The 113,184-nt window shown below is 71.3% G+C and carries 105 protein-coding genes, 1 tRNA gene and 1 pseudogene (2 of these 107 cut by a window edge); 61 read left to right on the forward strand and 46 right to left on the reverse strand.

Annotated elements, in window-relative coordinates; all coding sequences use genetic code 11:
* Positions 1 to 2,334 carry the 3' portion of a glycoside hydrolase family 3 protein gene (locus JOD64_RS20115; RefSeq protein WP_204943627.1) on the forward strand. 651 nt of this gene lie to the left of the window's left edge, so 2,334 of the gene's 2,985 nt are visible here — the last part of the coding sequence; the start codon falls outside the window, past its left edge; its stop codon occupies positions 2,332 to 2,334.
* 101 nt (positions 2,335 to 2,435) lie between these two features.
* On the opposite strand, the gene JOD64_RS20120 is transcribed toward JOD64_RS20115, so the two are convergent.
* Positions 2,436 to 3,689 carry a CotH kinase family protein gene (locus tag JOD64_RS20120; protein ID WP_372434167.1) on the reverse strand — a complete coding sequence of 418 codons (1,254 nt, stop codon included), beginning with the start codon at positions 3,687 to 3,689 and terminating at the stop codon, positions 2,436 to 2,438.
* 211 nt (positions 3,690 to 3,900) lie between these two features.
* Here JOD64_RS20120 and JOD64_RS20125 point away from each other — a divergent pair, with 211 nt between their 5' ends.
* Together JOD64_RS20125 and JOD64_RS20130 are read left to right on the forward strand one after the other, a co-directional pair.
* Positions 3,901 to 4,197, forward strand: a complete 297-nt coding sequence (locus JOD64_RS20125) for a DUF6582 domain-containing protein (RefSeq protein ID WP_204943629.1) — start codon at positions 3,901 to 3,903, stop codon at positions 4,195 to 4,197.
* Positions 4,198 to 4,291: 94 nt separating this feature from the next.
* Positions 4,292 to 4,367, forward strand: a tRNA-Lys gene (locus tag JOD64_RS20130).
* 92 nt (positions 4,368 to 4,459) lie between these two features.
* Here JOD64_RS20130 and JOD64_RS20135 read toward each other — a convergent pair.
* Positions 4,460 to 4,858 (reverse strand): nuclear transport factor 2 family protein, encoded by a 399-nt coding sequence (locus tag JOD64_RS20135; RefSeq protein WP_204943630.1) that lies wholly within the window; start codon positions 4,856 to 4,858, stop codon positions 4,460 to 4,462.
* 160 nt (positions 4,859 to 5,018) lie between these two features.
* Positions 5,019 to 5,801, reverse strand: coding sequence for a hypothetical protein (locus JOD64_RS20140; protein ID WP_239559597.1), 783 nt, complete (start codon positions 5,799 to 5,801; stop codon positions 5,019 to 5,021).
* Positions 5,802 to 6,199: 398 nt separating this feature from the next.
* Here JOD64_RS20140 and JOD64_RS20145 point away from each other — a divergent pair, with 398 nt between their 5' ends.
* From JOD64_RS20145 to JOD64_RS20155, 3 genes are all read left to right on the forward strand, one after another.
* Positions 6,200 to 8,869, forward strand: coding sequence for an RICIN domain-containing protein (locus JOD64_RS20145; RefSeq protein ID WP_239561414.1), 2,670 nt, complete (start codon positions 6,200 to 6,202; stop codon positions 8,867 to 8,869).
* Positions 8,870 to 8,962: 93 nt separating this feature from the next.
* Complete coding sequence (locus JOD64_RS20150) at positions 8,963 to 9,349, forward strand: hypothetical protein (protein WP_204943632.1); 387 nt, start codon at positions 8,963 to 8,965, stop codon at positions 9,347 to 9,349.
* Between the two features lie 59 nt (positions 9,350 to 9,408).
* Positions 9,409 to 10,416, forward strand: coding sequence for a zinc-binding alcohol dehydrogenase family protein (locus tag JOD64_RS20155; protein ID WP_239559598.1), 1,008 nt, complete (start codon positions 9,409 to 9,411; stop codon positions 10,414 to 10,416).
* Between the two features lie 490 nt (positions 10,417 to 10,906).
* On the opposite strand, the gene JOD64_RS20160 is transcribed toward JOD64_RS20155, so the two are convergent.
* Positions 10,907 to 11,332: a VOC family protein gene (locus JOD64_RS20160; RefSeq protein WP_204943633.1), complete on the reverse strand. Its 426-nt coding sequence runs from the start codon at positions 11,330 to 11,332 to the stop codon at positions 10,907 to 10,909.
* 240 nt (positions 11,333 to 11,572) lie between these two features.
* Here JOD64_RS20160 and JOD64_RS20165 point away from each other — a divergent pair, with 240 nt between their 5' ends.
* Positions 11,573 to 13,408, forward strand: a complete 1,836-nt coding sequence (locus JOD64_RS20165) for a glycoside hydrolase family 15 protein (protein ID WP_204943634.1) — start codon at positions 11,573 to 11,575, stop codon at positions 13,406 to 13,408.
* Positions 13,409 to 13,418: 10 nt separating this feature from the next.
* On the opposite strand, the gene JOD64_RS20170 is transcribed toward JOD64_RS20165, so the two are convergent.
* Positions 13,419 to 14,258 carry a DUF72 domain-containing protein gene (locus tag JOD64_RS20170; RefSeq protein ID WP_504740335.1) on the reverse strand — a complete coding sequence of 280 codons (840 nt, stop codon included), beginning with the start codon at positions 14,256 to 14,258 and terminating at the stop codon, positions 13,419 to 13,421.
* Positions 14,259 to 14,367: 109 nt separating this feature from the next.
* Here JOD64_RS20170 and JOD64_RS20175 point away from each other — a divergent pair, with 109 nt between their 5' ends.
* Positions 14,368 to 15,417 (forward strand): glycosyltransferase, encoded by a 1,050-nt coding sequence (locus JOD64_RS20175; RefSeq protein WP_204943636.1) that lies wholly within the window; start codon positions 14,368 to 14,370, stop codon positions 15,415 to 15,417.
* 2 nt (positions 15,418 to 15,419) lie between these two features.
* On the opposite strand, the gene JOD64_RS20180 is transcribed toward JOD64_RS20175, so the two are convergent.
* Positions 15,420 to 16,295 (reverse strand): sigma-70 family RNA polymerase sigma factor, encoded by an 876-nt coding sequence (locus tag JOD64_RS20180; RefSeq protein ID WP_204943637.1) that lies wholly within the window; start codon positions 16,293 to 16,295, stop codon positions 15,420 to 15,422.
* A gap of 149 nt (positions 16,296 to 16,444) precedes the next feature.
* On the opposite strand from JOD64_RS20180, the gene JOD64_RS20185 reads away from it, so the two are divergent.
* Both JOD64_RS20185 and JOD64_RS20190 read left to right on the forward strand, forming a co-directional pair.
* Entirely contained in the window at positions 16,445 to 16,909 is a 465-nt protein-coding gene (locus JOD64_RS20185; RefSeq protein WP_204943638.1) for a carboxymuconolactone decarboxylase family protein, read from the forward strand.
* Positions 16,910 to 17,031: 122 nt separating this feature from the next.
* Complete coding sequence (locus tag JOD64_RS20190; RefSeq protein WP_204943639.1) at positions 17,032 to 17,781, forward strand: Clp protease N-terminal domain-containing protein; 750 nt, start codon at positions 17,032 to 17,034, stop codon at positions 17,779 to 17,781.
* Positions 17,782 to 17,801: 20 nt separating this feature from the next.
* On the opposite strand, the gene JOD64_RS20195 is transcribed toward JOD64_RS20190, so the two are convergent.
* On the reverse strand, positions 17,802 to 18,320 hold the full coding sequence (locus JOD64_RS20195; protein WP_204943640.1) for a hypothetical protein: 519 nt from the start codon (positions 18,318 to 18,320) through the stop codon (positions 17,802 to 17,804).
* Between the two features lie 130 nt (positions 18,321 to 18,450).
* Positions 18,451 to 18,648 (reverse strand): hypothetical protein, encoded by a 198-nt coding sequence (locus JOD64_RS20200; RefSeq protein ID WP_204943641.1) that lies wholly within the window; start codon positions 18,646 to 18,648, stop codon positions 18,451 to 18,453.
* Positions 18,649 to 18,810: 162 nt separating this feature from the next.
* Between JOD64_RS20200 and JOD64_RS20205 the strand changes: the two genes are divergently transcribed.
* A complete protein-coding gene (locus JOD64_RS20205) occupies positions 18,811 to 19,473 on the forward strand; it encodes a GNAT family N-acetyltransferase (protein WP_204943642.1) in 663 nt (220 codons plus the stop codon).
* Positions 19,474 to 19,693: 220 nt separating this feature from the next.
* Here JOD64_RS20205 and JOD64_RS20210 read toward each other — a convergent pair whose 3' ends face one another.
* Both JOD64_RS20210 and JOD64_RS20215 read right to left on the reverse strand, forming a co-directional pair.
* On the reverse strand, positions 19,694 to 20,026 hold the full coding sequence (locus JOD64_RS20210; RefSeq protein ID WP_307813964.1) for a hypothetical protein: 333 nt from the start codon (positions 20,024 to 20,026) through the stop codon (positions 19,694 to 19,696).
* Between the two features lie 18 nt (positions 20,027 to 20,044).
* Positions 20,045 to 21,499: a glycoside hydrolase family 3 N-terminal domain-containing protein gene (locus tag JOD64_RS20215; protein WP_204943643.1), complete on the reverse strand. Its 1,455-nt coding sequence runs from the start codon at positions 21,497 to 21,499 to the stop codon at positions 20,045 to 20,047.
* A gap of 170 nt (positions 21,500 to 21,669) precedes the next feature.
* Between JOD64_RS20215 and JOD64_RS20220 the strand changes: the two genes are divergently transcribed.
* Positions 21,670 to 22,845 (forward strand): ROK family transcriptional regulator, encoded by a 1,176-nt coding sequence (locus JOD64_RS20220; RefSeq protein ID WP_204943644.1) that lies wholly within the window; start codon positions 21,670 to 21,672, stop codon positions 22,843 to 22,845.
* 125 nt (positions 22,846 to 22,970) lie between these two features.
* Here JOD64_RS20220 and JOD64_RS20225 read toward each other — a convergent pair whose 3' ends face one another.
* Entirely contained in the window at positions 22,971 to 23,987 is a 1,017-nt protein-coding gene (locus tag JOD64_RS20225; RefSeq protein ID WP_204943645.1) for an ABC transporter permease subunit, read from the reverse strand.
* Positions 23,984 to 24,991, reverse strand: coding sequence for an ABC transporter ATP-binding protein (locus JOD64_RS20230; protein ID WP_204943646.1), 1,008 nt, complete (start codon positions 24,989 to 24,991; stop codon positions 23,984 to 23,986). The genes JOD64_RS20225 and JOD64_RS20230 overlap by 4 nt, the downstream gene beginning before the upstream one ends.
* 131 nt (positions 24,992 to 25,122) lie before the next feature.
* On the opposite strand from JOD64_RS20230, the gene JOD64_RS20235 reads away from it, so the two are divergent.
* Together JOD64_RS20235 and JOD64_RS20240 are read left to right on the forward strand one after the other, a co-directional pair.
* A complete protein-coding gene (locus JOD64_RS20235) occupies positions 25,123 to 25,965 on the forward strand; it encodes an ABC transporter ATP-binding protein (protein ID WP_307813516.1) in 843 nt (280 codons plus the stop codon).
* A 24-nt stretch (positions 25,966 to 25,989) separates the two neighbouring features.
* The gene (locus JOD64_RS20240; RefSeq protein WP_204943648.1) at positions 25,990 to 26,886 is read left to right on the forward strand and encodes a ribokinase; all 897 of its coding nucleotides are present in this window, start codon (positions 25,990 to 25,992) and stop codon (positions 26,884 to 26,886) included.
* Positions 26,887 to 26,925: 39 nt separating this feature from the next.
* Here JOD64_RS20240 and ftrA read toward each other — a convergent pair whose 3' ends face one another.
* Positions 26,926 to 27,954 (reverse strand): transcriptional regulator FtrA, encoded by a 1,029-nt coding sequence (gene ftrA, locus JOD64_RS20245; protein WP_204943649.1) that lies wholly within the window; start codon positions 27,952 to 27,954, stop codon positions 26,926 to 26,928.
* A gap of 70 nt (positions 27,955 to 28,024) precedes the next feature.
* Between ftrA and JOD64_RS20250 the strand changes: the two genes are divergently transcribed.
* The gene (locus JOD64_RS20250) at positions 28,025 to 28,483 is read left to right on the forward strand and encodes a rhodanese-like domain-containing protein (protein WP_204943650.1); all 459 of its coding nucleotides are present in this window, start codon (positions 28,025 to 28,027) and stop codon (positions 28,481 to 28,483) included.
* Between the two features lie 24 nt (positions 28,484 to 28,507).
* Here JOD64_RS20250 and JOD64_RS20255 read toward each other — a convergent pair whose 3' ends face one another.
* The 3 genes from JOD64_RS20255 to JOD64_RS20265 all read right to left on the reverse strand — a co-directional run bounded on the left by JOD64_RS20255 (position 28,508) and on the right by JOD64_RS20265 (position 30,440).
* Positions 28,508 to 29,194 (reverse strand): hypothetical protein, encoded by a 687-nt coding sequence (locus JOD64_RS20255; protein WP_204943651.1) that lies wholly within the window; start codon positions 29,192 to 29,194, stop codon positions 28,508 to 28,510.
* A 58-nt stretch (positions 29,195 to 29,252) separates the two neighbouring features.
* On the reverse strand, positions 29,253 to 29,735 hold the full coding sequence (locus tag JOD64_RS20260) for a DUF6232 family protein (protein WP_204943652.1): 483 nt from the start codon (positions 29,733 to 29,735) through the stop codon (positions 29,253 to 29,255).
* A gap of 225 nt (positions 29,736 to 29,960) precedes the next feature.
* Positions 29,961 to 30,440: a DUF6232 family protein gene (locus JOD64_RS20265; protein ID WP_204943653.1), complete on the reverse strand. Its 480-nt coding sequence runs from the start codon at positions 30,438 to 30,440 to the stop codon at positions 29,961 to 29,963.
* A gap of 98 nt (positions 30,441 to 30,538) precedes the next feature.
* Here JOD64_RS20265 and JOD64_RS20270 point away from each other — a divergent pair, with 98 nt between their 5' ends.
* The 4 genes and pseudogenes from JOD64_RS20270 (at position 30,539) to JOD64_RS20285 (ending at position 35,006) form a co-directional block, all read left to right on the forward strand.
* Entirely contained in the window at positions 30,539 to 31,312 is a 774-nt protein-coding gene (locus JOD64_RS20270) for an enoyl-CoA hydratase/isomerase family protein (RefSeq protein WP_204943654.1), read from the forward strand.
* 123 nt (positions 31,313 to 31,435) lie between these two features.
* Complete coding sequence (locus tag JOD64_RS20275; RefSeq protein WP_204943655.1) at positions 31,436 to 33,058, forward strand: acetolactate synthase; 1,623 nt, start codon at positions 31,436 to 31,438, stop codon at positions 33,056 to 33,058.
* Between the two features lie 168 nt (positions 33,059 to 33,226).
* Positions 33,227 to 34,200 (forward strand): annotated as a pseudogene (locus JOD64_RS20280) (ATP-binding cassette domain-containing protein).
* Positions 34,197 to 35,006 carry an ABC transporter permease gene (locus tag JOD64_RS20285; RefSeq protein WP_204943656.1) on the forward strand — a complete coding sequence of 270 codons (810 nt, stop codon included), beginning with the start codon at positions 34,197 to 34,199 and terminating at the stop codon, positions 35,004 to 35,006. The pseudogene JOD64_RS20280 and the gene JOD64_RS20285 overlap by 4 nt, the downstream one beginning before the upstream one ends.
* On the opposite strand, the gene JOD64_RS20290 is transcribed toward JOD64_RS20285, so the two are convergent.
* Genes JOD64_RS20290 through JOD64_RS20305 form a run of 4 tightly spaced genes read right to left on the reverse strand, consistent with a single transcriptional unit; the run spans position 34,990 to position 39,466 of the window.
* A complete protein-coding gene (locus tag JOD64_RS20290; RefSeq protein WP_204943657.1) occupies positions 34,990 to 38,331 on the reverse strand; it encodes an AfsR/SARP family transcriptional regulator in 3,342 nt (1,113 codons plus the stop codon). The two genes, JOD64_RS20285 and JOD64_RS20290, sit on opposite strands and share 17 nt — an antisense overlap.
* Positions 38,328 to 38,744 (reverse strand): PLD nuclease N-terminal domain-containing protein, encoded by a 417-nt coding sequence (locus JOD64_RS20295; protein WP_204943658.1) that lies wholly within the window; start codon positions 38,742 to 38,744, stop codon positions 38,328 to 38,330. Before JOD64_RS20295 ends, JOD64_RS20290 begins: the two co-directional genes overlap by 4 nt.
* Before the next feature lie 27 nt (positions 38,745 to 38,771).
* Complete coding sequence (locus tag JOD64_RS20300) at positions 38,772 to 39,077, reverse strand: DUF202 domain-containing protein (RefSeq protein WP_204943659.1); 306 nt, start codon at positions 39,075 to 39,077, stop codon at positions 38,772 to 38,774.
* A complete protein-coding gene (locus JOD64_RS20305) occupies positions 39,074 to 39,466 on the reverse strand; it encodes a YidH family protein (RefSeq protein ID WP_204943660.1) in 393 nt (130 codons plus the stop codon). Before JOD64_RS20305 ends, JOD64_RS20300 begins: the two co-directional genes overlap by 4 nt.
* Positions 39,467 to 39,507: 41 nt before the next feature.
* Between JOD64_RS20305 and JOD64_RS20310 the strand changes: the two genes are divergently transcribed.
* The 4 genes from JOD64_RS20310 to JOD64_RS20325 all read left to right on the forward strand — a co-directional run bounded on the left by JOD64_RS20310 (position 39,508) and on the right by JOD64_RS20325 (position 42,656).
* Positions 39,508 to 40,305: a GNAT family N-acetyltransferase gene (locus JOD64_RS20310; protein ID WP_204943661.1), complete on the forward strand. Its 798-nt coding sequence runs from the start codon at positions 39,508 to 39,510 to the stop codon at positions 40,303 to 40,305.
* Positions 40,302 to 40,715, forward strand: coding sequence for a hypothetical protein (locus tag JOD64_RS20315; RefSeq protein WP_204943662.1), 414 nt, complete (start codon positions 40,302 to 40,304; stop codon positions 40,713 to 40,715). Before JOD64_RS20310 ends, JOD64_RS20315 begins: the two co-directional genes overlap by 4 nt.
* 187 nt (positions 40,716 to 40,902) lie before the next feature.
* Complete coding sequence (locus tag JOD64_RS20320; RefSeq protein ID WP_204943663.1) at positions 40,903 to 41,682, forward strand: electron transfer flavoprotein subunit beta/FixA family protein; 780 nt, start codon at positions 40,903 to 40,905, stop codon at positions 41,680 to 41,682.
* Between the two features lie 14 nt (positions 41,683 to 41,696).
* Entirely contained in the window at positions 41,697 to 42,656 is a 960-nt protein-coding gene (locus JOD64_RS20325) for an electron transfer flavoprotein subunit alpha/FixB family protein (RefSeq protein ID WP_204943664.1), read from the forward strand.
* A 114-nt stretch (positions 42,657 to 42,770) separates the two neighbouring features.
* On the opposite strand, the gene JOD64_RS20330 is transcribed toward JOD64_RS20325, so the two are convergent.
* Together JOD64_RS20330 and JOD64_RS20335 are read right to left on the reverse strand one after the other, a co-directional pair.
* Entirely contained in the window at positions 42,771 to 43,577 is an 807-nt protein-coding gene (locus JOD64_RS20330) for an anti-sigma factor (protein WP_204943665.1), read from the reverse strand.
* Positions 43,531 to 44,133, reverse strand: coding sequence for an RNA polymerase sigma factor (locus JOD64_RS20335; RefSeq protein WP_204943666.1), 603 nt, complete (start codon positions 44,131 to 44,133; stop codon positions 43,531 to 43,533). Before JOD64_RS20335 ends, JOD64_RS20330 begins: the two co-directional genes overlap by 47 nt.
* Positions 44,134 to 44,363: 230 nt before the next feature.
* Between JOD64_RS20335 and JOD64_RS20340 the strand changes: the two genes are divergently transcribed.
* The 7 genes from JOD64_RS20340 (at position 44,364) to JOD64_RS20370 (ending at position 50,827) form a co-directional block, all read left to right on the forward strand.
* Positions 44,364 to 45,194, forward strand: a complete 831-nt coding sequence (locus tag JOD64_RS20340) for a DUF4397 domain-containing protein (protein WP_204943667.1) — start codon at positions 44,364 to 44,366, stop codon at positions 45,192 to 45,194.
* Positions 45,191 to 45,856: a class F sortase gene (locus tag JOD64_RS20345; RefSeq protein WP_204943668.1), complete on the forward strand. Its 666-nt coding sequence runs from the start codon at positions 45,191 to 45,193 to the stop codon at positions 45,854 to 45,856. The genes JOD64_RS20340 and JOD64_RS20345 overlap by 4 nt, the downstream gene beginning before the upstream one ends.
* A 105-nt stretch (positions 45,857 to 45,961) precedes the next feature.
* A complete protein-coding gene (locus JOD64_RS20350; RefSeq protein WP_204943669.1) occupies positions 45,962 to 47,137 on the forward strand; it encodes a cysteine desulfurase family protein in 1,176 nt (391 codons plus the stop codon).
* Positions 47,138 to 47,268: 131 nt separating this feature from the next.
* Positions 47,269 to 48,342 carry a tRNA 2-thiouridine(34) synthase MnmA gene (gene mnmA, locus JOD64_RS20355; protein WP_204943670.1) on the forward strand — a complete coding sequence of 358 codons (1,074 nt, stop codon included), beginning with the start codon at positions 47,269 to 47,271 and terminating at the stop codon, positions 48,340 to 48,342.
* A gap of 37 nt (positions 48,343 to 48,379) precedes the next feature.
* On the forward strand, positions 48,380 to 49,384 hold the full coding sequence (locus JOD64_RS20360; RefSeq protein WP_204943671.1) for a methionine synthase: 1,005 nt from the start codon (positions 48,380 to 48,382) through the stop codon (positions 49,382 to 49,384).
* A gap of 36 nt (positions 49,385 to 49,420) precedes the next feature.
* Positions 49,421 to 49,786, forward strand: coding sequence for a VOC family protein (locus tag JOD64_RS20365; RefSeq protein WP_204943672.1), 366 nt, complete (start codon positions 49,421 to 49,423; stop codon positions 49,784 to 49,786).
* Between the two features lie 30 nt (positions 49,787 to 49,816).
* The gene (locus tag JOD64_RS20370) at positions 49,817 to 50,827 is read left to right on the forward strand and encodes an ADP-ribosylglycohydrolase family protein (protein ID WP_204943673.1); all 1,011 of its coding nucleotides are present in this window, start codon (positions 49,817 to 49,819) and stop codon (positions 50,825 to 50,827) included.
* A 43-nt stretch (positions 50,828 to 50,870) separates the two neighbouring features.
* Here JOD64_RS20370 and JOD64_RS20375 read toward each other — a convergent pair whose 3' ends face one another.
* Entirely contained in the window at positions 50,871 to 51,407 is a 537-nt protein-coding gene (locus JOD64_RS20375; RefSeq protein ID WP_307813518.1) for a type II toxin-antitoxin system PemK/MazF family toxin, read from the reverse strand.
* Between the two features lie 160 nt (positions 51,408 to 51,567).
* On the opposite strand from JOD64_RS20375, the gene ligA reads away from it, so the two are divergent.
* The 6 genes from ligA (at position 51,568) to JOD64_RS20405 (ending at position 62,502) form a co-directional block, all read left to right on the forward strand.
* Positions 51,568 to 53,703, forward strand: a complete 2,136-nt coding sequence (ligA, locus tag JOD64_RS20380) for an NAD-dependent DNA ligase LigA (protein WP_204943674.1) — start codon at positions 51,568 to 51,570, stop codon at positions 53,701 to 53,703.
* A 157-nt stretch (positions 53,704 to 53,860) separates the two neighbouring features.
* Positions 53,861 to 56,530, forward strand: coding sequence for a putative bifunctional diguanylate cyclase/phosphodiesterase (locus JOD64_RS20385; protein WP_204943675.1), 2,670 nt, complete (start codon positions 53,861 to 53,863; stop codon positions 56,528 to 56,530).
* Positions 56,531 to 56,686: 156 nt separating this feature from the next.
* Positions 56,687 to 56,992: an Asp-tRNA(Asn)/Glu-tRNA(Gln) amidotransferase subunit GatC gene (gene gatC / locus JOD64_RS20390; protein ID WP_204943676.1), complete on the forward strand. Its 306-nt coding sequence runs from the start codon at positions 56,687 to 56,689 to the stop codon at positions 56,990 to 56,992.
* A gap of 76 nt (positions 56,993 to 57,068) precedes the next feature.
* Positions 57,069 to 58,544 carry an Asp-tRNA(Asn)/Glu-tRNA(Gln) amidotransferase subunit GatA gene (gatA, locus tag JOD64_RS20395; RefSeq protein WP_204943677.1) on the forward strand — a complete coding sequence of 492 codons (1,476 nt, stop codon included), beginning with the start codon at positions 57,069 to 57,071 and terminating at the stop codon, positions 58,542 to 58,544.
* Positions 58,545 to 58,557: 13 nt separating this feature from the next.
* A complete protein-coding gene (gene gatB / locus JOD64_RS20400) occupies positions 58,558 to 60,057 on the forward strand; it encodes an Asp-tRNA(Asn)/Glu-tRNA(Gln) amidotransferase subunit GatB (RefSeq protein ID WP_204943678.1) in 1,500 nt (499 codons plus the stop codon).
* A gap of 87 nt (positions 60,058 to 60,144) precedes the next feature.
* Entirely contained in the window at positions 60,145 to 62,502 is a 2,358-nt protein-coding gene (locus JOD64_RS20405; protein WP_204943679.1) for a thiamine pyrophosphate-binding protein, read from the forward strand.
* Positions 62,503 to 62,523: 21 nt separating this feature from the next.
* On the opposite strand, the gene JOD64_RS20410 is transcribed toward JOD64_RS20405, so the two are convergent.
* The 3 genes from JOD64_RS20410 to JOD64_RS20420 form a co-directional block, all read right to left on the reverse strand.
* The gene (locus JOD64_RS20410; protein WP_204943680.1) at positions 62,524 to 64,095 is read right to left on the reverse strand and encodes a metallophosphoesterase; all 1,572 of its coding nucleotides are present in this window, start codon (positions 64,093 to 64,095) and stop codon (positions 62,524 to 62,526) included.
* 61 nt (positions 64,096 to 64,156) lie between these two features.
* The gene (locus tag JOD64_RS20415) at positions 64,157 to 65,329 is read right to left on the reverse strand and encodes a PQQ-dependent sugar dehydrogenase (RefSeq protein WP_204943681.1); all 1,173 of its coding nucleotides are present in this window, start codon (positions 65,327 to 65,329) and stop codon (positions 64,157 to 64,159) included.
* 91 nt (positions 65,330 to 65,420) lie between these two features.
* A complete protein-coding gene (locus tag JOD64_RS20420) occupies positions 65,421 to 67,238 on the reverse strand; it encodes a SpoIIE family protein phosphatase (protein WP_204943682.1) in 1,818 nt (605 codons plus the stop codon).
* Between the two features lie 186 nt (positions 67,239 to 67,424).
* On the opposite strand from JOD64_RS20420, the gene JOD64_RS20425 reads away from it, so the two are divergent.
* Positions 67,425 to 68,351 carry a 2-hydroxyacid dehydrogenase gene (locus JOD64_RS20425; protein ID WP_204943683.1) on the forward strand — a complete coding sequence of 309 codons (927 nt, stop codon included), beginning with the start codon at positions 67,425 to 67,427 and terminating at the stop codon, positions 68,349 to 68,351.
* Here the strand turns inward: JOD64_RS20425 and JOD64_RS20430 are convergent.
* Positions 68,345 to 68,737: a PH domain-containing protein gene (locus tag JOD64_RS20430; protein WP_204943684.1), complete on the reverse strand. Its 393-nt coding sequence runs from the start codon at positions 68,735 to 68,737 to the stop codon at positions 68,345 to 68,347. The two genes, JOD64_RS20425 and JOD64_RS20430, sit on opposite strands and share 7 nt — an antisense overlap.
* Positions 68,738 to 68,955: 218 nt before the next feature.
* On the opposite strand from JOD64_RS20430, the gene JOD64_RS33530 reads away from it, so the two are divergent.
* A complete protein-coding gene (locus JOD64_RS33530) occupies positions 68,956 to 71,337 on the forward strand; it encodes a GGDEF domain-containing phosphodiesterase (RefSeq protein WP_204943685.1) in 2,382 nt (793 codons plus the stop codon).
* An 18-nt stretch (positions 71,338 to 71,355) separates the two neighbouring features.
* Here the strand turns inward: JOD64_RS33530 and JOD64_RS20440 are convergent, their stop codons facing one another.
* On the reverse strand, positions 71,356 to 72,375 hold the full coding sequence (locus JOD64_RS20440) for a LacI family DNA-binding transcriptional regulator (RefSeq protein WP_204943686.1): 1,020 nt from the start codon (positions 72,373 to 72,375) through the stop codon (positions 71,356 to 71,358).
* 110 nt (positions 72,376 to 72,485) lie between these two features.
* Here JOD64_RS20440 and JOD64_RS20445 point away from each other — a divergent pair, with 110 nt between their 5' ends.
* The 4 genes from JOD64_RS20445 to JOD64_RS20460 all read left to right on the forward strand — a co-directional run bounded on the left by JOD64_RS20445 (position 72,486) and on the right by JOD64_RS20460 (position 77,745).
* Positions 72,486 to 74,927, forward strand: coding sequence for a glycoside hydrolase family 2 protein (locus JOD64_RS20445; protein WP_204943687.1), 2,442 nt, complete (start codon positions 72,486 to 72,488; stop codon positions 74,925 to 74,927).
* Positions 74,928 to 75,036: 109 nt separating this feature from the next.
* Positions 75,037 to 75,375, forward strand: coding sequence for an ArsR/SmtB family transcription factor (locus JOD64_RS20450; protein WP_112604395.1), 339 nt, complete (start codon positions 75,037 to 75,039; stop codon positions 75,373 to 75,375).
* Positions 75,372 to 77,057 (forward strand): SulP family inorganic anion transporter, encoded by a 1,686-nt coding sequence (locus JOD64_RS20455; RefSeq protein WP_204943688.1) that lies wholly within the window; start codon positions 75,372 to 75,374, stop codon positions 77,055 to 77,057. Before JOD64_RS20450 ends, JOD64_RS20455 begins: the two co-directional genes overlap by 4 nt.
* 151 nt (positions 77,058 to 77,208) lie before the next feature.
* A complete protein-coding gene (locus JOD64_RS20460) occupies positions 77,209 to 77,745 on the forward strand; it encodes a hypothetical protein (RefSeq protein ID WP_204943689.1) in 537 nt (178 codons plus the stop codon).
* A gap of 134 nt (positions 77,746 to 77,879) precedes the next feature.
* Here JOD64_RS20460 and JOD64_RS20465 read toward each other — a convergent pair whose 3' ends face one another.
* Together JOD64_RS20465 and JOD64_RS20470 are read right to left on the reverse strand one after the other, a co-directional pair.
* Entirely contained in the window at positions 77,880 to 78,485 is a 606-nt protein-coding gene (locus JOD64_RS20465) for an RloB family protein (RefSeq protein WP_204943690.1), read from the reverse strand.
* A complete protein-coding gene (locus JOD64_RS20470) occupies positions 78,466 to 79,797 on the reverse strand; it encodes an AAA family ATPase (protein WP_204943691.1) in 1,332 nt (443 codons plus the stop codon). Before JOD64_RS20470 ends, JOD64_RS20465 begins: the two co-directional genes overlap by 20 nt.
* A 256-nt stretch (positions 79,798 to 80,053) precedes the next feature.
* On the opposite strand from JOD64_RS20470, the gene JOD64_RS20475 reads away from it, so the two are divergent.
* Entirely contained in the window at positions 80,054 to 80,272 is a 219-nt protein-coding gene (locus tag JOD64_RS20475) for a hypothetical protein (RefSeq protein ID WP_204943692.1), read from the forward strand.
* A 31-nt stretch (positions 80,273 to 80,303) separates the two neighbouring features.
* Here the strand turns inward: JOD64_RS20475 and JOD64_RS20480 are convergent, their stop codons facing one another.
* The 6 genes from JOD64_RS20480 to JOD64_RS20505 form a co-directional block, all read right to left on the reverse strand.
* Complete coding sequence (locus JOD64_RS20480) at positions 80,304 to 80,567, reverse strand: hypothetical protein (RefSeq protein WP_151490548.1); 264 nt, start codon at positions 80,565 to 80,567, stop codon at positions 80,304 to 80,306.
* Between the two features lie 94 nt (positions 80,568 to 80,661).
* Positions 80,662 to 81,093: a hypothetical protein gene (locus JOD64_RS20485; RefSeq protein WP_307813521.1), complete on the reverse strand. Its 432-nt coding sequence runs from the start codon at positions 81,091 to 81,093 to the stop codon at positions 80,662 to 80,664.
* Positions 81,041 to 81,751 (reverse strand): hypothetical protein, encoded by a 711-nt coding sequence (locus JOD64_RS20490; protein WP_204943693.1) that lies wholly within the window; start codon positions 81,749 to 81,751, stop codon positions 81,041 to 81,043. The genes JOD64_RS20485 and JOD64_RS20490 overlap by 53 nt, the downstream gene beginning before the upstream one ends.
* On the reverse strand, positions 81,748 to 82,008 hold the full coding sequence (locus JOD64_RS20495) for a hypothetical protein (protein WP_204943694.1): 261 nt from the start codon (positions 82,006 to 82,008) through the stop codon (positions 81,748 to 81,750). Before JOD64_RS20495 ends, JOD64_RS20490 begins: the two co-directional genes overlap by 4 nt.
* Positions 82,009 to 82,095: 87 nt before the next feature.
* Complete coding sequence (locus JOD64_RS20500) at positions 82,096 to 82,290, reverse strand: DUF397 domain-containing protein (RefSeq protein WP_204943695.1); 195 nt, start codon at positions 82,288 to 82,290, stop codon at positions 82,096 to 82,098.
* Positions 82,283 to 83,167: a helix-turn-helix domain-containing protein gene (locus JOD64_RS20505; RefSeq protein ID WP_204943696.1), complete on the reverse strand. Its 885-nt coding sequence runs from the start codon at positions 83,165 to 83,167 to the stop codon at positions 82,283 to 82,285. The genes JOD64_RS20500 and JOD64_RS20505 overlap by 8 nt, the downstream gene beginning before the upstream one ends.
* Before the next feature lie 213 nt (positions 83,168 to 83,380).
* On the opposite strand from JOD64_RS20505, the gene JOD64_RS20510 reads away from it, so the two are divergent.
* The 3 genes from JOD64_RS20510 to JOD64_RS20520 are packed head-to-tail and all read left to right on the forward strand — an operon-like array spanning position 83,381 to position 85,943.
* The gene (locus JOD64_RS20510) at positions 83,381 to 83,674 is read left to right on the forward strand and encodes a DivIVA domain-containing protein (protein ID WP_204943697.1); all 294 of its coding nucleotides are present in this window, start codon (positions 83,381 to 83,383) and stop codon (positions 83,672 to 83,674) included.
* Complete coding sequence (locus JOD64_RS20515) at positions 83,671 to 83,922, forward strand: hypothetical protein (RefSeq protein WP_204943698.1); 252 nt, start codon at positions 83,671 to 83,673, stop codon at positions 83,920 to 83,922. Before JOD64_RS20510 ends, JOD64_RS20515 begins: the two co-directional genes overlap by 4 nt.
* A 38-nt stretch (positions 83,923 to 83,960) precedes the next feature.
* Positions 83,961 to 85,943 (forward strand): hypothetical protein, encoded by a 1,983-nt coding sequence (locus JOD64_RS20520; RefSeq protein ID WP_204943699.1) that lies wholly within the window; start codon positions 83,961 to 83,963, stop codon positions 85,941 to 85,943.
* 22 nt (positions 85,944 to 85,965) lie between these two features.
* Here JOD64_RS20520 and ilvD read toward each other — a convergent pair whose 3' ends face one another.
* Complete coding sequence (gene ilvD / locus JOD64_RS20525) at positions 85,966 to 87,813, reverse strand: dihydroxy-acid dehydratase (protein WP_204943700.1); 1,848 nt, start codon at positions 87,811 to 87,813, stop codon at positions 85,966 to 85,968.
* A gap of 110 nt (positions 87,814 to 87,923) precedes the next feature.
* On the opposite strand from ilvD, the gene JOD64_RS20530 reads away from it, so the two are divergent.
* The 5 genes from JOD64_RS20530 (at position 87,924) to serA (ending at position 95,905) form a co-directional block, all read left to right on the forward strand.
* Positions 87,924 to 90,296: a putative bifunctional diguanylate cyclase/phosphodiesterase gene (locus JOD64_RS20530; RefSeq protein ID WP_204943701.1), complete on the forward strand. Its 2,373-nt coding sequence runs from the start codon at positions 87,924 to 87,926 to the stop codon at positions 90,294 to 90,296.
* 188 nt (positions 90,297 to 90,484) lie between these two features.
* On the forward strand, positions 90,485 to 92,365 hold the full coding sequence (locus JOD64_RS20535; protein ID WP_204943702.1) for an acetolactate synthase large subunit: 1,881 nt from the start codon (positions 90,485 to 90,487) through the stop codon (positions 92,363 to 92,365).
* Positions 92,365 to 92,880, forward strand: a complete 516-nt coding sequence (gene ilvN, locus JOD64_RS20540) for an acetolactate synthase small subunit (RefSeq protein ID WP_124815780.1) — start codon at positions 92,365 to 92,367, stop codon at positions 92,878 to 92,880. The genes JOD64_RS20535 and ilvN overlap by 1 nt, the downstream gene beginning before the upstream one ends.
* 62 nt (positions 92,881 to 92,942) lie before the next feature.
* The gene (gene ilvC / locus JOD64_RS20545; RefSeq protein WP_204943703.1) at positions 92,943 to 93,956 is read left to right on the forward strand and encodes a ketol-acid reductoisomerase; all 1,014 of its coding nucleotides are present in this window, start codon (positions 92,943 to 92,945) and stop codon (positions 93,954 to 93,956) included.
* A 350-nt stretch (positions 93,957 to 94,306) separates the two neighbouring features.
* The gene (serA, locus tag JOD64_RS20550) at positions 94,307 to 95,905 is read left to right on the forward strand and encodes a phosphoglycerate dehydrogenase (protein WP_204943704.1); all 1,599 of its coding nucleotides are present in this window, start codon (positions 94,307 to 94,309) and stop codon (positions 95,903 to 95,905) included.
* Positions 95,906 to 95,991: 86 nt separating this feature from the next.
* On the opposite strand, the gene JOD64_RS20555 is transcribed toward serA, so the two are convergent.
* Both JOD64_RS20555 and JOD64_RS20560 read right to left on the reverse strand, forming a co-directional pair.
* On the reverse strand, positions 95,992 to 96,348 hold the full coding sequence (locus JOD64_RS20555) for a hypothetical protein (protein WP_030337238.1): 357 nt from the start codon (positions 96,346 to 96,348) through the stop codon (positions 95,992 to 95,994).
* Positions 96,349 to 96,731: 383 nt separating this feature from the next.
* Positions 96,732 to 97,574 carry an FAD:protein FMN transferase gene (locus tag JOD64_RS20560; protein WP_204943705.1) on the reverse strand — a complete coding sequence of 281 codons (843 nt, stop codon included), beginning with the start codon at positions 97,572 to 97,574 and terminating at the stop codon, positions 96,732 to 96,734.
* A 227-nt stretch (positions 97,575 to 97,801) separates the two neighbouring features.
* Between JOD64_RS20560 and JOD64_RS20565 the strand changes: the two genes are divergently transcribed.
* Together JOD64_RS20565 and JOD64_RS20570 are read left to right on the forward strand one after the other, a co-directional pair.
* Positions 97,802 to 98,833, forward strand: a complete 1,032-nt coding sequence (locus JOD64_RS20565; protein WP_204943706.1) for a 3-isopropylmalate dehydrogenase — start codon at positions 97,802 to 97,804, stop codon at positions 98,831 to 98,833.
* 142 nt (positions 98,834 to 98,975) lie between these two features.
* Positions 98,976 to 100,073 carry a branched-chain amino acid aminotransferase gene (locus tag JOD64_RS20570; RefSeq protein WP_204943707.1) on the forward strand — a complete coding sequence of 366 codons (1,098 nt, stop codon included), beginning with the start codon at positions 98,976 to 98,978 and terminating at the stop codon, positions 100,071 to 100,073.
* A 98-nt stretch (positions 100,074 to 100,171) separates the two neighbouring features.
* On the opposite strand, the gene JOD64_RS20575 is transcribed toward JOD64_RS20570, so the two are convergent.
* From JOD64_RS20575 to JOD64_RS20590, 4 genes are all read right to left on the reverse strand, one after another.
* Positions 100,172 to 100,927 carry a tyrosine-protein phosphatase gene (locus tag JOD64_RS20575; RefSeq protein WP_307813524.1) on the reverse strand — a complete coding sequence of 252 codons (756 nt, stop codon included), beginning with the start codon at positions 100,925 to 100,927 and terminating at the stop codon, positions 100,172 to 100,174.
* A gap of 55 nt (positions 100,928 to 100,982) precedes the next feature.
* Positions 100,983 to 101,441: a PRC-barrel domain-containing protein gene (locus JOD64_RS20580; RefSeq protein ID WP_204943709.1), complete on the reverse strand. Its 459-nt coding sequence runs from the start codon at positions 101,439 to 101,441 to the stop codon at positions 100,983 to 100,985.
* A gap of 239 nt (positions 101,442 to 101,680) precedes the next feature.
* Entirely contained in the window at positions 101,681 to 102,211 is a 531-nt protein-coding gene (ahpD, locus tag JOD64_RS20585; RefSeq protein WP_204943710.1) for an alkylhydroperoxidase, AhpD family, read from the reverse strand.
* Positions 102,212 to 102,213: 2 nt separating this feature from the next.
* Positions 102,214 to 102,774 carry a peroxiredoxin gene (locus tag JOD64_RS20590; RefSeq protein WP_110565362.1) on the reverse strand — a complete coding sequence of 187 codons (561 nt, stop codon included), beginning with the start codon at positions 102,772 to 102,774 and terminating at the stop codon, positions 102,214 to 102,216.
* A gap of 340 nt (positions 102,775 to 103,114) precedes the next feature.
* On the opposite strand from JOD64_RS20590, the gene cimA reads away from it, so the two are divergent.
* Positions 103,115 to 104,698, forward strand: a complete 1,584-nt coding sequence (gene cimA, locus JOD64_RS20595; protein ID WP_204943711.1) for a citramalate synthase — start codon at positions 103,115 to 103,117, stop codon at positions 104,696 to 104,698.
* A 133-nt stretch (positions 104,699 to 104,831) separates the two neighbouring features.
* On the opposite strand, the gene JOD64_RS20600 is transcribed toward cimA, so the two are convergent.
* A complete protein-coding gene (locus tag JOD64_RS20600; protein WP_307813967.1) occupies positions 104,832 to 105,770 on the reverse strand; it encodes an endonuclease/exonuclease/phosphatase family protein in 939 nt (312 codons plus the stop codon).
* A 405-nt stretch (positions 105,771 to 106,175) separates the two neighbouring features.
* Here JOD64_RS20600 and JOD64_RS20605 point away from each other — a divergent pair, with 405 nt between their 5' ends.
* The 7 genes from JOD64_RS20605 to arfB all read left to right on the forward strand — a co-directional run bounded on the left by JOD64_RS20605 (position 106,176) and on the right by arfB (position 111,748).
* A complete protein-coding gene (locus tag JOD64_RS20605) occupies positions 106,176 to 106,685 on the forward strand; it encodes a hypothetical protein (protein ID WP_204943713.1) in 510 nt (169 codons plus the stop codon).
* Between the two features lie 269 nt (positions 106,686 to 106,954).
* Entirely contained in the window at positions 106,955 to 108,004 is a 1,050-nt protein-coding gene (locus tag JOD64_RS20610; RefSeq protein ID WP_204943714.1) for an AAA family ATPase, read from the forward strand.
* Entirely contained in the window at positions 108,001 to 109,032 is a 1,032-nt protein-coding gene (locus tag JOD64_RS20615; RefSeq protein ID WP_204943715.1) for a DUF58 domain-containing protein, read from the forward strand. The genes JOD64_RS20610 and JOD64_RS20615 overlap by 4 nt, the downstream gene beginning before the upstream one ends.
* Positions 109,029 to 109,988, forward strand: a complete 960-nt coding sequence (locus tag JOD64_RS20620; protein ID WP_204943716.1) for a VWA domain-containing protein — start codon at positions 109,029 to 109,031, stop codon at positions 109,986 to 109,988. Before JOD64_RS20615 ends, JOD64_RS20620 begins: the two co-directional genes overlap by 4 nt.
* Before the next feature lie 38 nt (positions 109,989 to 110,026).
* Complete coding sequence (locus JOD64_RS20625; protein ID WP_204943717.1) at positions 110,027 to 110,881, forward strand: S1C family serine protease; 855 nt, start codon at positions 110,027 to 110,029, stop codon at positions 110,879 to 110,881.
* 110 nt (positions 110,882 to 110,991) lie between these two features.
* Positions 110,992 to 111,288 (forward strand): hypothetical protein, encoded by a 297-nt coding sequence (locus tag JOD64_RS20630; protein ID WP_204943718.1) that lies wholly within the window; start codon positions 110,992 to 110,994, stop codon positions 111,286 to 111,288.
* 34 nt (positions 111,289 to 111,322) lie between these two features.
* The gene (gene arfB / locus JOD64_RS20635) at positions 111,323 to 111,748 is read left to right on the forward strand and encodes an alternative ribosome rescue aminoacyl-tRNA hydrolase ArfB (protein WP_204943719.1); all 426 of its coding nucleotides are present in this window, start codon (positions 111,323 to 111,325) and stop codon (positions 111,746 to 111,748) included.
* A 13-nt stretch (positions 111,749 to 111,761) separates the two neighbouring features.
* Here arfB and JOD64_RS20640 read toward each other — a convergent pair whose 3' ends face one another.
* Both JOD64_RS20640 and JOD64_RS20645 read right to left on the reverse strand, forming a co-directional pair.
* Positions 111,762 to 112,628, reverse strand: coding sequence for a 3-methyladenine DNA glycosylase (locus JOD64_RS20640; protein ID WP_204943720.1), 867 nt, complete (start codon positions 112,626 to 112,628; stop codon positions 111,762 to 111,764).
* 34 nt (positions 112,629 to 112,662) lie between these two features.
* Positions 112,663 to 113,184: the 3' portion of a hypothetical protein gene (locus JOD64_RS20645; RefSeq protein WP_372434170.1), read on the reverse strand. 1,008 nt of this gene lie beyond the right edge of the window; the window shows 522 of its 1,530 coding nt (coding positions 1,009-1,530); its start codon lies off the right edge, out of view; its stop codon occupies positions 112,663 to 112,665.

Below are 113,184 nucleotides of genomic sequence, written 5' to 3' on the forward strand. Positions count from 1 at the left end.
AACGTGCCGCCACGGGTGCTCAACGAGTACGACCGCGCTGCCTTCAGGCCGGCCATCGCCGCCGACGCGGCGACCGGGGTGATGGCCTCGTACAACCTGGTCAACGGTCGCCCGGCCACCGTGGATCCGGATCTGGCCACGGTGGTACGTGGCTGGACCGACCAGCCGCTGATGAACGTGACGGACGCCTGGGCGCCGAACAACCTCGTCGCCTCACAGGGGTATTACGCCACCCAGGCCGAGGGGAACGCCGCGATCGTCAAGGCCGGCCTCAACAGCTTCATCACCGACGACACCAACGCGCAGCCGACCGTCACCGCCATCAAGGAGGCGCTGGCCGCTGGCCTGCTCACCGAGCGGGACATCGACGCCCGGATCCGGGAGATCCTGAACGTGCGGTTCCGGCTGGGTGAGTTCGATCCGGGCGGCGGCCGGTACGGCAGCATCACCCCCGATGTCATCAACAGCCCCGAACATCAGCGGCTGGCCCGCCAGGCCGCGGGCGAGGCGATGGTGCTGCTGAAGAACTCCCGGCAGGCCCTTCCGTTGGATCCGGCCCGCACCCGCAAGGTGGCCGTGCTCGGGCCGTTGGCCGACACCCTCTACTCCGACTGGTACGGCGGCGACCTGCCGTATCAGGTGACCGCGCTCGACGGCATCCGCGAGCGGTTGGGCAGCTCCGCGAGCGTCAGCGGGCTCGACGGGGCGGACCGGATCGCCCTGAAGGACTCAGCGACCGGCCGGTACGTCACAGCCACCGGCACCACCGATGCCGACCCGGTCGCCGCCACCGGCGCCGCCGCGTCCCCCGCCGCTCAGTTCGACGTGGTGGACTGGGGCCAGGATGTGGTGACGTTGCGCAACGCCGCCAACGGCCGCTACCTCGGCTACAACTGGGGGCCGTTCGTCACCCGTGACGAGCAGCCGAACGGCTGGTACGTGCAGCAGCAGTTCAAGCTGGAGCCGCAGGCCGACGGCAGCGTGGTGCTGCGCTACGTCGGCTACGAGACCACGGAGAGCTGGTTCGGTGCCGACACGTACGTCACGGTTGGCGCCGACGGCGCCCTCAAACTCGGCGCGTCGACCGCGGCCGACGCCACCCACTTCAGCCGTGAGGTGGTCAGCAGCGGGCTCGACCGGGCCGTCGCCGCGGCCAAGGCGGCCGACACCGCCGTCCTGGTCGTCGGCAGCAACCCGTTCATCAACGGGCGCGAGGCGCACGACCGGACCTCCACGGCCCTGAGCGCCGGCCAGGAGGCGCTGGTCAAGGCGGTCGTCAAGGCCAACCCCCGCACCGTGCTGGTGCTCCAGACCAGCTACCCGGTGACCATCGGATGGGAACAGGAGCACGTGCCGGCCATCGTCTGGACCACCCACGCGGGGGCCGAGACCGGGCACGCCGTCGCCGACGTCCTGTTCGGTGACCGCAACCCCTCCGGCCGGCTCACCCAGACCTGGTACCGCTCAGACGGGCAGTTGCCGCCGGACCTGCTGGAGTACGACATCATCACGTCCGGCCAGACCTACCTGTACAACACCGCGAAGCCGCTCTACCCGTTCGGCTACGGGCTGTCGTACACCCGATTCACCTATGGCCAGCCCCGCACCGCCGCCCGGTCGGTCGCGGCCGACGGCACCATCGCGGTCAGTGTCGCCGTGACCAACACCGGCAGTCGGGCCGGGTCCGAGGTGGTCCAGCTCTACACCCACCAGCGCACCTCGCGGGACAAGACACCGCTTCGAGCGCTCAAGGCGTTCCAGCGGGTCGAACTGGCACCCGGGCAGACCCGGACCGTGACGCTGCGACTGCCCGCCGCGGACCTGGCGCACTGGGACGTCACCCGCAGCCGGTGGGTGGTCGAGTCGTCCACCTACGACCTGCTGGTGGGCGCGTCCGCCGACGACGTCCGGGCCCGGACGGCGGTCGCCGTCCGCGGTGAGACGATCCCGGCCCGGGACCTGTCGCGGACCACCCGGGCGGAGAATTTCGACAGGTACGCGGGCGTCCGGCTGGTCGACGAGACGAAGGTCCGGGGTACTTCCGTCGGCGCCACCGCCTCCGGTCAGTGGATCTCGTTCGCCGGGTCCGCCCTGCGCCCCGGCGCGCACACCTTCACCGCGAGGGTCGCCAAGGCCGGCGCGGACGCCGGCACGGTCCAGGTCCGACTGGGCTCGCCCACCGGCCGGTTGCTCGGCACGGCCACCGTGCCCAGCACCGGCGACGACTACCGGTACGTCAGCGTCAGCGCCGAGTTGGCCCGGGCCGCTGGCACCCACGACGTGTACCTGGTGTTCGATTCGGCGTTGCGGCTGGCCGACTTCTCCATCAGGTGACCGGAACCCGGGCCGGGACGGTCGTCGTCCCGGCCCGGGCCGGACCGCTCCGGGCCGGTCGTCGGGACCGGCCCTGAGCCGTTCCTGCTCTCGTGACCTGGTCAGCGTGTCGCGCTACAGGTCAGCGTGGGTGTGCTGAGCGTGCCGGTGGACGAGCCGAGGAAACCGAACGTGGTGCTGGAGCCCGCGCCGAGGGCACCGTTGTAGACGACATTGCGGGCGGTCACGGCGGACCCCTGACTCGTGACTGTCGCGTTCCAGCTCTGGGTGATGCTCTGCCCGTTGGCGTAGGTCCACGTCACGGTCCAACCGCTGATCGCCGCGGTTCCCGCGGTGACCCGTACCTCGCCCTGGAACCCGCCGGACCACTGGCTGGTCACCGCGTACGTGGCGGTGCAGCCGGCCGACGGTGGCGGCGGGGTGGTCGGTGGGGGAGTGGTCGGTGGCGGGGTTGTCGGGGAGGGCGGCGGGGTCGTCGGAGTGGGCGGCGAGGTGGTGACGGTCCCGCCCCAGCCGGCGGTGGAGTCCAGCCAGGCGGCGCGGCGCAGCATCCAGTCCCGCATGACCTGGACCTGGCCCTGCCAGGTGGGCGAGGTCGGCGTACGGAAGAAGCTGACCGCCGGTGCGCTCAGGTTGGGCCAGCGTTGGAAGTTGCGTTGGGCCGCGTTGGTCAGCGGTGTGGCGAGGGCGTTGATCCGAGCCTGTAGCGCGGTGTCGGAGAGCAGGCCGCGTCGCAGCGTCTGCCAGCGTGAGCGGGCCTGGTCGACGAATGCGGGATCCCGCAGCAACTGGGCGAACCAGTCGTTGGCCGACGGCTGCCGGGTCTGCTGGTGCTGCCAGCCCGCCACCTGGTCGTTGGCGAAGAATCCACCGACGCCGAAGCTGAGGTCGAAGTCCCACAGGGGGCCAGCGAAGATCTTGCTGTCGCGATCCTTGTAGAAGTGGGAGCTTCGGACGTACGAGTCCATCTCCCGGCTCAGCTCGTTGACGATCATGAGGTCGACGAAGGAGTCGACCTCAATGTACCTGCGGTATCCGGTGGTCGGGTCGGCGAAGTTCGGTGCCCGCAGCACGTCGTTGAACTCCTGGATGTGACCGCGCAGCCAGTCCCGCTGTTGCGGTTGCAGCGGCGACGGGTCGACGACCTCAAGGTAGTTCCAGCAGGTGGCCGCCGGTCCCGTGCACGGCAACGTCGGCTCCTCGGCCGCCATCCACTCGAACTTCCAGATGTACCCGCCCTGGATCTTCGGCAGGGTCACGTCGTCGGAGTCCAACTGTTTGAGGTCGAGACGGTCCTTGGAGTTCTTGATCGTCTCCACGATCATGTAGACGCCCATGTAGTCACCAGCGCCCACCGGGGCGGCGTCGGTGTTGAGGTAGAACTCGGCGAGCCGCCCGACGAGATACTCCAGACCGCTCTGGCCACCGAAACTTTCGGAACTTTCGAGATTCGTCTGATGGTTGTGCCTCGCTGCCGCTCGGCGTCCCGATCCGGGATCAATGTCGCGACGGGCGCGATGGGGTCGGGCGGGGTGCGGCCGGACGGCAAGTGGGTAATGGGGGGCGATGAAGTCAACCTGGAAGCCCCACGAGAAGCACGGCGGCCTGTCGGACAAGGACAAGCGCGAGCTGCCGGAGACCGTCTTCGCGTTTCCCGGCAAACGCAAAGAGCCGATGACCGACGCGGGCCACGTCCGCAATGCCGTCGCCCGCTTCGATCAGGTGCAGGGCGTCACCGACGAGGAACGCGACCTGGCCTTCCAGAACATCCTCGCCGCTGCGGCTCATTACGGCGTCGACGTCGCGGAGACGAACTGGCGCCAACTCGGTCGACTGCCGCACACGCCGAACCCCGCGCACTGAGCAGACGACACCCCCAGGGCCGACCCGGCTCGACCCCGGGACGGGTCCGAGAGCCGGATCGGAGACGTGTTAGCGTGCTCGTCGTTGTCAGCGAGCGCCGCTAGCTCAACTGGCAGAGCAGCGGACTCTTAATCCGCGGGTTCGGGGTTCGAGTCCCTGGCGGCGCACCAGCAACGAGGGCTCTGGCCTGGTGGTCTCCCACCTGGCCAGGGCCTTTCTCAGTCCGTTGCGGCTGCCGGAGGTGCAGGGCGAACCGCGTCCGTCACTCGAACAGGCCGGCCGGCGGCGCGTGGTGGCCTTCCTGCACATGCGAGTAGTCGCGGGCCTCGGCGACGAGGCCCGCCTCGTCGAAACGCAGCACCGTGCATCCGCAAATGGTCAGGGGTTGGTCCTTGACGTGGATCACCGCCCAGTACTCCACGGCCGCGGCAGCACCGTCGACCTGCGGCTCGGCGAACCACACCTGGGCCGGGCGGGACTCCTCGGCGAAGCACTCCTCCAGATAGGCCCGGAGGCCGGAACGGCCACGGTACGGGCGGAACAGCGAGGCCCAGTGGTCGCCGTCCTCCCGTTGCAGGGCGACGATCGCGTCGACGTCCTGGGCCGGCCAGGCGTCGGTCCAGGTCCTGGCCCAGCGCTTGGCCGCCGTGCGTGTCTGCATGAGTGTCTCCTCCGCTGATCCCGTGTCTCGGGTCAGCGCAGTTCGTACCACCGACCCCTGACGGTCGCGCGCTTCCGTCGCGCCGCGGACCCGGCCGAAGGCCCCGGCCCGCTACTTCCTTCCTTGAGGCACGCGGGCTGTCGGCTCGGGCGCTCGTCGTCTAGCGCGGTGGCGAGACGTACAGCCCGGTCCTGCACCCCATCTCGCCCGGCTCCAGCCAGATCCGGTCGTATGCCGGTGATTCGATGGCGCCGTCAGGGGTTCGGACCAGGAGGAGGCAGGCCCGTTCGGCGGGAACGCCCACCGCGGCGACGAGAGCGTTCTCGTGGGTGACCGTGTCGACGATGACGTGCTTCTCGGGAAAGGCGGCCCGCACCCTGCCCGCGAGGGTGTCGGGCGTGGCGGTGCGCAGCGCGGCAGTGAGACGGTCGCGCGCGTCGTCGGGCAGCGTTGGAATCGGCGCGGCGGTCGGCACCGGAGGGGTCGCCACGGACGGGCAGTCGATCTCCTCGAATGACGTGTAGCGATAGAGTTGCATGAGGTAGCGGTAGCACCGCGTGGCCTGGCCGGCAGAGTTGCCGACGTCGCCGAAGGTGTTCACTTCGCCCTCTTCCACCGTCGCCACGAAACGGACGTCGATGGTGGCCTGCTCGCTGCCGGTGGTCCGGCCCGACCAGGCCAGCGGCTCACGTCGGACGTTCGACGTGCCGCCGTTTGCCGGTTCGAGGATCTCGGTCGCGGCGATGTACTCGGCGTCCCGCGCCCGACTGCGATGACCGAGGCTCTTGTTGAGGGACTTCGCTTCGGCCGCGGCGTCGTCCCGTGCCATCGCGTCGCCGTCGCCGTACTCCGCGCATCCGGCCGACAGCAGACAGAGCGTCAGCGCAGCGCAGGCCAGAGCAGTGGCGCGGAGGCATCGACGGGGCCGGTGAGGATGAGCCATGGCGTCGAGCATGCCGGCCGACGGTAGCCGCAGGATGAGTGCTCGTACTCATCCTGCAGGCTCAGGACGTGATGGGGTCACCACCACGCGAACGCGGATTCATCGGATGACGCCAGCACGGCATGGGGGCAAGGGCGAGCGATCTGCCCGCTACGAGCGCATTTGCGCATTGATGGCCTCCAATTGAACATTGCATTCGTCACACGTGTGACCTACGCTCCGAGCAAGACTTCCGTAGCGATTGACAAAGAGTGCGGTTGGGCGACAGAAGCCCCCGCCGGCTCCTCAGTGGCGTCGCTGTTCCGTACTCGTCGCTCGATACGCACATTGGGCGTCATGTCGACGACAAGTGAGAGGAACAGTCCGTGAGATCAGTCAGATCCACCGCTCGAACGTCAATGTTGGCGATCGCGGTGCTTGTCTCCGCCGTACTGCCGGCCGTGCTGACAAATCAGCTGCCGGCCTCTGCCGCGGTCCAGGCGACCTACTACGTCGCTCCGGACGGCAGCGACGCCAACCCGGGGACGCTCCAATCGCCATTTCGGACGCTGGAGCGCGCCAGGGATGTTGTTCGCACGGTGAACGCGAGTATGACCGGCGATATCAACGTCTACCTTCGCGGTGGGAGTTATCCGGTCAGCAGCACTGTCGAATTCGGTGCGGGTGACTCCGGCACGAACGGATTCCGGGTCAGCTATGGCGCCTACCCCAACGAGAAGCCGATCCTCGACGGTGGCGTCCAGGTGACCGGATGGACCCAGCACAGCGGCAACATCTGGAAGGCGCCGCTCGACCGCGCCAACAAGCTGCGGGCGCTCTATGTCAATGACAAGCGCGCGTACATGGCTTCGAAGACGATCAGTTCGGCGGGATGCTACGGGACGTACAACATCACGGCCGGCCAGGCGGCGTGGGCCTGGGAATCGGGATCGCAGTGCGATGGCGCCAAGTACAGCTTGGCCGATTTTCCCGCCGTCGCCCGCAATCAGGACGACATCGAGATCGAGACGGGGACGACCTGGACCACGGCCATCGTGGGTGTCCGTCAGGTGACCACGAGTTCCGACGGCGCGAACCGGGTGGCCCTGTTCCAGCAACCAGGTGCGGCCATCGCCCAGGGCGCGTTCAACGGCAACGCCCAGGTCGGCGGCACCCACAAGCTCATGAACGCCTACGAGTTCCTGGATGCGCCCGGTGAGTTCTACTTCGACAAGGCCAGCCGGACGGTGTACTACTACAAGGCCAATTCCGAGAACATGTCGACGGCGACGGTCTACGCACCGAACAACGTGACCACCGTGCTGCGGGTCGCCGGCACCTCGACGAGCAGCCACGCGCGCAACATCACGTTCTCCGGCCTGACGGTGCGGCACTCCGACTGGAACCTGGTCAACGTCGCCGGCTCGGCTTTCAAGCAAGCGCAGCAGGGCAATCTGAGCGCCAACGTGTACGCGAAGGGCAACTTCCACGTCTACTACTACCGGAATGTCGACGTCACCCCCGGCATCGTCCAGGTGCAGAACGCCGACGGGATCCTTTTGCAGCGCAACCGGATCGAGCACACCGGCGCCGACGGGATCAACATGGTCAACGACGTGCAGGGCACGCAGTTGATCGGCAACTTCACCAACGACATTGCCGGTTCGGCCATCACCGTGGGCCATCCTCAGCACGTCTACATCGGAGACGGCACGTCGACCAACCGCGAGAAGTATTCCGCACAGGTCGAAGGGCTGCCGAAGAACATCGACATCAAGAACAACTACCTCTACGACAGCGCGGTCCTGTTCAACGGGCACAGCCCCATCTCGGCGTACTTCGCCGACACTCTCACCATCCAGCGCAACCGGATCGAGAAGACTCCGTGGTCAGGCATCACGCTCGGTTGGGGCTGGTGGAACTTCGACGGATCGTCGGGCTCGATCGTGCCCAATCGACCCACCACGACGGCGCGCAACAACACCATCAGTTACAACCACATCGTCGACACGGTGCAGCGTCTCAGTGATACCGCTCCCATCTACACGCTGGGCAGTCAGCCGGGGACGACGATCACCAACAACTACCTCCAGGGCGTTCCCGCCGGCCACAAGTACGGTCTCCATCCGGACGAGGGCTCGGCGTTCATCACGTTCCGCGACAACGTGCTGAGTATCGACAAGAACGTCACCTGGATGATCAACTCAGACGACTTCGGGCGGAAACACGATCTGAGCATCACGCAGATCTACGGCCCGATCAACAAGGTCTCGAACAAGAACCTGCCGAACAGCACGGTCGGCGACATCCTCGTCTCCTCCGACTATGTCTGGCCGGCGACGGCGTACGGCATCGCCGCGAATTCAGGCCTTGAGGAGGCGTACCGGGACATCATTCCGGCGAGCAATTTCTCCGCACCGAACTACGTGCTGCCGGCCAGCACCTTCGTCACCAGTGCCACCGCGTCTATCCCGATCCGGAGCATCGGCGACGCCACCAAATCGGTCTGGTTGGCCCCGTCCGGCACGACCACGTTCACCGCCGGGGCGACGATGACCAGGGCCGCCGGCACCGCCACGTCCATCGCCGTGCCGGCCACTCAGGGCGAGTACCGGCTCTACGTCGTCGACGCACAGGGCAGCCGGTCGGCCGAGTCGACCTCGATCGTCCGGCAGCAGCAGGGTGGTGGCAGCGGTACGGGGAGCGGACAACTCGCGGGTGGCCAGTCCGGCCGCTGCGTCGAGGTGCCCAACTCCTCGACCACCAACGGCACTCAGACCCAACTCTGGGACTGCTCCACCGGCGCCAACCAGCGGTGGACCCAGACCGCCAGCAAGCAGCTGACCGTGTACGGCAACAAGTGCCTGGACGCTTCCGGGGCGGGCACGGCCAACGGCACCGCGGTCATCATCTGGGACTGCCACGGCGGCCTCAACCAGCAGTGGAACGTCAACACGAATGGCACCGTCACGAACGCCCAGTCCGGGCTCTGCCTCGATGCCAACGGCGCCGCCACCGCCAACGGCACGAAGGTCATCCTCTGGTCGTGCAACGGTGGCGCGAACCAGCAGTGGAGTCTGCGCAGCTGACCGACCACCCGGGGCCGGGCCGGCCAGGCCCGGCCCCGACAGCTGGCCAGCTAAGCTGACGAGAAGTGAGCCGACCCCACTTTGGAGAGTCGCATGAAGATGCGCGTCATCCTCATCATCGTCGGCGTGATCACCGCAACGCCGGCCGTGGCCCTGTTCTGGCCGGGCCTTCTGGACAGCAGCTATGGGCTGGCTGATCCCGACCGCATGACCACCGCGCTGCTCCAGCACAGGGGCGTGCTGCAGGCGGCTCTTGGCGCGGCCATCATCTGGGGAGCGTTCTATCTGCCGGTCAGAGTGCCGGCAGCGGCGACCGCCATCATCACCAAGTCGTCGTTTCTCGCCCTGACCGTCGTCGACAGCGGGATGCGGGGCGACATGAACCTCATCTCGCTGGTGTTCGACCCGCTCGCCATCGTCACCCTGGCCGTCGTGATCGTGCTCCACGTCCGACGGGCCCCCGCCGCCGCACCAGCCTGACGTCCCGCCACGTGCGTGGTTCCTCCGACCACTGTCCGTTCAGGGATAGCGTTCCGGGCATGACCGACAGCATGCAGGTGGTGGGTTACCGCAGGAACCTGCCCATCGACAACCCCGAGAGCCTCGTCGACGCCGAGATCGGCGTCCCGGCCCCGGGTCCGCACGATCTGCTGGTACGCATCGAGGCCGTGTCCGTCAACCCCGTCGACGTCAAGGTGCGGGCCGGCATCGACCCCGACGGTGAGCTGAAGGTTCTCGGTTATGACGCGGCCGGCACCGTGAGCGCCGTCGGCCCGAGCGTCACCCGCTTCCGCGTTGGCGATGAGGTGTACTACGCCGGGTCGATCGCCCGCCCGGGCACCAATGCCCGGTTCCACCTGGTCGACGAGCACATCGTCGGGCACAAGCCGGCCAGCCTGACCCACGCGGAGGCGGCGGCGTTGCCGCTCACCACGATCACCGCCTGGGAGACGCTCTTCGACCGGTTCGCCCTCACCAAGGACAGCACGGGAACCCTCCTGGTCGTCGGTGCCGCCGGTGGCGTGGGCTCCATGATCGTGCAGCTTGCCCGCGCGTTGACCAGCCTCACCGTCATCGGCACCGCGTCACGCCCCGAGACAAGCCAGTGGGTCACCGACCTCGGCGCCCACCACGTCGTCGACCACCATGGTGGTCTCGCCGACGCGGTCCTGGAGGTGGCCCCGGCGGGCGTCGACTACCTGTTCACCGCCTTCTCGGCCGGCCAGGCCGAAGAGTTCGCGCGCGTCGTGCGACCGAACGGCCAGATCACCGCCATCGACGATCCAGAGGGGCTCGACCTGTTGCCGCTGAAGTCGAAGAGCATCACCTGGCACTGGGAGTTCATGTTCACCCGGCCGCTGTTCCTGCCGACGGACCCGACCCAGCACGAGATCCTCGAGCAGACCGCCCGACTGGTGGACGACGGCACCCTCCGCACCACCCTCACCAACCAGCTCGGTCCGATCAACGCGGCGAACCTGCGCCAGGCCCACGCGATGATCGAGACGTCGGCGACCATGGGCAAGATCGTTCTTGCCGGCTTCTGACCCTCTGCCGCCGACCACTTGAGAGCATCTAGATGTTACGAACCGTCGTCCGGCTTGCGTGACATCTATCGCTTCATTTTCCCATCGCAGCCGTAGGCCTTGCGGGACTAGCGTGACGACGGTTTGAAGATCATCGCGAGCGGCCGGGCACCCCCGGCCGGACTCGCGAGAACCGGGTAACCACCCGAAGGAGGTTCCACGGCACGCACCCGCATGGCTAGGGCGCTCGCCGCTGTCCTCGTCCTACCGGCTCTTACCGTCGTCGCCGCGACGTCGCCGGCGTCGGCGGAAGCCGCCGCGCCGAAGGCCGCGCCGCAGAGTGACATGCGTGAGGCTCACCGTGAACGGCGTGGTGCAGCCGGGGGGTAACAGCTCGCTGAGCTGACCCGCACCCCGGTCGCGGGGGTACTCGCCGTCGAACTCGACGGTGGGTGCCCCCGCGTCGCCGTTGCCGGGGCTGTCCGCGTCGGGAAAGTCGAGGACCTTCGCCTCAGGTCGCCTTGAGTGACGCGAGGACGTCGAGGTAATGCGGGTTCTTCATGACACCCAGCACGTTGCCGAACGGGTCGACGACCGCTGCGGTGATGAACCCCTCGTCTCCGTGCGGAGTGATCGGCTGGTACTCCGTGGCACCCATTGCCAACAGTCGCTCGACGGTGGCGTCGAGGTCGTCGACGTACCAGTGCATGATCACGCCGCCCGGCCCGGTCGCGGCGCCGGGCGGCGCGAATCTGCGGTCGATGATGCCCAGCTCCGCCTGGTAGTCGCCGATGCGGAACTCGGTGTAGGCCGGGCGTCCGTCGGGCCCGGGGCGCATGAAGTACGCCTCGACGCCGAGGAAGTCCGCATACCAGGCAGTGGCTGCCGCCACGTCGTCCGCCCAGATGTTGAGTGTGGCGAATCCGCGCAGGCTCATCGGGTGTCCTCTCGTCGATGTGTGCGGTGTCGACGTTATCGACGATTGCGGAAAGTGGGCTTCCGCAATGGCAGGTGAGTCCGAGGAAGTCGGCCAGCCTGGCGATTTGCAGACGGAGTCGGGGCGGGGCGGGGCGGACAGCGCGCGAGCCCCGCCCCGACGCGGGTCACCGCCGGGCCGACTACCACGGCGATTCCCGGGTAGACGCCGTCGTCCGTACGACGAACGGCGGGAGACGGCGTGGAGGCGACCTACCGGGCGGTGGAGGAACACGGTCTGATCGGTGACCTGCAAACCGCGGCGCTGATCAGCGCGGACGGCACGATCGACTGGTTCTGCGCGCCCCGGTTCGACTCGCCCAGCATCTTCGCCGCGCTGCTGGACCGCCACAAGGGCGGCCACTTCCAACTCTCGCCCGACCGCATCGACTACGCCAGCAAGCAGCTCTACCTGCCCGGGACGCCGATCCTCATCACCCGCTTCCACAGCGCCGACGGCGTGGGGGAGCTGCTGGACTTCATGCCCGTCACCGGTGCACGGGCCACCGACCAGCATCGGTTGATCCGGCTGGTCCGGATGGTGCGAGGGAGCATGCGGTTCCGCTTCGACTGCCGGCCCCGGTTCAACTACGGACGCGACCCGTACGAGCTGGAGGTGCACCCCGAGGGTGACGTCTTCCGGAGCCGGACTCTGAACCTCACCCTCACCTCCCTGAAGAACGCGGACCGGTTGGTGGACGCGGGGAGCATCCAACGCGACGAGGAGGGTGTGTCCGCGCACTTCACGCTGCACGCGGGGGACATCGGCGGTGTGGTCCTGGAGACGGCCTGCCCACACGCGCCCCGGGCGCTCAGCACCGAGGAGGCGTGTGAACTGCTCGCTCAGACCCGCGACTACTGGCGGCGGTGGGTGGGCGGTTCCCAGTACCAGGGCCGCTGGAGGGAGATGGTCGAGCGGTCGGCGATGACGCTCAAGCTGATGACGTACGCGCCGACCGGGGCACTGGTCGCGGCGCCCACCACCGGGCTACCGGAGCAGATCGGTGGGCAGCGGAACTGGGACTACCGCTTCACCTGGGTTCGAGACGCGTCCTTCTCCGTGCACGCGCTGCTCCGCCTGGGCTTCACCAGCGAGGCTGAGAAGTACCTGCTCTGGCTCGACGCGCGCATCCGTGACGCCCGGGACGGCGACGTGCCCCTGCAGGTCATGTACCGGATCGACGGCTCACCGGACCTCCCCGAGGAGGTGCTGGGCCACCTGGAGGGGTATCGCGGCTCGGCGCCGGTGCGGATCGGCAACGGCGCGGCGGGCCAGCTGCAACTCGACATCTACGGCGAGGCGCTCAACTCGCTGGAACTCGCCGACCGGCACGGGCTGATCGCGCCGTACGAGGGGTGGCGGAAGACGGCAAGGCTGATGGACTGGCTCTGCGAGCACTGGGACCAACCCGAGGACGGCATCTGGGAGACCCGGTCCGGTCGGCAGGACTTCACCTACGGGCGGATGATGTCCTGGGTGGCGCTCGACCGGGCGATCCGCCTCGCCCAGCGCCGCGGGCGCCCCGGCGACACCGTCCGCTGGACCACCGAACGCAACGCCATCTACGAGCAGGTCATGGCGCGGGGGTTCCACTCCGGACGTCGCGCCTTCGTGCAGCACTACCGGTCCGACATCCTGGACGCCTCGCTTCTCGCGATGCCCGGGGTCGGCTTCATCTCGCCGACCGACCCGATGTGGGAGTCGACGCTGCGGGCGATGGACGTCGATCTGGTCTGTGACAGCCTGGTCTACCGCTACGACCCGAAGGCCTCGCCGGACGGCCTCGCCGGCACCGAGGGCACCTTCAACATGTGCACCTTCTGGTACGTACAGGCACTCGCCCTGGCCGGCCGGCTCGACGACGCCCGGTTGACCTTCGAGAAGATGCTGACCTACAGCAGCCCACTCGGCCTCTACTCCGAGGAGATCGCCCCGACCGGTGAGCAGATCGGGAACTTCCCGCAGGCGTTCAGTCACCTCTCGCTGATCAGCACGGCGGCCCACCTCGACGACCTGCTCAACGACGAGCAGCGCTGACCGCCCCGGGTCAGAACAGCGTCAGGGGCTCGACCGGTATCGGCTCGGGCAGCGCGTCGAGTTCGGGTACGCGTGCCCGTACCTCGTCGTGGAACCGGCGGGCGAGCGCGGGCGCGTCGGCGTTGTCCGGGGTGTGGATGAACATCGTCGGCGAGCGTCCCTCGCGTAGCCAGGCCACGGTGATGTCGATCCAGCGCTGCCACCCCTCGGTCGTGCGCGCCGGGTCGTCGCGGCCGAGGTAGCGAACGATCGGCCGGTCAGTCAGCGCGCGTGACCGGAGCGGCACGCGCGGTTTCTTGGTCCAGGCGTCCCGCTCCGCGTCGCTGGTCGGTGGCCTGGCGAAGAAGGCGGTGGTGTCGAAGGGAATCCACTCGGCTGACGCGCCGGCGAGAGTCGCCTCAAGCAGCCGGGCCGCGCTGGAATCGGTGAAGAACGTCTGGTGGCGGACCTCCACCGCGTACCGGTGGGACTGCGGGAGTTGATCCATGAATCGGCTCAGGGCCGGGATGTCGGCGGGGGCGAACGAGCCGGGCAGTTGGATCCAGAGGGCATGGGCGCGCGGGCCGAGCGGCTCGATCGCGTCCAGGAAGGCGCGCAACGGCTCTCCGACGTCGGTGAGTCGGCGTTCGTGCGTGATGACCTTGGGAAGTTTGACGACAAACCGGAAATCCGGGTCCGTCTGGGCGGCCCACGACGCCACGGTGTCCCGGGCCGGGGTCGCGTAGAACGTCGTGTTTCCCTCCACGGCGTCGCACCAACTGGCGTAGTGCCGCAGGCGCTCTGCGGGCGGCAGCAGGTGACCCTGCCACGACCTGTGCGTCCACATCGCGCATCCCACGTGAAGACGCATGACCGCCCTTCCCGTCGGTGAACCGCGCCTGAACCCGAGCCCACCGTATACGCGACACCGAACACCGGGCGCGACCGGACCGACGGTGCGGCAGATAGGGTCCGGCCCCATGCGTGTGCTGTTCGCCAGTCTTGCCGCCGTCGGTCACACCTACCCGCTGATCCCGCTGGCGATGGCTGCCCGGGACGCCGGTCATGAGGTCCACTTCGCCGCCGGTCCGGCCGTGCACGCTCCGCTCGCCGCGAACGGCCTGCGGCCGTTCCGCCCCGGCGACGCCTTCTACGAGGTGTACGCCGAGGATCTCGAACCGGAGTTGGCGCGGCTCCGCCCCGACCTGGTGGTGCACGAGTGGGGGCTGCCGGGGGCGGCCATCGCCGCTCGTCAGGCCGGCATCCCGGGCATCTGGCACGGGTTCGGCCGGATGTTCCCCGACGGCATCGGGCTCGAACTGCCCACCCGGGTCGCGTCGAGCCGGTCCGGGTCGACCGGCACGAGAAACGCCGAGGCCACCGGCCGGCCGCACGTCGACATCTGCCCGCCTTCGCTCCAGGACAAGGACTTCCTCGCCACGGAGCGTCGGATCGAACTGCGACCGGTGCCCTTCTCGACACCGTCCCCGCTGCCCGAATGGGCGAGCCGCCGGACGTCCCGGCCGTTGGTCTATCTGACCCTCGGCACCGCGTTCGGTACGCCGGAGCTGCTCAGCACGGCCATCGCCGGGTTGGCGACGCTCGACGCCCAGGTGGTGGTCGCGGCGGGCCGCGTGCCTCTGGACCAGCTTGGCGCATTGCCCGACAACGTCAGGGCCTATCCCCTGGTCCCGCAGGCGGAGCTGTTGCCGCACGTGGACGTGGTGGTGCACCACGGCGGGAGCGGCACCACCCTCGGCGCGCTCGCGGTCGGCGCACCGCAGTTGATGCTGCCGCAGGGTGCCGACCAGTTCGCCAACGCCGAGGCGGTCAGTGCCGCCGGCGCCGCCCTGCGGCTGCTCCCCGAGGAGGTGGACGCGGACGCGGTCGCCGAGCACACGCGACGGCTGCTGCCACGGCACGGGGCCGCACATCGCGACGCGGCCCGGGCGATCGCCGAGGAGATCGACGGGATGCCCTCGCCGGCGGCGGTCGCTCGCCGCCTACCCGAGTACGCCAGGGCCGGGTAGCCCTACCGTCGCTCTCCCACCGACAGGTCGAGGGTTGCGAGCAGCGCCGGGTCGGCCGCCACCTCGATGCCGATGATCCGGTCGGTGACGATGAAGCAGAGCACGAGCTGGACGGCTCCGCCGAGGTTGACGACCGCGCCCGGCAGCCCGTCGACGTACGCCGGCAATGCCGCCTGGGCGCGGCCGTTGAAGAAGCCGGCGATGGCGGCGGAGCCGTGCGTCTCGGCGGGTGACCCCAGGCCGGCGGCCACCGGGTCGGCGCGCATGACGACGTGCGGGTCGAGCAGGCTGACCAGGTCGTCGAAGCGGCCCTCCCGGGAGGCGGCGAGGAAGGCTTCGACCACCCGCCGCTGACGGGCCGGATCGGTCTCCCGGACGGTCCCATCCTGGTGCACCCTGCGACGGGCCCGGCTGGCGATCTGGCGGACGGCGGCGGGAGTGCGATCGACCACGGCGGCAATCTCCTCGAACGAGATCGCGAACATGTCGTGCAGCACGAACACGAATCGTTCGGTCGGGGCGAGAGTGTCCAGAATGACCAGGAGTGCCCGGCCGACCGACTCGGTCAGCTCGGCTTCCCGCTCGGGGTCGACCGGGTCGCCGTTTGTCGGGTCGGGTGCCGGCCCTGCGGTGTCCCACGGCTGTTCCGGTCGGGCGGTACACGTTCGCAACCGATCCAGACAGACTCGGCCGACGGTGGTCGTCAGCCACCCGGGCAGGTTGTCGATGCCGGCGATGTCCGCTCGGCTGAGCCGCAGCCAGGTGTCCTGAACGGCATCCTCGGCCTCGGCTCCGGAGCCCAGCATCCTCTGGGCTACCGCCCGCAGGCGCGGCCGGTTCTCCTCGAAGCGCCGGGCCAGCCGGTCCGCCTCGCTCATGCTCTCCACCCCCGTGGCACGCCCGGTGCGCGTCTGTGACCGCGACCACATCTGTCACGGCACCGGCTCGCCGGTCGACATTCCAGTGACAGCAACGGGATGCCGCCCGCGACACACGCCGGGCAGCCTAACAGGACGGAACACGTCTCATGATCATCGAACCGCGTATCCAGAACCCGGCCAGCCTGCTGCCGGACGCCGTCAAGGCGATCAATCTGCTGTACAAGGCCGCGCACTCGGCCGGAGTGCCGGACAGCACGTTGGAGTTGGTGCACCTGCGGGCCAGCCAGATCAACGGGTGCAGCGCCTGCGTGGACGCGGGCGCGCGGGGTGCCCGCAAGGCCGGCGAGACCGAGGAGCGCCTGTACGCGGTGGCCGTCTGGCGGGAGACTCCGTACTTCACTGAGGCGGAGCGGGCGGCGCTCGCGCTCGCGGAGGCCGCCACCCGGCTCGCCGACCGTGCCGACGCCGTGTCCGACGATGTCTGGGCGGAGGCGGCCCGGCACTTCGACGAGAAGGAGCTCGCCGCGATCGTGCTCTGGGTGGCCACCACCAACTTCTTCAACCGGATCAACGCCGCCACCCGCCAGCCGGCCCCGCAGACCTGGGGCTGACCGCGGTGACCGGCTGGGCGGGGTGACGGCAAGCCGCCGTGGCCCCGCCGCCGGATCACCCGCTCGGGCGTGATCGTCAACTTCTGGTTGACGGCTGCCCTTCGTCAACCTAGGGTTGACGCATGACAGATCCTCTCCAGATCAGCAACACCGTCAAGCTCGACGACCTGATCCAGGCGATCAAGACGGCGCACGCCGACGCGCTCGACCAACTCACCGACGCGGTCATCGCCGCCGATCACCTCGGCGAGGTCGCCGATCACCTGATCGGGCACTTCGTCGACCAGGCCCGACGCTCGGGCGCTTCCTGGACCGACATCGGCCGCAGCATGGGGGTCACCAAGCAGGCCGCCCAGAAGCGCTTCGTGCCGAAGGCGACCGACGCCGCGGCGCTCGACCCGAACGCCGGCTTCGGTCGGTTCACCCCCCGCGCCCGCAACGTGGTGGTGGCCTCGCAGGAGGAGGCCCGGGCCAGCGGGAACATCGAGATCGGCCCCGAGCACCTGGTGCTGGGCCTGCTGGCCGAGCCGGAGGGGCTGGCCGCCAGGGTGATGGCTGGCCGGGGCGCTACTCCGGAGGCGGTTCGGGAGGCGGTCGGAGCCGTCCTTCCCCCACGCGCCGATCAGGTCCCGGACCTCATCCCCTACGACGCGCGCGGCAAGAAGGCGCTGGAGCTGACCTTCCGGGAGGCGCTGCGCCTCGGGCACAACTACATCGGCACCGAGCACCTCCTGCTCGCCCTGCTGGAGCAGGAGGACGGCGCCGGTGTCCTCACCAACCTCGGCCTGGACAAGGCAGCGGTCGAGGCCGACCTGTCCGCCGCCCTCGCCGCGGCAGTCAACGCCGCCGCGACGGACGGCGACGCCAGGTAGGGGCAAGCCGTAGACAGCGGTCAGGAGACCTCGGAAAAGCCGTACCGCAGGGCGTGCTCCGGATCGGACGGGTCGATCTGGCGCACGCCCGCGTCGGCGAGCAGCTTGTTGACCTCGTCGAGTTGCTCGCGCACCAGTCGGGCTTCCTCCTCGGTGACCCGACCCCGGTGCGGCTTGCCGGCGTGCTCCAGCGTGCCGTAGTCGATCTTCTCGGCGCTCTTGCGAGCCTTGGGCGGGCGGACCCGCTCGGCCGTCTTCAGCAACTGCGCCATCGGTACGTCGGTGGCCATCGCGTCGAACTCGCTGGCGGTGAGCACCACCCGGCGGGGCTCGCCGCCGCCGTGCCGGTCGTGGATCTCCACCACCGCCACGTCGAGGGCGGCGTCGTCGATGTTCTCCACCTCGCCCGGGGTGGCGTCCAACTGCACGGGCCCGGCGACCAGGTCCGGGTGCTCCAGCACGACGACGCGCACCACCTCGTCGTCCTGCTGCAGGACCGTGCCGGTGAAGTCGGAGACGTGGATCGTCTTCTTGCCCATGCGCGGAGCTTCTCCTGTCGTAGGCCGGGATGCCGGACCACAAGAAATTACCCGACAGGTGTGCGAAAGCCGCTGCTGGACCTCCCCGGTGTGTCGCCCCACGCCCGAACGTCAGAACCCGGCCGTTCGGTCAGTGGGTGTTCAGGCGGTGCCTGCTGGAACTGCCTGCGGGCAGCTTGTTCAGCCTGGCCCACGACAGGGTGCCGACGCCGCCGGCGGCCCGGGGGTTCCGGTAGCGCGGCTGGGGCGGAAGCTGTCCGACTGTCTCCGCCGCCTGCCAGAGTCGCTCGGGGTCCTGCTGGTAGTGATGGTTCGGCTGAATCGGCATGCCTTACCGTCCCAAACAAAGTTGTACAGGTATGGAAATACATATGACGGTCGATGGGTATGCCCGGTTCCCAAACCTCGCCCGGCCCTGAGGGATCGTCCGCCCGGCCCGCCTGCCCGGCGTACGGTGATCCACGAGAGGCGCGGTGACGGGGAGGTGGGCATGCTCGACCGGCGGCTCCACCTGCACCTGGCCACCTGGCTCGGCCAGTGGCCGGCCGGGCCGGGGCTGCACGTGGTCGCCTCGCGGCGGCGGGCAGAACCGGCCTGGGACGGCAGGCTGCGCCCCGCGCTCGCCGTGCAGACCGGGCAGAGTGCAGTGCTCTCCGTGGCGCCGGAGCGGGTGGCGGCGATTCGCTCGCTGGTCCGGCGTACACCGGACCGACTGCTCGCCGCGCTGCCCGAGGCGGTCGGGCTGCCCGAGTGGTGTGTGCACGACGGCCCCTTCCGGTGGAGCCGGTCACCCGCGCCGTTGCCCGACGTGGGGGAGTGGACCGAGTCGACGGCTCCCGGGCTGCCGCCCTGGCTGCGGCTCTTCGACCGGCCGGTGTTGGTGGTCCGTGCCCCGGACGGCACCTACCTGGCCGGTGCCGGGATAAAACGGCACGACGCGTACGGGCAGGAGTTGGCGGTGGGGACCGTGCCGGCTGCTCGGGGCCGCGGCCTCGCCCGCCGGCTGGTGGCACAGGCTGCGCGGCGGGTGCTCGACGAGGGAGCGGTGCCCACCTACCTGCACGAGCGGGACAATCACGCCTCGGCCCGGGTCGCCGACGCGGCCGGGTTTCCGGACCGGGGCTGGCGCGCGTACGGGGTCTATCCACGCTGAGTGGCGACGGGCGCGGACCGTGAATCCGGGCCGGATCCACGGTCCGCAACCTCTCCCCAGGCCCCCGGTTCGGGGCGTGCCGCCTCGCGCGTTTGGCGAGTCGGTACGTGTCGATCACGCTACGTATCGAAGAGGCGTGGGGCAAGGTGTGAGCTGTCGGTTCGGAGTGTCGAAAAGTGGACCTGACCTGCTGCTGGACCGGTCAATGCGGCCGGTCGGGTCAGTGACGTAGCGTGCGGATCAGGTTGAAAAACTGCCGGGTCACGGGGCGGAGGACCCGTAGTCGGGACAGCGCCACCAGTCGGTCGATCAATGGCACGACGCCGTCGATCAACTGGCGGGTCTTGGTCTGCCCCGGAGACCGGTCGTGCACCCAGTAGAGGATCACTCCCATGTACGCCAGCCAGAGCAGCTGGGGCAACTGTGGGCGCAGTTCGGCGTCGACGTTGGCGGTCGAGCCCCCCAACACCTCGTCGAAGAGGGCGATCGCCGCCTCTCGCGGACCGGAGGACTCCGCCGAGAAGGGGCTGAGCGCGACAGTGGACGGTGTGATCTCGCCGACCGCTGCGACTCAGCGCGCCAGACCGAGCACCTCGGCGGCCGCCCGGCCATTGGCGTGGCTCGCGCCGTACGTGGTGACGAAGGCGCGTACGCCCACCGGGCGCCACTGTGCCGGCCAGCCCATCTCCACCACGGTCACCGGATGCTCGGCGGCCAGGACGGCGATCAGTTCCGGGCCCCCCGGCAGCCGGTGCAGGTGCCGCCCGACCAGCACGATGGGACGGTCACCGGCCAACTCGCGCAGCCTCGCCGCGTCGGCCTCGGCGGCGATCACCCGGATCTCCGACACCCCGTCGAGGTGTGGACCGAGGCCCCAGGGCACCCGCCCCTCGGCGATCGTCGACTCGGTGTGCAACTGCACCACCAGTGGCCGGTCCAGGCCGGTGAGCACCCCGTCCACCCGGACCGCTCGGCGCGCTGCCGCGTACCCCAGCTCGGTGTCTTCGGTCGCCGCCGACCTGGCGGCGGCCCGGGTCCACGCGGCGAGTTCGGCGGCGCGGCCGGCTGCCTGCTCGACCCGCGCGGTCGCCAACCGGCCGTCGGTGAGGGCGTCGACGATCTCGGCGGCCACCCGCTCGACCAGTTGAGCGTCGACCTTCGCACCGATGCAGAGCAGGTCAGCGCCGGCGGCCAGGGCCCGGACCGCGGCCGGTCCGACTCCGCCGGCAGCCACGGCGGCGCCCTTCATCTCCAACGCGTCGGTGATGACGGCACCCGTGAAGCCGTAGTCGGTACGGAGCAGATCGACCAGGACGGCCCGGCTGAAGGTGGCCGGGTCGGCGCCGGTCAGTTCCGGCACCCGGATGTGCGCCGTCATCACCGCGCGCGCCCCGGCCGCGACGACCGCCGCGAACGGCGGCAGGTCCCGCTGGCGTAGCAGGCTCAGGGGCGCGTCCACGGTGGGCAGCTCATGGTGGGAGTCGGTGACGGTGGCACCGTGCCCGGGGAAGTGCTTGGCGCAGGCGGCCACGCCAGCGGCCTGCAACCCGGTCACGGCGGCGGCCGAGTGGGCGGCCACCCGCACCGGGTCCGCGCCGAAGGACCGGGTGCCGATCACCGGGTTCTCGTCGGCGGTGTTGACGTCCACCGTCGGGGCGAGGTTGACGGTGATGCCGAGCGCGGCCAACTCGGCGCCGATCGACTGGTAGACCCGTCGGGTGAGAGCCACGTCGCCGATCGCGCCGAGGGCGGCATTTCCGGGGTACGGGCTGCCGGTGGCGTGCGCCAGCCGGGTCACGTCGCCACCCTCCTCGTCGATGGCGATCAGCACGTCCGGCCGGCCGGCGCGCAGCGCGGCGGTGCTCGCCGCCACCTGGGCGGGGTCGTGCACGTTGGTCCCGAACAGGGTGTGCCCGGCCAGCCCGTCGGCCAGCAGGTCAACCGCCCAGTCCGGCGGGACCGGTCCCGGGTACGCGGCGAGCAGCGTGCCCAGCGCCAGCCGGCGCAGTCCTGGATCCAGCCCCACGTGATCTTCTCCCTTCGGTGCCCCAGCCGGTACGAAACGTCGTACCGGTGGTGGTGTTCGCCCTGCCGAATCGGCCGAGCGCCCCACCTCCGGGTGGCCGATACGCTACGGCTACCCGTTCGCAGGTTGGTTTACAGTTAGCAAAGTTTACTAAAACTAGAGGACGTGTCATGAGTGCGACCCGGCTGCCCGGCACCCCCCGTCTGTTGCGGGCGCTCAACGACCGTGCGGCGTTGGAGCTGCTCCTCGAATGCGGCCCGCTGACTCGGGCCCGCCTCGGCGAGCTGACCGGGCTGTCGAAGGTCACCGCCTCGCAGCTGGTCGAGCGGTTGGAGGAGCGCGGCCTCGTCACGCGGGTCGGCGAGCAGGCCGGTGGGCGAGGGCCGAACGCCCAGCTCTACGCGGTCAGCCCAGGCAGTGCCCACGTGGTCGGCGTGGACGTCGGGCCGGACCGGGTGGTGGCCGCGTGTGCCGACATCACCGGTGCGGTCATCGGCCGGGTGGAGCAGTCGACCCGGGACACCGACGACCCGGTGGGCGTGGTGCACAACGCCGTGGTGCAGGCCGCGAGCAGCGCCCAGGCGCAACTGAGCAGCGTACGGCGGATCGTGCTCGGCACGCCGGGCCTGGTCGACCCCGGCACCGGCGACATCACGTTTGCCTTCAACCTGCCGCGTTGGCACAGCGGGCTGCTCGCCGCGTTGCGGGACGACCTGCACACCCCGGTGGTCTTCGAGAACGACGTCAACCTCGCCGCGGTGGCCGAGGCGCAGTCCGGCGCCGCACAGGGGGTGGGCGACTTCGTGCTGGTCTGGGTAGGTGCCGGCGTCGGCCTGGCAATCATGCTGGGCGGTCGGTTGCACCACGGCAGCAGCGGTGCCGCCGGTGAGATCGGCTACCTGCCGGTGCCCGGTGCGCCCATCCCGCGCGACGTCTCCCGTCGGGCCAAGCCGGCCTTCCAGCAACTGATCGGCGCGGACTCGGTGCGCGCGGTGGCCCGCGAGCACGGCTACCCGGCCGCCGAGGCCGCCGAGGCGGTCCGCGCGGCCGTGGCGGCCGGCGCCGACGGCGGCCCGATGCTCGACGAGTTGGCCCGCCGCCTTGCCCTCGGCGTGGCCAGCACCTGCGTGGTGCTCGACCCGCCGCTGGTCGTGCTCGCCGGCGAGGTGGGTCAGGCCGGCGGCACCGCGCTCGCCGAGCGGGTGCAGCACGAGGTGGCCGCGATCACCCTGGTCCAGCCTCGGGTCGTGCCGACCGGGCTGACCGAGGAGCCGATCCTGCACGGCGCGCTGCGGACCGCCCTGGACGCCGTACGCGACGAGGTGTTCGGCTCCACCGTCGGCTGAGCCCGCTGCGGCGGTCATGTGAAGGAATATTTCACCGCTGGTCGGCGGGTTGCAAGCTCTTGCCGTACCGCGCGTCGGTCCGCGGCGCCGCCCGATGCACGGTGGGCGGCCCCGCGGACCGAAACTCAGAGCAGGTCGCGGCGACGGAACACGGCGAACGCCGCAGCGGTCAGCCCGCCGGTGAGCGCGAGCAGCACCAGCAGCGACGGTCCCCAGGTCAGGCTGTAGAAGCTCTCGCAGTAGTCGTTGCCCACGTTGTCGGCGCAGATCTTCGGATCCCAGTACCTCGCCTCGCCGGTGAGCCACGCCCCGATGTGGCTGGAGAGCATCAACTGGTCCGGCCGTCGAGCATCGACGATCTCCAGGACCAGACGCCCGCCCAACTCCCACACCACCGCGTACGCCGCCACCGCCCCCAACGCCGCCGACGTGTGCCGACCCAGCGTGGCTATCGCGAAGCCCAGCGCGGAGGCCAGCAGCACCAGCACCATGCCGCGGCCGTGCACCGCGCCGAGCGAACTCCAGAAGTCACCATACAACCGGCCAGGCAACCCGGCGGTCTGCCCGATGACCCAGAACGTGGCGAGGTAGGCCACCGACGCCAGCAGGGACAGGACCAGCACCACGCCGAGCAGGGTGCCCAACTTGGCCGCGAGCACCGTCAGACGGCGCGGTCGCCAGAGGAGCAGATTCACCACACCGCCGGAGTTCAGGTCGGCGCCGATGTAGGAGGCGCCGACCAGGAACCCGAAGAGCACCAGGAACGCGATGAGGAAATAGAGCAACGGGAATGCCTGCTGGGCGAAGCTGAACACACCCGGCAGGTAGTCGGCGGCGATCGGCAGCTTCTCCAGCCGGATCGGGTCGATCTCGGAACAGTCGGCGGGGAAGTAGCGTCCCGTGTCCTCCGTCGGGAGCGAGCCGCTCTGGCGGGCCAGACACTCCTGGTACAACAACTCCATGCTCTGCCGCGCCTGGGAAGCCTGCGCCCGGGCCGAGTTCAACTCGTCCGCGTTCGGCTTGTGGGAGCCGGCCAGAGTGGTCGCCGCCGTGATCGCGAACGCCAACGCCAACAGCACGACCATGAGCTGTACGAAGCGACGCGCGGACAGCCGCTCCAACTCGGCACGAACCAGGTTCACGCGTCCACTCCCCGATCGAGATTGATCACAGCATCGCCCTGATCGGCGTACGGCAGCGCCGAGTCGTCGACCTGCCGGGGCACCGACGAATGCTCGTTCGCACCCGTCAGCTCCAGGAATACGCTCTCCAGATCCGGCCGAAGCGGCGTCAACTCGCCCACCCACAGCCCCTGCTCGCCGAGCACCCGGCTGACCACCGTCGGGTCGCTCACCCCGCCCACCACCAGCGCCCCGCCGTCGACGACCGCCGTCAGCTCGGCCGCCTGCAGCAACTCGGCAGCGCGCTGCGGCTCGGCCACCCGCACCAGGAACTCGTGCCGGTCGTGGCCCGCCAGCACCTCGTCCACCGGGCCGGCCGCCACCCGCCGCCCCCGCGAAATGATCGTGACGTGGTCGCAGATCAGCTGGATCTCGCCCAGGATGTGGCTGGACACCAGCACGGTCACCCCGTTCGCGGACAGCGACCGCATCAGGTCCCGCATCTCCCGGATGCCCGCCGGGTCCAGCCCGTTCGCCGGCTCGTCCAGGATCAGCAACCGTGGGTCCTTCAACAGTGCGGACGCCACCGCGAGGCGCTGCTTCATGCCCAGCGAGTAGCCCTTGACCCGCTCATCGCCCCGGTCGCGCAGGCCCACCAGCTCCAGCGCCTCGTCCACCCGCGAGATCGGCACCCCACCGGCACGCGCCAACAACCGCAGCGTGCGATACCCGGTGAAGTTGCCGAAGAACTGTGGGCTCTCGACGATGGCGCCGACCTGGCCAGCCACCCGCGGCAACAGCTCCGGCGACGGTTCACCGAGCACGGTCATCCGCCCGCTGTCGGCGCGTACCAGCCCCAGCAGGGCGCGCAGGGTGGTGGTCTTGCCCGAGCCGTTGGGGCCGAGGAAACCGTGGACCTGGCCCGTCTCGACCAACAGGTCGAACCCGTCCACCGCCACCCGCCGGCCGTTCCGCACGCTGTGGAAGGTCTTGCGCAGACCCTCGATCTCGATGACCGCGCTCATCCGCGCGGCTCCGTACCTCGACTGGGCATGGGCCGTCCTCCGGGTGTGGTGATCAACGACACGGCGCTTCACCCTATGGCCGAGGCGCCGCCCATGGGGGGCGCCTCGACGCTGCGTGGTTGGATGGTGTGGTGACTGGTGATCTGATCCCCGGCGTTACCGGCGCCGCGCCTGCCGCCGCCCCCGTGGACCCGGATCTGGTGGTCAGCCTCGACGGAGTCGGCGTACGCCGGTCTGGCACCGCCCTCCTCCAGGACCTGACCTGGCGGGTCGAGTTGGACGAACGGTGGGTCGTCCTCGGCTCCAACGGTGCCGGCAAGACCACCCTGCTCAACCTCGCCGCGGGCCGACTGCACCCCACCACCGGCGTTGCGCACGTGCTCGGCGAGCGGATCGGCCGCACCGACGTCAACGAGCTGCGTACCCGGATCGGGCTCACCACCGCCGCGCTCGCCGAGCGACTGCCCGCCGACGAGCAGGTCAGCGACGTGGTGATGACCGCCGCCTGGTCGGTGGTCGGCCGCTTCCGGGAGAGCTACGAGCGCGGTGACGAGGCCCGGGCGCGGGCGCTGCTGAGCCAACTCGGCGTCGGTGGCCTCACCGAACGCCGCTACGGCACCCTCTCCGAGGGTGAGCGCAAGCGGGTGCAGATCGCCCGTGCCCTGATGACCGACCCGGAGTTGCTGCTGCTCGACGAGCCCGCCGCCGGGCTCGACCTGGGTGGTCGGGAAGACCTGGTCGCCCGGCTGGCCGAGCTGGCGTACGACCCGGACGCCCCGGCGATGGTGCTGGTCACGCACCACGTGGAGGAGATCCCACCGGGGTTCACCCACGCGCTGCTGCTGCGGGAAGGCGGAGTGGTCGCCCAGGGTCTGCTCGCCGAGACGCTGACCGGCGACAACCTCTCCAAGACATTCGGTCTGCCACTGGTGGTCGAGCGGTCGGGCGACCGTTACACCGCCCGGGCCGCCTGAGCGCCGGACCGGGCGGAGACGACAGTGCCGCAGACCCGGGTTGCCGTGGTGGGCAGCGCCAACATGGACCTGGTCGCGATGGCGCCCGCGCTGCCGCGAGTGGGCGAGACCATGCTCGGCACCGACTTCGTGATGGTGCCCGGCGGTAAGGGCGCCAATCAGGCCGTCGCCGCGGTTCGGGCCGGCGCCTCCTGCGCGTTCCTCGGCGCGATCGGCTCGGACGCCTTCGGCGTCACCCTGAAGGCGCGCATCACCGCGGCCGGGGTGGACACCAGCCAGCTGCGCGTGGTCTACGGCACCTCGGGGGTCGCGCTGGTGATGGTCAACGCCCAGGGTGAGAACGCCATCATGGTGACTCCCGGTGCGAACGACGCGCTGGTCGGGCTCACCGAGGAGGAGCTTGCCACGGTACGCGCGGCGGACGTCCTGGTCGCCCAACTGGAAATCCCGGTGCAGACCGTGACAGCCGCCGCAGTGGCCGCCCGCGCCGCCGGCACCCGGGTCATCCTGAACGCCGCCCCGGCCCGGGAGCTCCCGCCCGAACTGCTCGCCGCCGTGGACGTGCTGGTCGTCAACGAGGGCGAGGCGCAGACGCTCGCCGGCCGTGGCCGGGAGGAGCCCCGGGCGCTGCTCGAGCTGACCCCCCGCGCCGTGCTCACTCTCGGCGGCGAGGGCGCCTGGTACGTCGACCGGGACGGCGCCGAAGTGCACGTGCCGGCGGTCCAGGTCGACGTGGTCGACTCCACCGCCGCAGGCGACGCGTTCACCGCCGCGCTGGCCGTCGGCTGGGGCGAGGGACGCGACCTGGTCGACGCGGTGCGCTGGGCGTCGGCGGCCGGCGCTGCCTGCGTACGCAAGCTCGGCGCCTCGGTGGCGCTACCCCGACGCGCCGAGATCGACGAGCTGTACGCCCCGGCCTGAGCGCGTCCCGCGCTGAACCGGCCTGACCGCGTCGGCGGGTTACGTCCGCTGACCCGCGCCGGTGCGGAAGGCCCGGCGGTACGCCGACGGTGAGGTCAGCATGACCCGGCCGAAGTGGTGCCGATAGGTGACCGGCGTGTCGAAGCCCACCGCGCGGGCGACCTGCTCGACCGAGGCGTCGGTCTCCTCCAGGAGGGTCAGGCTGGCCCGGATCCGCTGGTCGATCAGCCAACGGATCGGGCTGGTTCCGGTGGCCAGGGCGAAGTGCCGCAGGTAGGTGCGGGACGACATGTGCGCCCGCCCGGCGAGCTGGGCCACGCTCAGCGGCTCGGCGAGATGGGCGAGAGCCCAGTCGATGCTGCCCGCGATGCGGTCGTCGTCCGGGTCGGCGGGTACCGGTGCCTCGACGAACTGGGCCTGCCCGCCGTCGCGGTGCGGCGGGATCACCAGCCGTCGGGCGACCGCGTTGGCGATCGCCGCGCCATGGTCGCGCCGGATCACGTGCACGCAGAGGTCCAGCCCGGCCGCGCTGCCGGCACTGGTGAGCAGGTCACCGTCGTCGAGGTAGAGCACGTCCGCGTCCACCTCGACCCGCGGGTAGCGCCGCGCCAGCAGCTCCGCGTACCGCCAGTGGGTCGTGGCCCGTCGACCGTCCAGCAGCCCCGCTCCGGCCAGCGCGAACGCGCCCGAGCAGATCGACATGAGCCGAGCACCGCGCCGGTGCGCCTGGCGGAGCGCGGTGATCAGCTCGGGCGACGGGTCAGCGGTCACGTCCGGCACGCCGGGCACGATCACCGTCCGCGCCGCCGCCAGCTCGGCCAGGCCGTACGGGGTGTGCAGGCTGGCTCCGCCGACCACCGGCACCGGCCCCGGTTGCTCGGCGCAGACCACCAGGTCGTACCAGTCGACGTCGAACTCGGGTCGGGCCAGCCCGAAGACCTCGGTGACGATGCCGGTCTCGAACACCGACATCCCCGGGTACGCGAGCACGGCGACCCGGTGCGCGGCCGCTGGTCGTCGGGGTGCTGGTAGCAGGCGCGGGCGGGTTGTCGTGGCCGGGATCGGCATGGCGGGATGTTAGCGCACGACGTCGTTCGTGCCACTCGTCCCGAGGTGGCGTGCCGGCGAGGATCGGTGCATGACTTTCGCCTTCGCCGTTCCGCCGGCCGATCCGGCCGCCGCCGCCACCTACTTCCACAACCGGCTCAGCGTCGAGACCGACGTCAGTGATGTGCACGCCGACCTGTCGGCCCGTACCCCGGGTCTGGTGGTCGTCGACTCCCGGGGCGCGGCCGCCTGGGCGCAGGGGCACCTCCCCGGCGCGGTGCACCTGCCCACCGCCGAGATCGCGAGCCGGGCGGCGGACCTGATCCCGCCGGGCTCGGCGGTGGTGACGTATTGCTGGGGTCCGGGCTGCAACGGCGCGACCCGGGCGGCCCTGGAGTTCGCCCGGCTCGGCCATCAGGTGAAGGTGATGCTCGGCGGGTTCGAATACTGGGCGCGGGAGGGGCTGCCGGTGGTGACGGAGGCCGGGCTGACCCGGAGACCGGTCGATGGCCTCACCGCGCCCGCCACGACGATCACCTGCGACTGCTGAGCCACAGCGCAGGCGGGCGAGGGCTCAGCCGACGGGCTCGTCGGCGAGCTTCTCGCCGCGTCGGCGCAGCATGCCCAGCCCGGGGATGCCGGCCACGGCGAGCTTGAGATCGCGGGTCACATCGAGCAGGTCGTGCAGGTCGGGACCGACCCGGTCCAGTGTGGCCAGGATCGGCAGGATGTCGGCCGTCAGGTGTTCCTTGAGCTTGGGCAACTCGTCGATCAGGTGGATCGCCGCGCTGATCTCCTCGTGACTCAACTCCTCGACGAACCGCCCGGCCATCGGCGCGGCCCGGCGCAGCGCCGGCTCGTACGCCGCCAGCAGCTCGGCCGCCGTGGCGGCGGCCTCCGTCGCGGTGCCCACGGTGGCGGCGGCGCGGTTCGCCACCCGGTCGGCCTCGGCGACCACCACGGCGGCGGCGGTGGCCACCTCGGTGGCCGTGTCGATGGCGGTGGTCGCGGCTGCGCTGATGACAGCCACCTCGCGAACCGCGGCCTCGGCGTCGGTGAGCACCTGGTCGGTCCGGTCCAGGGTCGTCTCGATCCGGTCGACCACGCCGTTGATCCGGGCCAGCAGCGCCTCCACCCCGTCCAGCACCGCGAACGCGCGGGCGGGCACGGCGGCCATCGAGGCGGCCGAGCCGAGCGCCTGGTCGAGAGCGGAGCGGGTCAGGCCGACCACGGCGGCCGGGGTGGGGAGGGGAATCGCCATGGGGTCAAGTGTGCGTCGGCCGTGCCATAACCGCCTGACGGCGACGCCGCGGTGATGTTCATCGATGGTCCCCGTGCTGTTCGACGGCACGCTGTACGGCCCGGTAGATCTGGCCGAACCGTAGTGCGTCCGGGGTGCGCACCAGCAGATCCTCCTGGCCGTGGTGCTGCACCCACAACTCGTGCACATGGCTGCCGCGCTCATAGGAGCGGTCCAGCCAGCCGAGGGGGATCTCCAGGAACGGCACCAGCACCAACGCCCCCACCGCGCAGGCGGCGAGGATGATCAGCGCCAACTGCCAGTTGCCCCGGTCCTGTGCCGACCACGCCAGTGACAGCACGCAGACCACGGCGACCAACGGCGGCAGCGAGAGCAGCAGCACCAGGACACCGCGCCCCAGCACACGGCCGCGTACGGCGAGGGTTTTCTGGCCCCGTGCGTGCCAGACGAACGTCACGTCGGCGAGGGCGACCACGTGACCGCCCGCCCGGATCGACTCGGAGGTCACCTGCACCGCGTCGTCCCGGTAATAGAGGGTCATCACTAAGCCTAACCACCGGGGGGCTGCGGGCGCAGCGAAGGACGCTAGCCATCCGCTTTGGCTGCCTGCCATGTCGATGTGCTGTTGAGCGGTATACCTCAGAGGTATGAATATGACTTTGAGGTATACCGCTCACTACCGCATCCGCCCTGACGGAGGTGACCGACGGTCACCTCCGCCTGCCGGGTGCGCCCACAGCCCAGACCGGGGTTAGGACTTACTCGTCTAGCGGCGGGTGCCGGGGCGGGCCGGTTGGCTGTGCTCGACCGCCCGTTGCACCGCCCGGTAGATCTGCCCGAAGCGCAGCGCGTCGCCGGTGCGCAGCAACCGCACCGGCTGACCGCGCCAACGGGCCCAGATCTCCAGTTGGCGGCTGCCCCGGGTGTACGAGCGGTCCAGGTGTTCGAAGAGGAAGTCGGCGACCGGCCCGACGGCCAACCCGACCAGCACCGACGCGCCGACGATCGCGATCGTCACGGTGGGCGAGCGGTGCAGCCAGACGGCGACGCCGATGCCGAGCACCGCCGCGACCAGCGGACCGGCGAGTGCGGCGCCGATCGCGCCCCGGCCCACGAGCACCCGCCAGGAACGGGTGCCACGGCGGTGCCAGATCATGGTGATGTCGGCCAGCGCGTAGCTGCGGCCGTCGACTCGGAAGGCGGTCGAGGTGACCTGCACCGACCTGTCGTCGTAATAAGTGGTCATGGCTGGACTCCCGCCCGGGGGGCTGACACCACACTACTTACCCAAACGAGCCGGGTCGTAAGGTTGGCACGCGACTTCGACGAGGAAGTGAGGGCAGCGTGGGCGAGTTCGTTCGGCTGGAGACCAAGGACGGCATCGGCACGATCCGGCTGGAGCGGCCGCCGATGAACGCGCTCAACACCCAGGTGCAGGAGGAGTTGCGTGCCGCCGCCGATGCGGCCGCCGCCGACCCCGACGTCCGCGCCGTCATCGTGTACGGCGGGGAGAAGGTCTTCGCCGCCGGAGCCGACATCAAGCAGATGGCCGAAATGTCCTACGTGGACATGGTCGACCGGGCCCCGAACCTGTCCAGCGCGCTCGGCGCGATCGCCCGGATCCCCAAGCCGGTGGTCGCCGCGATCACCGGTTATGCCCTCGGCGGCGGCTGCGAGCTGGCGTTGGCCTGCGACTGGCGGGTGGTCGCCGAGGACGCCAAGCTCGGCCAGCCGGAGATCAAGCTGGGCATCATCCCCGGTGCGGGCGGCACCCAGCGGCTGGCCCGCCTGGTCGGCCCGGCCCGCGCCAAGGACCTGATCATGTCCGGGCGGATGGTGGACGCGCAGGAGGCGCTGCGGATCGGCCTGGTCGACCGGGTCGCCCCGGCCGCCGAGGTGTACGACACGGCCGTCGCGCTGATCACCCCGTACCTGACCGGGCCCGCGCAGGCGCTGCGCGCGGCGAAGCTGGCGGTCGACGGCGGCCTGGACATGGACCTGAACTCGGGCCTGGCCTGGGAGACGCAGCTCTTCGCGGCGCTGTTCGCCACCGACGACCGGCGCGAGGGCATGGTGGCCTTCGTCGAGAAGCGCAAGCCGGGTTTCACCGGCCGCTGACCCATCGGCCCGGCGGCCCCAGCTGCCCCTGACCTCGGCGGCGTCCACCGGCCGGGACCACGGTCGGACGGTCAAGTGACCGGCCGGTAACCTGTGATCCCGGCCACGGACGATGGGAGCGACATGACCGAGCGGATCGAGGGTCACGGCGGCGAGTTGGCGCTCGCGGCACTGCGCGCGCACGGCGTACGGGAAATGTTCACACTCTCCGGCGGGCACGTCTTTCCGCTCTACGACGCCGCGCACAAGACCGACTTCCCGATCTACGACGTCCGGCACGAGCAGTCCGCCGTCTTCGCCGCCGAGGCGGTGGCCAAGCTGCAGCGCCGCCCCGGCCTCGCCGTGCTCACCGCCGGCCCCGGTGTCACCAACGGCATCTCCGGCATGACCAGCGCGTTCTTCAACGCCTCGCCGGTGCTGGTGCTCGGGGGTCGCGCGCCCGCGTTCCGCTGGGGCTCCGGCAGCCTCCAGGAGATGGACCACCTGCCCCTGGTCTCCCCGGTCACCAAGCACGCCGAGACGGTATTCAGCACCGACGACATCCCGCGTGCGGTCGGTGCCGCGCTCACCGCCGCGCTCAGCCCGCACCGCGGCCCGGCCTTCCTCGACTTTCCGCTCGAGACGGTCTTCTCGGTCGCCGAGGTCGAGTTGCCCGCCGTGACGGGCGTCGACCCGGTCGTACCGGACCCGGAGGAGGTCGGCCACGCCGCGATGCTCATCGCCGCGGCGCAACGGCCGGTCATCATCGCCGGCTCCGACGTGTACGCGGGCGACGCCGTCGCCGCACTGCGCGAGGCGGCCGAGGCGTTGCAGGTGCCGGTCTTCACCAATGGCATGGGTCGTGGCTCGCTCCCGCCGGAGCACCCGCTCGCGTTCGCCAAGGCCCGCCGGGCCGCGCTCTCCGGCGCCGACGTGGTCGTGGTGGTCGGCACCCCACTGGACTTCCGGCTCAGCTTCGGTGACTTCGGCGACGCCAAGGTGGTGCACATCGTCGACGCGCCCAGCCAGCGGGCGACGCACGTCCAGCCGACTGCCGCCCCCGCCGGTGACCTGCGCCTGATCCTCTCCGCGCTGGCCGACCACTCCGGTGACCGGGCCGACCACACCGACTGGATCGCCGACCTGCGCCTCGCCGAGGACGCGGCGAAGGCCCGGGACGCCGCCGAGATGGCCGCCGAGACCGACCCGATCCGCCCCGCCCGGATCTACGGCGAGTTGCGTCGGGTGCTGGCCCGCGATGCGATCACCATCGGCGACGGTGGCGACTTCGTGTCGTACGCCGGGCGCTACCTGGAGCCGGCCCAGCCCGGCACCTGGCTGGACCCGGGCCCGTACGGCTGCCTCGGCACCGGCATGGGCTACGCGATGGGTGCCCGGGTCAGCCACCCCGACCGGCAAGTCTGCGTGCTGATGGGCGACGGTGCCGCGGGCTTCTCGCTGATGGACGTCGAGTCGCTGGTCCGCCAGAAGCTGCCGGTGGTGATCGTCGTCGGCAACAACGGCATCTGGGGGCTGGAGAAGCACCCGATGCAGGCCATGTACGGCTACGACGTGGCCGCCGACCTCCAGCCGGAGCTGCGCTACGACAAGGTGGTCAGCGCGCTCGGCGGGGCAGGGGAGACGGTCGCCAAGGCGGCCGATCTGGGCCCGGCCCTGCAGCGGGCGTTCGACGCCGGCGTGCCGTACCTGGTCAATGTGCTCACCGACCCGACCGACGCGTACCCCCGATCGTCGAACCTGGCCTGAGTCGCACCCGCCGCCGCCGTCGCCCTCAGCGGGCGGCGGCGGTTGCGTCTTTCTGCAGGTAAATCAGCGGAATGTCAGCGCAGAGCGTCGTACCGTCAGCGCGGGATCGGCGGGATGTCAGCCCTGTCGCCCATGGTGGTGTCACCACCGGAGACGACAGGAGATGCGATGGACCACGCGATCCGCGCCGAGGGCCTGGTGCGGCGTTTCGGCGCCACCACCGCCCTCGCCGGAGTTGATCTGGCGGTTCCGACCGGAACCGTCTTCGGTCTGCTCGGGCCGAACGGCGCCGGCAAGACCACCGCGGTGCGGGTGCTCGCCACCCTGCTGCGCGCCGACGAGGGGCACGCCACGGTGGGCGGCTTCGACGTGGTGCGTGACGCGCACCGGGTGCGCCAGCTGATCGGTCTGACCGGCCAGTACGCCTCGGTCGACGAGACCCTGACCGGCGCGGAGAACCTGCTGCTGATCGGCCGGCTGCTCGGGTTGAGCACAGGGCCGACGCCAAGCAGCGCGCCCGCCAACTGCTCACCGACTTTGAGCTCAGCGATGCCGCCGACCGGGCCACCAAGACCTTCTCCGGCGGCATGCGCCGCCGGCTGGACCTCGCCGCCAGTCTGGTCGGTCGCCCGCAGGTGCTCTTCCTCGACGAGCCGACCACCGGCCTGGACCCGCGCAGCCGCAACGACCTCTGGGACATCGTCCGCACCCTGGTCGCCGATGGTGTGACGGTGCTGCTCACCACGCAATATCTGGAGGAGGCCGACCAGCTTGCGGGGGAGATCGCCGTGGTGGACCACGGTCGGGTGATCGCCCAGGGCACGCCGGAGGAGTTGAAGGCCAAGACCGGTGGGCAGACCCTCACCGTACGGCCGACCGACGTTACCGATCTGAGCACCGTGACCGCCATCGTCGCCGAGGTGACAGGTGTGACCCCCGAGGTGGCCCAGAGTGCCGTCACCGTCGCCGTGAACGAACCGGGCGTGCTGCCTGCGGTGGTCCGCCGCCTCGACGCCGCCGAGATCCCGGTCGCCGAGCTGGCGCTGCGCGGCGCCAGCCTGGACGAGGTCTTCCTCTCGCTCACCGGCCACCGGGCCGAGGACTCGCCGGCCGACACCGATCTGGAAAGGACACCGGCATGACCGCCGTCACCCTCCCCGCTCCGCTGGCACCGGCCCGCCGGCTCAGCCCGGCCGCCGGACTGCGGCACACCTTCACGCTGGCCTGGCGCAGCCTCGTGCAGATCAAGCACAACCCGATGGAGCTGCTCGACCTGAGCATCCAGCCGGTGATGTTCGTGCTGCTCTTCACCTACGTCTTCGGCACCGCCATCGCCGGCTCGTCCGGCGAGTACCTCACCTTCATGCTGCCCGGCATCATGGTGCAGAACGCGCTCTTCGCCACCATGACGACCGGGTTCGGCTTGAACAACGACCTCACCAAGGGCGTGTTCGACCGTCTCCGGGCGCTGCCCATCGCGAGGTGGGCGCCGCTTGCCGGCCGGATCCTCGCCGACACCGTCAAGCAGGCGTGGTCGATCGCGCTGCTGCTCGGCGTCGGGTCGATCCTCGGCTTCCGGGTCGGCAACGGCGTGCTCGGTGTGGTCGGGGCGTTCGCGCTGCTGCTGGCGTTCACGCTGGCCGCGTCCTGGATCTCGGTGCTCGTCGGGGTGCTGGTGAGCGAGCCGGACAAGGTGCAGATCTTCGGCTTCATGGTGATCTTCCCGCTGACCTTCACCAGCAACATCTTCGTGCCCACCGACCGGATGCCGGGCTGGTTGCAGAACTGGGTGGAGGTCAACCCGGTGACCGTGGTGGCCGACGCGCTGCGCGGGCTCCTGGTCAGTGGTCCGGTGGCCGGGCCGGTGATACAGACGCTGCTCTGGGGCGCCGGCATCGCGGTGATCTTCGCGCCGCTGGCAGTCCGTGGGCTCAAGCGTCGAGTGTGACCCGCAACAACTCCGCCACCTGATCCACGCGCGTTCCCAGGCCGCCCGCGTACGCCTCGGTGAATCCCGACTCGCCGAGCGTCGTGCGGACGGCCAGCCGTACCCGGATGGCGTCGAGCGACCCCTGGTCGTGCCCGCCGCGCACACCATCGGCCCCGCCCAGCAGGGTGGCCGCAGCCCTCGGCCGCCCGGCCCGCAGGGCGAGATCCGCGTAGCCGACCACCACGATGGCCACCACCGGGGCGTCGCCGGCGTCGATCGCCAGCTCCAGCGCCCGGTCCAGGTGGGTACGCGCAGCCGACAGCTTTCCCTGGGCCGCCCTGACGTGCGCCAGCGAGGTGGCCAGCATGGCGCTCCATTGCGGTGCGATGCCCCGACGATCGACCAACTCCGCCGCCCGTTCCGTCCAGCGGGCGGCCCTCGCCCAGTCGCCCGAGTCGCGCAGCAGCTCACTCCAGGTGGCGGAGACGGCGGCCCGTGCGTCGGCGCCCAGCCTCTCGGCCTCCTCGTGCGCCTCGGCGAGGAGCTGGCGGGCCGTCTCGTGCTCGCCCACCTGCCAGTGCAGATGGGCCAGCCGGGCCCGCATGTGCGGCACGTCCTCGGCCGCGCCGAACTCCTCGACGGCCCGCAGTGCGGCTCGCAACTGCCCAATGGCGTCGTCACGGTCGCCGGTCCGAGCGGCCAGGTCGGCCAGGGCGAAGCGAGTGGTGGACAACCCCCACCGGTCCCCGACGGAGCGGAACAGCTCCAGCGCGATCCGGAAGTCCTCGGCTGCCTCTTCGGCCGGCGCGCCCCCGTTGAGCTGCGTGTGGCCGTGCATGATCCGGGCCACGCCGGCCACCCAGGCATCGTCGTCGGTGAAGAGCCCCGCGAAGGCGCTCGACCCGGCCAACTGCGTCGCCGGAACGATGATCAGGGACATCGGCCTGGACAGTCGCAGCAGAGCCACCTTGGCGGCGGCGTCGGGGAAGGCGTCGGCGAAGCGCACCGCCCTGTCCACCCAATCCTGCGCCGATGCCACGTCCGCGTGGGCGCTCACCAGGTTCATCGCCCCGAGCAGGTACGCGGTCGCCAGTGCGGTGGCGAGCGGCGTTGCGCCGTCGTCGAGCGGCGGACTGGTCCGCTCCACCAGCGTGAACACCTCGAGGGCGAGGTCCGCGCCCTCGATCCGGTGCCCGCGTGACCACCAGTACCAGCCGAGCGCCGCTGTCAACCGGACCGCCCGAGAGACCTCGGGGGCATCGATCGCCCACCGCAGCGCACCGTGCAGGTTGTCGTGCTCCGCCCGAAGCCGCTCGACCCAGTGCAGTTGGTCGCGGCCGCGCAGCTCGGGGTCGGCCCGCTCGGCCAAGCTCAGGAACTCGTCCGCGTGGGCTCGGCGTACCCGCTGCTCCTCACCGGCCTCGGTCAGCCGGGCCAGCCCGTACTCCCGGATGGTCTCCAGCATCCGGTAGCGCGGGTCGGCGTCGTCGGTGGCGATCACCAACGACTTCTCCACCAGTGCGAAGAGCCGGTCGAGCACCTCAGTCGACGCCAGCTCCCCACCAGCGCACACGCGTTCCACCGCCGCCGCCGTGGCACCACCGGAGAAGACTGCGAGCCGTCGCCACAGCGCCTGATCGGCCGGGTCGAGCAGATCCCAGCTCCAGTCCACCACCGCCCGCAGCGTCTGGTGTCGGGGCAGGGCCGTCCGACTGCCCCCGGTGAGCAGGCGGAACCTGTCCTCAAGCCGGGTCGAGACCTGCTCTGCCGTCATCGCTCTCAGTCGGGCCGCGGCGAGCTCGATGGCGAGCGGCATGCCGTCCAACGACCGACAGATGTTCACCACCGGCTCGACCGTCCGATCGTCCACCCGGAAGTCGGGCCGGACCGCGGCGGCCCGGTCGACGAAGAGCCGCACCGACGGGTACGCGAGCGCAGTCGCGGGATCGGCGCCGACGGGTGGCTGCTCCAGCGACTCGACGGGGTGCAGGGCCTCGCCGGTGATGCCCAGAGGTTCCCGGCTGGTGACCAGCACCCGCAGGTCGGGGCAGGCGGCGAGCAGCCGGTCGGCCAGGTCGGCGGCAGCGTCCAGCTGGTGTTCGCAGTTGTCCAACACCAGCATCGCGCGGCGGCCGGTCAACGCGTCGATGGCCCGTACGATCGGCTCGGTGGCCTCGCTCGGTGGGATCCGGGAGCGGCTGCCGGTGAAGAATGCCTGCTCACGGAGACCGAGGAGGCCGAGCAGCGCCTGGGGCACCTCGGCCGGGTCGGCCACCGGGGCAAGCTCGACCAGCCAGACCCCGTCCGGGAACCGGTCGGCCACCGCGCGGGCAGACTCGACCGCCAGCCGGGTCTTGCCGGCGCCGCCCGGCCCGGTGAGCGTGACCAGGCGAGCCCGCTCAAGCAGGTCGCCGACCCGGGCGACGGCTGCCTCCCGGCCGACGAAGCTGGTCAGCGGGGTCGGCAGATCGCCCCGATGGCGTGGCATCGGAGCGGCGTCTGGTCGCGAGGCCTCGGCTATTGTGGCGTCGCCCGACGGCGGAGGGCCCGGCGGCTGATTGCGCAGCACCGCCAGGTGCAGGGCGGCCAGCGCCGGCCCGGGATCGGCGCCGAGGGTGTCGGCGAGGTCGCCCCGCAGCCGGTCGTACGCGGCGAGCGCCTCGGCGGGGCGACCGGCCCGGTGCAGGGTGCGGATCAGTTGTTCGGTGAGCCGTTCCCGCAGCGGGTGTGCGGCGACCAATTCTCGCAGCCAGGGCACCAGGTGGTCCGGGGCCTCCATTGCCGAACGGGCCTCGATCAGGTCCTCGGTGGCGGTGAGGCGCAACTCCTCCAGCCGGGCCACCGGCGCGCGGGCGAACGCTGCGCCCGCGGCGTCGGCCAACGCCGGCCCCCGCCACAGGTCGAGCGCCTCGGTGAGACGTTGCCGGGCTCCGGTCGGGTCGGTGGGCAGCAACGCCCGACCGGCGAGCACCGCGGCCTCGAATCGGTGCAGGTCGACAGCGCCCGGTTCGAGGGTGAGCCGGTATCCGCCGGGGCGGGCGTCGACCGGCAGGCTGGGCACGGCCCGGCGGAGGCGGGAGACGAGCGCCTGGAGCGCGTTGCTCGCACCGGAAGGTGGCTCGCCCTCCCACAGCGCGTCGATCAGTTGCCCGGCGCTGACCACCCGGCCGGGCTCCAGTGCCAACAGGATCAGCAGTCGGCGCAGCCGCGACCCGCCGACCTCGATGGGTGTCGTCGGGTCGACCCGGACCTCCAATGGGCCGAGCAGGCAGATCTGCACCCCGACGATTGTGCCGCCCGCCCGCTCGGGCACCGGGATCGGCGCGGCCGCGCCGGTGTTCACACCTCCGGCCGGTCGCCCTCGCGTGGAGGCTCACCGTCGTGGCGGCGCAGGTCGTCCTCGCGCCGGCGCAGGTCCTCCTCCCAGCGTTGGAAGAGCTCCTGGTCCTGCTGCTTGGCGCTGTCCTGCATCGAGCGGAGGAACTCGGGGTCGTCGTCGGGGGCGACCGGCCGGGGCTGCTGCCGCTGGGCGGTGCCGGTGCCGCCCAGCCAACCCTTGTGGGCGCCGGAGTCGGGCTCCCGACCGGCGACGAACCAGGCGATCGAGCCGACCAGCGGGAAGAACAGGATGATCAGCACCCAGACGATCCGTGGTAGGGCGCGGATCTGGCCCTCCTCGGCGGAGAGGCAACTGATCAGCGCGCAGACGGCGAGGACAATCTGCACCAGGAAGAGGAGAACGTACAGCCGGACCATCCACCCATCATGGCGCACCCGATCCCGTCACCACAGTCCGCGAATCACCGCCAGCACTCCCAGTAGCGCCAGCCCTACGATGCCGGACGCGACCAGGGGCAGGGTCCGGCCGCCGGTGCGGGCCGGCCCGGTGCCGGTGCCGCGGGGCCAGCAGAGCACCAGCAGGGCACCCCACACCAGCACGGTGAGGCCGGCGATCAGCGCCCCGGTCGTGCCGCCCGTCGACGCCAGCCGGACGGCGAGCGCGGCCACCACGGTCACCGTGAGCAGGGTGCGTCGCCACGCCAGCCGGGTCCGCTCCGGTTGCAGCCCCGGGTCGCGCGGGGTGCTCACCGCCCACCGATCGCCCGGACCAGGACGGCGACCACCAGCAGCAGCGCCCCGGCGCCGACGGCGAGAGCGAGGATGGCGGGAAACCGGGACGCGGGCAGCTCCTGACCGAGCCGGATGGCCCGTTCGGTACGCGCCCAGTGGTCCACCGCGCGGATCGCGACGGCGCCGCCGAGCAGCAGCAGCGCGACCGCGAGCACCTCCCGTAGGTGGCTCATCGGCAGGGGCGGCAGGAACTGCGCGGTGGCCAGCCCGCCGCCGACCAGCGCCAGCCCGGTGCGCAGCCAGGCGAGGAAGGTGCGTTCGTTGGCCAGCGAGAACCGGTAGTCCGGCGGTTCACCGACCGAGCGCATCTCGGCCGGGTCGAACCACCGCCTGATCGCCTCCCACATGATGCCGATTACTCGCTTCCCCTCCCACTTAGCCTGGGCCGGTGACTGATCTCGACGTACCGACCCTGCGTGCCGCCTACGACAACCAACTCCGCCCGGAGATCCCCGACCCGGTGCCGGCCGGGGTGACGGTGGAGCGGGACGGGCCGTTGGTCCGGATCATCGGGCTCGACGCCGGCGGGTTCCTCACCTACCGCGATCTCGGCGGACTCACCGGCGACGCCTTGGACGAGCTGATCGCCCGGCAGGTGGAGCTGTTCCGCGAGCGGGGCCAGTCGGTCGAGTGGAAGCTCAACGGGCACGACGAACCGGCGGACCTGGCGGACCGCCTGCGCGCCGCCGGCTTCGTGCCGGAGGACCGGGAGACCGTCGTGGTCGGGCCGGTCGCGCTGCTGGCCGCCGCGCTGCCGGTCATCCCAGAGGGGGTACGCCTGCGTGAGGTGACCTCCCGAGCCGACCTGGAGCGGATCGCCGCCATGGAGGAGGAGGTCTGGCAGGAGGATCGCTCGCACCTGGTCTCGGGGTTGGCCAAGGAGATCGACGCCGACCCGCACTCGATCACCGTGGTGGTGGCCGAGGCGGACGGGACGGTGGTGAGCGCCGGCTGGGTACGGTTCCCCGCGAACACCGGCTTCGCCACCCTCTGGGGCGGCTCGACCCTGCCGCAGTGGCGTCAGAGGGGCATCTACCGGGCGCTGGTCACCTACCGGGCACGGCTGGCCGAGCAGCGGGGTCGAACGCTGTTGCAGGTCGACTGTTCCGAGGACAGCCGGCCGATCCTGCAACGGCTCGGCCTCGTCGCGGTCACCACCACCACCCCGTACGTCTACACTCCGTGATCATGGAGCAGCGGTTGACGGACGAGGAGCGGCTGACCCTCAAGACGGGTGCCTTCGGTGCCGTCTTCCTGGTCTCCAACGCCGACCCGGGGGTGCTGGGGGTGATCCGGGAGAGCTTGGCCGCGTCCGACGCGCTCGCCGACGCCAGCGGCACGGTCAAGGAGGCGCTGACCACCGGCCCGCTGCCGCGTCTTCCCCGGGACTCGCAGTTGGAGATCGAGTCGGTGGTGCTGCCGGCACTGCGGCAGTCGGTGTGCATCCTGCAGGAGAAGTCACCGCAGGACGTGGAGGCGTACCGCTCGGTGGTGTTGACCGCGGCGGACCGGGTGGCCCGGGCGCACGACGGGGTCGCGCCTGCCGAGGCGGCGGCCATCGACCAGATCCGGGTGGCGCTCTCCGAGCCGACCTGAACGACCGCGCGTTGGTGAGCTGTGTCACTCTCGGTGCCTCGGGAGCGCAACCTACTGGCAGGTAACATTGCGCCGTGGGCAACTGCACAGCAGCCCGCGGTTGACCTGGCGTCGACCGACGCGCGACGCTGCGCCCCATACCGGGCGAGCGAATCGCATCACCACACAGGAGGGTCGTCGAAGCGCGATGAATATCGTCGTACTCGTCAAGCAGGTGCCTGATTCGGGCGCGGACCGCAACCTGCGCAATGACGACAACACCGTCGACCGCGGTTCGGCGAACAACGTGATCAACGAGATGGACGAGTACGCCATCGAGGAGGCGCTGAAGATCAAGGAGGCGCACGGCGGCGAGGTCACCATCCTGACCATGGGTCCGGACCGGGCGACCGAGTCGATCCGCAAGGCGCTCTCCATGGGCCCGGACAAGGCCGTCCACGTGGTGGACGACGCCCTGCACGGTTCCTGTGCCGTCGCCACCTCCAAGGTGCTCGCCGCCGCTCTCGGTCAGCTCGGTGCCGACCTGGTGATCTGCGGTGCCGAGTCCACCGATGGCCGGGTCCAGGTCCTGCCGCACATGATCGCTGAGCGGCTGGGTGTCGCGGCGCTCACCGGCGCCCGCAAGCTCACCGTCGACGGCGCCACGCTGACCGTCGAGCGGCAGACCGAGGAGGGCTACGAGGTGGTCACCGCTGCCACCCCGGCCGTGGTCTCCGTCTGGGACACCATCAACGAGCCGCGCTACCCCTCCTTCAAGGGCATCATGGCCGCCAAGAAGAAGCCGGTGCAGACGCTGTCCCTGGCCGACCTCGGCGTCGCACCCGCCGAGGTGGGCTTCGACGGTGCCACCAGCACCGTCGTCGAGCACACCAAGCGCCCGCCACGCTCCGGCGGCGCCAAGATCACCGATGAGGGCGAGGGCGGCGTCAAGCTGGTCGAGTTCCTCGCCACCGAAAAGTTCGTGTGAGAGCGGGTCTGGACATGTCTGAGGTTCTCGTCGTCGTCGAAGCCACCAAGGAATTCGGCGTCAAGAAGGTCACCCTGGAGATGCTCACCCTCGCCCGCGAGCTGGGCACCCCGAGCGCGGTGGTGCTCGGCGGCGCCGGCGCCGCCGAGGCGCTGAGCGGCAAGCTGGGCGAGTACGGCGCGGAGAAGATCTACGCCGCCGAGGGTGACGAGATCGACGGCTACCTGGTGGCCCCCAAGGCCACCGTGCTGGCCGAGCTGGTCAAGCGGGTACAGCCGGCAGCCGTGCTGCTGGCGTCGGCCCAGGAGGGCAAGGAGATCGCCGCCCGGCTCGCCGTCAAGCTCGACAACGGCATCCTGACCGACGTGGTTGGTTTCGACGCCGACGGCACCGCGACGCAGATCGCCTTCGCCGGCTCCACCATCGTCAAGTCCAAGGTCACCAAGGGCCTGCCGCTGGTCACCGTCCGGCCCAACTCGGTCACCCCCACCCCGGCGGCGGCCACCCCGGCGATCGAGCAGCTCACCGTGTCGGTCACCGACACCGACAGGCTGGCCAAGGTCGTCGAGCGGGTCGCCGAGCAGAAGGGCTCCCGCCCCGAGCTCACCGAGGCCGGCGTGGTCGTCTCCGGCGGCCGCGGTGTCGGCAACGCCGACAACTTCAAGCTGGTCGAGGAGTTGGCCGACCTGCTCGGCGGTGCCGTCGGCGCGTCCCGCGCAGCCGTCGACTCCGGCTTCTACCCGCACCAGTTCCAGGTGGGCCAGACCGGTAAGACGGTCTCCCCGCAGCTCTACGTCGCGCTCGGCATCTCCGGTGCCATCCAGCACCGGGCCGGCATGCAGACCTCGAAGACCATCGTCGCGGTCAACAAGGACGGCGAGGCACCGATCTTCGAGCTGGCCGACTTCGGCGTGGTCGGCGACCTGTTCAAGATCGTCCCGCAGGCCGCCGAGGAGATCCGCAAGCGCAAGTGACCCTGCCGGTGCCCCGGGCACCGCACGACGAAGGAGTGGCCGCCCATCCGATGGGCGGCCACTCCTCTTCGTGGGAGCTGATCGGCGGGCCGGGGAGCTGAGCCGGCCCGCCGATCAGCCCGTCAGGGTGCCCCTCAGGAGGCTGTCACCGGAGTGGGCGGGCTTGTTGTCGTACTGCTCGGCGGAGACGTCGACCACCGAGTAGCTCTTGAGGTCGACGTTGGGAGGCAGAGGTAGTAGCGCATCGGGGCCGCCACCCAGGGTGCCGACCGACAGCATCTTCATCGTCGTCGGATTAATCAGCCACACCTCGTAGTACCCCGGGACGCGCGGGAGATTCGCCACATGCAGATGAAGTTGGTGATTCTGCAGAACTCGCGCATCCCCCTGGGCGTCCGGCGGCGTCGATCCATACGCCGCCAACGGCGCGCTCGCCACCACCGCCTGCGTCGGGGCAGGCGCCGGGTCGTCCGGCTGCAGCACGGCCACCGTGCCCACCACGCCCACGGCCGCGGCGGCAGCCGCCGTCGCCGCGGTCGCCGCCCAGCGGGACCAGCCACCGCCCCGGCGGGACCGGCGCGCCGAACCCAGCCGGACAACCGCCGGGTCGGCGGTCGTGCCGGTGGTCGGCTCCGTCGTCGTGCCATCGGCCTGCGCCGGCACCTGTCGCTGGGCTTCGGGCCGCACCGCCCGGGACTCCGCCGCCCTGACCTGGGCAGCGATGCCCTGCCAGACGTGCTCCGGCGGGTCGGGCAGGTCAGCCAGCCCACGCGTCTCGGTGCCGAGCCCGGCCACCCGCTGGAGGGTCGCCATCTCCGTGCGGCAGTGCGCGCAGGTGTCGAGGTGGGTGCTCTCCCCGTCGTCCACCTCGCTCTCACCGAGCGCCAGAAAGACCAGCCGGTCGTGGTCCAGGTGCTGCACCGTCCACCTCCCATCTGCGTTTCAAGCTCGCCATGCCGCGCCGGATGTGGCTCTTCACGGTGCCCAACGGCACTCCGGTCACCGTGGCTATCTGCTGGTGTGTCAGGTCGTCGTAGAAGGCCAGCTCCAGCATGCGTCGCTGGTCGTCCGGGAGACGAGCCAGCTCGTCGGCGATCACCAGGCGGTCCACCACGCGGTCCGGGCTCGGCTCGGACTGCGTCGGCTCGGGCAACTGCCGGACCGTCTCCACCACCCGGGTCTCCCGGGCCGAGGCGCGCATCCGGTCGATCACCTTTCGGCGGCCGATGCCGAGCAGCCAACCGATCAGCGACCCCTTGGCCGGGTCGAAGGTGTCGCGACCCAGCCATGCGGCGACGAACGTCGCCTGGGTGACGTCCTCCGCGTCGCTGCGGTTGGCCAGCATGGAGGTGGCCAGGTGGAGCACGGCACGGCCGTAGCGGTCGTACGCCTCGCGGAGCGCCGCCTCGTCGCCCGCGCGGAACCGGAGATCCAGGTCGTCCGCCGGGGGATCCGGATCCTGTCGCTGCGCCGTCATCGGGCGGCTCGCCTTCGATGGGGCATGCCCGACTGTAGCTGCCACAGCCTCCGCCCCACTCTCCCCGTCGATCTCATCTCACCAGCTCTTCGTCTCCCGACCCTGATCCGGATGCAGTCGGGGCCGGAAAAGAAAACTGCCTACGGCGCGCATCCGCCCGGCGGGAAGCCGGCGTAACCCGTTCTGCAAGCCAGGCCTGACGAATCAGCACCAATCAGCAGGAGGCAGACATGCAGCTTTCGTACTTCCGTCGGGTCGCCGCGGGCGGCGCCGTAGCCGCGCTGGCCGTCGCCGGCGTCGGCGCACTCACCGCCACCCCCGCGTACGCCGCCACGTCGAAGGTCTCCGTCGTGCACGGCATTCCGGACACCCCGGTCGACGTCTACGTCAACGGCAAGAAGACGCTGGACAACTTCAAGCCCGGTGACGTGGCCGGCCCGCTGAACCTGGAGGAGGGTGACTACGACATCGCCCTCACCAAGCCGGGCGAGCCGATCGGCAGCGCCATCCTCAAGGTCGACAACGCGGCGGTGCCGGGCGGCGCGAACATCAGCATCGCGGCACACCTCGACGCCGCCGGCCAGCCGAAGATCACCCCGTTCGTCAACGACGTCTCGAAGGTCGCCGCCGGCAAGGCCCGGCTGATCGTCCGGCACACCGCCGCCGCCCCGGCGGTGGACGTCCGGGCCGGTGGCACCCCGGTGTTCAAGGCCGTGACCAACCCCAACGAGGCCAAGGGCGACGTCGACGCGGGCAGTGTGAAGGCGGACGTGGTGCTCGCCGGCACCGACACCGTGGCCATCGGCCCGGCGGACCTCAACCTGAAGGAGGGCACCGCCACGATCGTCTACGCGATCGGCTCCGCCGAGGGCAAGAGCCTCGACGTGGTGGCCCAGACCATCACCGGTCTGCACTCCGCCCCGGGCGGCGTGCCCAGCGGTGACGGCGGTCAGGCCGGCACGGGCATTGGCACGTGGTGGTACGTGCTCACCGGTGCCGGCGTACTCCTGCTTCTGGGTGGTGGGGTGCGGATGGCGACCGCGCGGACCGGTCGCAAGTGACGATGCGCAACCGCGGCGCGCTGGCGGCCCTGGCCGCCGGCGCTGCCGCGCTCACCGTGGCCACCGTGGTGGCCTGCGGCTCCCAGCCGGCCGAGAACGTGGGTGCCGAGGAGGCGAGCACGTTGGCCACCAACCCGGCAACCCCGTCGGCCAGCGCCGCCGACGGACCGTCGGTGCCGGTGACCGCCGGGGAACTGCCGACCGGCACGAAGATCGTCCCGCCGGTACGGCTGGTGATCCCGGAGATCGAGGTCACCGCCACCGTCAACGCGGTCGGCATCAACGAGCGGACCAACGAGTTCGAGGTGCCGCCGAGCGTCGACCAGATCGGCTGGTACCGCTACGGACCCGGCCTGGAGGCGACCACCGGCTCAGTGGTCATCGCCGGTCACGTGGACAGCGCCAAACAGGGCAAAGGAGCGTTCTTCCGGCTGCGGGAGCTGGACCAGGGCGACACCCTGACCGCGACCGGCAGCGACGGCACGGCACGGCAGTACCGCGTCGTCGCCCGGGAGGAGTACGCCAAGACCAGGATCCCGTTGGACCGGTACTTCGCCCGGGACGGCAAGCCGCGGCTGACCCTGATCACCTGTGGTGGGCCGTTCGACGCCAGGGCCCGCAAGTACCGCGACAACATCGTCGTCACCGCGGTGCTCACCTGACCAGGGCCGCCGACACGTGCCGGGGTGGGGAAACCCACCCCGGCCGGTGCGCGGAGTCCCCTCCGGCATCCGGTCCCCGAGGTGTCGGCCGTAGGCTGAACGGTGATGGCTTACCTGGATCACGCGGCGACGACTCCGATGCTCGACGAGGCACTGGAGGCGTACGTCGCTACCGCCCGCGAGGTCGGCAACGCGTCCTCCCTGCACGCGGCGGGTCGCCGTGCCCGCCGCCGGGTCGAAGAGTCCCGCGAGCGGGTGGCCGCGGTGCTGGGCGCCCGGCCATCCGAGGTGATCTTCACTGGTGGTGGCACCGAGAGCGACAACCTCGCCGTCAAGGGCATCTTCTGGGCCCGCCGGGCCGCCGCCCCGGACCGCCGTCGTGTCGTCTCCAGCGCCGTCGAGCACCACGCGGTGCTGGACGCGGTCGACTGGCTCGTCGAGCACGAGGGTGCCGAGGCCGGTTGGCTGCCGGTCGACGCCGCCGGTCGCCTCGACCCGGAGGACCTGCGCGCCGAGCTGTCCGCGCACGCCGACCGGGTGGCCCTGGTCACCGCGATGTGGGCCAACAACGAGGTGGGCACCGTCCAGCCGATCGCCGAGCTGGCCGCCGTCGCCGCCGAACACGGTGTGCCGTTCCACACCGACGCCGTCCAGGCCGTCGGCCAGGCACCCGTCGACTTCGGCGCCAGCGGGGTCGCCGCGCTGACCGTCACCGGGCACAAGCTCGGCGGCCCGACCGGCGTGGGCGCGTTGCTGCTCGCCCGGGACGTGGCAGCCACACCGCTGCTGCACGGCGGCGGGCAGGAACGCGACGTCCGTTCCGGCACCCTGGACACCGCCGGCATCGTCGCCTTCGCGGTCGCCGTCGAAGCGGCGGTGAAGGGCCAACAGGAGTACGCGGCCCGGGTTGCCGCACTCCGCGACGACCTGATCGAGCGGGTTCGGCAGGCGGTGCCCGAGGTGATCTACAACGGCGACCCGGCCGACCGACTGCCCGGCAACGCGCACTTCTCCTTCCCCGGTTGCGAGGGCGACGCCCTGCTGCTGCTGCTCGACGCTCAGGGAATCGCCTGCTCGACCGGGTCGGCCTGCTCCGCAGGGGTGGCCCAGCCCTCGCACGTGCTGCTGGCAATGGGCGCCGACAACGACCGCGCCCGCTCCTCGCTGCGCTTCTCCCTGGGTCACACGAGCACCCAGGCCGACGTCGACGCGCTCATCGCAGCCCTCCCAGCAGCAGTGGACCGAGCCCGCCGAGCCGCCGCCCTCCGCACTCCCCGCTAACCCGCCGCTAACCCCTGTTCCTCTCCGCACATGTGCGGGCAGGGGTGGGGCGGGTGCGGGTTTGGGGGTCAGATGGGCTGGGTGGATAGGGTTGTGTGGGGGACGAGCGCGCGGGGGAAGGGAGTGGGCTGGTGAGGGTTCTGGCGGCGATGTCGGGTGGGGTCGACTCGGCGGTGGCGGCGGCGCGAGCTGTGGCGGCCGGGCATGACGTGACCGGCGTGCATCTGGCGCTGGCTCGCAATCCACAGACCTACCGGACCGGGGCGCGCGGCTGTTGCACCCTGGAGGACTCCCGGGACGCGCGACGGGCCGCCGACGTGATCGGCATTCCGTTCTACGTGTGGGACATGGCCGATCGTTTCCACGAGGACGTGGTGGACGACTTCGTCGCCGAGTACGCCGCCGGCCGTACGCCGAATCCCTGCCTGCGCTGCAACGAGAAGATCAAGTTTGCCGCGGTGCTGGACCGGGCGGTTGCCCTGGGCTTCGACGCGGTGGTGACCGGGCACCACGCCCGGCTGGGCCCGGACGGGCTGTTGCGGCGCAGTGTCGACGTGGCCAAGGACCAGTCGTACGTGCTCGCCGTGCTCACCCGCGAGCAGCTGGACCGGTCGATCTTCCCGTTGGGTGACTCGACCAAGGCGCAGGTCCGGGCGGAGGCCGCCGAGCGCGGCCTGGCCGTGGCCGACAAGCCGGACTCCCACGACATCTGCTTCATCGCCGACGGTGACACCCGCGGCTTCCTGGCTGGGCGGCTCGGCGAGGCTCCCGGCGACGTGGTGGACGCGAGCACCGGCGCGGTGGTCGGCAGCCACAGCGGCGCGTACGCGTACACCGTGGGGCAGCGTCGTGGTCTGCACCTGGACCGGCCTGCCGCGGACGGGCGGCCGCGCTACGTGCTCTCCATCACCCCGAAGACCAACACGGTGACCGTCGGCCCGGCCGAGGCGCTGGAGGTGTCCGAGGTGCGGGCCCTGCGTCCGGTCTGGACCGGCGGCGCCCGTCCGGACGTGCCGGTCGAGTGCGAGGTGCAGTTGCGCGCACACGGTGACGTGGTGCCGGCGACCGTCGCCCTCGACGGTGACCGGCTGCACGCCGAGCTGCGTCGACCGGTACGCGGCGTCGCTGCCGGTCAGGCTGTCGTGGCGTACCGACCGGACCCGGCCGGCGACGTGGTCCTCGGCTCCGCGACCATCACCGGCTGACCGCACGGCCTGGGTGTTCGCGGGATAGCCTTCGCCCGTGACAGATCAGGCGTGGCCCTGGCCGGCCGGCGCGGCAACCGGAATTGGTTCGCTGCCCGGCACCGACATCGGCGAGGCTCAGCGGGTGGTCCTCGGTGAGCTTCCCGAGCTGCCCCACCTGCCCGAGTTGCCGGCCCGTGGCCCCGGAGCGGACATGATCGGCCGGTCCGCCGGGCTGCTCGTCGAGCTGCCCGTCGAGGTGTACGCGGGGCGGTGGCGGGTCGCCCCACGCCCGGGCCGCGACCTGCGCCGGGCCCGGGACCTGATGGAACGCGACCTGGACCAACTCGCCGAGCAGGCCGAGGGGTACGCCGGGCCGATCAAGGTGCAGGCCGCCGGCCCGCTCACGCTGGCCGCCTCCCTGGAGCTGCCGATCGGCGGCCGAATGTTGCGCGATCCCGGTGCGGTCCGCGACCTGACCGGCTCCCTCGCGGAGGGGCTGCGCGCGCACGTGGCGGCGGTGGCCCGGCGGTTGCCCCGGGCGTCGGTGCTGCTGCAGCTGGACGAGCCGTCACTGCCGACCGTGCTGGCCGGGCGGGTGCCGACCGAGAGTGGGTTGGGCGCGTACCGGGCGGTCGAGTCGGTGGACGCGGCCGCGCTGCTGCGCACGGTCGTCGAGGCGGTCGGCGTGCCGACGGTGGTGCACTGCTGCGCCCCGGACGTGCCGCTGGAGCTGATCCGCTCGACCGGCGCCGTCGGGGTCGCTCTCGACCTGGACCTGATCACCGAGCTGGACCCGCTGGGCGAGGCGATCGACGCCGGCCTCGGGCTGCTGGCCGGGGCCGCACCGACCAGACCGCCGTTGGCCGGCGGCGCGCCGACCTCCGCGCAGGTCGCTGACCGGGTACGCCAGCTCTGGGACCGCCTCGGCTTTCCTCGTCGGCAGCTCGCCGAGCAGGTGGTGGTCACTCCGGCCTGCGGTCTCGCCGGGGCCAGCGAGCAGTACGCGCGGGCGGTGCTCGCCGCGTGCCGGGACGCCGGCCGGCGGTTTGCCGAGGACTGAGGTTTCCTGTCGTACCCGGTGGGCAAAATGACCGTCATGATTGGACAGCTACGTTCAGTGGTGATCGATTGCCCGGATCCGCGGGCGTTGGCGGCGTTCTACTCCGAGCTGCTCGGTGTGCCTTTCGCCGAGGGTGACTCCGACGACGACTGGGTGGTGCTGGGTGGCCCGCCCGGGCACCAGCCGCGTCTCGCCTTCCAGCAGGCGCTCAACCTGCAGCCGCCGGCCTGGCCGGACCCGGAACGCCCCCAGCAGTTCCACCTGGATGTGACGGTCGACGACATCGAGGCCGCCGAGAAGGCGGCGCTGGCGCTTGGTGCGCGGCGGCTGCCCGGTGAGGGCGAGGGTTTCCGGGTCTACGCGGATCCGGCCGGCCACCCGTTCTGCCTCTGCTGGGACTGAGCCTGGCGTGAGTCGCGGCGGCCGGGCATCATGGCCGCCGTGATCCCCAACTCCGCGCTGCGCGCCTCCGGGTCGCTCTTCGGCCTCGCCTACGGCGATGCTCTGGGCAAGCCGACCGAGTTCCTCACCGTCGCCGAGATCGAGCGCCGGTACGGCCCGACCGGCCCGCGTGAGCTGTCCGGGGAGCCGGCGTTGGTCACCGACGACACGCAGATGGCGCTGGCGGTGGCCTGGGCGCTGCACGAGGCGCCCTCGCTCACTCCGGAGGTGGTGGAGCCGCTGTTGCGGAGGCGTTTCCTGGCCTGGGCGGTCAGCCCGGACAACAACCGTGCGCCGGGGATGACCTGCCTGCGCGCCTGCGCGGAGTTGGGCCGGGGTCTGCGTTGGCAGGAGGCGACCGTGGCCGGGTCGAAGGGGTGCGGGGCCAACATGCGGGTCACTCCGGTCGGCCTGCTCGACGTCGACCTGGACACGCTGGCCGGGTTGGCCCAGTTGCAGGCCGGGTTGACCCATGGGCACCCGACCGGGCTGGCCGCCAGCGAGCTCACCGCGTACGCGGTCTTCGCGCTGCGCGCGGGTGCCACCCTGGCTGAGCTTCCCGCGGTTCTCATCGAGCGGGCGAGGTCTCAGCGCCTGGTCTACCGGGAGCAGTGGCTGGGTGATCTCTGGCAGCGCCCGGGGGTCGGCACGCCGGAGGAGTTCATCGCCCGGGGTTGGGACGAGTGCCTGGCGGTGCTCGGCCGACTGACGAATGCGCTGGCGCGGCCGGACGACGGCGGCGACCCGTGCCGGGCCACCGGGGAGGGTTGGGTGGCGGAGGAGGCGCTGGCCACCGCGCTGCTCTGCGCCGTACGGCACGCCGACGACCCGGTCGCGGCACTGGCCCGGGGCGCGACGACCGCCGGCGACTCCGACTCGATCGCCGCCCTGGCCGGCGCGTTCGTCGGCGCGGCCGCCGGGATGGCCGCCTGGCCGGCCGGGTGGGCCGACCGCATCGAGTACGCGGACCAGTTGGCCACGCTCGGCGCTGCCTGGGATTGACGCTTTCGCCCGACCCGACCCGATCGGGCAGCCGCGAGCGCGGTCAGCGGGTGGGCAGGTGGCGCAGGCTGCGAACCTTCTGCCACAGGTCGGCGTCGCAGCGGCCGGCGCGGTCGGCGAAGGCGGCTGAGCTGATTCGGATCGGCTCGGTCAGGTTGAGGTAGCTGTCGTGCTCCGCGCCGGGGTCCCACCCCTGGGTGGGGATCCGCACGTGGTCGTCCCGGTCGCTCTTGTCCTGGCTGGTGATCTTCAGGACGTCGGCGCCCCGGGAGTCGGCACGCAGCACCAGACAGGGACGCACCTTCGATCCGCTGCCGTCGGCGTACGGCACGTCGGCCCACCAGATCTCGCCGGGCGCCGGCGTGCCCGCCTTCCGGTCGGCGCCTCGTGGCCGTGGCGGCGCGGGACGGCGACCACCGGTGCGGGCCGTCGTGCCTCGACCCGGGCGGGTTCCGGGACGCCGGTTCGCCACCCGGTGCCGCCAGCTGTTCCACGCCCAGCCAGCGGCCACCGCCAGCAGGATCGCCACCGCCCAGAGCAGCGCGTCCGGCATCGCCACCTCCACCTGTCGGCGGCCCACTGGCCACCATCGTCCGGCGATCCTCGCACGCTGCCGCGCGTGTCGCCCGCCAACCACACCGCAGCCGGGGCGCGGGCGGACGACGGATTGTCACCCCGGCCCGATACCGTGCCCGAGTAGCGTGATCAGGGAGGTCGCAGGCGTGTCCGAAGGTGGCGGTGTGTCCGAGGAGCAGATCGGTCAGCAGATCAGCCCGGAGCAGGAGGCGGCGGCCGGGGCTGAGCCGACGCCGCAGGCCCGGGAGCGGCACGCCACGCTCAGCCAGGAGCTGACCGAGCACCAGTACCGCTACTACGTGCTGGACGCGCCGACCATCGCCGACGCCGAGTTCGACAGGCAGTTGCGCGAGTTGGAGGCGTTGGAGGCGGAGTTTCCGGCGCTGCGTACGCCCGATTCCCCGACGCAGCGGGTGGGCGGCACGTTCTCCACCGACTTCACCCCGGTCACCCATGCCGAGCGGATGCTCTCGCTGGACAACGCCTTCGCCGACGAGGAGTTGGCGGCCTGGGCCGAGCGCGTCGAACGGGACGCGGGTGGCCCGGTGCCCTACCTGTGCGAGTTGAAGGTCGACGGGCTGGCGATCAACCTGACCTACGAGCGGGGCCGGCTGGTCCGGGCGGCCACCCGGGGCGACGGCCGCACCGGCGAGGACGTCACCGCCAACGTGCGCAGCATCCGTGACGTGCCCAGCCAGCTCACCCCGTCCGCCGAATTCCCCGACATCCCCGTGCTGCTGGAGGTCCGGGGCGAGATCTACTTCCCGATCGCCGGGTTCGCCGACCTCAACGCCAGCCTGGTGGAGCAGGGCCGGGCACCGTTCGCCAACCCGCGCAACGCCGCCGCGGGCAGCCTTCGGCAGAAGGATCCGCGGGTGACCGCCTCCCGGCCGCTGCGCCTGGTCGTGCACGGCATCGGCGCTCGCCGCGGGTTCCAGCCCACCGCGCAGTCCGAGTCGTACGCGGCGCTGAGGTCCTGGGGGCTGCCGACCAGCGACCGGTGGCGGGTCGTGCCGGATCTGGCCGGCGTGGCGGAATACATCGCCTACTACGCCGAGCACCGGCACGACGTCGAGCACGAGATCGACGGCGTGGTGGTCAAGGTCGACCCGGTCTCGATCCAGGGTCGGCTCGGGTCGACCAGTCGTGCCCCACGCTGGGCGATCGCCTTCAAGTACCCGCCGGAGGAGGTCACCACCAAGCTGCTCGACATCGAGGTCGGTGTCGGGCGCACCGGCCGGGTCACCCCGTTCGCGGTGCTGGAGCCGGTGCACGTGGCGGGCTCCACGGTCGCCCAGGCCACGCTGCACAACGCTCGTGAGGTGGAACGAAAGGGTGTGCTGATCGGCGACACGGTGGTGCTGCGCAAGGCGGGTGACGTGATCCCCGAGGTGCTCGGTCCGGTGGTCGACCTGCGCCCCGCCGACGCGCGTCCGTTCGTGATGCCCACCACCTGCCCGTCCTGCGGCACCCCGCTCGCCCCGGCCAAGGAGAGCGACGTCGACATCCGCTGTCCCAACGCACGCAGCTGCCCGGCGCAGTTGCGGGAGCGGGTGTTCCACCTTGCCGGCCGGGGCGCGTTCGACATCGAGGTGCTCGGCTACAAGGGTGCGGGCGCACTGCTGGACGCGCAGATCATCACCGACGAGGGTGATCTCTTCCAGCTCGACGCCGAGCAGCTGTCCCGGTCGCCGTTCTTCGTCAACAAGGACGGCACCCTCGGCAGCAATGCGATCAAGTTGCTGGACAATCTCGCGGTCGCCCGGGAGCGCGAGCTGTGGCGGGTGCTGGTGGCGCTCTCCATTCGGCACGTCGGTCCCACCGCGGCCCGGGCGCTCGCCCTGCACTTCCGCTCGGTGGACGCCATCGACGCGGCAACGGAGGAGGAGCTGTCCTCGGTCGACGGGGTCGGGCCGACCATCGCGGCCAGCCTCCGCGAGTGGTTCGGGGTGGACTGGCACCGCGAGGTCGTCCGCAAGTGGGCCGAGGCGGGCGTGCGGATGGCCGAGGACGCGGTCGACGAGGGGCCGCGTCCGTTGCAGGGGTTGACCGTGGTGGTGACCGGCACGCTCGCCGGCTTCTCCCGGGACCAGGCCGCCGAGGCTGTGCAGAGCCGAGGCGGCAAGGTCAGCGGGTCGGTCTCCAAGAAGACGGGCTTCGTGGTCGTGGGGGACAACCCGGGGTCCAAGGCCGACAAGGCGGCCAGCCTCAAGGTGCCGGTGCTCGACGAGGCCGGGTTCCGGGTGCTGTTGGACGCGGGTCCGGACGCCGCGCGGGAGGTCGCCCAGCCGGGTGGTTGATCTCGTAAGCGACTCGATGCGCCGACTGACCGCGTATACCAACTTAATTACGACTACGACCGATTCGTGACTGTCATACCGGGAAACCGGGGGCTGAGGGCGTTTCATTGGGTCACGGCGTGCACATCGGCACGCCGACGATCGGTCGGGAGGTGTCGTGGAGGTCGCCGACCCACGCAACTCGCTCCCCCCGGGACGGGTGGCACCGTTCGCCGCCTTCGTCGTCGGCATCCTGGTGGTCGCCGCGCTGACCGCCGCTGGTCCACTCGCGGCGCTTCCCGGTGACGTGTCCCGGCTGCCAGTGGCGTTCTGGACGATGGCTGTGCTCGCCGTGGTCTGTGACGCCCGCCCGTTCGTCCCGCCGGGCCGTCGGCAGACCTCCGCAGTGTTCCCGTCCACCTGCTTCACCTTCGCGATCCTGCTGGGCTGGGGGCTCGGTCCAGCGGTGGTGGTGCAGGCGGTGGGTGTGGTCGTCTCGGGCTGGCGGATGCGGCACGCGGCGTGGCGGACGGCGTTCAACGTCGGGCAGTACGCGTGTGCCCTCGCCGCCGCGTACGGGGTCATCCAGCTCGGGCCGGGCACCATCTTCTCCGGTGGCCGGTTGCACTGGACCGACGTGGCCGCCGTCGGCGGTGCCACGCTCGCCTGGTTCGTCGTCAACTACGGGCTGGTCAGCTGGGCGGTGCGGCTGCGCTTCGGAGACCGTTGGTGGCCCACCCTCCGTCAGGGGCTCGGCTTCGAGTTGCTCTCCACCGGCTCGCTGCTCCTGCTCGCCCCGGTGCTGGTCGCCGCCGCGCGGGTCAGCGCGGCGCTGATCCCGCTGGTGCTGGTGCCGCTCTTCGCCGTCTACCGGATGGCCCGGCTGACCGTCGAGCAGCAGCACCTCGCCGCCGCCGACCCGCTGACCGGGCTGCCCAACCGCAAGGCCCTGCTGGCCGAGGTGGCGGAGCAGGTGCACCTGCACGCCGAGCGGACGGCTCGCGGTGAGCCCGACGGGCAGTTGGCGTTGCTGCTGATCGACCTGGACCGTTTCAAGAACGTCAACGATGCCCTCGGGCACGCCGTGGGCGACCGGCTGCTGGTCGAGGTCAGTGCGCGGCTCACCGACGTGCACCCCCGGCCACAGATGATCGCCCGGCTCGGCGGCGACGAGTTCGCCATCGTGATGACCGGCCTGACCGACGTCGGTCAGGCACGTGAACTGGCCGACCGGGTGGTCCAGGCGCTGGCTGAGCCGGTGCCGCTCGACGGGCTGCCGCTGGACGTGGGCGGGTCGATCGGGATCGCCCTCTTCCCCGAGCACGGCGAGGACTTCGCCACCCTGATGCGCCACGCCGACGTGGCGATGTACGACGCCAAGCACCGCAACGACACGGTGGCCGTCTACGCCCCCGAATCCGACCACAACTCCGCGGAGCGTCTCGGCCTCCTCGCCGACCTGCGCCGGGTGCTCGAGTCCAGCCCGTCGACCGACGGGTCGTTCGACGCTGAGTCGGCGGGTCGAGCCGACGGGTCGTTCGATGCTGAGCCCGCGGGACAGGGGCACGTCGAGGGTGCGGCCGAGCAGGCCGACGGGATCGGCCGGGCCGGCGTGCCGGACGAGCGGCTGGTCGACGTACCCCTCGCCGTGTCGGCGGAGGTGCGCGGCGGTGACGGGGCGGCGCTGCCCACCGGGGCCCCGCCACCCGCGGACCCGGCGCCGGCGATCGCCGCGCCGCCGACGACCGCCGGCCGGTGGTGGGGACGCCGCCGGCGCGGCGACGCGGAGCTGGCGCACGCCGACGAGCTGATCAACCGGATCGCCACCGGGGCCGACCCGATCCGGGGCCGCGGCACCCGTGCCACCGTCACCGGCACCCGCCCGGGCCCGGCCCGGGATCGACGCGCCGGCCTCGGCAACGGCCGGCGGTCGCCGAACGCGGGCGCCGTCGCCGCGCTGGGCGTCGGCAGCCGCGGAGCGCGGCCCGACGGCAGGTCGGGCCTGTCGCCGCAACCGCTCGAATCGACCGGGTGGGCGCACGCGGCCGGCGAGCTGGCTGACGACCCCGGTGAGATCACCATGTACTACCAGCCGCAGATCGCCATCGCGACCGGCGAGGTGGTCGGCGTCGAGGCCCTGCTGCGCTGGCGGCACCCGCGGCGGGGCATGGTCGACCCGGAGGAACTCATCCGGGTCGCCGAGCAGAGCGCGGTGATGCGGCTGCTCACCCGGCGGGTCGTCGACGACGTGGTGGAGCAGATCGCCAAGTGGTCGGCGGCCGGCATCAACCTGCGCGCGGCGTTGAACGTGAGCGTTCGCGACCTGCACACCGGCGAGATCGCCGACCAGATCGCCGACCGGCTGGCCCGCTACGGGGTGCCGGCCGAGCGGCTGCAGGTGGAGATCACCGAAGGTGCCCTGATGGCCGACCCGCGCCGGGTGCTGGCCACCATCTCCCGGCTGCACCGGATCGGGGTGGCCATCGCGCTGGACGACTTCGGCACCGGGTACTCCTCGTTGCAACACCTGCGCCGGTTGCCGCTGTCCGAGGTGAAGGTGGACCGGTCGTTCGTGCTCGGCATGGCCGAGGACACCGACGACGCGGCGATCGTCCGGTCGATGATCGACCTGGCCGGCGCTCTGGGGCTGCGGGTGGTGGCCGAGGGCGTGGAGGACGAGCGGACCTGGCGGATGCTGCACGCGGCCGGGTGCGACGCTGCTCAGGGCTGGTTCTACGCCCGTCCCATGCCCGCCGAGGAGTTGGTCACCTGGCTGGCCCGTTACCGGCCGGTCCGGCCGAGCGGCGGGCACCCGGAGCCGGATGCCGGTCGCCGCTCCACCCGCTGACCGACCGCCGACACGGCATCAGCACCCGCGGAGGGGGAGTCGGGGACGCGGCACCGGAGCGGAACAATAGACTCGCTCCGGTCACCGCGCGTCACGTCCCACCCGCCGCGCGACCGGCACACCGCCCGACCAGCAGGACATCAGAAGGGGGCACGGATGGCCGCCATCTCCCGCGAGGAGGTCGCGCACCTGGCGCGCCTGTCGCGGCTCGCCGTCACGGAGGAGGAGCTGGACATGTTCGCCGGCCAGCTCGACGTGATTCTCCAGGCGGTCGCCCAGGTTGGCGAGGTCGCCGCCGCGGACATTCCGCCGACCTCGCACTCGGTGCCGCTGACCAACATCCTGCGCGAGGACGTGGTCACGCCGTGTCTGACGCCGCAGGAGGCGCTGTCAGGCGCGCCCGACGTCGAGGACCAGCGGTTCCGCGTACCGCGGATCCTGAGCGAGGATGTGGCCTCATGAGCGAGCGCCAGCGAGCGAATCAGCAGTGCAGCGCCGTGGTGCCTCATGGCGTCGCGGAGCGAAGCGGAGTGACGGCATGAGCGATCTGACCAGAATGAGCGCGACGGAGATCGCGGCCCTGGTCGCTGGCGGCGAGACTTCCGCCGTCGAGGTGACCCAGGCACACCTGGACCGGATCACCGCGGTCGACGACCGGGTGCACGCCTTCCTGCACGTGGACACCGAGGGCGCGCTCGCCGCGGCCCGCGCCGTGGACGAGCGCCGCGCCGCCGGCGAGGAGCTCGGCCCGCTGGCCGGCGTGCCGGTCGCGGTCAAGGACGTGCTCGCCACCCGGGGCGTGCCGACCACCGTGGGGTCGAAGATCCTGGAGGGTTGGCGCCCGCCCTACGACGCGACGATCGTGCAGCGTCTGCGCGACGCCGGCACGGTGATGCTCGGCAAGACCAACATGGACGAGTTCGCGATGGGCTCCTCCACCGAATACTCGGCGTACGGACCCACGCACAACCCGTGGGACCTGAGCCGGATCCCGGGTGGCTCGGGTGGTGGCAGCGCCGCAGCGCTGGCCGCGTACGAGGCGCCGCTGGCGATCGGCTCGGACACCGGCGGTTCGATCCGCCAGCCCGGCGCGGTCACCGGCACCGTCGGTGCGAAGCCCACCTACGGCGGCACCTCCCGCTACGGGCTGGTCGCCTTCTCCTCGTCGCTGGACACCCCCGGCCCGTGTGCCCGTAACGTGCTCGACGCGGCCCTGCTGCACCAGGTGATCGGCGGGCACGACCCGCGTGACTCCACCTCGATCCCGCAGCCGATGCCGGACGTGGTGGCGGCGGCGAAGCTCGGCGCGACCGGCGACCTGACCGGTGTGCGGCTCGGCATCGTCAGCGAGTTCGTCGGCGAGGGCGCCGAGCCGGGCGTGATGGCGGCGTTCCGCGAGTCGGTGGAGGCGCTGACCAAGATGGGCGCCGAGGTCGTCGAGGTGTCCTGCCCGACGTTCGCGTACGCGCTGCCGGCCTACTACCTGATCGCCCCGAGCGAGTGCTCCTCCAACCTGGCCCGGTTCGACGGCGTCCGGTTCGGCCTGCGGGTCGGCGACGACGGCAACCGGTCGCTGGAGGAGGTCATGTCGCTGACCCGGGAGGCCGGCTTCGGCCCGGAGGTCAAGCGTCGCATCATGCTCGGCACGTACGCGCTGTCGTCGGGTTACTACGACGCGTACTACGGGCAGGCGCAGAAGGTCCGGACCCTGATCACCCGGGACTTCACCGCCGCGTTCGAGCGGGTCGACGCGTTGATCTCGCCGACCACCCCGTCGGTGGCGTTCCCGATGGGCGCGCGGACCGCCGACCCGTACCAGATGTACCTGGCTGACCTGTTCACCATCCCGACCAACCTGTACGGCGGGCCGGGCATCTCGGTGCCCTGCGGCCTCTCCGAGGGGCTGCCCGTCGGCCTGCAGGTGATGGCCCCGACGATGGCCGACGATCGGATGTACCGGGTCGCCGCCGCGCTGGAGTCCGCGGTCGGCACGTTCACCCCACCGGCGCTGTGAGGCAGGAGCCCTGATGACGACGACACTGCCCGCGTACGACGAGGTCGTTGCACGCTACGAACCGGTGATCGGCCTGGAGACCCACGTCGAGCTGGGCACGAACACCAAGATGTTCTGTGGTTGCCCGACCGACTTCGGTGGCGAGCCGAACACCCGGGTCTGCCCGGTGTGCCTGGGCCTGCCCGGCTCCCTGCCGGTGGCCAACAAGGCGGCCATCGAGGCGATCATCCGGATCGGCCTGGCGCTGAACTGCTCGATCGCCGAGTGGTGCCGGTTCGCCCGGAAGAACTACTTCTACCCGGACATGCCGAAGAACTTCCAGATCAGCCAGTACGACGAGCCGATCTGCGTCGACGGCTACCTGGACGTCGAGGTGGGCGGCGAGACGGTGCGGATCGAGATCGAGCGGGTGCACCTCGAGGAGGACACCGGCAAGACGCTGCACGTCGGTGGTGCCACCGGCCGCATCCACGGTGCAACCGAGTCGCTTGTCGACTACAACCGGGCCGGCATCCCGCTTGTCGAGATCGTCACCAAGCCCATCCCGGGCACCGGCGCGCTCGCACCCGACGTGGCCAAGGCGTACGTCACCGAGCTGCGCGACGTGATCCGCACCCTCGGCGTCTCCGACGTGCGGATGGAGGAGGGTTCGCTGCGTTGTGACGTGAACACCTCGCTCAACCTGCCGGGGCAGGAGTGGGGCACCCGCACGGAGACGAAGAACGTCAACTCGCTGCGGTCGGTGGAGCGGGCGGTCCGCTCGGAGATGCTGCGGCAGGCGTCGGTGCTCGACGCGGGCGGCCGGATCACGCAGGAGACCCGGCACTTCCACGAGGACACCGGCGACACCACCCCGGGTCGCTCGAAGGAGACGGCCACCGACTACCGGTACTTCCCGGAGCCGGATCTGGTGCCGATCGCCCCGGACCCGGCCTGGGTCGCCGAGCTGAAGGCCGCCCTGCCGGAGCTGCCCCGGGTGCACCGGCGTCGGCTGCAGCAGCAGTGGGGCCTGTCCGACCTGGACATGCAGTCGGTGTTGAACGCCGGCGCGGTCGAGCTGATCGAGGCCACCGTGGCGGCCGGAACCACCCCGGCAGCGGCCCGCAAGTGGTGGTTGGGTGAGCTGTCCCGCCGGGCCAACGAGAGCGGCGTGGAGCTGGCCGAGATCGGTGCCACCCCCGCCCAGGTCGCCGAGCTGCAGGGGCTGGTCGACGCCGGCAAGCTCAACGACAAGATGGCCCGTACGGTGCTGGAGGGCGTGGTCGACGGTGAGGGCTCGCCCACCGAGATCATGACCAGCCGGGGCCTGGAGGTCGTCTCGGACACCGGCGCGCTCACCGCGGCTGTGGACGAGGCGATCGCCGCGAACCCCGGCATCGCCGACAAGATCCGCAGCGGCAAGGTCGCGGCGGTCGGCGCGCTGGTCGGCGCGGTCATGAAGACGACCCGGGGTCAGGCCGACGCGAAGACCCTGCGTGAGTTGATCCTGGAGCGTCTCGGCGTCCAGGGCTGACCGGCACACGCCACCCCGCCGCCTCGGGCGGCGCGACCCGCACCCCTCGCGAGGGCGTCAACGGCGACGCCCGGATGGAGCCCCACCGTGACCAAGCATGACCTCGATGTCCTCGACGAGATCCAGCGGCGGGTGCTCTGGCTCGCCACCCGGATCGTCGACGCCGCCAACCACGACCGGGCCACCGGCGACGGTGTGAAGGTCGGCGGCCACCAGGCGTCCAGCGCGTCCCTGGTCACGGCGATGACCGCGCTCTGGTTCGCGCACCTGGACGCCGAGGACCGGGTAGCCGTCAAGCCGCACGCGTCCCCGGTGTTCCACGCCATCCAGTACCTGCTCGGCAACCTGGACCGCTCCTACCTGCCCCGGCTGCGGGCCCGTGGCGGCCTCCAGTCGTACCCGTCGCGTACGAAGGACCCGGACGAGGTGGACTTCTCCACCGGTTCGGTCGGGCTGGGTGCGGCGGCACCGCTCTTCGCCGCCGCCACCCGGCGGTACGTCGACGCGCACTTCGGGGCCCGCCCGCACTCCCGGTTCGTGGCGCTGATCGGTGACGCCGAGCTGGACGAGGGCAACATCTGGGAGGCCGTCGCCGACCCGGCCACCACCGGGCTGGGCAACGTCATGTGGCTTGTCGACTTCAACCGCCAGTCGCTGGACCGCGTGGTGCCGGGCATCCGGATCAACCAGTGGCGGGGCCAGTTCGAGGCGGCCGGCTGGCACGTCGTGGAGGTCAAGTACGGCCGTCGGCTCGCCGAGGCGTACGCCCGGCCGGGCGGCGAGACGCTGCGCGACTGGATCGACGCGATGCCCAACGAGCAGTACCAGTCGCTGTTCGGGCTGGACGGCCCCCTGCTGCGCAAGCAGTTCCTGGACGGTGCGCCGGCCGAGGTGGAGGCCTTCGTGGCGGGCATCGACGACGAGGAGTTGCGCCCCCTCGTCACCGACCTGGGTGGGCACGACCTGCAGGCGATGCTCGACGCGTACGCCCAGTGTGACGCCGTCACCGACCGGCCGAGCGTCGTCTTCGCGTACACCGTCAAGGGGTGGGGTCTGCCCATCGCCGGCAACCCGCGCAACCATTCCGCGCTGCTCAGCTCGGAGCAGGTCGACACGTTGCGCGCCGCGCAGGGGTTGACCTCCGAGACCGAGTGGGACCGCCTCGACCCGGCGTCACCCGCCGGCATCCGGGCCGGCGCCCGCCGCGAGGCGCTGTCCCGCGCGCCCCGCGAGCGCGCGCTGGGGGTCACCGTCCCGGAAAGCACGGGAGTACGCGCAACCAAGCCGATCTCCACCCAGGAGGTGTTCGGTCGGGTGCTGGTGGACCTGGCCCGGGACCGGGAGGTGGGCCGCTACCTGGTGACCACCGCCCCGGACGTGGCCACCTCCACCAACCTCGCCGGGTTCATCAACAAGACCGGCGTGTTCGCCCCCACCGAGCAGCGGTCCTGGACCGAGGACCGGATGCTGCGCTGGACCGAGAGCCCCGCTGGGCAGCACATCGAGCTGGGCATCTCGGAGATGAACCTGTTCCTGTTGCTCGGTCAGCTCGGCCTGTCCTGGGACCTGTCCGGGCAGCCGCTGCTGCCGGTGGGCACGGTCTACGACCCGTTCGTGCTGCGGGGCCTCGACGCGTTCCTCTACGGCACGTACTCCGGTTCCCGTTTCGTGGTGGCCGGCACCCCGTCCGGCATCACCCTCGCCCCGGAGGGCGGTGCCCACCAGTCCACCATCACCGCATCGGTCGGCCTGGAGCTGCCCGGGGTGACGTTCGTCGAGCCGGCGTACGCGGCCAGCCTGGACTGGTTGCTCTGCGACGCGCTCGGGCAGATCGCCGGTGGGTCGGCTCCAGCCGTGACCGCGGCACCCGCCGAGGACGGCGCGTACTACTTCCGGTTGAGCACCCGCCCGCTGGACCAGGCGCCGTTCGAGGCGGCCCGGGCCCGACTCGGCGACGCGGTGCTGCGCCGGCAGGTCGTCGCCGGGGCGTACCGGTTGGTCGACGCCCACCAGACGTACCCGCACCTGGCCGACGCCCCGGTGGTGCAACTGGCCGCCTCCGGCGCGGTGCTGCCCGAGGTGCTGACCGCCGCGGCGGAGTTGGCCGAGGAGGGCATCGCCGCGCACGTGGTGGACGTGACCTCGCTGGACCGGCTCTACCGGGCCTGGCAGCGCACCCTGCGTCAGGGCGTCCGCACGGCCACGGTGCCGAGCGTGCCGGGCGCGTTGCGGTCCGCGTTCGCCGACCGGGTGCCGGTGGTGACCGTGCACGACGCCGCGTCGCACGCGATGGCCTGGCTCGGGTCGGCGCTCGGCGCGCCGGCGGTGCCGCTCGGCGTGGACGAGTTCGGCCAGTCGGGCAGCGTCAGCGAGCTGTACGAACTGCACGACCTGCTGCCCGGCAGCATCGTCAACGCCGCCCTGGCCGCCATCGCCCTGCGCTGACCTCCGACTCCCGGCCCGCGTTCAGCGGGTCGGGGTCGGCGTCGGGGTGGCCGAGGCGGGGACGCCAGTCGGGTTCTCCACCAGGCGTCGTTCCAGGTTGACCTGGGCCTGCCCGGTGCCGCCGACGGTGATGGTGTCGTACGCCTGGAGCATCTTCTGCTGGTCGAAGTAGAGCACGCTCATCGACAGCGGGGTCGGCTTCTCACCCTCCAGGCCACGGAGCCCCGCGCCGCCGGTGGAGCCCTCCACCATCAACGTGGTGGGCTGCTGCCCGGGCGCCTGCGGCAGTTTGGAGACCTGCCGGGCGTGGGTGTGCCCGGCCAGCACCAGCGGGCAGGTGCCGGCGAGCGGCCCGGCCGACGCGGGGTCGTGCACGAGGGCGATGTTGACCGGCCGCGGTGAGTTGCGGACCGTCGCGGCGAGCTGGTTGCCGGCCCCGATCACCTGGTCGGCCACCTGCTGGGTCAACCCGCTGCCGGCGGGGGAGGTGTTCTTGTCGGGGGTGAAGCGCGGGTCGCCGATCCCGGCGATGGTCAGCCCGGCGACTGTCGTCGTCGAGTTGTTCAGCACGATCGCGTTCGGCTGCCGGGCCACCGCCGCGGCGGTCTTGCCGGAGTCGTGGTTGCCCCGGATGAAGACGTACGGCTTCTTCAGCAGGCCGATCGAGGCGACGAAGGAGGCCTCCGGCTCGCTGCCCCAGTCGGTGATGTCCCCGGTGTCGATCACCACGTCGATGCCGAACTGCTCCACGACCGTCCGGATCAGCTGCCAGCCGGTCGGGTTGAGGTGCATGTCGGAGACGTGCAGGACCCGGGTGGTGCCCGGGGTCGGCTCCAACAGCGGAAGCGCCGAGACGGTGGTGTAGAGCTGGCTGACGTTGCCCACCAGGCGCTGCAACTGTTCCGCGTACTTGGTGTAGTCGTTGGCGATCCGGCGGGCGTCACCGACGATGGCTGGCGCGTTGACCAGCAGCCCCTCGTAGCGTGGTTCCTCGATCGCCTGCGGACGAAGGGTGGCCGCGGCCGTGCCGAGGCTGCCGGCGGTGACCAGCAGCGCCAACCCGCCCGCCCAGGCGGTCCGCCGGACGTCGCGGAAGATCAGCCCGGCCAGGACCAGGGTGACCAGCACCGCCGCACCGAGGGTTCGCAGGCCGAGGCGCATCACCCCGGAGCGGACGTCCTCCACGGCGCTCTGGCTGGCCCGGCTGATGCTGGCGGGGTCGTCGATCAGCGCCTCGGTGCGCCCCTGGTCGAGTGCGCCCAGCCGTACGGTGAGGTGGGTCGGCCCGTCGTGGCTGTCGAGCAGCAGTGCGCCGAGCGGCGGAATGTCGACGGTGGTGCCGCCGTCCCGGGCGGGGGTGATGCTGAGGTTGGCCCGGAACGGCCCAATGTCGGTGCTCACCTGACCGCCGGCCAGCACACCGAGCACCGCCCCGGCCAGGGCCACGGCGAGGACGGCGACGACCAGCCCGATGCGGCGCAACGGGCCGGCGATGCTGACCCGAGAGCGTGCCGGGCGCGGCAGATCGTCGCCGGTCACCGGGTCGTCCCGGTCATCGGCGTCGTCGTGCTGCTCGTCGTGCTGCCCGTCCATGTTGAAAGTCTGACCTGCCCATCGGAAGATCTTGGCAAACCTGAACGGATGGTGACGAACGTCAGCTGCGGCCGCCGTCGCCGCCCGCGAAGACCACCCGCAGGAGCCGGTCGTCGTCGCCCGCCGGGTTGCCCCGCCCGTCGTGGTTGGAGGTGCTGACCCAGAGCGATCCGTCCGGCGCCGCGGCCACCGCGCGCAGCCGGCCGTACCGGTTGGTGAGCAGTTCACTGGGCTGACCGAGCAGCGTGCCGGTGTCGGTCAGCTCCATCACCCAGAGACGCTTGCCGCGCAGGCAGCCGGTGACCAGCAGCCGGTCCGCCGAGGCCAGGCCGGAGCAGGACGCGTCCGAGGTCGCCCACTGCGTGATCGGGTCGGTGAACCGCCTGTCGTTGGCCCGCCCCTCGACGTCCGGCCAGCCGTAGTTGCCGCCCTTGGTGATCTGGTTGATCTCGTCCCAGGTGTTCTGGCCGAACTCGACGGCGTACATCCGCTTGGCGGCGTCCCAGGTGAAGCCCTGGACGTTGCGGTGGCCCAGCGACCAGACCGGAGAACCGGGGTACGGGTTGCCCGCGGCGGGCTTGCCGTCCCGGGTGATCCGGAGGATCTTGCCGCCGAGGCTCTTCACGTCCTGGGAGAGGGGGCGCTGACCGGCGTCACCGGTGCTGACGTAGAGCTGCCCGTCCGGGCCGAAACCCAACCCGCCGCCGTTGTGCACATTGGCCTTGGGGATGCCGGTGAGGATCGGGGTGGGCTGCCCGCCAAGCTGCAGCCGAGCGACCCGGTTGTCCTGCTCGGCCGTGTAGTAGACGAAGACCGTCCGGTCTCGGGCGTAGTCGGGGGAGACGGCGATGCCGAGCAGACCGCCCTCGCCGGCGGCGGCCACGTCGGGAATCGTCTGCACCGGTCGGAGCCGCAGCCCGTCCGGCCCGGACTCGGGGCCGACCTGCACGATCCGGCCGTTGTCCCGTTCGGTGACCAGCGCGCCGCCGTCCGGCAGGAAGGCGATGCCCCAGGGCACCCGTAGACCCTTGGCGAGCACCGTCGCCACCGCCTGCTGGCCGGCGCCGCCGGGGTTCGCCGACGCGGACGGGGTCGGCAGGTTGGGCGGCTCGCCGGCCGGGTCGGGCTCCGGTTCGCCGAAGCTGCAACCCGCGGTGAACAACAGCGCCGCGCAGGACGCCGCGAGGGCCACCCGGAGGCGAGGGATGCGAGGGTACGGGGGACGGGCTCTCACCCGGCCCAGGGTAGCCCGCCGGCCGGCCCGGCCGGGCCCGTCGGATCCGACCGGCGCCGGTGACCCCGGCGGCTGGTCCCCGGTGGACCGCTCACCGTGCCCGTACGGTCAGCAGCGCGGTGTCGTCCTCGCGGTGGCGGATGGAGGCGAGCAGCAGGTCGCACAGTTCGTCGAGGGGCAGTGTGTCGGCACCGGTCAGCTGGCTGACCAGCTCGGCCAACCCCTCGTCGATGGACCGGTCCCGCCGTTCGATCAGCCCGTCGGTGTAGAGCAGCAGAGTGTCGCCGGCGGCCAGGCTGGTCGACTGACTGGTCCGCGGTGACGGTCGGGCCAGGCCGAGCAGCGGCTCCGGCGCCGCGTCGAGGGCCTCCACCGCCCCGCCGACGCGGACCACCAGGGCCGGCGGGTGCCCGGCGTTGGACCAGGTCATCTCGTGGACGCCAGCGACCTGCGGGCAGATCCGGACCAGCGTCGCGGTGGCGGCGATCGGCAGCCGCAGGCCACGGATCGCGCCATCGAGGTTGCTCAGCAGCGCCCCGACCGCGTCCGGCCGGCCGAAGGCGTTGCCCCGCACGAGGTTGCGCAGCTGGCCCATGGTCGCTGCCGCCTCGATGTCGTGCCCGGCCACGTCCCCGATCGCCACGATCACGTCGCCGTCGGGCTGGACGAAGGCGTCATACCAGTCACCGCCCACCTCCACCCGGTCGGCGGCCGGCTGGTAGCGGGCCGCCAGCTCCAGCTGCCCCACGACCGGCAGCCTCGGCAACATGCTGTGTTGCAGGACCTCGGCGACGTGCCGCTGCTCGCCGTACATGGAGCTGTTGCCGACGGCCTGGCCGGCTCGGCGGCCGATGTCCACCGCGGTGAGCAGGTCGCGGTCGTCGAACTGTTGACGTTGGCCGCCGTTGACCAGGGTGATCGCCCCCAGCACCGTGCCGCCGACGCCCCGCACCGGCACGCTCAGGTAGGAGGCGATGCCCAGCCGGCCGGCGATGGAGGCCATCTCCGGGTGGGTGGTGCCCCTCGTCACGTCGGCCAGCGACGCGATGCTGCCGAGCCGGGGCTGGCCGGTCCGGAGCACCGCCCGGATGCTCGACTCCGGGCTCAACCCGGTGCGCAGCAGGTCACCGAAGCGGTCCACGTCCGCCGCGCGGGCCGGGTCGCGGTGCACCGAGACCACCTCGCGGGGCAGGCCGTCCGGCCCGATCAGGGTGAGCAGGCACCAGTCCGCGAGCAGCGGCACCATGGCGGCAGCGAGCCGGCGCAGCGCGGTGCCCACGTCCAGGGTGCCGGCCAGCGTCTCGCTCACCCCGGCCAGCAGTTCCAGCCGCTCGTGCGCCTGCACGACCCGCCGCCGTGCCTCCTGCGCGCCGTCGAGCGCGATCCGCAGTCGCAGCTCGGACGAGCAGGCGGCGGCCAGGTCGGCGAGTGTCCGCAGCTGCGCGGCGCTCCACGCGCGAGGTTTGCTGTCGATGGCGCAGAGCGAGCCGAGCACCCGGCCGGAGAGATCGGTCAGTGGCATCCCGGCGTACGCGACCACGCCGAGGTCTCCGATGGCCAGGTTGTCCCGTACCCGGGGGTAGAGCCGGGCGTCCGGCAGCACCATCGGCGCTTCGAGGTCCACCACGTGCTGGCAGAACGAGTGGCTCAGTGGAGTCTGCCGGCGCTCCGACCAGGGCTCGGGCAACCCGACCGCGCCCGGAAAGAACTGCCGGTCGGCGGAGACGAGGGAGACCAGCGCGACCGGCACGTCCAGCAGGTCGCTGACCAGTCGGGCGAACCTGTCGAACGCCTCGTCCGGGGCGGCCTCCAGCCCGGTGTCGGCGAGCGCGCGCAGCCGCGCCGGATCGGCGAGCGTCGCAGGTGGGGCGATCGGAGGCCGGGTGGTGGCGGGGGAGCCGTCGGTCATCGAGCACCTGTCTGCTGGAGCGGGGGCCGGCCGGCCCGCCGACCCTTCGTTATACCTCGCCCAGGCCCGGGTCGAACATCGGTGTGCTGAGTCTCGCCCGCCCCGGCGCCGCGCGCCATCCCCCGGGACGCCGGTTCGCGGCCGTGCCCGCACCGGCCGCGGCGTCGGGGACTATCGTCGGCTGACGTGAAGGTATGGATTCCGCACCAGGCCGGCCTGAACCTCATGGGCGAGCTGCCCCCGGACGTGACGGTGGAGGTGTTCGAGCACGCCGACCGGCTGCCCTCGGAGGTCGCCGACGTCCGCGTCTGGGTGCCACCGTTCCTGGGCGGCACGGACGCGACGGCCCTGCTGCGTGAGCTGCCCGACCTTTCGGTGGTGCAGTTGCTCTCCGCCGGGGCGGATGCCTGGGCCGGCCGGACGCCGCCGGGTGTCACGCTCTGCGACGCACGGGGCGTGCACGACCCGTCCACCGCCGAGTGGGTCGTCACCGCGATCCTCGCTCAGCTGCGGGCGTTCCCGGCGTTCGTCCGCGCGCAGGCCGAACGGCGCTGGGCGAACGAGGGGAACACCCCGACCGACGAGCTGACCGGCAAGCGGGTGCTCATCATCGGTGCTGGTTCGATCGGCACCGCGGTGCGTAACCGACTCGCCGCGTTCGACGTGAGCTTCACCCTGGTCGCGAGGACGGCCCGCCCGGAGCAGGGGGTGCACGCGGTCGAGGAGTTGCCCCGGCTGCTGCCCGAGGCGGACGTGGTGGTGGTGCTGGTGCCGCTCACCGACCAGACCCGTGGCCTGATCGACAAGGGGTTCCTGGCCGCGATGCCGGACGGGGCGCTGCTGGTCAACGCGGCCCGGGGGCCGGTTGCCCACACCGAGGCGCTCGTCGCCGAGCTGGGCACCGGTCGGATCTCGGCCGCGCTGGACGTCACCGACCCCGAGCCGCTGCCCGCCGACTCTCCGCTCTGGGCGATGCCGAACGTGCTGCTCACCCCGCACGTGGCCGGGGGAGTGCGCGGTCTGCTGCCGCGGGCCTACCGACTGGTCGGTGATCAGGTACGCAGGTTCGCCGCCGGGCAGCCACTGATCAACACGGTGGTCGACGGCTACTGACCGGGTGCCTCGGTCGCGTTGCCCGGCAGCGCCTGGCCGGTGGCCGACACCAGGCGGGGCAGGTCCACGCTGCGGACGGCCGGCAGGGTGACCTGCTGGCCGTCGTCGAGTCGGGCGACCGCCCGTCCGCGCTGGTCGGTGGTCAGCTCAAGGACCTGGTCCCAGTCGATCCGGCGTTGCCCGACCAACGCCCGTACGCGTAGCTCCCGCGCGTCGGCGTCGGTGCCCGCCCGCCAGGCCCACACCGCGACGGCGAGCGGGACGAGCAGCACCGGCAGCAGGTAGCCCCGGGCGTTGGCCAGCGGCAGGGCACCGATGAAGGCGATGACCGCGGCGACCAGGATGGCTTGGTTGTACCGGAAGCGGACCGTGTCGGGCTTACTCACCCTCCGATGATCCCACCCTCGGCCGATCCGGCTCGCGGCGGGCGGTGCCAGCAGGGTCCGGTGCGCCGTACAGTGACACGGGTCGTTGTCTCCATCGGGTGGCCGGCACGTAACCGATCCGGCTGTCGATCGTTGTCAGTTATTGGACAGTGGATCCACAAAGTCCGATGTCTCGCACCGTCGCACCGCCCCCGTGCCCCCTCACGAAGGCGACCGCTGTGCTCCTCGCGTACCCGTTCCGCGTCCTCGTCCCCCGCCGGGTGGCACCGGAGACCGCCACGTCCACGGTGGTGGCGCTGCTCCTCGTCGCCGGTGCCGCCGACCTGGTCCCACCCCCGGTGGTGATCGCGCTGACAGCTGGCGCGGGCGCCACCCTCGCCGGGGTGCGGCTGGCCCGGCTGGCCTCCCGGCGCGGCACCGATCCGTCACCGCGTGCGGCCAGCGTGTTGCTCGACGCGGCGGTCGTGGCGGCTGGCCTGACCGCCGTCGCGCTGCCCCTGGCCTCAGGCGGGCACACCTCGGCCGTGCTGGTCGGGTCGCTGGTCGTGGCGGCCCTCGCCCTGACCGGGCTGTGCCTGCTTCCCGGCCGGACGCAGCCGTCGGTCGGGGTCCGGCTGCGCCGGCTGGTCGAGTCGACCGGCCCGGCCGTCGGGATGGCCCTCGCCGGTTGGCTGCTGCTGCCCCGTGACGGCGTGCCGGTCGCGGTCCGGCTGGTCGCCGCGTTGGCGCTCGGCGGGCTGGGCATGGCCGTGCTCAACGCGTTCACGGGGCCACGGCGACGCTCCGGAGCCGCGGTATGCCGGGGTGGCGTCCTGCTCACCCTGGGCGGGCTGGTGCTGCTGGCCACCCTGCCGTCGTCGGCCGGGCGGGTGACCCTGCTGGCCGTACCCCCGCTGGTGTTCGGGATGCTGCTCGTCGCGGCGGGTGCGGCGGACGCGGGTGCCCCGGGGCCGGCGGATCCGACCGCTCCGGCCTGGCCCCGGTCGGTGCTCCCGGCGGCGGTCCTGCTTCTGGCGGCGGGCCTGCACCTGGGCGCCGGCCGCGCAACGGACCGCACGAGCGTGTTGTTGGCGCTGGCGGCGGTGCCGCCCCTGGTGCTGCGCGAACTGCTTCGTGCCGGTGACGCGCCCGTCGCCGAACGGCGAGCCGCACATCGCCGACGCGCCGGCAACGCCGTCCGGCGCCGCCAGGCGGCCCACCCACGCACGTCGGACCTTCCACTCGCGCAGCCCGCGCACGATCAGCCCGGCCGCGGTGGTGAGCTGTTCGGCCCGGTCACCGCGCATGGTGCCGGCTCGACCTGGTCGCCGGACGACGGTGCTGGCTGGTCGGCGCTCGACCGCCGCCCCGTTGCGGCGGGCGATGGTCCTCCCGGTGACCGGGCCGCACTGCTGGACGCCCTCGCCACGATCGGCGACGTGCCGGCGCCGTCCGGCGCGTTGCTGCTGGTGGACCTGCACGGCGCCGAGGGGATCGGCCCGACTGCTCGGGAGGACGTGCTGGCCGAGGCGGTGCACCGGGCGCGCGCGGTCGTCGCCGCCGACGACCTGATCACCGGGTGCACGGGCGCCGGCTTCGCCGTGGTCACCGCCGCCGGTCCGGTGCTGGCGTACGCGCTGGGCAACCGGCTGTTGACCGCGCTCGCCCCGCCCTACCAGCTGGCCGGTTCGGTGTTGCGCGTGCAGACCAGCATCGGGTTGGCCGAGGTGAGCGGTGACCGGCCGGCGGGCGTGCTCCGTCAGGCCGAGCTGGCCCGACGACGGGCCGTGCAGCTGGGCCGGGACCGGGTCGAGTGGTACGACGCGTTCCTGGAGGAGCAGCTGGTTCGCCGGCTCGACCTGGAACGGGAACTGCCCGGTGCGGTGGCGCGTGGCGAGCTGGATCTGGTGTACCAGCCGGTGCTCGACCTGGCTGACGGGCAGCCGGTGGGCGCGGAGGCGTTGCTGCGTTGGCGCAGCCCGGTGCTCGGCACGGTGCTTCCGGCCGAGTTGCTGCCGGTCGCCGAGGACCTGGACCTGGTCGGCGAGTTGGAATGGTGGGTACTGGACCGGGCCTGCCGGCAGTTGTCCAACTGGTCGGCGGGCGTCCGGGAGCTGTGGATGGCGGTCAACGTGACGACCCGGGAGCTGACCACCCCCGACTTCGTCCAGCGGGCCGCGGCCGTGCTGGCCGCGTACGGGGTGCCGCCGGAGCGACTGGTGGTGGAGGTGAGCGAGCCGAGGGTCGCGGGTGACCTGCCGACCGTGGTGGCCCGGCTGGCCGGCCTGCGGTCGCTGGGCGTACGCACCGCGTTGGACGACTTCCGGCCCGAGCACGCCTCGCTGGCGCAACTCCGCCGTCTGCCGATCGACCTGCTCAAGGTTGGCCCGGAGTTGGTGGGCGCACGGCCGGACGGGCAGCCACCGCTGATCGACGTGGTGGTCAACGTCGGCGAGCGGCTGGGCGTCGAGATCGTCGCCGAGGAGTTGGAGTCGTCGACCCAGGTCGAGGGGGCGCGCCGGGGCGGCTGCCGGTACGGGCAGGGGTTCGCACTGGCCCGCCCGGCGACGGCCGAGCGGGTCGAGGCGTACTTCGAGGAGTTCCCGTCGGCATCCCGCTGAACGGGGAGGTGAACCGGTTCACCTTCCTCGGGGCGGCGCGGTGCTGCCCCGGGGTGTGAGCTGTGGCGTCTCGTCCTGCACCCGGCTCGCCGGCTCCCCGGCGATGATGGCGAGCAGTTGCCGGGCGGCGTGCGCGCCGTACGCCGGGATGTCCCGGCCCAGCGCGGTCAGCGGCGGGTGCACCAGGCGGCACAGCGGCGAGTCGTCCCAGGCCACGATGGACAGGTCGCCGGGCACGGTGAGCCCCATCTCCTGGGCGACGGAGAGCCCGGCGATGGCCATCACGTCGTTGTCGTAGATGACCGCGGTGGGCCGGTGGGCGGAGCTGAGCAGCCGGCGGGTCGCCCGGCCACCCTCCTCGCCGGTGTAGTCCGACCACACGGTGACCGCGTCGAGCAGGCCGAGCCGCTGGCAGAGTGCGGCGAAGGCGTCGGTACGGATCTCGGTGTGCCGCAGGTCGGGCAGGCCCGCGACCCGGGCGATCCGCCGGTGCCCGAGCGCGACCAGGTATTCCACCGTCTCGGTCAACGCGGCCTCGTCGTCGGACCAGAGGCTGCTCAGGTCGCCGGTGCCACCGGGCCCACCGATCACCACCGCCGGCAGTTGCAGCTGTTCGAGTGCGGGGATGCGCAGGTCGTCCGTGCGTAGGTCGCAGACGAGCACCCCGTCCACCCGACGTTCGCCCCACCAGCGCCGGTAGACCGCGATCTCGGCGTCGGGATCGGCCACCACCTGGAGGGTCAGCGCGTACGAACGGGCGGAGAGTTCGGCCTCGACGCCACTGATCAGCGCCATGAAGAACGGCTCGATGCCGAGTGTCCGGGCCGGTCGGCACAGGGCCAGACCGACCGCCCCGGCGGTGGCGGCGGAGAGTGCGCGGGCGGCGTTGCTGCGGCTGAACCCGATCTCCGTGGCGATGGCCAGGATGCGCTGCCGGGTGGCCTCGGAGACGCCGGGCTGCCCGTTCAGCGCGTACGACACGGCGCCCTTGGACACCCCGGCGTGCCGGGCGACGTCGGCGATGGTCGGCCGCTTCACCGGCGTGCTCCTTCGCTCTCTGGCCGTTGACAGTCCGAATTCCGAACCGTACGGTGCTCAGCTTATCCGGTTCAGTAGGCGTCTTTCGATGCAGAAGGTGCGGTGCAGTGTTGAGCCGACAGGCACTCTACGACGGTTGGACCCTGCGGGCCGTACCCGGAGCGCAGGTGCCGGCCGAGATCGCCGGGCAGTCCGTGCCGGCGACCGTGCCCGGGTGTGTCCACACCGACCTGCTCGACGCCGGGCTGATCGAAGATCCCTACCTCGACGACAACGAGGTGGCACTGGCCTGGATCGGGCGCACCGACTGGCACTACCGGACGAGCTTCCGGCGCCCGACCGACCACCACGACCGGGTCGACCTGGTCTGCGCCGGCCTGGACACCGTGGCCACGCTCACCGTCAACGGTGTCGAGGTCGGTCGCACCCAGAACATGCACCGTGGCTACCGGTTCGACATCCGGTCGTTGCTGCGCGACGGCGACAACGACCTGACCATCACGTTCGACTCCGCGTACCGCTACGCCGAGGCACAGCAGGAACGGCTCGGTGACCGGCCCAACGCCTACCCGGAGCCGTTCCACTTCATCCGCAAGATGGCCTGCAACTTCGGCTGGGACTGGGGCCCGACCCTGGTCACCGCCGGCATCTGGCAGGAGATCAGCCTGCACGCCTGGTCGACCGCCCGGCTGGCCACCGTCCGCCCACTGGTCACGATGGACGGTCGAGACGGCCAGGTCGAGCTGCACGTCGAGGTCGAACGGGTCGCGGACGTCCCGCTGACCGTCCGGGCGGCCGTCGGCGGCGCCCGCGCGGACGTGGTCATCCCCGCTGGGCAGCGCACGGCCGTGCTGACCCTCACCGTCCGCGAGCCCGCGCTCTGGTGGCCCCGGGGGTACGGCGAACAGGTGCGCCACCCGATCGAGGTGACCCTGCACGGACCGCACGGAGACGCCCTCGACAGCTGGTCCCACCGGATCGGCTTCCGTTCGGTGCGTCTGGACACCACCGCGGACGAACACGGCACCCCGTTCGCGTTGTCGGTCAACGACGTCCCCGTCTTCGTACGCGGGGTCAACTGGATCCCGGACGACGTGTTCCCCACGCGGATCACCCGGGAGCGGCTGGCCGAGCGGTTCGACCAGGCCATCGCGGCCAACGTCAACCTGCTGCGCGTCTGGGGCGGCGGCCGGTACGAGTCGGCGGACTTCTACGACCTCGCCGACGAGCGCGGGCTCCTCGTCCAGCAGGACTTCCTCTTCGCCTGCGCGGCGTACCCGGAGGAGGAGCCCTTCGCCACCGAGGTGGCCGCCGAGGCCGCCGAGCAGGTGACCCGGCTGGCGCCGCACCCGTCGTTGGTGCTCTGGACCGGCAACAATGAGAACATCTGGGGCTGGCACGACTGGGACTGGCAGCAGGACCTCGCCGGGCGTACCTGGGGACGCGGTTACTACCTCGACGTGCTGCCCCGGATCGTCGGTGACCTCGACCCGACCCGCCCGTACTGGCCGGGCAGCCCCTGGTCGGGCACCGAGGCCATCCACCCCAACGATCCGGCGCACGGCACCACCCACATCTGGGACGTGTGGAACACCGACGACTACACCAAATACCGGGAGTACGTCCCGCGCTTCGTCGCCGAGTTCGGCTACCAGGCCCCACCGGCGTACGCCACGCTGCGCCGGGCCCTCAGCGACGAACCCCTGGCGCACGATTCCCCGGGCATGGCGCACCACCAGAAGGCGGCCGACGGGGACGCCAAGCTCCAGCGGGGCCTCGACGCGCATCTGCCCGCCCCGGCGGACTTCGACGACTGGCACTACCTGACGCAGCTCAACCAGGCCCGCGCGATCCAGCTCGGGGTCGAGCACTTCCGCTCACACCGGGGCGTCTGCGCGGGCACCATCGTCTGGCAGCTCAACGACTGCTGGCCGGTCACGTCCTGGTCCGCCGTCGACGGCGACGGCCGTCGCAAACCCCTGTGGTACGCGCTGCGTCACGCGTACGCCGATCGGCTGCTCACCGTGCAGCCCCGCGACGGCGGCCTCGCCCTGGTCGCGGTCAACGACGGCGGGACGCCCTGGCGGGCGTCGGCCACGGTGACCCGGCTGACCCTCGCCGGTGCGCCCCGGGCGAAGACGTCGATGGAGCTGGACGTCCCCGCGTACTCGGCGGTGACCCTGGCGCTGCCGGCCGAGCTGGCCCGGCCGGACGAGGCCCGGCGTGAGCTGCTGGTCGCCGAGGCGGGTCAGAGCGCCGAGCGGGCGCTGTGGTTCTTCGCCGAGGACCGGGACGTGGAGTGGCCGTCGGCAGCGTGGGACGCGACGGTCGAGCCGTTCGACGGTGGGCAGCGGGTCCGGGTCACGGCCGGCACGGTGCTGCGCGACCTGACGCTCTTCCCGGACCGGCTGGCCCCGACGGCGTCCGTGGACAGGGCCCTGGTCACCCTCCTGCCGGGTGAGTCGGTCATCCTCACGGTGCGCGCCGACGCGCCGCTGGACGACCGGGCGCTGACCACCCGACCGGTGCTGCGCTGCGTCAACGACAGCTGAAGGAGGGCTCGGTCCCGGCGACGTGGGCGGACGGCCGCCACCCTTGCACCCCAATGATTGAAGACTTTTTCAACTGCTAAAGTCTTCGTATCGATCGGGAGGGGTGCTCATGTCGGTCCCGCTGTACCAGGCGAAGGCGGAACTCTTCCGCACCCTCGGGCACCCGGTGCGCATCCGGGTCCTCGAACTGCTCCAGGACGGCCCGAAGCCGGTCCGCGACCTGCTCGCCGTCATCGAGGTCGAGGCCTCCAACCTCTCCCAGCAACTCGCCGTGCTGCGCCGCGCCGGGATGGTCACCTCACACCGCGACGGCCCCCTCGTCATGTACGCGCTCAGCACCCCGGACGTGGCCGACCTGCTGGCAGCCGGGCGGCGGATCCTCGGCGCGGTCCTCACCGACCGGGACGGCCTCCTCGGGGAGCTGCGCGCCACCGGCGCGGACAGGTGAGCGGCGCCCTCCCGGTGGCCCGAGAGCGGCTCCTCGGGCTGCTGCCCGGCCGGGCCGACTGGGCGGCGGTCCACCGCTCACCGCGCCGGGACCTGCTGGCCGGGCTCACCGTGGCGGTGGTGGCGCTACCGCTGGCCCTGGCGTTCGGCGTCACCTCCGGGCTGGGCGCCCAGGCCGGGTTGGTCACCGCCGTGATCGCCGGTGCGGTGGCCGCTGTCTTCGGGGGCTCCAACCTCCAGGTCTCCGGGCCGACCGGGGCGATGACCGTGGTGCTGGTGCCGGTGGTGCAGCAGTTCGGAGCCACCGGCGTGCTCATGGTCGGGGCGATGGCCGGCCTGGTGCTGATCGCGCTCGCCGTGGCCCGCCTGGGCCGGTACGTCCGCTACCTGCCCACCCCGGTGCTGGAGGGTTTCACCGCCGGCATCGCCGTGGTCATCGCGCTGCAACAGGTGCCCGCCGCACTCGGTGTCAGCGACGCACACGGGGAGAAGGTCTGGGCCGTCGCCTTCGACGCGGTCGCCCGTTTCGTCGTACACCCGCGGCCGGCCGCGCTCGCGGTGGCCCTCGCCGTCGCGGCGCTGATGCTGCTGGGTGCCCGGTGGCGACCCGGCCTGCCGTTCTCGCTGCTCGGCGTGGGGGCCGCCACCGTCCTCGCCGAAGTCATCCCGGTCGATCTGGTCCGGATCGGCGCGCTGCCGCAGGGCCTGCCCGCGCCCTCGCTCAGCTTCCTCGACCTCGACGCGGTGGGCGTGCTGCTGCCCAGCGCCCTCGCCGTCGCTGCGCTCGCAGCCCTGGAGAGCCTGCTCTCCGCCACCGTCGCCGATGGCATGACCGTCGGCGAGCGGCATGACCCGGACCGGGAGCTGTTCGGTCAGGGGCTGGCCAACCTTGCCGCTCCCCTCTTCGGCGGCATCCCGGCAACCGCCGCCATCGCCCGGACGGCGGTAAACGTCCGCGCCGGGGCGGCCTCGAAGTTGGCGGCCCTCACACACGCCGTCGTCCTCGCGGCGATCGTGCTGGCCGCCGCGCCGCTGGTCGGCCGGATCCCGCTCGCCGCCCTGGCCGGGGTGCTGCTGGCCACCACCGTCCGCATGGTGGAGGCTGGCTCGCTGTGGGCGCTGGCCCGGGCCACCCGGGGTGATGCGCTCGTGCTGGTACTCACCTTCGCCGTCACCGTGATCTGGGACCTCGTTACCGCCGTCGCGGTCGGCGTCGGCGTCGCCGTGGTGCTCGCCCTGCGCGCGGTGGCCCGCAGCGCCCGGCTGGAACAGGTGCCCCTCGACCCAGGGGAACACAGCGCCGAGGAGTACGCGCTGCTCACCGAACACATCGTCGCGTACCGGCTGGACGGGCCGCTCTTCTTCGCTGCGGCCCACACCTTCCTCCTCGAACTCTCCGAGGTCACCGACGTCCGGGTCGTCATCCTGCGGATGTCCCGGGTGACCACCATGGACGCCACCGGTGCGCATGTCCTCGGCGATGCGATCCGGCGGCTACGCGGACGCGGGATCAGCGTCCTGCTCTCCGGCATCACCCCCGCCCACGACCAGGTCCTCGCCACCCTCGGAGTCGCTGACGACCTACGCCGCGAAGGGCTGGTCTTCCACGACACGCCCGCCGCGATCCGGTACGCCCGCGGGACCGCGCTTCCGGTGGCAGGCAGCCCGTCTGACCGGCCGTAACGGTCGGAAGGTGCGTGACCGGGGCGGGTGCGGGCAGGGCAGCCGCTCCCCACTACGGCAGTATCTACCGCGTCATGATCGCTGCTCGACAACGCCGCTGACAGACGAGGCGAAGACAGATGTCGAGCCCAGGCGGTAATCGGGGGGCGCGATGATCACCGAGAATGTCCGAGACGCGGCGGCGACGGCGTTCGTCTTCGGCTTCTTCGCCACCAGCTGGTTCGGTTGGGCGCAGGAGGCGCCCCCGAAGCGGTGGCGGCCGGTGCTCATCGCCGGTTCGGTTCTGTCCCTGCTCACGGCGGCCGCCGGGGCCCTGCTCGCCTGGCGTCACTGGTCGGACGGTACGGCGTTCGACGCCGACACCAGCCCTACCTTCGGCATCGTCGTCGGCATCGAGTTCGGTGCCGCCGCTGTCGGTGCCGGGCTGCTCGCCCTGCTGCGGCGTAATGAGCTGACCGCCCCCTGGATCGCCTTCGTCGTGGGCGTGCACCTCTTTCCGGTTGCGGCGCTGATCGACTACCCGTTGATTCATCTGGTCGCCGCGCTCGTCACCGTGGTGGCCCTCGCGGCGGTGCCGGTGGCCCGAGCCCGCGCCGTGGCGGTGAGCGCGGTGGTCGGGCTCGGCACTGGCGGAGTGCTCCTGGCCGCTGCGGTGTCCTCGCTGCTCATCGCCCTGTTGGCCTACTGAGGCCGCTCGCCAGAACGCGCTGCCGGTCAGGCGCGGGCGGCGGCGAGCACCTGGCCGACCAGGGCCCCGCCCGCCTGGTGATCAATCACGTCGTAACGCCCGCCTGACGTCGAACACTCGGAGCACTGTCAATGTCAGCGAAGCGCCACCGTCAACCGCCAAACCGCGGTTGACGGGTTGGCGGCAGGCGGAGGGGGCAGCGTCTGCGCCCGTTCGATGGCGGCGTCGATGCCGTTGCGGAAGTCGTTGAAGTCAAGCCTGTTCTTGTCCCAGTGAGGGAGGTGCTTGCGAAGCAAGGCCTCCGCCCTCTTGGCGTCTTCCAGGTAACGGGTGCACAAGTCCAGGTGCAGTATGAGCCAGACCTCGAAGCAGGGTTTCGACCAGAGAAGAGTCACGGCATGTCGTCGCGCTTCTCGCTCTGAAATCTCTGGTGGGTAGTGGTCGACGTCGCAGATGACGTACGCCTGGTCGAAGTCGTTGTCGTCACGCCGTCGAGCAGCGCCTCGCACCGCGTCGATGGGCGAGCCTTTTTCCACCGCCACGACGAGGCGGTGCTCTAGCCACGGCTCCCGCCGGAGTCCTTCGAGGTAGACCCGTTCAGTCGCTTCACCGTTGGTGACTGCGAGGATGGTCTGCCGCTGCTCCCTGACGGAGACCCTGCGACGAAGGTCGGTCACCCGGGTCGTGCCGATCTTTGCTCGGCCCATGCGTTGCTGCTGGTCAGTCTGTCGCTTCGCCATCCACCGGTCCTCGTGCCGCGAGTGCCTGCTCGAACAGATACGTCGAAAGGTCCGGAACCGCGCCGTAGTTGCCGTTGAGGTATCGCCGTTGGCGGTTCTCGCCCTCCTTACGCGGCTTGAAATCTGTCAGCGGGTACAGGGTGGATGCTCCATCGGTATCCTTCTCCGTGAACCAGATTTCGTCACGGTGCAGGATCTCCTCGGTGTCGATGGTGCCAAGCAGAGCCGCGTCGTGACTGGTGAAGATGAGCTGACTGTGCCGGGGGTTCGACGCGGTGGACTGGAACAGGCCGATGAGCTTCGCGGTGAGCAGTGGATGCAAGCTGGCGTCTATCTCGTCCACGCACATGGTGCCGCCCTGGCTGAGAACATCGGCGGCCTCGATTGCGAGCCCGAGTAGCTGTTGGGTCCCCGTCGATTCTTCGGCCAACTCGAATTGGACCTCGCCCGCCGGCCCCTGGTGGGCGAACTTCAACCGCTTCCGCTCCCGGCTCGCCCTGTTGCGTCCGTTTCGCAGCATCCTTCGCTCGTTGGCAGGTTCCAATCCCAAGTCTGAGGGCCGGAAGAGCATGGGCTGCTCGTCGGTCACCGTGCTGGTCACCTCGACCACATCGACGATCCCCACGTCGGCCGCCCGCAACAACTCGACCAGGGTGCGCCGGCTGGCATCGCTCTGCGGCCAGCCGGATCGATAGCTGCCGCCCACATGGGGTTGGCTCCGCGTAGACATGCGTTGGAACCACCGGTAGACAGCGCGCAGTGGCTCGCTCCCCGGCTCGTCTGGTGCGGCTTGTCGGTGATCGAAGCGGGCGATGGTGCTGACGAAGAGTGCGGTGGGAGCGGTGACCTCAGCGATCCGCTCCAGCAGCAGGCGTTGGTTCGAGTCTTCGCCCCAGGCGAAAGTGTCGCCGTTGCGCTCGAAGACCCGCCGCTTTCTCTTCAGCGGATAGTGGTAGAGCCACTCGTCGAGGACGCCGTCGTTGTCGAGGGTGTACCCGTACGTGTGCCGCACCCCGTCGAGGTCGAGGTCGACGACGTAGTGGGACGGGGCTTCGAGCGATTCGGCGGTCATCCGGTACGGCTCGCGAGCCACGCCGAGCCCTGGCTCGACATCTCGATCAGAGAAGATCACGAAGCGGCGCATGAATGCCAGAGCGTCCAGGCAGTTGGACTTACCGGAGGCGTTGGCACCGAAGACGCCGACCACTCGGACCGCCGGCCCTTGGTCACCACCGCGGTAGGCCGGCGTGAGGTTGAGTTGTTGCTCGTCCCGGAAGGACCGGTGGTTGGCGAAGCGGAAACTCAACAACATGGCTGTGCCCTCTGATTTCTTGGCCTTACGGCCGTTCCCTGCGAGTAAACCACGCGGAACGGCCTGAGACGCAGGGCACGCCAGGGGTCATCCCTCCCGATGGCTGCCAACCGTCGGACCCTGCTGGCCCTTGCTGGAGGGCATCAAACTCCGGCCTGCCCTGGTAGGCGATTGACGAAGGCATGCACGACTCAGAGGAATTGACCGGCCGGTGGTCGGGGGACCCGCCGGGGCCGGGACGAGTTGCCGGACAGAGATGCGCCGTCGCCGCCGACGTTCTCCGATCATCGCCGAGAAGATCGTCGACGAGGTCGACGAGGTCGTTCGGGCGGTGCGGTTCACCGGCTGGCAGGACACCCGCGAGGGGGACCGTCTGGTCCAGCAGTCCATCCGCAAGACGCTCTGGACCAAATTCAAGATCCGCGACAATGACGTGTACGAGCGTGCCCTCGGCTACATCCGCGAGTACTACTGACGACTCGCGTTGAGGGCGCGGGGTAATGCGCTCAGCCAAGGACGCTGATGTAGCGGCGTGCCGCCTCCGAGCTGCCTTGCACGAGTGCCATGGCTTCGGCGAGGCGTTGCTTGCTCTGTTCGCCCCGTGCGATGGCTTCGGCGATCGCCGGGTGGCCGGTACCAGCGGAGATGGCGCGTAGCCGGGCCAGCATCTGTTCGGTGTTGTCGGCGGCGGCCCGGATCTGGTTAATCGTGGAGTTGCCCTGCTCCGCGGCCTGCATCAACGCCGCCTTGACTTCCTCAATGCTGGCCATGCCGCCCTCCGTCTGATGATCGCGCTAACGAGTTCACGTCTGCGTGGTCGGACGGACACTATCGGAGATGAAGTTGGCACGCAGCCCTCGCTGGCTACATGTACTCGGCGGCCGTGCGCTCCACGTCGGCGATGAACTCTTCAAGCTGCGTCTCGGTGGGATCGCGGTCCTGAAGCAGCTTGCCGAGGAATACGATCTGCATCTGGAGGGCGGTCTCGGGGCTGAGATTGTCGACCAGCCCGACCTCGCCGAGGGCCGCGCGGACGAGGCCTTCCATCTCCAGGGTGGGCAGCGACTCCGCGCCCGGAAACTGGGTGCGAGTCTCGGCGACGAAGCGAGCGACGTCGGTGGGGGAGTGAGCGGCGCCGAAGCGGTCGTTGACCGCGATGGCGAACGCTGCGCCGATCACCTGGTTCCCGCCGCGCCATCCGGAGGCCTCCAACCCGTCCAGGAGTTGGTCCACCGTGCCCCAGTCACGCCGTGCCATCGCGCGGATCAGGTCGCTGAACTCGGTTCGTACGCTCACGATCTCGTAACCTCGCTATTCCCTTGCGGATTGATTGAACGGAGCGGTGGACGGCGATGCTCGCCACCAACCCCACCACGACGAGATGCCCCGCCGCATCCGGTGCTTCGTTGAGGAGACGCTGCCCTACCGTAGGGCCGACCGTCGGGGTTGTGGTGCCGGCTTGTTGCGCCCCTGGTGGGCCCTGCGGACCCCGAATGATCGTGAACGCTTCCCTGGCCGCCGCCACCGACTTCTGGGTGTTCTCCTGGACGTCCTGAGCCTTCCTGGTCATCGTACTCAGGAAGGAGGCGACGTTCCTTCGTGCGGAATCGCGCTCGACGGTCTCGGCGAGCAGATCCTCACCGGACGGTGTGGCTGAGTCGGAGGGCTGCGTGTTCGGAGCAGAGCCAGGAGCGACCGCATTGGAGTATTCGCCTACGCGGTCGGCCGCCTCGCCGATCAGGCGGGCGAGTTTGCCGGCCTTCTCGTCAGCGGTCTTGCTCTCGGTCACAGCGCCGGTGAGTTCCGGATGCCTGCTGCCCTGCGCTGCATGGGTGTAGTGCGTATTGGCCTGTTCCGCGTCAGCCTGAGCGCGTCGCGCGACAACGGCGGCGCTGTGGAGGGTGTCGATGGCGCTTCTCAGTTGGGCGACAACTTCGCCGATGCTTTCGCTCATCCGATGATGGCGAGGTAGGCGGCAGCATGGTCCTTGGCAGCCTTGATTCGGCGAAGCACGAACTCGACCTCGTCGGCAGCCTCACGGAGGGCCTTCCGGGACTGCTTCGCCTCGCCGCGTTCGCTGTCGTGCAGGGCTGCGATTGCCAGAGCGGTCGCGTCGGCGAGCTTGGCGTTGGCCTTCTCGATGCTCATCCGAGCGTTGTCGAGTGCTTGATCGCCCTTCCGGATCGTCACCTTGACATCGCCGATTGTCACTGCCGCACGTTAACCGAACTCGGTCGTCGAGCGCAGCCCCTGCGGCGGGTGGGTGTCCCAGGAGACCCCGAGACACCCATCGAAGCCTCAGCGGGAATTGCGGGTCGAGCGCACGAAGCTTGCCCAGGCGGTGGGGGAGAAGGTGAGGGCCGGGCCGTGCGGGTCTTTGCTGTCGCGCACGGCGACGATGCCAGGCAGGTTGTCGGCGACCTCGACGCACTCGCCGCCGTTGCCTGCGCTGCGGGTGCTCTTGCGCCAGGATGCGCCCGTCAGGTCAACCATGGTGAACCTCCCCGATGATCTTGTTGATCAGTTGGAACGATTGTCCCTCATCAAGAGCGAGTGACAGCAGGCTCGACCAGACCTTCTCATAGGTCGCGAACTCATTGGGGCGGTCGAGGTAGAGCGCGCCCGTGATCGCCTCGCTGTAAACCAACGGCGGCTCAGGCGTGCTTCGGTTGCCGAGCGGAAAATCAAGAAGCACGAACTCGCCAGCAACGGTCCCGTGGTGGGGCCCCGCGGTCAGGGGTAGCACGCGAATCGAGATGTTCGGTAGGCGGGTCAGCCGTAGCAGGTTGTGGAGTTGATCCGCCATGGCCTCGGGGCCGCCTACCGGCCGGAGGAGCACCGACTCGCAGAGCACCACCTGCACCTGCGGAGCCCGTGGCAGGCGACGGGTCAGCAGCGACTGCCGTTGCAGTCGAAGCTCGACAGCGCGCTCCCGGTCGTCTTCGCTCATGTCGGGCTGATCGATGCGGTAGATGCCCCGGGCATAGTCGCCGCTCTGGAGGATGCCCGGCACGAGACTGTTCTTGTAGAAGCGGAGCCTCGACGCGGCGGATTCGAGGCCGACGTACAGCTCGAACCATTCCGGGACGGCGTCGCCGTACGCGTGCCACCAGCCCTTCGCCTTCGTCTCGCCGGCCAGGGAGATCAGCGCCCGAGTCAGCTCGCCCGTCGCCCCGTACAGCTCGCACATCGCTCGGACGTCGACGCCGCGCACCGAGCCGAGCCCGCTCTCGATCCGCCACACCTTCTGCCGGCTGCACTCCAGTGCTTCGGCGACCGCGTCGAGGGTCGCTCCCGCCTCGGTGCGCAGGTCACGCAGCGCCCTGCCGAGCTGGCGTCGGGGCACCGTCGAGCCCATGTCGTCGGCCACCCGGCCCTCCTTCCTGTTGAGTTTTGCAACATCCCGACAGCCGTTCTGCAACAGGGGAATGTTGCCCACAAATAGCGGAACAGTGTGAGTCGGCATTCATTGCGATGGTGCTTCCGACCTTACAAGATTGGTCCTACAACAGTGATGGACGCGCAGTTCCCGCGCCGGTGAACGTCGATGAGATCTCTCAATTAGGAAGGGTGGTGCTGCTTCGTGCGCGCGCTTCTCCGTCATCTTTGGGCCGAGCCGTCCCGGCCGGCGTTCTATCGGGCAGCCAACTACGTACCCCTGAAGCCCTGGCAGGTCCGCGGGCGCCGGTTCACCCGCCGTGGCCGTCGTGGCGTGGACGTCGTGGAGGTCGCTGAGTTCCTTGACCGGGTCGCCCACGATCTGGCCGAGGTGTACGCGGCGTTGGGCAGCAGCCGTTGGGAAACCGAGCGGATCAAGGATGCGCTGAGATGCTGGCAGTCACAGCGGGCCCGCGAGGACCTGGCGGCCCGCCGATGAGCGCCCGGTGGGTGGCGCACCTGCCGTTCACCGCTGCCGACCTGCCGGCAGCCCAGCACTTCGCCGGCACCCTGGCCCGCTCCCTGACTTTCCTCACCGAAGTGGACGCCGGGGAGACCACGGTGTCCGCCGAGGACGCTCAGGGCGTACGCCATCGGGTGTTCTGCGACCTGCCACTCGACGGCGGCCGTCGGTGTGTGCGGCGGGTGGAACACGACGGTGACTGCGCGGCGCGGCGGTGTCGGTGACCACCGCGCCCGTCGTCGTCTGCCCAGACTGCGACGGGATGACCTTCACGCTGGAACCGTGCCGGTGCACCACCTACGGCGACCGGTTTCTCGCCGACGCCGACGTGCTCGGCCCGCGCCGGGAGGCGTACCGAAGCTGCGAGCAGTGTCGCGGCTCGGGCAGCGTCGCGTACCCCTGCTATCGCTGCGGCCGGCGTGGCCGGCGGCGGGCGCAGCTCGTGGTCACCGTCGCCAACCTGGACACCGGGGCGGTCGCGTCCCACCAGGTCGTGCCCGGTGGCCTCGACCCCCACCGCGACCCGGCGGGTCGCTGGGTAGTCGACCTTGCCTCCCGGGTACGCAAACTCGGCGCCACCGTCGGCGCGGTTCTGGACGAGGCTGACGTGCCTTCGCTGTGGCTGGACCGGCAGTGGCGACCCGACCTGCCCGCAGCACTGCGGCACGAGCTGGAGGCCCCCGCCATCTTGCGGGCCGATCACGCCCCCTGGCGGCTGGTGCTGGGCCGATCCACCGCCCCGCCGGCCGTCGACCCGGCCGCACGGCTGGGCCGGCTGTGTGCGTTGGCCGACCTGCTGCTGCTCGACCTGGTCGTCGAGGCCCGCCGGCAGGTCGCGGGGTTTTGCTGGGCCATCCGATACGAGGTGCCCGGCTCCCCGGTGCCATCCGGCATCCCCGGCTGGTGCCGGGATCTGCCCGAGGCGTTGGCCCGCACCGACGTGGCCGAGGCGCTCACCGGTCTCGCGGAGCGCGGCCTGGCCGCTCCCGCCCGGCTGCTGCGCCCCGAATCGCCGCGCCCACCCGCCGCTCCGGCCGTGGACGTCGACCAACTCGAACGCCGCGTGCTCGCCGACTGCGTCGACGCGGCCCACGGCGACGAGTTGCCCGGCGCGCAGGCCCTCTGGCGCAACGGCCGCTGGTGGCACACGACTCTGCGCGCTGGCGAGCCGGTGGAGACCCTCGCGGAGCAACCCACCGGCCAGGTCGTCCGCCGTGTGCGGGTGCCGGTGAGCCGCGGCTACGAACCACCCGACCCGCCCTGGCTGGGTGAACTCGTCGACTGGCGGCCCTGCCCGGACTGCCGACCACACAGCCGGCTACGCGCCTGCGACTGCCGGCTCGGCGGTCGCACGGCCGACCCCGACTGCCCGCACTGCTGCGGCGCTGGCCTACGTCCATCCGCGCTGCACTGCTTCACCTGCGGCGACACCCAGCGCCTGCATCAGACCGTGCTGATCACCGTCACCGACCTGCGGCACTGGGTGGTGCACCTGGCCTGGCAAGCCGGTACGCCCGAAATCGCTCCGCTGGTCGCCACCCAACCGGGCGGCAAGCCCATCGTCCAGCTTCCGGACCGCTACCGGCTCGGTGCCTGGGCGGCTGTCCTCGGCGCGCGGCCCGACGACCTGGCCGACGCCGACGGCGGGCAGCAGATCAGCAAAGACCTCCGCGACGGGTACGTCACCCTGCCCTGGGCCGGGGCTGACCCGGTTGGGGAGCACGTGCGCAGCGCGGCGAGGGGTGCGCCGGCCGGCCGGCTGATCGTTGTGGCGGAGCCCCCCGAAGCGCCGCCGCTATCCGAGCTGGTGCGGCTCGCCTTGGGCCTCGACCTGGCCCTTGTGGTGAGCGTGTGCGACCTGCGACACCACGCCGGTGACCCGCTACTGGTCGACGGTCTGCACTGGTCGGTCGAGATCGCGCCCCGGGACGCGCCCGTTCGCCCCGACGACTTCCCCTACCGGCCGAGCCTGGCCGCCGCGCTCGCCTGGTGTGTCGAGTGCCTGGCCGACGCCGTCGCCGGGGTAGCCCCGACCGACCCGACAGCGCCGATCCCGGTGCCCTGTTCGAAACCGCGTGACGTCGCCAACCCCGAGCCGGAACTGCTACGCCTGGCGGCCCGGCACGCCGGGCAGGTGGTCACCGTGCGCTTCACCCGCGCCGGCTGCACCGTGCACCGACACGACGACGACGGGGTACGCCTCCTCGCCGAAGCCCTCGTCCTGCGCGACGTCCCGATGGACTGAGGGTTGTCGGGCCGGCAGGTGGTTACTCCGGGACGCGGCGGTAGGCGCCGTCGCTGGCTGAGGTGGCCATCGAGGCGTACGCGCGCAACGCCGCCGACACCGGGCGCTGCCGGTCCGTCGGGGTGTACGGCTTGTCGCGCTTCTCCTCGGCCACCCGCCGCGCCTCCAACTCGTCGGCCGGCACGTTCAGCTCGATGGACCGACCCGGGATGTCGATGACGATCTCGTCGCCGTCGCGGACCAGGGCGATCAGACCACCGGAGGCCGCCTCGGGGGAGACGTGCCCGATGGAGAGCCCGGAGGTGCCGCCGGAGAATCGGCCGTCGGTCAGCAGTGCACAGGAGCGGCCCAGCCCACGTCCCTTGAGGAACGAGGTGGGGTAGAGCATCTCCTGCATACCGGGGCCGCCCTTCGGGCCCTCGTACCGGATCACCACGACGTCCCCGGCGACGACCTGCTTCGCGAGGATCGCGGTCACCGCGTCGTCCTGCGACTCGTAGACCTTCGCTGGGCCGCGGAAGGTCAGGCAGTCGTCCGGCACGCCGGCGGTCTTCACGACGGAGCCTTCCGGGGCCAGGTTGCCGTGCAGGATGGCCAACCCGCCGTCGGCGGAGTAGGCGTGCTCGCGGTCCCGGATGCAGCCGCCGGCCGCGTCGGTGTCCAGCGACGACCACCGGTTGGTGGTGGAGAACGGTTCGGTGGTGCGCACCCCGCCGGGGGCGGCGTGGAACAGCTCGACCGCCGTCGGGGTGGGGGAACCACCGCGCACGTCCCAGTCGGTCAGCCACTGGGCCAGCGAGGGGGAGTGCACGGCGTGCACATCGCGGTTGAGCTGCCCGGCCCGGTCCAGCTCGCCGAGGATCGCCGGGATGCCGCCGGCCCGGTGCACGTCCTCCATGTGGTAGTTCGGCGAGTTCGGTGCGACCTTGGCCAGGCACGGCACCCGCCGGGAGATGGCGTCGATGTCGGTGACGCCGAAGTCCATCTCCGCCTCGCGGGCGGCGGCGAGCAGGTGCAGCACCGTGTTGGTGGAGCCGCCCATCGCCACGTCCAGGGCGACCGCGTTCTCGAAGGCGGCCTTGGAGGCGACCGTGCGGGGCAGCACCGAGTCGTCGTCGCCGTCGTACCACCGCTTGGAGATCTCCACGACGGTGCGGCCCGCCTCGACGAAGAGGGACCGGCGCGCGGCGTGGGTGGCCAGCGTCGAACCGTTGCCGGGCAGCGCCAGCCCGATCGCCTCGGTGAGGCAGTTCATCGAGTTGGCGGTGAACATGCCGGAGCACGAGCCGCAGGTCGGGCAGGCGGATCGTTCGATCTCGCCGAGCTGCTCGTCGGTGACCGCCTCGTTCGAGGAGGCGATCATCGCGTCGATCAGGTCGATCTTGCTGTGCACGACGCCCTCGATGGCCATCGTCTTGCCGGCCTCCATGGGGCCACCGGAGACGAAGACGGTCGGGATGTTGAGGCGCAGCGCGGCCAGCAACATCCCGGGGGTGATCTTGTCGCAGTTGGAGATGCAGACCAGGGCGTCCGCGCAGTGCGCGTTGACCATGTACTCCACCGCGTCGGCGATCAGCTCCCGGCTGGGCAGCGAGTAGAGCATGCCGCCGTGGCCCATCGCGATGCCGTCGTCGACCGCGATGGTGTTGAACTCCCGGCCCACCCCGCCGGCCTCGGCGACCGCGTCGGCGACCAGGCCACCCATGTCCTTGAGGTGTACGTGACCAGGCACGAACTGGGTGAAACTGTTGGCGATGGCGACGATCGGCTTACCGAAGTCGTCGTCGGTCATCCCGGTGGCCCGCCAGAGGGCCCGGGCGCCGGCCATCGTCCGACCGTGTGTGGAGGTCCTCGACCGTAGCTCAGGCATGCGTACCAGCATGACACCGCAGCCGCGCCAACCCACCCCCGTATCTGCCGTGTCCCAACAGATGCACACCCAGCCCCCCACGGCATGCGCGCATCCGGCACTCTTGGAGCGTGCAACTCCCCCCGGGCATGGTCGCTGTCGCGGCGCTCAGCGGGCTCGTCGCCGTTGCGGCCGCCGTGCTGCTGACCGTGGTCGCCCGGCGGCGCACGGGGCCGCGTCGGCCGGCACACCTGCTGCTCGCGGCGGCCGCCGGGGGTGCCCTGCTCATCCTGCTGGTCGGGGTTGTCGCAGTGCTCAGCGCGAACGACCACTGGGCCCACGAGCAGGGGCAGCGGACGGGCTGGGCGACCGCGGTGGCGATCGGCACGGCGGTGAGCGGTCTGGCCTTCGCGGCCGGCCTGCTCCGGCTGCCGGGGGTGGCCGCCACCGCGGCGGGAACCTCGCGGCTGGCCCTGGACGGCGTGGTCATGGCAGCCGCGCTGTGGTTCGTCGGTTGGGTGCTCTTCTCCGAGCCCACCCGGCTGCTCGGCGCCGCCACCCCGGCGGCCTGCCCGGCGATCCTGGTGGCCACCGTGAGCGCCGCTCTCGGCGCCGGGCTCGCCGTGATCGTCATCTTCCGGGCCGCTGCCCCGCGCGGACGGCTCGCCGCGCTCGGCTTCGGCATCAGCGCGGTGAGCTGCGGTGGGCTGGGTCTCAGCGTCGGGCTCTGTCAGGCCGGGCCGACCATGGCGCTGACCGGCGCGGCGATGCTCGCCACCGGCCTGCTGACCGTCGCGCTCGCCGTGCACCGGGCCGACCGGCCGGGGCAGGTCGAGGTGGACCTCATCGGTCGCGACGGCGAGTACGCGATCGCCCCGATGCTCGCGATGGCCGCCTCGGCGATGTACCACCTCGCCCAGGACGGCCGGTTCACCGCGGCGGGCATCGTGGCCGGCAGCGTAGAGGGCTTCGCGCTGGTGGCACGGCAATACCTCACCCTCCGCGACGTCCGGGGGTACGCGGACCGCCTGGCCGAGCGGGAGGCGCACTTCCGCGAGCTGGCACACACCGACCCGCTGACCTCGTTGGCCAACCGTCGCGGGCTGCTCCGGGCACTGCACAACAGCGCCGCGGCGGGCACCCCGTGCGTGCTGCTCGGTCTCGACCTGGACGGCTTCAAGAACGTCAACGACATGCGCGGCCACGACGTGGGCGACGCGGTGCTGGCCGAGGTGGGCCGGCGGCTGCGCGGCAACCTGCGCCCCGGCGACGTGGCCGCCCGGCTGGGCGGCGACGAGTTCGCCGTACTCATGCAGGGCCGGCCAGCCGAGGCGGACCGCGTCGCCGAGCGGTTGCTCGGGGTGCTCAACCGGCCGTACGACGAGCCGGAGGGGCCGGTCTTCCTGTCGGTGAGCATCGGGGTGGCCGGGTGGGCCGACGAGCCGGATGTGGAGCTGTTGCTGCGCCACGCCGACCTGGCCCTGCGCTACGCCAAACAGCGCGGCAAGAACCGGATCGAACGCTACGACGCCGCGTACGACCAACTGCTGCGCCGACGCACGACGGTGGAGCACGAACTGCGTGGCGCCATCGACCGCGACGAGCTGCGGTTGGCGTTCCAGCCGGTGGCGTCGCTGCCGTCGGTGCGGCCGGTCGGCGCCGAGGCGCTGCTGCGCTGGCACCATCCGGAGCTGGGCAACGTCGGTCCGGACGAGTTCATCCCGCTCGCCGAGGAGTGCGGCATGATCGCCCCGCTGGGCGCCTGGGTGCTGCATCAGGCCTGCTACCAGCTCTCCCGTTGGCTGGCGGACGGGCACGACGTCTGGGTGTCGGTCAACGTCTCCCCGCGTGAGCTGCACGCCCCGGAGTACGTGGTCCAGGTGGCCGAGGCGCTGCGCGCCCACCACGTGCCGCCGCAGCGGCTGGTGCTGGAGGTCACCGAGCACGCGGTCGCCACCGACCTGGACGAGCTGATCCGGCGGTTGACCGCGCTGCGGCTGACCGGTGTCCGGATCGCGCTGGACGACTTCGGGGCCGGCTACTCCTCGCTGGGGCAGTTGCGCCGGCTGCCGATCGACATTCTGAAGATCGACCACAGTCTGGTGGCCGAACACGAGCCGGTCCGCCCGGTCGGTCAGGACGGTCCAGCGTTCGCGCCGATGGTCGACATCGTGATGCGACTGGGCCACCAGCTGGGGCTGGAGGTGATCGCCGAGGGGGTGACCACGCCGACCGAGCTGGCCGCGGTGGTGGCCGCCGGTTGCCGGTTCGGCCAGGGCGCGCTCTTCGGCTGGGGGGTGCCGGCCGAGCACCTGGAGGCGATGCTGGAGGCGGCCACCTCGCCGGGTGCGCGTCCCGCTCCGGTGCCCGCGCCACGTCGCGCTCCGGGCGGGTCCGGGCAGGTCAACCCGCCTGCGGCTGGCGCGTCGCCAGTCGACGCGCCGGCCTCCGTTAACCAACATGTGGGATCAGTTGACTCATCGCGTGAGATGCGTCAGGCTTAGCCGCATGTCGTCGTACCGGTCGCTGCGAGTACTTACCTGAGCGCACTCTCCCTCATCGAGAGTGCGCTGGCCCCGTGCATCTGCACGAGGGCCGTTTTTATTGCCGTCGGAACCTGGCGAGGCGGGCCCCGCCCGTGTCGCATCGCTTGACTAGCCACCAGCCACTCCAGCCGAAGGCCAGAACCGCCATGACGAGACCCACGCCCGAGACCCTCGCCCACACCGCCCGCCGGGCCCGCGCGGCCGCCGACCCGAGTGTCGACGTCGACCAGGCCGCCACGCGCACGGCCACCCCGGCCGTTTCGGCGGTACGGCCCACCGCCGCGACTCCGATCTCCGGGGCCGGCTCACTCGTGCGGTCCCTCGAGGCGCTCGGCGTCGACGTCGTCTTCGGCATTCCGGGCGGCGCGATCCTGCCGGCCTACGACCCGCTCTACGACTCGACGGTCCGGCACATCCTGGTGCGGCACGAGCAGGGCGCGGGGCACGCGGCGACCGGTTACGCGCAGGCCACCGGCAAGGTCGGTGTCTGCATGGCCACCTCCGGCCCGGGCGCGACGAACCTGGTCACGCCGATCGCCGACGCGTACATGGACTCCGTGGCGATGGTGGCGATCACCGGGCAGGTGGCCAGCCCGTTGATCGGCACCGACGGTTTCCAGGAGGCGGACATCCAGGGCATCACCCTGCCGATCACCAAGCACAACTTCCTCGTCCAGAACGCCGAGGAGATCCCCCGGGTGCTGGCCGAGGCGTTCCACCTGGCCAGCAGCGGGCGACCCGGCCCGGTGCTGGTCGACATTCCCAAGGACGTGCTCCAGGCCCCGACCACCTTCGCCTGGCCGCCCACCCTGGACCTGCCCGGCTACCGGCCCACCCTGCACCCGCACGGCAAGCAGATCCGGGAGGCGGCGCGGCTGATGGCCGCCGCCCGACGGCCGGTGCTCTACGTCGGCGGCGGGGTGCTCAAGGCCGGCGCCACCGACGGGCTGCGCCGGCTGGCCGAGCTGACCGGCATCCCGGTCGTCACCACGCTGATGGCGCTCGGCGCGTTCCCCGACTCGCATCAGCAGCACCTGGGCATGCCCGGCATGCACGGCACGGTCGCCGCGGTCTACGGCCTGCAGAAGGCCGACCTGATCGTCGCGCTGGGCGCGCGGTTCGACGATCGGGTCACCGGCAAACTGGACTCGTTCGCTCCGGACGCGACAGTGGTCCACGCGGACATCGACCCCGCCGAGATCGGCAAGAACCGGCACGTGGACGTGCCGATCGTCGGTGACGCCAAGCACGTCATCGACGAGCTGATCGCCGCGGTCACCACCGAGCGGTCGGCGGGGCGCACCGCCGACCTCGGCGACTGGTGGACGCAGCTGAACGATCTGCGCAACCGTTACCCGCTGGGCTACGACGAGCCGGTCGACGGGACCCTGTCCCCGCAGTACGTGATCAAGCGGCTGGGCGAGATCGTCGGCCCGGACGCGATCTTCGTGGCCGGGGTGGGCCAGCACCAGATGTGGGCGTCGCAGTTCATCTCCTACGAGAAGCCGTACACCTGGTTGAATTCCGGCGGCCTCGGCACGATGGGCTACGCCGTGCCGGCGGCGATGGGCGCCAAGGTCGGCAAGCCGGACACGGTGGTCTGGGCGGTGGACGGCGACGGCTGCTTCCAGATGACCAACCAGGAGTTGGCCACCTGCGCGTTGGAGGGCATCCCGGTCAAGATCGCCGTCATCAACAACGGCAATCTCGGCATGGTCCGACAGTGGCAGACGCTCTTCTACAACGAGCGCTACTCCAACACCGAGCTCGGCACCCACAAGCACCGCATTCCAGACTTCGTCAAGCTCGCCGAGGCCCTCGGCTGCGTCGGGCTGCGCTGCGAGAGCGCGGACGACGTGGACAAGACCATCGCCGCCGCCATGGAGATCAACGACGCCCCGGTGGTGATCGACTTCGTGGTCGGCAAGGACGCGATGGTCTGGCCGATGGTCGCTGCCGGCACCAGCAACGACGAGATCATGTTCGCCCGGGGCGTTCGCCCGGCCTTCGACGAGGATGACATCTGATGACGATGCACACCCTGTCCGTGCTTGTGGAGAACAAGCCGGGTGTCCTCGCCCGGGTCTCCGGCCTGTTCTCCCGGCGCGGGTTCAACATCGACAGCCTCGCCGTGGGCGAGACCGAGAACCCGGACGTCTCCCGGATCACCATCGTGGTCAACGCGGAGTCGTCTCCGCTGGAGCAGGTCACCAAGCAGCTGAACAAGCTGGTCAACGTGCTCAAGATCGTTGAGCTGGACCCGCAGGTCTCGGTCGCCCGGGAGTTGCTGCTGGTGAAGGTTCGCGCCGACCGGTCCGCGCGGTCCCAGGTGCTGGAGACCGTCAACCTGTTCCGGGCCCGGGTGGTCGACGTCGCACCGGACACGCTGACCATCGAGGCCACCGGCACCCCTGACAAGCTCGACGCGCTGCTACGCGACCTCGAGTCCTTCGGCATCAAGGAAATGGTCCAGTCCGGGTTGGTGGCGATCGGGCGCGGCTCGCGTTCGATCACCGCCGGTCCCGCGCTCCGGGCCGCCTGAACCGACCCATCCGCACCAACCACGACGGGCCAACGGGCCGTCGTACCGAAAGGGAAGTTCTCATGAGCGTTGAGGTGTACTACGACGACGATGCCGACCTCGGCCTGATCCAGGCCAAGAAGGTCGCGGTGATCGGCTACGGCAGCCAGGGCCACGCCCACGCGCTGTCGCTGCGTGACTCCGGCGTCGACGTGGTGATCGGTCTGCCGGAGGGCTCGAAGAGCCGTCCCAAGGCCGAGGAGCAGGGCCTTCGGGTGGTCACGCCGGCGCAGGCTGCCGCCGAGGCCGATGTGATCATGGTGCTCGCCCCGGACACCGCCCAGCGGTCCCTCTACACCGAGTCGATCGCCCCGCACCTCGCGCCCGGCAAGGCGATCTTCTTCGGTCACGGCTTCAACATCCGGTACGGCCTGATCACGCCGCCGGCCGAGGTGGACGTGGCGATGGTCGCGCCGAAGGGCCCCGGTCACCTGGTCCGCCGCCAGTACTCCGACGGCAAGGGCGTTCCCTGCCTCGTCGCCGTGGAGCAGGACGCCAGCGGCAACGCGCTCGCGCTCGCCCTCGCGTACGCCAAGGGGATCGGTGGCACCCGCGCCGGTGCGATCAGGACCACCTTCACCGAGGAGACCGAGACCGACCTCTTCGGCGAGCAGGCGGTGCTCTGCGGCGGCGCCTCGGCGCTGGTGCAGACCGGTTTCGAGGTGCTCACCGAGGCGGGCTACGCCCCGGAGATCGCCTACTTCGAGTGCCTGCACGAGCTGAAGCTGATCGTCGACCTCATGTACGAGGGCGGCATCGCCAAGATGCGTTACAGCATCTCCGACACCGCCGAGTACGGCGACCTCTCCCGTGGCTCGCGCATCATCGACTCCCGGGTCAAGGACGAGATGCGCAAGATCCTGGGCGAGATCCAGTCCGGCGAGTTCGCCCGTGAGTGGGTCGCCGAGGACGAGGCCGGCCGGCCCAACTTCACCAAGTGGCAGGCCGAGGGCGCGGCGCACCCGATCGAGGAGACCGGCAAGAAGCTGCGCGGCATGATGAGCTGGGTCGACCGCCCGATCACCGAGACCGCCTGACGCGTCCTGCGGCACTGTCCAGCCGTCCCGGACGGCTGATGGTCCACCGGCGGCCGGTGACCCAGCGCTCTCCCCAGCGCGGGTCGCCGGCCGTTGGCCGTTGCGCGCTCCTGTGCCGCCGCGGTGCGCCGGGTGACCGTGTCCGTGCGGTAAACGGCCGATGTCCGTCGCTCGACCGGGCATGTGAGAGCCCTCACCCCGCAGACCGGGACACGCCGACCAGCGAGGCCCCTACGATCGCGGGTAGGTGCAGCAGCCGGCACCTGACGGCCACGGCACGGATCAGCGCAGGGCGCAGTGCGGCGCCCGGCCGCCCGCGCCGATCGCAAACACGACCTCTACGAGGACCGATGAATCCTGTCGTACTGATCGCCGAAGAACTCGCCCCCGCCGCCATCGAGGTGCTCGCCCACGACTTCGACGTCCGTCACGTCGACGGCACCGACCGTCCGGCCCTGCTCTCGGCGCTCTCCGAGGCCGACGCCGTCATCGTGCGCAGCGCAACCCAGATCGACGCCGAGGCGGTAGCCGCCGCGCCGCGACTCAAGGTGGTCGCCCGGGCGGGCGTCGGGCTGGACAACGTCGAGGTGCCGGCCGCCACAGCGCGGGGCGTGATGGTCGTCAACGCGCCCACCTCCAACATCGTCTCCGCCGCCGAGCAGGCCGTCGCGCTGTTGCTCGCGGTCGCCCGTAACACCGCGAGCGCCAGTGCCGCGCTCAAGGCGGGGGAGTGGAAGCGGTCGAAGTACACAGGCGTCGAGGTGCAGGGCAAGACCGTCGGCGTGGTCGGGCTCGGTCGCATCGGGGTGCTCTTCGCGTCTCGCATCGCCGCGTTCGGCACCCGGCTGATCGCGTACGACCCGTACATCCAGCCGGCCCGTGCGGCGCAGCTCGGCGTACGCCTGGTCGGGCTGGAGGAACTGCTGCGGGAGAGCGACTTCATCTCCATCCACCTGCCCAAGACGCCGGAGACGGTCGGCCTGATCGGTGAGAAGGAGCTGGCGATCGTCAAGCCCGGCGTTCGCATCGTCAACGCCGCCCGTGGTGGCCTCGTCGACGAGCAGGCGCTCGCGAACGCCATCGCCGAGGGCCGGGTCGCCGGTGCCGGTGTCGACGTGTACAGCAAGGAGCCGTGCACCTCGTCGCCGCTGTTCGCCTTCGACAACGTGGTGGCCACCCCGCACCTGGGCGCCTCCACCCACGAGGCGCAGGACAAGGCCGGTCTCGCCGTGGCGAAGAGCGTCAAGCTCGCGTTGCAGGGCGAGTTCGTCCCGGATGCGGTCAACGTGCAGGCCGGCGGCGTGGTCGCCGAGGACGTCCGGCCGCTGCTGCCGCTGGCGGAGAAGCTCGGCCGGGCGTTCACCGCGGTCGCCGGCGGGGTCGCCGCCAGCGTCACGGTCGAGGTACGCGGCGAGATCGTCAGCCACGACGTGTCGGTGCTCAAGCTCGCCGCCACCAAGGGGCTGTTCAGCTCCGTGGTCGAGGAGCAGGTCACCTACGTCAACGCCCCGCACCTGGCCGCCGAGCGTGGCGTCGAGGTCACCCTGGCGGCCCTGGCCGAGACGGCCGAGCAGCCCAGTCTGGTCACGGTGCGTGGCGCGCTGCCGGACGGCCGGACGGTCAGTGTCTCCGGCACGGTCACCCACTCGGGTGCCCGCGACGTCCTCAAGCTCACCGAGGTGGACGGCTTCGACGTGGAGATCGGCGCGGAGGGCATCCTGCTCTTCCTGCGCTACGCCGACCGGCCCGGTGTCGTCGGCACGGTCGGGACGCTGCTCGGCGAGTCGGGCATCAACATCGCCGCCATGCAGGTGGCCCGGCGTGAGGCGGGCGGCGAGACGCTGATGACGCTCACCGTCGACCAGGCGCTCGGCGCCGAACTGCTCACCTCGGCCGCCGACTCGATCGGCGCCACGGCGGCCAGCGCCGCGGACCTGCGCGACGAGTAGTCAACGGCAAGCACCATGGGGGCCCGGCGATCCGCTGGGCCCCTTGTCGTACCCCCGGGGTGGGGTCGAACTCGCGCCGGGCCGGGTCAGCCGGGCAGTCGGGCTGGGGGCGGGTAGACCGAACCGTCCTGCGGGTCGAAGAGCATCAGCCCGTGCTCGCCGGCCAGCCGCTCGATGTCCAGTAGCACCTGGTCCGCGCAGGTCGGGTGCAGGTTCAGCTCGACATGGTCGTGGGCGGCGTGCAGTGGTGCCACCGCCCACGGGCTGTCCGGCCCGGGGTGGCGGTCCGGATAGGAGGCGGTGATCGCCCGGTAGAAGCTGACCACCCGCGGGTCCGGGTAACGGTCCACGTGTCGCCCCTGCCGGCAACCGTCGACCGCTGTCCGTACGTCCTCGGGCGTCGCCCCGTCCTCCAGGGCCCACACGCTCAGATCGAAACTCACGGCGGATAGCGTGCCATCCGCCGTTCACCATGTCGAAACTGCCTCGCCGCCGGTCAACCGTCGATCTCCGCAGCCTCCGTTCACGACGGTCCGCTGTAGAGACTCTTGCGTAGAGTTGCGTCGATTCGCTAGCGTACGCACTGCGGTCACTGGCCGAGTTCGAGGCGCCGGCCCGTCTTCGGGTGGCGCGGTCGACGTCCGGCCCGACCGGTCCGCACCCCTCGATTGTGCGAGCCACGCGCACTCGTCGCTGACCGGCCCCCACGGTCGTTGCCGAGAGCGTGGGGGCCGATCGCATGCCGATCAGCTGACCCAGGGGCCACCAGAGGCGAAGCCCGGCCGGAGCACGGCGGTGCGGCGGCCCAGCCGCGGCGACGTCCCGCCTAGCGCCGGTGTGCGAAGAGCGCGCGATAGTCGGAGTTGCCCCGGAACCAGGCCAGGCCTGTGGTGCCGGCGGCGTAGAGCGCGGTGGCGTAGGCGTCGGCGATCGTCAGGTCGGGGCCCACGACGGTCGCGGCGACGAGTTGGTTGGCCGGCTCGCCGGTGTGCGGGTCCACCACGTGCCCCTGCCGCCCGCTCACCCCGGAGGTGCCGACCGCGCCCGCGGTCATCTCCAGCACCAGCGGCGCGCGCTCGGGCGCGGTCGGGTGGTGCACCGCGACGCGCCAGGGCCCACCGTGCGGCGCGCGGCCGCGGACAACGAGGTCAGCGCCGGTGAGTACGGCGTAGTCGTGGATGCCGGCGGCACGAAGCCTCTCGGCGGCGCGTTCCACCGCCCAGCCGCCGAGCAGACCGCCCGGGTCGAAGCCGCCGGGCACCGCCCAGGCGTCGAACCACCCGTCGGTGGCCGCGCGCATCGCCGCGCAGCGGTCCACCAGATCGGCGAGCGGTGGGTACGAGTCGGGGCTGATCTCACCCCGACGCAGCCGGGAGACCAGGCTCTCCGGACGGTTGGGGCCGTAGGTGAGATCGATGGCGCGCAGTTCCGCGACGCTGTCCCGCAGAGCCTCGCCCACGCCCCGGCGGCCGAGCCACTCGGGGGCGTTGAGGAGCAGGGTGTATTCGGCGGTCGCGGTGCGTACGGTGTGCCGCACCGCGATCCTGCCTTCGGTGGCGCCGGCCGGGTCGATCCGGTGCCTGCGGCTGCCGAGTCGAAGGTCCGGCCGGCGGTTGCGGAACGCCGACGGTTCCGGCCAGCGGGTCCGCGGCTGCTCGTCGATGCGCATGGCATCTGCCCCCTCGCACTCGGCGCCGCGTCGTCGCGACCGGTCGTCCGCAGGCCGCCGTGACCCGCCGACTACCACCGTAGGCAGCGGAGATGACCGCCTCATGAGTTCCAGCTGAGAGGCTGCTGTGCATCTTCGCGTCCCAAATTGTGGACGTCGCGTACCGGGAGGCGGGACGGAGACGTACCGTTGCCCGGACGGAAACGGTTGAGCAGAGGAGTGCGGTCGTGGCGCGGATCGCGGTGGTGGCCGGGGACGGCATCGGGCCCGAGGTGGTCGCGCAGGCCCGCAAGGTCCTCGACGCGGTGCTACCGAACGTGCAGGCCACCGAGTACGACCTCGGCGCGGCCCGTTGGCACCGTACCGGAGAGGTCCTGCCCGACTCGGTGCTGGCCGAGTTGGCCGGGCACGACGCCATCCTGCTCGGCGCGGTCGGTGACCCCACGGTCCCGCCCGGTGTGCTGGAGCGGGGGCTGCTGCTCAAGCTGCGGTTCGCCTTCGACCAGTACGTCAACCTGCGCCCGTCCCGGCTCTGGCCCGGGGTCGCCGGCCCGCTCGGCAACGTGAAGCCGGGGGAGGTCGACCTCGTGGTGGTGCGCGAGGGCACCGAGGGGCTCTACGCCGGGGCCGGTGGCTCGCTGCACCGTGACACCCCCGCCGAGGTCGCCACGGAGGAGAGCCTGAACACCCGGCACGGCGTGGAACGCGTCATCCGCGACGCGTTCGCCCGCGCCGACCGCCGGGAACGGCGCAAGGTCACCCTGGTGCACAAGACCAACGTGCTCACCCACGCCGGGTCGCTCTGGGCGCGCACCTTCGACGCGGTCGCCGCCGAGCACCCGGACATCGCCACCGAGTACCAGCACGTCGACGCGGCCGCCATGTTCCTGGTCACCCAGCCGCAGCGCTACGACGTGGTGGTCACCGACAACCTCTTCGGCGACATCCTCACCGACATCGCCGCCGCCGTCACCGGCGGGATCGGGCTGGCCGCCAGTGGCTGCATCAACCCCGAGGGGGCGTACCCCTCGATGTTCGAGCCGGTACACGGCTCGGCGCCCGACATCGCCGGGCAGGGCATCGCCGACCCGGTCGCCGCGGTGCTCTCCGCCGCGCTGCTGTTGGAGCAGCTCGGGCACCCGGAGTCCGCGGCCCGGGTCAACGCGGCGGTCGCCGCCGAGCTGGCCAGCCGGGTTCCCGGCGTGACGCTGCGGACCGAAGAGGTCGGCGACCGGCTCGCCGCCCACGCCGTAGCCTGATCACCCCGGCAGCGGCCTGGCCGGGCATCCGGTCCTGCCCGAGCGGCGCTACCCGCTGAACGAACGTTCGGGGTAAGTTTTCTGGCACAGCCAATTCGGTGTGCGGTCCCGCATGCCGTTGTCCCGCAGGGAGGTCAGCGCGATGAGCGGTGGTGACATGCTCGACTTCGAGATCCGTCCGAATCCCGCGCCGGTATCCGCCGCCGACCGGGCCGCCCTGCTGGCCAACCCCGGGTTCGGCCGCGTCTTCACCGACCACATGGTCACCGTTCGTTATGCCGAGGGCAAGGGTTGGTACGACGCCCGGGTGGAGGCGCGGGGCCCGATCCCGATGGACCCGGCCAGCGCGGTGCTGCACTACGCGCAGGAGATCTTCGAGGGGTTGAAGGCGTACCGGACGGCCGACGGTGGTGTGACGATGTTCCGGCCGGACGCCAACGCCGCCCGGTTCGTCACGTCGGCACAGCGGATGGCGATGCCAGCGTTGCCGCCCGAGGTGTTCGTCGACTCGCTGCACAAGCTCATCGAGATCGACCAGGACTGGATCCCCACCGGCGAGGACGGCAGCCTCTACCTGCGGCCGTTCATGTTCGCCAGCGAGGTCTTCCTCGGCGTCCGCCCGGCCAACGAGTACCTCTACCTGGTGATCGCCTCACCGGCCGGTTCGTACTTCACCGGTGGGGTCAAGCCGGTCACCGTCTGGGTCTCCCCGGACTACACCCGGGCCGCGCCCGGCGGCACCGGCGCGGCCAAGTGCGGCGGCAACTACGCGGCGTCGCTGGCGGCTCAGGCCGAGGCGATCGAGGCGGGCTGCGACCAGGTCGTCTTCCTGGACGCGGTGGAGCGCCGGTTCGTCGACGAGTTGGGCGGCATGAACGTCTTCTTCGTCTACGACGACGACACGGTGGTCACCCCGCCGCTGACCGGCACGATCCTGCCGGGCATCACCCGCGACGCCATCCTCACGCTGGCCGAGGTTGCCGGGCATCAGGTCGAGGAGCGACCGGTCAGCTTCGCCGACTGGCAGGCGGACGCTGCCAGCGGTCGCCTCCGGGAGGTGTTCGCCTGCGGCACCGCCGCGGTGGTCACCCCGATCGGTGGGGTCCGCTTCCCGGACGGCGAGTTCCTGATCGGCGGCGGCGAGCCTGGCAGGGTCACCATGGCTCTGCGTCAGCAGTTGGTGGACATCCAGCGTGGCAAGGCGGCCGACACGTACGGCTGGGTGCAGCGGGTCCTCTGACCTGCGTCGCTGCGCCGGCCCGTCCAACAGACGGGCCGGCGCGGTCGGCCTGGGCCGCAACGGCGGGGGCCGGAGCGGTCGGCCTGGACCTCGACGGTCTACGCCTCGGTGGGGTCGTCGAGCAGGTGTTCGCGGAGGGCGGCGAGCTGCTCGTCGGTCACCCCGGCGTGCCGCAGGTACGCCTCGACGGAGCCGTGCCCCTCGCGCAGCTCGTCGAGGAAGATCTGCATCGCCTCGGCGGGTGAGGCCAGGAACGGTGCCGGCACGTCCGCGCCGTTCGGGGCGGTGGCGGCCAGCCAGGCGCTGTAGCGGGCCGACGCCTCGCTGCTGAGCGCGTAGTCCGCGGTGACGTCCGCGTCGTCGACGCCGAGCACGGCGAGGGTCAGCGCGCAGACGATGCCGGTGCGGTCCTTCCCGGCGACGCAGTGCACCACCACCGGGGCGTTGGCAGAGTCGGCGATCAGCCCGACCGCCTCGGCCAGCCCTGCGGTGCCGGTCTGTGCCAGGTCGGCGTAACGGTCCGCGAGGTAGCGGGCCAGGCTTGCGCCCTCCTCGTGCGGCGTACCCGTCCAGTCGTCGTGCTCCGGGTGGATGTTCCGGTAGGTCAGCCCCTGGTAGGCCGGCACCCGGCCGTCCCGCTCCACCTCGGAGGGGCGGCGCAGGTCGATGACGGTGCGGATCCCGATCGCGGCGAACGCGTCCCGGTCCTGTTCGGTGAGGCGGTGCAGCGAGTCGGAACGGTAGAGCCGGCCCCGGCGTACGGGTCGGTCGTCGTGGCCGCGATAGCCGCCGACGTCGCGGAAGTTGAAGGTGGCGGGCAGCGAGATCTGGCGGTTGTCGTCGATGTCGTCCACGCTCACACCGTAACGGCCGGCGGGGTCGCACCCCACCGGCCGTCGGGTCGAACAGTTACCGTGCCGTCCCCGGCGGGAGCGCCCCGTACGTCTCGTCGTAGTAGCCACCCAACTGATCCCGGTAGCTCGGATCGCTGTGGCTGGTCTCGTCGTACTCCGGGGCGGCCTTGATCTGGTCCCGGGTCCGGTCGATGGAAACAACGCGCTGGTCGTGGTCGACCTGGTTGACGGTGCCGGCCGGCAGCAGCACCTTCTTGCCGAAGATCCAGGTGCCGGTGTCCACCACCAGGTAACTGCCGTCCACCTCGTGGCTGGCGCTGTCGATCTTGCCAATGCCACCGTCAGTTGCCTCGACCTTGTAGCCGACCAGGTCGGCATCGGCGACGCCGGCCTGATCCCGGTAGCGCCAGGGGTCGAATGTGCCGGCCGGCGCACCGCCGGGCACGGTGCCCTGGTCACCGCCACGCAGCGGGTCCGGCCCGGCGTGGGTGGCGTGCGGATCGATCCTGTCCATGCCGTTCACTCCTGACTGTCGCCGATCGTCTCGGCGTAGGTGGGTGCGTCCCCGCAGGAGCTACCCGGCTCTCGGGGGCCGGAAACGGCGAGAGGTCGAGGCCGCGGTGCGGCGAGGTGGCTAGAGCCGCGGTGCGGCGGAGGGACTAGAGCCGCGGTGCGGCGAGGTGGCTGGAGCCGCGGGTGCGGCGACGGGCCGACGCCGCGAGGTGCGGCATCGGCCCGTCGGGGCGTACGTGCTCAGGCCAGTGCGGCCTCGGCGTCCAGGGTGACCGCCGCGGCGTGCACCACGGCGGAGATCCGCAGGGCCTCGTGCAGCTGCTCCCGGGTGAAGCCGCTGCCGCGCAGCGTCTTCTCGTGCGACTCCAGGCACACCCCGCAGCCGGTGATGGCCGACACGGCGAGGCACCAGAGCTCGAAGTCGCCCTTGTCCACACCGGGCTTCGCGATGATCTGCATCCGCAGCCGGGCCGGCATCGAGGCGTACTGCTCGTCGCCGATGAGGTGCTTGGCCCGGTAGTAGATGTTGTTCATCGCCATGATCGCCGCGGCGCCCTTGGCCGCCTCGACGCCCTCCGGCCCGAGGTGCCCGAGCGCCTCGGCCGCGATCTCCCGCAGCACCAGCGGGTTGCGGGCCGCCACCGCGCAGGCCAACGCGGTGCCCCAGGTCTGCACCGGCGTCAGCGTCGACGTGCCGACCGTGGAGCCCAGGTTGAGCTTGATGTCCTTGGCGTACTCCGGCAGGGCCGCCTTGATCGCGTCCAGACCCATGATCAGACCCCGGCGCTGGCGAGGAGCGCGTTGGCGTCGAGGGTCTCGCCGCCCTTGTTCCAGTTGCACGGGCACAGCTCGTCGGTCTGCAGCGCGTCGAGCACCCGCAGGACCTCGGAGACGTTGCGGCCGACCGAGCCGGCGGTGACCATGGCGAACTGGATCTCGTTGTTCGGGTCGACGATGAAGGTCGCCCGCTGGGCCACGCCGTCCTCGCCGAGCACGCCGCAGGCGGCGGAGAGCTCGCGCTTGATGTCGCTGAGCATCGGGAACGGCAGTTCGCGAAGGTCCGGGTGATCCTTGCGCCACGCGTAGTGGACGAACTCGTTGTCCACGGACGCCCCGAGGACCTGTGCGTCCCGGTCGGCGAACTCGCCGTTGAGCCGTCCGAACTCGGCGATCTCGGTCGGGCAGATGAACGTGAAGTCCTTCGGCCAGAAGAAGACCACCCGCCACTTGCCCTCGTGGGACTTGTGGTTGATCGTCTCGAACGCCTTGTTGGCGTCCAGCGATACGCAGGCGGTTAGTTCGTACTCGGGGAAGCGGTCACCGACAGTGAGCACAGGTCCTCCTTGGGAGCGGCACGGTGGCCGTTAACTGGATCCGTTCCAGATACTGCCGCATCGCTGTTTCCGCCGGTCGGCGGTGTGGACGCATGTGAAGCCGGTCACCGGCGGCGGCTCCGGACCGGCGGTCGACGGCAGCCGGGCCAAGAGCACTCTGCGTTACTTTCCCGCGATGTGGATTGTTCCTCCCAAATTCGAGGGAGGAGTGGCAGAGTGGCGAACGTGACCAGCACCGTCCTGATTATTGCGACCTAGCGCGCCGGCCTTCCCCTCCGCCGAGCGCGCAGACCTCCCGCATCCGCGGGGGGTCTTTTTGTTGCTCCGAGAAAGGATCCTGATGACGTTCCAGGTCTACGACACGACGTTGCGCGACGGCGCCCAGCGCGAGGGGCTCACCTACTCGGTGATCGACAAACTGGCGGTGGCCCGGCTGCTCGACGAGTTCGGCGTCGGTTTCATCGAGGGCGGCTGGCCCGGCGCGGTGCCCAAGGACACCGAGTTCTTCCGCCGGGCGCGCACCGAACTGGACCTGCGGCACGCCGTACTGGTCGCGTTCGGTGCCACCCGCAAGGCCGGTGTCGCGGTCGCCGACGACCCACAGGTGCGCGCCCTGCTGGACGCGCAGACCCCGGCGGTGGCGCTGGTCGCCAAGGCCGACAGCCGGCATGTCGAGCGTGCGCTGCGCACCACCGGCGCGGAGAACCTGGCGATGATCCACGACACCGTCAGCCATCTCGTCCGTGCGGGTCGACGGGTCTTCGTCGACGGCGAACACTTCTTCGACGGCTACCGGCACGACCCCGCGTACGGTGCGGCCGTGGTGCAGACCGCGTTGGCTGCCGGCGCCGAGCGGATGGTGCTCTGCGACACCAACGGCGGGATGCTGCCGTCCCAGGTGACCGCTGCCATCGCCGATCTGACCGACAAGTTGGGAATCGACGCCGGGCTGCTCGGCATGCACGCGCAGAACGACACCGCCTGCGCGGTGGCCAACACGATCGCCGCCGTCGAGGCGGGAGTCCGCCACGTCCAGGGCACCGCCAACGGGTACGGCGAACGTCCGGGCAACGCCGACATCTTCGCGGTCGTCGCCAACCTCCAACTCAAGCTGGGTATGCCGGTCCTACCGGAGGGCTGCCTGGCACAGATGGTGCGGGTCTCGCACGCCATCGCCGAGATCGCCAACATCGCCCCCGACACCCACCAGGCGTACGTCGGGGCTGCCGCCTTCGCCCACAAGGCGGGGCTGCATGCGAGCGCGATCAAGGTCGACCCGTTGCTCTACAACCACGTGGACCCGTCGGTGGTGGGCAACGACATGCGGATCCTCATCACCGAGATGGCCGGCCGGGCCAGCGTCGAGCTCAAGAGTCGCGAGCTCGGTCTGGACCTGGCCGGCAGCCCGGAGGCCCTGACCCGGGTCACCAAGCGGGTCAAGGAGCTGGAGGCGGGTGGCTGGTCCTTCGAGGCCGCGGACGCCTCCTTCGAGCTGCTGGTCCGCTCCGAGTTGCCAGAGGGCAGCCCGGCCCGACCGTTCACTCTGGAGTCGTACCGCGTGTTGGTCGAGCACCGCGAGGACGGTGCGGTGGTCTCCGAGGCAACCGTCAAGATCCGGGTACGCGGTGAGCGGGTGATCGCCACCGCCGAGGGCAACGGTCCGGTCAACGCCCTCGACGAGGCGCTGCGGGTGGGGTTGGCCCGGCACTACCCACAGCTGCGAGCTTTCGAGCTGGCCGACTACAAGGTGCGCATCCTCGAAGGCAGCCACGGCACCGGCGCGGTGACCCGGGTACTGCTGGAAACGGCCGACGGCACCGGCCGAGACTGGACCACGGTAGGGGTACACCCCAACGTGGTCGAGGCCAGCTGGCACGCCCTGATCGACGCCCTCACCTACGGACTGGCCCCCACCTCCGTCTAACCCACCCCACCCCGCCCCACGGTCTTGCGCTTTGGGTCGTCACTACGAGGCTTTTGACCCTGTGTGGCAGGACAGTAAGTGCAAGATCGCGGGGCGGGGGCGGGGGCGGGGAGGGCGAGGGAGTGCGGGCGGGTTAGGGGGTTGGGAGGGTCAGGGTGGCTAGGACGGGGCGGTGGTCGCTGCCGGGCAGGGCGAGCACCCGCACCGAGCGGACCGCTATGCGCCGGTCGACCAGCACGTGGTCGATGGTCACCGGTGGGATGAGGTCACCGTCGTAGGGCCCCCACGTTCCGGTCAGGCCCATCCCTGCGGCGTCGGCGGCGTCGACGTAACCACTGCGCAGCAGGGCCCGCAGCGGGCTGTGGTCGAGGGTGGCGTTGAAGTCCCCGGCAAGGATCTGCAGGCCACCGTCCGGGGTGGCCGGAGGTTGGGCGTTCAGGTCGGCACGCCATGGGCGGACCTGGTCCAGCGCGTACGGTGCCGAGGGATGGGCCGACTCGACGCGAACCGGGGGTGCGCCAGGGACGGCTACGGTGCCGTACGCCTGGGTGAAGCCCCAGCCGTTGAGGTTGCGCCGAAGGCCGACGTCGGTGACCGGCCACCGCGAGTAGAGCCCGGAGCCGGGTGTGCCGATCTCCGGATTGAGCTGCCGGTAGGGCAGTAGACGGTCGAGGCCGAGCTGATCCAGGGCGGCCTGCGCCTCCGGCGTGAACTCCTGCACGGTGAGCACGTCCACCTCGTGCCGCCGGACCAGCTCGACAAGCGTCCCCGCGTCGCCGGATCCGGCGAGCAGGTTGGCGGTGAGCAGCCGCACGGTGGGTCCGGCAGCCGCCGGCTGCGGCGCGGCCAGCGCCCGGGGGGCGACGACGCCGACCAGTGCCACCGCCGCCAGGGCCGCGACCGCCGCCGGCCACCAGCGCCGCAGGGCGAGCGCGAGAGCCAGGGTGAGCACGCTGAAGCCGGCGACGTACGGCGTGAAGGCGAGCGCCTGCACCAGCGGCCCCCGGTCCAGACCGGCCAGGCGGACGGCGGCCCAGAGGGCGGTCGGTACGACCGTCAGCCAGCAGAGCACTGTGCCCAGCCGGGCGGCGTGGTGTCGCCTCGGAGCGGGCGTGGGCGTGGACGGAGCGCCGACGATCATGACGGTGATCCTAGTGGGTGCGCCAATCCCTTTCATGAATGGCAGTGCCTTCACGTTTCGCAATTATCTGGCGGCTGATTGACAGTTCGGTAAAGCGAGATCAACTATTGACGTCCGGCTTTTTCTGGTGCTAGGTTCCATCTGGCTCAAACGACACAACTCTGAGTAGTAATGCCAGCTCAGAGGGGATGTGAATCACCGAGGAATCACCCTCGCCGAATGTCGGTAAGTGCGCTTTACCTCGCCCTGCTGTCGTCGTCGGCCTATTTATCGGCAGTCATCCGTCCCGCCCTGCGGGTCGGCCGAATTCGCACGGTCACACAAGGGGGACCTGTCATGGAAACATCCTTCCGACGCAAGGCGACAGCGGTCACGTTCGCTGTCCTGGCGCTCACCCTGGCTGGTGGGGGGATCGCCGTCGCCCAGCCGTCGGCGAAGGCGCCGCAGGCGGCCGTCAAGCCGACGGACCGTGGCACGAACAGTCAGCCGCCGGTCACCGCCGAGTCCGTACGCTCGGCGAAGGCCGCGTTGAAGGCGGGTGGCGTCAGCACGATGGCGGCCTCCGTCAGCATCACTGTCGTCAACTCCAACGGCACCAAGGCGCGCGGCGCCGGCACCGTGATCAAGTACGGCACCGGTCAGTACGAGGTCCAGTACGGTTTCACCGTCACGTCCGCTGTCATCGTGGCGACCATCGGCCGGCATGACGCCTGCTGCATCCCGCCGTCTGGCGAGATTGCGGTCGCGCCCCGGCTCCTCACGCCGAACGGGGTCTTCGTGCAGACCCGTAACTCGGCTGGTAGCCCGACCGACCTGGGCTTCCACCTGGTCGTCCACACCGCCTGACCGACCCGACGTCCGGCCCCCGCGCCTCGTGCATGGGGGCCGGATGCTGTCCGCCCGGCACGCGCCGGCCCTCTGACCGCACCCCGCAAGCCCGTCGCTCGCGCCGCTCGTCCTCTTCGTGGTCCCCTGTGAGCGGTCCGGCTCTTCTTGGACCGGCCCGTGCCAATCGTCACCCTTCCGTGCGGCTCATCCCCATTCGGGCTGCTCCGGGCCTGTCCGGGCCGCACAATCCGACGTTTGCCAGGCCCTCCGCCCGGGAAGCAAGCACCGTGACGGACATCTCGGACACCCTGGCCAGCATGCCCACCTCGGTCGATCCCGAGCCGACCGGCGTCGAGCTGGAACAGACCCTCTTCGAGGTCAAACGCGTGATCGTCGGGCAGGATCGGCTCGTCCAACGCCTGCTCACCGCACTGATCGCCAACGGGCACTGCCTCCTGGAGGGCGTGCCCGGGGTGGCCAAGACCCTCGCTGCGCAGACCCTCGCCACCGTGGTCGGCGGCACCTTCACCCGGATCCAGTTCACCCCGGACCTGGTCCCCAGCGACATCGTCGGCACCCGGATCTATCGGGCCTCCAAGGAGACCTTCGACATCGAACTGGGCCCGATCATGGCCAACCTGGTGCTGGCCGACGAGATCAACCGTGCTCCGGCCAAGGTGCAGTCCGCGCTGCTGGAGGCGATGGCCGAACGGCAGGTCTCCATCGGCGGGCGCAGCTGGCCGGTCCCGGAGCCGTTCCTGGTGCTGGCCACCCAGAACCCGATCGAGTCCGAGGGCGTCTACCAGCTTCCGGAGGCGCAGCGCGACCGGTTCCTGATGAAGGTGGTGGTCGACTACCCCAGCGACGCCGACGAACTGGCCATCCTCTATCGGATGAGCACCGACCGGCCGAGCCCGCGCCAGGTGCTCGACGCGCAACGGCTGCGGGACCTCCAGGCCCAGGCCGAGAGGGTCTTCGTCCACCACGCGTTGGCCGAGTACGTGGTGCGGCTGATTCTCGCCACCCGGGACCCGGGCCGGTTCGGGCTGCCGGAGATCGCCCCGCTGCTGGCGTACGGTGCCAGCCCACGGGCCACCCTGGGCCTCGTCGCGGCTGCCCGGGCTCAGGCTCTGCTGCACGGGCGGGAGTACGTGCTGCCCGAGGACGTCCGGGAGTTGGCCGTCGACGTCCTCGCCCACCGGCTGGTGCTCTCGTTCGACGCCGTGGCCGACGGTGTGTCGGCCGAGAGCGTGGTGCGGCGGCTGGTCGAGGCGGTGCCGCCGCCCCGGCTGGCGGCCGGGCACCCACAGCAGGCCCCGGATCTGGCGGCGGCATGAGACGCGCGAACGTCGCGCCGACCGCTGCGCCGGCTGATCCCGGCCTGGCCGAGCTGGCCCCCGACCAGCGGTTGCGCCGTCTGGAGTTGACCGTCACGCGTCGACTGAACGGCCTGCTGCACGGCCAGTACCGCGGCCTGCTGCCCGGCCCGGGCAGTGAACCGGCCGGCAGCCGCGAATACCGGCCGGGCGAGGACGAGGTCCGTCGGATGGACTGGGCGGTGACGGCCCGCACCGCCGTGCCACACGTCCGTCAGGTCGACGCCGACCGGGAACTGACCACCTGGCTGCTGGTCGACGGCAGCGCCAGCATGGAGTTCGGCACCGCCGAACTGGACAAGCGGGAACTGGCGGTGGCCGCGGTCGCGGCGGTGGGCTTCCTGACCGCGGGCGTCGGCAACCGCCTCGGCGCCCAGGTGCTGCGTGCCGACGGGGTACGCCGATTCCCGGCCCGCAGCGGGCGTACCCATCTGCTTGCCCTGCTCCGCGCGCTGCTCGCCGCCCCCCGCCCGGACCCGACCGCCGGCCGGCCGGGGTGGGCGGCCGGGGCGGCGGCCGAGTCGCCCGACCTGACGGACGGGCTCGACGCGTTGCACCGGATCGCCAACCGACGCGGGTTGGTCGTGGTGGTCTCCGACTTCTTCGACGGCCTGCCCGACGACCCCGGCCAGCCGGTGCCCTGGGAGCGGACCTTGCGTCGGCTGGCCGCCCGGCACCAGGTGCTGGCGATCGAGGTGACCGATCCGCGTGAGCTGGAGCTACCGGACGTCGGCCTGATCACGCTCGTCGACCCGGAGACCGGCCGCCGCCGCGAAGTGTGCACATCGGACCGCCGGCTTCGCGAGCGGTACGCCGAGGCCGCCTCCGCCCAGCGCGAGCAGGTCCACGAGGCGTTGCGCCGCAGTGGGGCCGCCCACCTGGCCCTGCGCACCGATCGGGACTGGAGCGCGGACATCGTTCGGCACGTACACGCACAGCGTCGGCTGGCGGCCGCGCCGGCCGGCCGGCCACGGGGAGGTGCCGCGTGATCTGGCAGTCGCCGCTGCGGCTCTGGTTGCTGCTCGGCGTGCTCGCCCTGGTCGTCGCGTACCTGGTGATGCAGCGGGGACGCAGCCGGTACGCCGTCCGCTTCACCAACCTGCGGCTGCTGGACCGGGTGGCGCCGGAGCGGCCCGCCTGGCGACGACACGTACCGGCCGGGCTCTTCCTGGCCATGCTGGCGCTTCTCGTGGTCGGCTTCGCCCGCCCCAGCGCAGAAGTCCGGGTGCCCCGGGAACGTGCCACGGTGATGGTGGCGGTGGACGTGTCCACGTCGATGCTCGCCACCGACGTCGAGCCGGACCGGTTGGCCGCGGCGAAGGATGCGGCCCGGCGCTTCGTCGAGGGCCTGCCCGACGAGTTCAACGTGGGCCTCGTCGCGTTCGCCGGAAGCGCGGCCGTGCTGGTGCCGCCGGGCACCGACCGGGACGCCCTCGACGAGGGGATCGGCCGACTCGCCGAGGGAATCACCGGCGTGCAGGGCACGGCGATCGGCGAGGCGATCAACACATCTCTCGGCGCGGTCAAGAGCCTCGACAGTGCGGCCGCGAAGGAGACACCACCGGCCCGGATCATCCTGCTCTCCGACGGCGCCAACACCTCCGGAATGGATCCGATGGAGGCGGCGGCGGAGGCGGTGACGGCGGAGGTGCCGGTGCACGCCATCTCCTTCGGCACCCCGTCCGGGTTCGTGGACCGGGGTGGACGGCCCATCCAGGTGCCGGTCGACGGGCAGACCCTCAAGGCGGTCGCCGAGGAGACCGGCGGGATGTTCCACGAGGCCAGCACCACCGACGAACTGCGGGCCGTCTACGACGACATCGGCAGCTCGGTCGGCTACCGCACCGAGCGGCAGGACGTTTCGGCTCGGTTCATCGGTCTCGGACTGGTGTTCGCGATGGGTGCCGCCGTCGGCTCGATGCGCTGGTTCTCCCGGCTGCCCTGACCACCGCGCACAACCGACGTCGACAGTGAGGAGTACGAATGGCAGTGCAGACCGGACTGGGCGAACCGCGTGGTCCCTGGTTCATCTCACCCGAACTCGACCCGGACGGGCGCGGGTGGTGGGACGCGCCCGAGCGAGACCCGGGCGGGCGACGGCCTCGACGGCTGCTCGCCGCGCTGGCCGTGGTGGCGGTCTCCGCCCTCTCCGGCGCCGTCGCCGGTGGTGTGGTGGCCGCCCGGGACGGCGCTCCGGGCCCGGCTGCGGCGTCCGCCGCACCGGTGCCGGCCGAGTTGGTCACCGCGGCTGAGCGGACCGTACCCGGGGTGGTGTCGGTGCTGGCCGGCGGTGCGAACGGCGGGTCCGCGACCGGCTCGGGCTTTGCCGTGGACGACCAGCAGCATCTGATCACCAACGATCACATCCTGGCCAAGGCGGGCGGCGGGCCGGTGACCGTCGAGCTGCCCGACGGTCGCCGGTTCGCCGCCGAGGTGGTCGGACGCGAGCCGCGCAGCGACCTGGCGGTGTTGAAGGTGCCGGCAGCGGCGGGTCTCACCCCGTTGCCACTGGCCAAGCCGGGCGCGACCCGGGTCGGTGAGCCGGTGCTCGCGGTGGGCTCGCCGCTCGGTCTGGCCGGCACCGTCACCGCGGGCATCGTCAGCGCGTTGGACCGCCAGGTACGGCTGGGCGACAACCGGCACAGTGCGGTGCAGACCGACGCGTCCATCAACCCCGGTAACTCGGGTGGACCACTGGTCAACGCCCGCGGGGAGGTGGTCGGGGTGAACACCGCGATCGCCACCATCGACGGGAATGGCTCGATCGGCATCGGGTTCGCGATCCCGATCGACCAGGTGCAGCAGACCGCCGACACGATCATCGGCAAGGGTGGCTGAGCTGCTCGGACAGCCTCGGCGCGCGCGATGGGAACCCTGCCACTGTCAGATATCCGGCGCGACGGCATCGGGCCATGGAAATATTGCGGTCGATCCGGATACTGGCGGAGGTGGAGCGTCCTCTTCTCGCGGTCCTCCTGCTGGTGGGCCTGGTCATCGGATGTGCGGTGGGGTCGGCGTATGCCCGGGCGCGACGCGGGTGGAGCGATTACCAGACCGTCAAGAAGTCGGTGCCGGGCGCCCGTCGAGGCGCCTGGTCGCTGATCCGTGGGGTCGCTGTGAAGGCCGGGGTGATCGCGCTGCTGCTCTTCGGCGCGGCGGCGTACGCGGCGGTCGGCGACGACGACGAGACCGCCGGGCCGGCGCCCAGCCAGTCCCCGACGCAGAGTGAGACTCCGCACCGATGACCCCTGGTGGGTCGTCGCGGGTTAGCCTCGGGGCGTGGACGACGGACTGCGGGTGACCGACCGGTGGGTCGTCCCTGCCGGGGAGCTGCGGGAGCGCTTCTCCCGCTCGTCGGGGCCGGGTGGGCAGGGTGTGAACACCGCGGACTCCCGGGTCGAGTTGAGCTACGACGTGGCCAACGCGCCGTCCGTGCCCGAGTGGTTGCGATCGCGGGCGTTGGCCCGGCTGGCCAACCGCCTGGTCGACGGGGTGCTGACGATCGCCGCCAGCGAACACCGGGCCCAGTTGGCCAATCGGGAGGCGGCCCGCGAACGGATGACGGCGCTGCTGCGTGAGGCCGCCGCACCTCCACCGCCGCCCCGCCGAGCGACCCGCCCGTCCCGGGGGGCCAAGGAACGCCGGTTGGCCGAGAAGAAACGCCAGTCCCAGCGCAAGCGGGACCGCCGCGCCGACGGCGACTAGTCGGCGGCCCGGCTCAGGCCGGAACGGTGGCGAGCAGCCGGTCGCGCAGCACAGCGGCCCGGTCGGCGAACGCGCGCTGCGCCGCCGCGTACTCCGCGCGGCCCTCCGGCGTCTCCACCCGCACCGGCGGATAACCGAGCGCCGCCAGGTCATATGGGCTGGCCCGCATGTCCAGCGTCCGGATATCCCTGGCCAGGTCGAACGCGTCGGCCACCAACTCCGAGTCGACCAGCGGAGACAACTTGTACGCCCACTTGTACAGATCCATGTTGGCGTGCAGGCAGCCCGGCTGTTCGAGTGCGTGCTGCGTCTCCCGGGTCGGGGTGAGCAGGTTCAACGGCCGGGCCGGCGGTGTGAAGAACCGGAACGCGTCGAAGTGGCTGCACCGCACACCCCGCTCCTCGACGACCGCCGCGGTCCGCTCCGGGGTCAGCCGCAGCGGCCAGGCGTTGTGCCGCAGCTCGTCACGGGTCTGCCGGTAGACCATCGCCCACTCGTGCATCCCGAAGCAGCCGAAGTGTGGCGCTCGCCCAGCGGTGGCCGCCAGCAGGGAGCGGATCCAGGCGATCGACTCGCCGCGCCGCTCGCGTACCCCATCGGTGTCGAGGGTGACCCCGGCGGCGGTGGCGCGGTAGTCCCGGCCGAACTCGGCCGGATCGGCGTCGCGCAGCTCGACCCCCGCGCCCGGGTGCCAGCGACGGAGCTGGGCCGGGCGGTGCGAATAGTAGGTGAAGAGGAAGTCGGCCACCGGATGCCGCTCACCGCGCCGCCGGCGGGCCAGGTGTGGGGTCAGCCAGACGTCCACCCGCTCCTCGTGGGCCCGCCGGCGGGTCTGCCACTGGGCCACGTCGAGCACGGCGGGGGCGAGGGCGGCGGTCACGCACCCCAGGGTACGACCGCCGCCCGCACACCGGTCAGGGCATGTGCACCCGCACGCCGGCGGAGAACACCCCGCTGCGCAGCTCCAACTGCTGGGGCGGGTCCCGTCCGTCGACGGTGAACACCAGCGGAAGCACCATCCGGGTGCCCGCCGCCATCGGGTCGGCGAAGATGTCCCGACCCAGGTTGGCCGCCCGAGTGGCCGGCTCGTCGGTGCTCACCCAGCGCCCGCCGGGCAGGTACGCCCGTTGCAGCTGACTGTGCCAGGGCTGGTGGTCGCCGGTGACGTTGCGCACACCCACGGTGGCCTGGCAACGTCGACCGTTGGCCGGCGCGGCACCGCCTCCGTCGGTCGTTCCGGCGGTGCCGGGCGCGCCGCAGGACATCCGATACACGGTGAACTCGAACGCCGACTCGCGAAGTGGCACGCCCACCGGCCCGGTGACCCCGGTGCCCATCCACGCGCCGCTGGTGGGTTGCTTCTGCGTGTCGATCTCCGAAACCTGCCGGGTCGCCGTCCATCCGGCGGTGCCGACGACGGCGGCCAGTGCCACCAC

Origin of the sequence: Micromonospora luteifusca (assembly GCF_016907275.1) — a bacterium.
Taxonomy (GTDB): Bacteria; Actinomycetota; Actinomycetes; order Mycobacteriales; family Micromonosporaceae; genus Micromonospora; species Micromonospora luteifusca.

What these genes read in the sequence shown, in the direction of transcription:
- JOD64_RS20125 (WP_204943629.1), top strand. Translation starts at nt 3,901, where the DNA reads ATGAAGTCAACCTGGAAGCCCCACGAGAAGCACGGCGGCCTGTCGGAC.
- JOD64_RS20135 (WP_204943630.1), bottom strand. Translation starts at nt 4,858, where the DNA reads ATGCAGACACGCACGGCGGCCAAGCGCTGGGCCAGGACCTGGACCGAC.
- JOD64_RS20140 (WP_239559597.1), bottom strand. Translation starts at nt 5,801, where the DNA reads ATGGCTCATCCTCACCGGCCCCGTCGATGCCTCCGCGCCACTGCTCTG.
- JOD64_RS20145 (WP_239561414.1), top strand. Translation starts at nt 6,200, where the DNA reads ATGTTGGCGATCGCGGTGCTTGTCTCCGCCGTACTGCCGGCCGTGCTG.
- JOD64_RS20150 (WP_204943632.1), top strand. Translation starts at nt 8,963, where the DNA reads ATGAAGATGCGCGTCATCCTCATCATCGTCGGCGTGATCACCGCAACG.
- JOD64_RS20155 (WP_239559598.1), top strand. Translation starts at nt 9,409, where the DNA reads ATGACCGACAGCATGCAGGTGGTGGGTTACCGCAGGAACCTGCCCATC.
- JOD64_RS20160 (WP_204943633.1), bottom strand. Translation starts at nt 11,332, where the DNA reads ATGAGCCTGCGCGGATTCGCCACACTCAACATCTGGGCGGACGACGTG.
- JOD64_RS20170 (WP_504740335.1), bottom strand. Translation starts at nt 14,258, where the DNA reads ATGCGTCTTCACGTGGGATGCGCGATGTGGACGCACAGGTCGTGGCAG.
- JOD64_RS20175 (WP_204943636.1), top strand. Translation starts at nt 14,368, where the DNA reads ATGCGTGTGCTGTTCGCCAGTCTTGCCGCCGTCGGTCACACCTACCCG.
- JOD64_RS20180 (WP_204943637.1), bottom strand. Translation starts at nt 16,295, where the DNA reads ATGAGCGAGGCGGACCGGCTGGCCCGGCGCTTCGAGGAGAACCGGCCG.
- JOD64_RS20185 (WP_204943638.1), top strand. Translation starts at nt 16,445, where the DNA reads ATGATCATCGAACCGCGTATCCAGAACCCGGCCAGCCTGCTGCCGGAC.
- JOD64_RS20190 (WP_204943639.1), top strand. Translation starts at nt 17,032, where the DNA reads ATGACAGATCCTCTCCAGATCAGCAACACCGTCAAGCTCGACGACCTG.
- JOD64_RS20195 (WP_204943640.1), bottom strand. Translation starts at nt 18,320, where the DNA reads ATGGGCAAGAAGACGATCCACGTCTCCGACTTCACCGGCACGGTCCTG.
- JOD64_RS20200 (WP_204943641.1), bottom strand. Translation starts at nt 18,648, where the DNA reads ATGCCGATTCAGCCGAACCATCACTACCAGCAGGACCCCGAGCGACTC.
- JOD64_RS20205 (WP_204943642.1), top strand. Translation starts at nt 18,811, where the DNA reads ATGCTCGACCGGCGGCTCCACCTGCACCTGGCCACCTGGCTCGGCCAG.
- JOD64_RS20220 (WP_204943644.1), top strand. Translation starts at nt 21,670, where the DNA reads ATGAGTGCGACCCGGCTGCCCGGCACCCCCCGTCTGTTGCGGGCGCTC.
- JOD64_RS20230 (WP_204943646.1), bottom strand. Translation starts at nt 24,991, where the DNA reads ATGAGCGCGGTCATCGAGATCGAGGGTCTGCGCAAGACCTTCCACAGC.
- ftrA (WP_204943649.1), bottom strand. Translation starts at nt 27,954, where the DNA reads ATGCCGATCCCGGCCACGACAACCCGCCCGCGCCTGCTACCAGCACCC.
- JOD64_RS20250 (WP_204943650.1), top strand. Translation starts at nt 28,025, where the DNA reads ATGACTTTCGCCTTCGCCGTTCCGCCGGCCGATCCGGCCGCCGCCGCC.
- JOD64_RS20255 (WP_204943651.1), bottom strand. Translation starts at nt 29,194, where the DNA reads ATGGCGATTCCCCTCCCCACCCCGGCCGCCGTGGTCGGCCTGACCCGC.
- JOD64_RS20260 (WP_204943652.1), bottom strand. Translation starts at nt 29,735, where the DNA reads ATGACCCTCTATTACCGGGACGACGCGGTGCAGGTGACCTCCGAGTCG.
- JOD64_RS20265 (WP_204943653.1), bottom strand. Translation starts at nt 30,440, where the DNA reads ATGACCACTTATTACGACGACAGGTCGGTGCAGGTCACCTCGACCGCC.
- JOD64_RS20275 (WP_204943655.1), top strand. Translation starts at nt 31,436, where the DNA reads ATGACCGAGCGGATCGAGGGTCACGGCGGCGAGTTGGCGCTCGCGGCA.
- JOD64_RS20285 (WP_204943656.1), top strand. Translation starts at nt 34,197, where the DNA reads ATGACCGCCGTCACCCTCCCCGCTCCGCTGGCACCGGCCCGCCGGCTC.
- JOD64_RS20295 (WP_204943658.1), bottom strand. Translation starts at nt 38,744, where the DNA reads ATGGTCCGGCTGTACGTTCTCCTCTTCCTGGTGCAGATTGTCCTCGCC.
- JOD64_RS20305 (WP_204943660.1), bottom strand. Translation starts at nt 39,466, where the DNA reads ATGTGGGAGGCGATCAGGCGGTGGTTCGACCCGGCCGAGATGCGCTCG.
- JOD64_RS20320 (WP_204943663.1), top strand. Translation starts at nt 40,903, where the DNA reads ATGAATATCGTCGTACTCGTCAAGCAGGTGCCTGATTCGGGCGCGGAC.
- JOD64_RS20325 (WP_204943664.1), top strand. Translation starts at nt 41,697, where the DNA reads ATGTCTGAGGTTCTCGTCGTCGTCGAAGCCACCAAGGAATTCGGCGTC.
- JOD64_RS20335 (WP_204943666.1), bottom strand. Translation starts at nt 44,133, where the DNA reads ATGACGGCGCAGCGACAGGATCCGGATCCCCCGGCGGACGACCTGGAT.
- JOD64_RS20340 (WP_204943667.1), top strand. Translation starts at nt 44,364, where the DNA reads ATGCAGCTTTCGTACTTCCGTCGGGTCGCCGCGGGCGGCGCCGTAGCC.
- JOD64_RS20350 (WP_204943669.1), top strand. Translation starts at nt 45,962, where the DNA reads ATGGCTTACCTGGATCACGCGGCGACGACTCCGATGCTCGACGAGGCA.
- JOD64_RS20365 (WP_204943672.1), top strand. Translation starts at nt 49,421, where the DNA reads ATGATTGGACAGCTACGTTCAGTGGTGATCGATTGCCCGGATCCGCGG.
- JOD64_RS20370 (WP_204943673.1), top strand. Translation starts at nt 49,817, where the DNA reads ATGGCCGCCGTGATCCCCAACTCCGCGCTGCGCGCCTCCGGGTCGCTC.
- gatC (WP_204943676.1), top strand. Translation starts at nt 56,687, where the DNA reads ATGGCCGCCATCTCCCGCGAGGAGGTCGCGCACCTGGCGCGCCTGTCG.
- gatA (WP_204943677.1), top strand. Translation starts at nt 57,069, where the DNA reads ATGAGCGATCTGACCAGAATGAGCGCGACGGAGATCGCGGCCCTGGTC.
- gatB (WP_204943678.1), top strand. Translation starts at nt 58,558, where the DNA reads ATGACGACGACACTGCCCGCGTACGACGAGGTCGTTGCACGCTACGAA.
- JOD64_RS20410 (WP_204943680.1), bottom strand. Translation starts at nt 64,095, where the DNA reads ATGGACGGGCAGCACGACGAGCAGCACGACGACGCCGATGACCGGGAC.
- JOD64_RS20420 (WP_204943682.1), bottom strand. Translation starts at nt 67,238, where the DNA reads ATGACCGACGGCTCCCCCGCCACCACCCGGCCTCCGATCGCCCCACCT.
- JOD64_RS20450 (WP_112604395.1), top strand. Translation starts at nt 75,037, where the DNA reads ATGTCGGTCCCGCTGTACCAGGCGAAGGCGGAACTCTTCCGCACCCTC.
- JOD64_RS20460 (WP_204943689.1), top strand. Translation starts at nt 77,209, where the DNA reads ATGATCACCGAGAATGTCCGAGACGCGGCGGCGACGGCGTTCGTCTTC.
- JOD64_RS20465 (WP_204943690.1), bottom strand. Translation starts at nt 78,485, where the DNA reads ATGGCGAAGCGACAGACTGACCAGCAGCAACGCATGGGCCGAGCAAAG.
- JOD64_RS20470 (WP_204943691.1), bottom strand. Translation starts at nt 79,797, where the DNA reads ATGTTGTTGAGTTTCCGCTTCGCCAACCACCGGTCCTTCCGGGACGAG.
- JOD64_RS20475 (WP_204943692.1), top strand. Translation starts at nt 80,054, where the DNA reads ATGCGCCGTCGCCGCCGACGTTCTCCGATCATCGCCGAGAAGATCGTC.
- JOD64_RS20480 (WP_151490548.1), bottom strand. Translation starts at nt 80,567, where the DNA reads ATGGCCAGCATTGAGGAAGTCAAGGCGGCGTTGATGCAGGCCGCGGAG.
- JOD64_RS20490 (WP_204943693.1), bottom strand. Translation starts at nt 81,751, where the DNA reads ATGAGCGAAAGCATCGGCGAAGTTGTCGCCCAACTGAGAAGCGCCATC.
- JOD64_RS20500 (WP_204943695.1), bottom strand. Translation starts at nt 82,290, where the DNA reads ATGGTTGACCTGACGGGCGCATCCTGGCGCAAGAGCACCCGCAGCGCA.
- JOD64_RS20515 (WP_204943698.1), top strand. Translation starts at nt 83,671, where the DNA reads ATGAGCGCCCGGTGGGTGGCGCACCTGCCGTTCACCGCTGCCGACCTG.
- JOD64_RS20520 (WP_204943699.1), top strand. Translation starts at nt 83,961, where the DNA reads ATGACCTTCACGCTGGAACCGTGCCGGTGCACCACCTACGGCGACCGG.
- ilvD (WP_204943700.1), bottom strand. Translation starts at nt 87,813, where the DNA reads ATGCCTGAGCTACGGTCGAGGACCTCCACACACGGTCGGACGATGGCC.
- JOD64_RS20535 (WP_204943702.1), top strand. Translation starts at nt 90,485, where the DNA reads ATGACGAGACCCACGCCCGAGACCCTCGCCCACACCGCCCGCCGGGCC.
- ilvN (WP_124815780.1), top strand. Translation starts at nt 92,365, where the DNA reads ATGACGATGCACACCCTGTCCGTGCTTGTGGAGAACAAGCCGGGTGTC.
- ilvC (WP_204943703.1), top strand. Translation starts at nt 92,943, where the DNA reads ATGAGCGTTGAGGTGTACTACGACGACGATGCCGACCTCGGCCTGATC.
- serA (WP_204943704.1), top strand. Translation starts at nt 94,307, where the DNA reads ATGAATCCTGTCGTACTGATCGCCGAAGAACTCGCCCCCGCCGCCATC.
- JOD64_RS20560 (WP_204943705.1), bottom strand. Translation starts at nt 97,574, where the DNA reads ATGCGCATCGACGAGCAGCCGCGGACCCGCTGGCCGGAACCGTCGGCG.
- JOD64_RS20570 (WP_204943707.1), top strand. Translation starts at nt 98,976, where the DNA reads ATGAGCGGTGGTGACATGCTCGACTTCGAGATCCGTCCGAATCCCGCG.
- JOD64_RS20580 (WP_204943709.1), bottom strand. Translation starts at nt 101,441, where the DNA reads ATGGACAGGATCGATCCGCACGCCACCCACGCCGGGCCGGACCCGCTG.
- ahpD (WP_204943710.1), bottom strand. Translation starts at nt 102,211, where the DNA reads ATGGGTCTGGACGCGATCAAGGCGGCCCTGCCGGAGTACGCCAAGGAC.
- cimA (WP_204943711.1), top strand. Translation starts at nt 103,115, where the DNA reads ATGACGTTCCAGGTCTACGACACGACGTTGCGCGACGGCGCCCAGCGC.
- JOD64_RS20605 (WP_204943713.1), top strand. Translation starts at nt 106,176, where the DNA reads ATGGAAACATCCTTCCGACGCAAGGCGACAGCGGTCACGTTCGCTGTC.
- JOD64_RS20615 (WP_204943715.1), top strand. Translation starts at nt 108,001, where the DNA reads ATGAGACGCGCGAACGTCGCGCCGACCGCTGCGCCGGCTGATCCCGGC.
- JOD64_RS20625 (WP_204943717.1), top strand. Translation starts at nt 110,027, where the DNA reads ATGGCAGTGCAGACCGGACTGGGCGAACCGCGTGGTCCCTGGTTCATC.